This is a genomic window from Azospirillum terrae (assembly GCF_053470425.1).
Map to the genome: position 1 here is coordinate 1 of NZ_JBPXMR010000012.1, position 110,685 is coordinate 110,685.

108 protein-coding genes and 1 pseudogene (1 of these 109 only partly in view) are annotated in these 110,685 nt (G+C 68.4%); 55 read left to right on the forward strand and 54 right to left on the reverse strand.

Translation table 11 applies throughout. From position 1 onward, the window contains the following. Together ACSVDD_RS23365 and ACSVDD_RS23370 are read left to right on the forward strand one after the other, a co-directional pair. Positions 1–638, forward strand: a pseudogene (locus tag ACSVDD_RS23365) (beta strand repeat-containing protein); the annotation flags it as partial. Positions 639–795: 157 nt separating this feature from the next. After that, positions 796–2,865 (forward strand): O-linked N-acetylglucosamine transferase, SPINDLY family protein, encoded by a 2,070-nt coding sequence (locus tag ACSVDD_RS23370; RefSeq protein WP_448191809.1) that lies wholly within the window; start codon positions 796–798, stop codon positions 2,863–2,865. A gap of 21 nt (positions 2,866–2,886) precedes the next feature. Here ACSVDD_RS23370 and ACSVDD_RS23375 read toward each other — a convergent pair whose 3' ends face one another. From ACSVDD_RS23375 to ACSVDD_RS23410, 8 genes are all read right to left on the reverse strand, one after another. After that, positions 2,887–5,925 (reverse strand): O-linked N-acetylglucosamine transferase family protein, encoded by a 3,039-nt coding sequence (locus ACSVDD_RS23375; protein ID WP_448191810.1) that lies wholly within the window; start codon positions 5,923–5,925, stop codon positions 2,887–2,889. 87 nt (positions 5,926–6,012) lie between these two features. Continuing rightward, positions 6,013–7,026, reverse strand: coding sequence for a GHMP family kinase ATP-binding protein (locus tag ACSVDD_RS23380; protein WP_448191811.1), 1,014 nt, complete (start codon positions 7,024–7,026; stop codon positions 6,013–6,015). After that, on the reverse strand, positions 7,023–7,724 hold the full coding sequence (locus tag ACSVDD_RS23385; protein ID WP_448191812.1) for a nucleotidyltransferase family protein: 702 nt from the start codon (positions 7,722–7,724) through the stop codon (positions 7,023–7,025). Before ACSVDD_RS23385 ends, ACSVDD_RS23380 begins: the two co-directional genes overlap by 4 nt. A 38-nt stretch (positions 7,725–7,762) precedes the next feature. Beyond that, complete coding sequence (locus ACSVDD_RS23390; RefSeq protein WP_448191813.1) at positions 7,763–9,283, reverse strand: B12-binding domain-containing radical SAM protein; 1,521 nt, start codon at positions 9,281–9,283, stop codon at positions 7,763–7,765. A gap of 8 nt (positions 9,284–9,291) precedes the next feature. Then, a complete protein-coding gene (locus ACSVDD_RS23395; protein ID WP_448191814.1) occupies positions 9,292–10,236 on the reverse strand; it encodes an NAD-dependent epimerase/dehydratase family protein in 945 nt (314 codons plus the stop codon). An 11-nt stretch (positions 10,237–10,247) separates the two neighbouring features. Next, complete coding sequence (locus ACSVDD_RS23400) at positions 10,248–11,417, reverse strand: DegT/DnrJ/EryC1/StrS family aminotransferase (protein WP_448191815.1); 1,170 nt, start codon at positions 11,415–11,417, stop codon at positions 10,248–10,250. 16 nt (positions 11,418–11,433) lie between these two features. After that, the gene (locus tag ACSVDD_RS23405; RefSeq protein ID WP_448191816.1) at positions 11,434–12,522 is read right to left on the reverse strand and encodes an alpha-ketoacid dehydrogenase subunit beta; all 1,089 of its coding nucleotides are present in this window, start codon (positions 12,520–12,522) and stop codon (positions 11,434–11,436) included. Continuing rightward, positions 12,503–13,468 carry a thiamine pyrophosphate-dependent dehydrogenase E1 component subunit alpha gene (locus ACSVDD_RS23410; RefSeq protein ID WP_448191817.1) on the reverse strand — a complete coding sequence of 322 codons (966 nt, stop codon included), beginning with the start codon at positions 13,466–13,468 and terminating at the stop codon, positions 12,503–12,505. The genes ACSVDD_RS23405 and ACSVDD_RS23410 overlap by 20 nt, the downstream gene beginning before the upstream one ends. A 232-nt stretch (positions 13,469–13,700) precedes the next feature. Here ACSVDD_RS23410 and ACSVDD_RS23415 point away from each other — a divergent pair, with 232 nt between their 5' ends. The 4 genes from ACSVDD_RS23415 (at position 13,701) to ACSVDD_RS23430 (ending at position 17,096) form a co-directional block, all read left to right on the forward strand. Beyond that, positions 13,701–14,561, forward strand: coding sequence for an FkbM family methyltransferase (locus tag ACSVDD_RS23415; RefSeq protein WP_448191818.1), 861 nt, complete (start codon positions 13,701–13,703; stop codon positions 14,559–14,561). Between the two features lie 87 nt (positions 14,562–14,648). Further along, positions 14,649–15,782: an LPS export ABC transporter permease LptF gene (gene lptF / locus ACSVDD_RS23420; protein ID WP_448191819.1), complete on the forward strand. Its 1,134-nt coding sequence runs from the start codon at positions 14,649–14,651 to the stop codon at positions 15,780–15,782. A 9-nt stretch (positions 15,783–15,791) separates the two neighbouring features. After that, positions 15,792–16,742, forward strand: a complete 951-nt coding sequence (locus tag ACSVDD_RS23425) for a glycosyltransferase family 9 protein (protein ID WP_448191820.1) — start codon at positions 15,792–15,794, stop codon at positions 16,740–16,742. A 21-nt stretch (positions 16,743–16,763) separates the two neighbouring features. Then, positions 16,764–17,096, forward strand: a complete 333-nt coding sequence (locus ACSVDD_RS23430) for a DUF1491 family protein (RefSeq protein ID WP_448191821.1) — start codon at positions 16,764–16,766, stop codon at positions 17,094–17,096. Here the strand turns inward: ACSVDD_RS23430 and ACSVDD_RS23435 are convergent. From ACSVDD_RS23435 to ACSVDD_RS23475, 9 genes are read right to left on the reverse strand one after another with little or no spacing between them, the layout of a single operon-like run. Next, on the reverse strand, positions 17,093–17,860 hold the full coding sequence (locus ACSVDD_RS23435; RefSeq protein ID WP_448191822.1) for a M15 family metallopeptidase: 768 nt from the start codon (positions 17,858–17,860) through the stop codon (positions 17,093–17,095). The genes ACSVDD_RS23430 and ACSVDD_RS23435 overlap by 4 nt on opposite strands. 1 nt (position 17,861) lies before the next feature. Beyond that, positions 17,862–18,206: an STAS domain-containing protein gene (locus ACSVDD_RS23440; protein ID WP_448191823.1), complete on the reverse strand. Its 345-nt coding sequence runs from the start codon at positions 18,204–18,206 to the stop codon at positions 17,862–17,864. Positions 18,207–18,238: 32 nt separating this feature from the next. Beyond that, on the reverse strand, positions 18,239–20,350 hold the full coding sequence (locus tag ACSVDD_RS23445) for a PP2C family protein-serine/threonine phosphatase (protein ID WP_448191824.1): 2,112 nt from the start codon (positions 20,348–20,350) through the stop codon (positions 18,239–18,241). Between the two features lie 10 nt (positions 20,351–20,360). Beyond that, on the reverse strand, positions 20,361–21,635 hold the full coding sequence (locus ACSVDD_RS23450; RefSeq protein ID WP_448191825.1) for a HAMP domain-containing protein: 1,275 nt from the start codon (positions 21,633–21,635) through the stop codon (positions 20,361–20,363). Beyond that, the gene (locus tag ACSVDD_RS23455; RefSeq protein ID WP_448191826.1) at positions 21,632–22,405 is read right to left on the reverse strand and encodes a hypothetical protein; all 774 of its coding nucleotides are present in this window, start codon (positions 22,403–22,405) and stop codon (positions 21,632–21,634) included. Before ACSVDD_RS23455 ends, ACSVDD_RS23450 begins: the two co-directional genes overlap by 4 nt. A 12-nt stretch (positions 22,406–22,417) precedes the next feature. Next, entirely contained in the window at positions 22,418–23,179 is a 762-nt protein-coding gene (locus tag ACSVDD_RS23460) for a GNAT family N-acetyltransferase (RefSeq protein ID WP_448191827.1), read from the reverse strand. Further along, on the reverse strand, positions 23,176–24,207 hold the full coding sequence (locus ACSVDD_RS23465; RefSeq protein WP_448191828.1) for an ABC transporter substrate-binding protein: 1,032 nt from the start codon (positions 24,205–24,207) through the stop codon (positions 23,176–23,178). The genes ACSVDD_RS23460 and ACSVDD_RS23465 overlap by 4 nt, the downstream gene beginning before the upstream one ends. Before the next feature lies 1 nt (position 24,208). Next, positions 24,209–26,287 (reverse strand): MFS transporter, encoded by a 2,079-nt coding sequence (locus tag ACSVDD_RS23470; protein WP_448191829.1) that lies wholly within the window; start codon positions 26,285–26,287, stop codon positions 24,209–24,211. Next, a complete protein-coding gene (locus tag ACSVDD_RS23475) occupies positions 26,287–27,006 on the reverse strand; it encodes a hypothetical protein (RefSeq protein ID WP_448191830.1) in 720 nt (239 codons plus the stop codon). The genes ACSVDD_RS23470 and ACSVDD_RS23475 overlap by 1 nt, the downstream gene beginning before the upstream one ends. Positions 27,007–27,200: 194 nt before the next feature. Here ACSVDD_RS23475 and ACSVDD_RS23480 point away from each other — a divergent pair, with 194 nt between their 5' ends. Both ACSVDD_RS23480 and ACSVDD_RS23485 read left to right on the forward strand, forming a co-directional pair. Next, positions 27,201–27,623: an ATP-binding protein gene (locus ACSVDD_RS23480; RefSeq protein ID WP_448191831.1), complete on the forward strand. Its 423-nt coding sequence runs from the start codon at positions 27,201–27,203 to the stop codon at positions 27,621–27,623. Continuing rightward, on the forward strand, positions 27,620–28,618 hold the full coding sequence (locus ACSVDD_RS23485; RefSeq protein ID WP_448191832.1) for a hypothetical protein: 999 nt from the start codon (positions 27,620–27,622) through the stop codon (positions 28,616–28,618). The genes ACSVDD_RS23480 and ACSVDD_RS23485 overlap by 4 nt, the downstream gene beginning before the upstream one ends. Here the strand turns inward: ACSVDD_RS23485 and ACSVDD_RS23490 are convergent. Genes ACSVDD_RS23490 through ACSVDD_RS23500 form a run of 3 tightly spaced genes read right to left on the reverse strand, consistent with a single transcriptional unit; the run spans position 28,615 to position 33,405 of the window. Continuing rightward, positions 28,615–30,090, reverse strand: a complete 1,476-nt coding sequence (locus ACSVDD_RS23490) for a mechanosensitive ion channel family protein (protein WP_448191833.1) — start codon at positions 30,088–30,090, stop codon at positions 28,615–28,617. The two genes, ACSVDD_RS23485 and ACSVDD_RS23490, sit on opposite strands and share 4 nt — an antisense overlap. After that, entirely contained in the window at positions 30,051–32,045 is a 1,995-nt protein-coding gene (locus ACSVDD_RS23495; protein ID WP_448191834.1) for a HAMP domain-containing methyl-accepting chemotaxis protein, read from the reverse strand. The genes ACSVDD_RS23490 and ACSVDD_RS23495 overlap by 40 nt, the downstream gene beginning before the upstream one ends. Before the next feature lie 37 nt (positions 32,046–32,082). Further along, positions 32,083–33,405 (reverse strand): chemotaxis protein CheW, encoded by a 1,323-nt coding sequence (locus tag ACSVDD_RS23500; RefSeq protein WP_448191835.1) that lies wholly within the window; start codon positions 33,403–33,405, stop codon positions 32,083–32,085. Between the two features lie 288 nt (positions 33,406–33,693). On the opposite strand from ACSVDD_RS23500, the gene ACSVDD_RS23505 reads away from it, so the two are divergent. Both ACSVDD_RS23505 and ACSVDD_RS23510 read left to right on the forward strand, forming a co-directional pair. Continuing rightward, complete coding sequence (locus tag ACSVDD_RS23505; protein ID WP_448191836.1) at positions 33,694–34,122, forward strand: hypothetical protein; 429 nt, start codon at positions 33,694–33,696, stop codon at positions 34,120–34,122. A gap of 44 nt (positions 34,123–34,166) precedes the next feature. Further along, a complete protein-coding gene (locus ACSVDD_RS23510; RefSeq protein WP_448191837.1) occupies positions 34,167–34,850 on the forward strand; it encodes a hypothetical protein in 684 nt (227 codons plus the stop codon). Positions 34,851–34,865: 15 nt separating this feature from the next. On the opposite strand, the gene ACSVDD_RS23515 is transcribed toward ACSVDD_RS23510, so the two are convergent. Next, positions 34,866–35,270 carry a DUF6524 family protein gene (locus ACSVDD_RS23515; protein WP_448191838.1) on the reverse strand — a complete coding sequence of 135 codons (405 nt, stop codon included), beginning with the start codon at positions 35,268–35,270 and terminating at the stop codon, positions 34,866–34,868. A 37-nt stretch (positions 35,271–35,307) separates the two neighbouring features. Beyond that, positions 35,308–35,712 (reverse strand): DUF6524 family protein, encoded by a 405-nt coding sequence (locus ACSVDD_RS23520; protein WP_448191839.1) that lies wholly within the window; start codon positions 35,710–35,712, stop codon positions 35,308–35,310. A gap of 203 nt (positions 35,713–35,915) precedes the next feature. Here ACSVDD_RS23520 and ACSVDD_RS23525 point away from each other — a divergent pair, with 203 nt between their 5' ends. From ACSVDD_RS23525 to ACSVDD_RS23540, 4 genes are all read left to right on the forward strand, one after another. Then, complete coding sequence (locus ACSVDD_RS23525; RefSeq protein WP_448191840.1) at positions 35,916–37,049, forward strand: hypothetical protein; 1,134 nt, start codon at positions 35,916–35,918, stop codon at positions 37,047–37,049. Then, positions 37,046–38,593 carry an ATP-binding cassette domain-containing protein gene (locus tag ACSVDD_RS23530; RefSeq protein ID WP_448191841.1) on the forward strand — a complete coding sequence of 516 codons (1,548 nt, stop codon included), beginning with the start codon at positions 37,046–37,048 and terminating at the stop codon, positions 38,591–38,593. The genes ACSVDD_RS23525 and ACSVDD_RS23530 overlap by 4 nt, the downstream gene beginning before the upstream one ends. Positions 38,594–38,687: 94 nt before the next feature. Continuing rightward, positions 38,688–39,566 carry a COG4223 family protein gene (locus ACSVDD_RS23535; RefSeq protein WP_448191842.1) on the forward strand — a complete coding sequence of 293 codons (879 nt, stop codon included), beginning with the start codon at positions 38,688–38,690 and terminating at the stop codon, positions 39,564–39,566. 7 nt (positions 39,567–39,573) lie between these two features. Continuing rightward, positions 39,574–40,329, forward strand: coding sequence for an MlaA family lipoprotein (locus ACSVDD_RS23540; protein ID WP_448191843.1), 756 nt, complete (start codon positions 39,574–39,576; stop codon positions 40,327–40,329). Here ACSVDD_RS23540 and ACSVDD_RS23545 read toward each other — a convergent pair. After that, positions 40,319–41,116, reverse strand: a complete 798-nt coding sequence (locus tag ACSVDD_RS23545) for an SH3 domain-containing protein (RefSeq protein ID WP_448191844.1) — start codon at positions 41,114–41,116, stop codon at positions 40,319–40,321. The genes ACSVDD_RS23540 and ACSVDD_RS23545 overlap by 11 nt on opposite strands. A gap of 261 nt (positions 41,117–41,377) precedes the next feature. Between ACSVDD_RS23545 and ACSVDD_RS23550 the strand changes: the two genes are divergently transcribed. After that, positions 41,378–41,776 carry a hypothetical protein gene (locus ACSVDD_RS23550; protein ID WP_448191845.1) on the forward strand — a complete coding sequence of 133 codons (399 nt, stop codon included), beginning with the start codon at positions 41,378–41,380 and terminating at the stop codon, positions 41,774–41,776. 68 nt (positions 41,777–41,844) lie between these two features. Next, a complete protein-coding gene (locus ACSVDD_RS23555) occupies positions 41,845–42,177 on the forward strand; it encodes a hypothetical protein (RefSeq protein WP_448191846.1) in 333 nt (110 codons plus the stop codon). 45 nt (positions 42,178–42,222) lie between these two features. On the opposite strand, the gene ACSVDD_RS23560 is transcribed toward ACSVDD_RS23555, so the two are convergent. After that, positions 42,223–43,515 (reverse strand): hypothetical protein, encoded by a 1,293-nt coding sequence (locus tag ACSVDD_RS23560; protein WP_448191847.1) that lies wholly within the window; start codon positions 43,513–43,515, stop codon positions 42,223–42,225. A gap of 214 nt (positions 43,516–43,729) precedes the next feature. Between ACSVDD_RS23560 and ACSVDD_RS23565 the strand changes: the two genes are divergently transcribed. Genes ACSVDD_RS23565 through ACSVDD_RS23575 form a run of 3 tightly spaced genes read left to right on the forward strand, consistent with a single transcriptional unit; the run spans position 43,730 to position 46,581 of the window. Then, positions 43,730–44,467: an AAA family ATPase gene (locus ACSVDD_RS23565; RefSeq protein WP_448191848.1), complete on the forward strand. Its 738-nt coding sequence runs from the start codon at positions 43,730–43,732 to the stop codon at positions 44,465–44,467. After that, the gene (locus ACSVDD_RS23570; protein WP_448191849.1) at positions 44,464–45,468 is read left to right on the forward strand and encodes a COG4223 family protein; all 1,005 of its coding nucleotides are present in this window, start codon (positions 44,464–44,466) and stop codon (positions 45,466–45,468) included. The genes ACSVDD_RS23565 and ACSVDD_RS23570 overlap by 4 nt, the downstream gene beginning before the upstream one ends. A 54-nt stretch (positions 45,469–45,522) precedes the next feature. Then, the gene (locus tag ACSVDD_RS23575; RefSeq protein ID WP_448191850.1) at positions 45,523–46,581 is read left to right on the forward strand and encodes a tetratricopeptide repeat protein; all 1,059 of its coding nucleotides are present in this window, start codon (positions 45,523–45,525) and stop codon (positions 46,579–46,581) included. A 66-nt stretch (positions 46,582–46,647) separates the two neighbouring features. Here the strand turns inward: ACSVDD_RS23575 and ACSVDD_RS23580 are convergent, their stop codons facing one another. Then, positions 46,648–46,902, reverse strand: a complete 255-nt coding sequence (locus ACSVDD_RS23580; RefSeq protein WP_448191851.1) for a hypothetical protein — start codon at positions 46,900–46,902, stop codon at positions 46,648–46,650. A gap of 127 nt (positions 46,903–47,029) precedes the next feature. On the opposite strand from ACSVDD_RS23580, the gene ACSVDD_RS23585 reads away from it, so the two are divergent. The 3 genes from ACSVDD_RS23585 to ACSVDD_RS23595 all read left to right on the forward strand — a co-directional run bounded on the left by ACSVDD_RS23585 (position 47,030) and on the right by ACSVDD_RS23595 (position 52,142). Beyond that, complete coding sequence (locus ACSVDD_RS23585) at positions 47,030–48,352, forward strand: efflux RND transporter periplasmic adaptor subunit (RefSeq protein WP_448191852.1); 1,323 nt, start codon at positions 47,030–47,032, stop codon at positions 48,350–48,352. 37 nt (positions 48,353–48,389) lie between these two features. Next, the gene (locus tag ACSVDD_RS23590) at positions 48,390–48,953 is read left to right on the forward strand and encodes a hypothetical protein (RefSeq protein ID WP_448191853.1); all 564 of its coding nucleotides are present in this window, start codon (positions 48,390–48,392) and stop codon (positions 48,951–48,953) included. A gap of 78 nt (positions 48,954–49,031) precedes the next feature. After that, positions 49,032–52,142 (forward strand): efflux RND transporter permease subunit, encoded by a 3,111-nt coding sequence (locus ACSVDD_RS23595; RefSeq protein WP_448191854.1) that lies wholly within the window; start codon positions 49,032–49,034, stop codon positions 52,140–52,142. A gap of 88 nt (positions 52,143–52,230) precedes the next feature. Here ACSVDD_RS23595 and ACSVDD_RS23600 read toward each other — a convergent pair whose 3' ends face one another. Beyond that, positions 52,231–53,955 (reverse strand): uracil-xanthine permease family protein, encoded by a 1,725-nt coding sequence (locus tag ACSVDD_RS23600; protein ID WP_448191855.1) that lies wholly within the window; start codon positions 53,953–53,955, stop codon positions 52,231–52,233. A gap of 214 nt (positions 53,956–54,169) precedes the next feature. Between ACSVDD_RS23600 and ACSVDD_RS23605 the strand changes: the two genes are divergently transcribed. The 3 genes from ACSVDD_RS23605 (at position 54,170) to ACSVDD_RS23615 (ending at position 55,306) form a co-directional block, all read left to right on the forward strand. Then, positions 54,170–54,403 (forward strand): hypothetical protein, encoded by a 234-nt coding sequence (locus ACSVDD_RS23605; protein WP_448191856.1) that lies wholly within the window; start codon positions 54,170–54,172, stop codon positions 54,401–54,403. A gap of 117 nt (positions 54,404–54,520) precedes the next feature. Next, positions 54,521–54,955, forward strand: a complete 435-nt coding sequence (locus tag ACSVDD_RS23610; RefSeq protein ID WP_448191857.1) for a cyclic nucleotide-binding domain-containing protein — start codon at positions 54,521–54,523, stop codon at positions 54,953–54,955. A 12-nt stretch (positions 54,956–54,967) separates the two neighbouring features. Next, the gene (locus tag ACSVDD_RS23615) at positions 54,968–55,306 is read left to right on the forward strand and encodes a hypothetical protein (RefSeq protein ID WP_448191858.1); all 339 of its coding nucleotides are present in this window, start codon (positions 54,968–54,970) and stop codon (positions 55,304–55,306) included. 33 nt (positions 55,307–55,339) lie between these two features. Here ACSVDD_RS23615 and ACSVDD_RS23620 read toward each other — a convergent pair whose 3' ends face one another. Further along, the gene (locus ACSVDD_RS23620) at positions 55,340–55,522 is read right to left on the reverse strand and encodes a Nif11-like leader peptide family natural product precursor (RefSeq protein WP_448191859.1); all 183 of its coding nucleotides are present in this window, start codon (positions 55,520–55,522) and stop codon (positions 55,340–55,342) included. Between the two features lie 113 nt (positions 55,523–55,635). Beyond that, complete coding sequence (glgX, locus tag ACSVDD_RS23625) at positions 55,636–57,813, reverse strand: glycogen debranching protein GlgX (RefSeq protein WP_448191948.1); 2,178 nt, start codon at positions 57,811–57,813, stop codon at positions 55,636–55,638. A gap of 527 nt (positions 57,814–58,340) precedes the next feature. Between glgX and ACSVDD_RS23630 the strand changes: the two genes are divergently transcribed. From ACSVDD_RS23630 to ACSVDD_RS23640, 3 genes are all read left to right on the forward strand, one after another. Then, positions 58,341–60,521, forward strand: coding sequence for a hybrid sensor histidine kinase/response regulator (locus ACSVDD_RS23630; protein WP_448191860.1), 2,181 nt, complete (start codon positions 58,341–58,343; stop codon positions 60,519–60,521). Positions 60,522–60,617: 96 nt separating this feature from the next. Continuing rightward, complete coding sequence (locus ACSVDD_RS23635; protein ID WP_448191861.1) at positions 60,618–62,021, forward strand: glycosyltransferase family protein; 1,404 nt, start codon at positions 60,618–60,620, stop codon at positions 62,019–62,021. A gap of 112 nt (positions 62,022–62,133) precedes the next feature. After that, complete coding sequence (locus tag ACSVDD_RS23640) at positions 62,134–63,429, forward strand: pentapeptide repeat-containing protein (RefSeq protein ID WP_448191862.1); 1,296 nt, start codon at positions 62,134–62,136, stop codon at positions 63,427–63,429. On the opposite strand, the gene ACSVDD_RS23645 is transcribed toward ACSVDD_RS23640, so the two are convergent. Both ACSVDD_RS23645 and ACSVDD_RS23650 read right to left on the reverse strand, forming a co-directional pair. Further along, positions 63,426–64,388 (reverse strand): Gfo/Idh/MocA family protein, encoded by a 963-nt coding sequence (locus ACSVDD_RS23645; RefSeq protein ID WP_448191863.1) that lies wholly within the window; start codon positions 64,386–64,388, stop codon positions 63,426–63,428. The genes ACSVDD_RS23640 and ACSVDD_RS23645 overlap by 4 nt on opposite strands. Next, a complete protein-coding gene (locus tag ACSVDD_RS23650; RefSeq protein ID WP_448191864.1) occupies positions 64,385–65,932 on the reverse strand; it encodes a tetratricopeptide repeat protein in 1,548 nt (515 codons plus the stop codon). The genes ACSVDD_RS23645 and ACSVDD_RS23650 overlap by 4 nt, the downstream gene beginning before the upstream one ends. A 129-nt stretch (positions 65,933–66,061) precedes the next feature. Here ACSVDD_RS23650 and ACSVDD_RS23655 point away from each other — a divergent pair, with 129 nt between their 5' ends. Both ACSVDD_RS23655 and ACSVDD_RS23660 read left to right on the forward strand, forming a co-directional pair. Continuing rightward, positions 66,062–67,231: a glycosyltransferase family 4 protein gene (locus tag ACSVDD_RS23655; protein ID WP_448191865.1), complete on the forward strand. Its 1,170-nt coding sequence runs from the start codon at positions 66,062–66,064 to the stop codon at positions 67,229–67,231. A 16-nt stretch (positions 67,232–67,247) separates the two neighbouring features. Next, positions 67,248–69,185, forward strand: coding sequence for a tetratricopeptide repeat protein (locus ACSVDD_RS23660; RefSeq protein ID WP_448191866.1), 1,938 nt, complete (start codon positions 67,248–67,250; stop codon positions 69,183–69,185). A gap of 54 nt (positions 69,186–69,239) precedes the next feature. Here ACSVDD_RS23660 and ACSVDD_RS23665 read toward each other — a convergent pair whose 3' ends face one another. The 24 genes from ACSVDD_RS23665 to ACSVDD_RS23780 form a co-directional block, all read right to left on the reverse strand. After that, positions 69,240–70,181 carry a tyrosine-type recombinase/integrase gene (locus ACSVDD_RS23665; RefSeq protein WP_448191867.1) on the reverse strand — a complete coding sequence of 314 codons (942 nt, stop codon included), beginning with the start codon at positions 70,179–70,181 and terminating at the stop codon, positions 69,240–69,242. Between the two features lie 224 nt (positions 70,182–70,405). Next, positions 70,406–70,582 carry a hypothetical protein gene (locus ACSVDD_RS23670; RefSeq protein ID WP_448191868.1) on the reverse strand — a complete coding sequence of 59 codons (177 nt, stop codon included), beginning with the start codon at positions 70,580–70,582 and terminating at the stop codon, positions 70,406–70,408. Continuing rightward, complete coding sequence (locus ACSVDD_RS23675) at positions 70,582–70,767, reverse strand: hypothetical protein (RefSeq protein WP_448191869.1); 186 nt, start codon at positions 70,765–70,767, stop codon at positions 70,582–70,584. The genes ACSVDD_RS23670 and ACSVDD_RS23675 overlap by 1 nt, the downstream gene beginning before the upstream one ends. Continuing rightward, positions 70,764–70,988: a hypothetical protein gene (locus ACSVDD_RS23680; protein WP_448191870.1), complete on the reverse strand. Its 225-nt coding sequence runs from the start codon at positions 70,986–70,988 to the stop codon at positions 70,764–70,766. Before ACSVDD_RS23680 ends, ACSVDD_RS23675 begins: the two co-directional genes overlap by 4 nt. Further along, positions 70,985–71,224: a hypothetical protein gene (locus ACSVDD_RS23685; protein WP_448191871.1), complete on the reverse strand. Its 240-nt coding sequence runs from the start codon at positions 71,222–71,224 to the stop codon at positions 70,985–70,987. Before ACSVDD_RS23685 ends, ACSVDD_RS23680 begins: the two co-directional genes overlap by 4 nt. Continuing rightward, the gene (locus ACSVDD_RS23690) at positions 71,178–71,417 is read right to left on the reverse strand and encodes a hypothetical protein (RefSeq protein WP_448191872.1); all 240 of its coding nucleotides are present in this window, start codon (positions 71,415–71,417) and stop codon (positions 71,178–71,180) included. Before ACSVDD_RS23690 ends, ACSVDD_RS23685 begins: the two co-directional genes overlap by 47 nt. Then, on the reverse strand, positions 71,417–71,710 hold the full coding sequence (locus ACSVDD_RS23695; RefSeq protein WP_448191873.1) for a hypothetical protein: 294 nt from the start codon (positions 71,708–71,710) through the stop codon (positions 71,417–71,419). The genes ACSVDD_RS23690 and ACSVDD_RS23695 overlap by 1 nt, the downstream gene beginning before the upstream one ends. A 198-nt stretch (positions 71,711–71,908) precedes the next feature. After that, entirely contained in the window at positions 71,909–72,334 is a 426-nt protein-coding gene (locus ACSVDD_RS23700; RefSeq protein WP_448191874.1) for a single-stranded DNA-binding protein, read from the reverse strand. Next, a complete protein-coding gene (locus ACSVDD_RS23705) occupies positions 72,331–72,714 on the reverse strand; it encodes a hypothetical protein (RefSeq protein WP_448191875.1) in 384 nt (127 codons plus the stop codon). Before ACSVDD_RS23705 ends, ACSVDD_RS23700 begins: the two co-directional genes overlap by 4 nt. Beyond that, positions 72,711–73,418, reverse strand: coding sequence for a hypothetical protein (locus tag ACSVDD_RS23710; RefSeq protein WP_448191876.1), 708 nt, complete (start codon positions 73,416–73,418; stop codon positions 72,711–72,713). Before ACSVDD_RS23710 ends, ACSVDD_RS23705 begins: the two co-directional genes overlap by 4 nt. Positions 73,419–73,504: 86 nt before the next feature. Further along, on the reverse strand, positions 73,505–74,098 hold the full coding sequence (locus tag ACSVDD_RS23715) for a hypothetical protein (RefSeq protein WP_448191877.1): 594 nt from the start codon (positions 74,096–74,098) through the stop codon (positions 73,505–73,507). Positions 74,099–74,100: 2 nt separating this feature from the next. Further along, the gene (locus ACSVDD_RS23720; protein WP_448191878.1) at positions 74,101–74,997 is read right to left on the reverse strand and encodes a YqaJ viral recombinase family protein; all 897 of its coding nucleotides are present in this window, start codon (positions 74,995–74,997) and stop codon (positions 74,101–74,103) included. After that, positions 74,990–75,214: a hypothetical protein gene (locus ACSVDD_RS23725; protein ID WP_448191879.1), complete on the reverse strand. Its 225-nt coding sequence runs from the start codon at positions 75,212–75,214 to the stop codon at positions 74,990–74,992. Before ACSVDD_RS23725 ends, ACSVDD_RS23720 begins: the two co-directional genes overlap by 8 nt. After that, positions 75,211–75,774 carry a hypothetical protein gene (locus ACSVDD_RS23730; protein ID WP_448191880.1) on the reverse strand — a complete coding sequence of 188 codons (564 nt, stop codon included), beginning with the start codon at positions 75,772–75,774 and terminating at the stop codon, positions 75,211–75,213. The genes ACSVDD_RS23725 and ACSVDD_RS23730 overlap by 4 nt, the downstream gene beginning before the upstream one ends. Next, positions 75,662–76,309, reverse strand: coding sequence for a hypothetical protein (locus ACSVDD_RS23735; RefSeq protein WP_448191881.1), 648 nt, complete (start codon positions 76,307–76,309; stop codon positions 75,662–75,664). Before ACSVDD_RS23735 ends, ACSVDD_RS23730 begins: the two co-directional genes overlap by 113 nt. Position 76,310: 1 nt before the next feature. Further along, positions 76,311–76,508 (reverse strand): hypothetical protein, encoded by a 198-nt coding sequence (locus ACSVDD_RS23740; RefSeq protein ID WP_448191882.1) that lies wholly within the window; start codon positions 76,506–76,508, stop codon positions 76,311–76,313. A gap of 2 nt (positions 76,509–76,510) precedes the next feature. Next, positions 76,511–76,894: a DUF1064 domain-containing protein gene (locus ACSVDD_RS23745; RefSeq protein WP_448191883.1), complete on the reverse strand. Its 384-nt coding sequence runs from the start codon at positions 76,892–76,894 to the stop codon at positions 76,511–76,513. Continuing rightward, on the reverse strand, positions 76,881–77,327 hold the full coding sequence (locus ACSVDD_RS23750; protein WP_448191884.1) for a helix-turn-helix domain-containing protein: 447 nt from the start codon (positions 77,325–77,327) through the stop codon (positions 76,881–76,883). The genes ACSVDD_RS23745 and ACSVDD_RS23750 overlap by 14 nt, the downstream gene beginning before the upstream one ends. Positions 77,328–77,786: 459 nt before the next feature. Further along, positions 77,787–78,275, reverse strand: a complete 489-nt coding sequence (locus tag ACSVDD_RS23755) for a hypothetical protein (RefSeq protein WP_448191885.1) — start codon at positions 78,273–78,275, stop codon at positions 77,787–77,789. Further along, positions 78,272–78,739 carry a hypothetical protein gene (locus ACSVDD_RS23760; protein ID WP_448191886.1) on the reverse strand — a complete coding sequence of 156 codons (468 nt, stop codon included), beginning with the start codon at positions 78,737–78,739 and terminating at the stop codon, positions 78,272–78,274. Before ACSVDD_RS23760 ends, ACSVDD_RS23755 begins: the two co-directional genes overlap by 4 nt. Before the next feature lie 98 nt (positions 78,740–78,837). Continuing rightward, positions 78,838–79,050 carry a hypothetical protein gene (locus ACSVDD_RS23765; protein WP_448191887.1) on the reverse strand — a complete coding sequence of 71 codons (213 nt, stop codon included), beginning with the start codon at positions 79,048–79,050 and terminating at the stop codon, positions 78,838–78,840. A 2-nt stretch (positions 79,051–79,052) separates the two neighbouring features. After that, a complete protein-coding gene (locus ACSVDD_RS23770; RefSeq protein WP_448191888.1) occupies positions 79,053–79,334 on the reverse strand; it encodes a hypothetical protein in 282 nt (93 codons plus the stop codon). Positions 79,335–79,580: 246 nt separating this feature from the next. Further along, the gene (locus ACSVDD_RS23775; protein ID WP_448191889.1) at positions 79,581–80,372 is read right to left on the reverse strand and encodes a hypothetical protein; all 792 of its coding nucleotides are present in this window, start codon (positions 80,370–80,372) and stop codon (positions 79,581–79,583) included. Between the two features lie 622 nt (positions 80,373–80,994). After that, positions 80,995–81,300 carry a hypothetical protein gene (locus tag ACSVDD_RS23780; RefSeq protein WP_448191890.1) on the reverse strand — a complete coding sequence of 102 codons (306 nt, stop codon included), beginning with the start codon at positions 81,298–81,300 and terminating at the stop codon, positions 80,995–80,997. Positions 81,301–81,676: 376 nt separating this feature from the next. Here ACSVDD_RS23780 and ACSVDD_RS23785 point away from each other — a divergent pair, with 376 nt between their 5' ends. From ACSVDD_RS23785 to ACSVDD_RS23905, 25 genes are all read left to right on the forward strand, one after another. Then, complete coding sequence (locus tag ACSVDD_RS23785) at positions 81,677–82,066, forward strand: hypothetical protein (RefSeq protein ID WP_448191891.1); 390 nt, start codon at positions 81,677–81,679, stop codon at positions 82,064–82,066. 130 nt (positions 82,067–82,196) lie between these two features. Continuing rightward, complete coding sequence (locus tag ACSVDD_RS23790; protein ID WP_448191892.1) at positions 82,197–82,379, forward strand: hypothetical protein; 183 nt, start codon at positions 82,197–82,199, stop codon at positions 82,377–82,379. Positions 82,380–82,568: 189 nt separating this feature from the next. Beyond that, positions 82,569–82,808, forward strand: a complete 240-nt coding sequence (locus tag ACSVDD_RS23795; RefSeq protein WP_448191893.1) for a hypothetical protein — start codon at positions 82,569–82,571, stop codon at positions 82,806–82,808. Position 82,809: 1 nt separating this feature from the next. Next, positions 82,810–83,007, forward strand: coding sequence for a hypothetical protein (locus ACSVDD_RS23800; protein WP_448191894.1), 198 nt, complete (start codon positions 82,810–82,812; stop codon positions 83,005–83,007). Beyond that, positions 83,007–84,563, forward strand: coding sequence for a terminase large subunit domain-containing protein (locus ACSVDD_RS23805; RefSeq protein WP_448191895.1), 1,557 nt, complete (start codon positions 83,007–83,009; stop codon positions 84,561–84,563). The genes ACSVDD_RS23800 and ACSVDD_RS23805 overlap by 1 nt, the downstream gene beginning before the upstream one ends. Further along, entirely contained in the window at positions 84,560–84,949 is a 390-nt protein-coding gene (locus ACSVDD_RS23810; RefSeq protein WP_448191896.1) for a hypothetical protein, read from the forward strand. Before ACSVDD_RS23805 ends, ACSVDD_RS23810 begins: the two co-directional genes overlap by 4 nt. Next, positions 84,936–85,628 (forward strand): hypothetical protein, encoded by a 693-nt coding sequence (locus ACSVDD_RS23815; protein ID WP_448191897.1) that lies wholly within the window; start codon positions 84,936–84,938, stop codon positions 85,626–85,628. The genes ACSVDD_RS23810 and ACSVDD_RS23815 overlap by 14 nt, the downstream gene beginning before the upstream one ends. Beyond that, positions 85,618–87,189: a portal protein gene (locus tag ACSVDD_RS23820; protein WP_448191898.1), complete on the forward strand. Its 1,572-nt coding sequence runs from the start codon at positions 85,618–85,620 to the stop codon at positions 87,187–87,189. Before ACSVDD_RS23815 ends, ACSVDD_RS23820 begins: the two co-directional genes overlap by 11 nt. Further along, the gene (locus ACSVDD_RS23825; protein ID WP_448191899.1) at positions 87,189–87,389 is read left to right on the forward strand and encodes a hypothetical protein; all 201 of its coding nucleotides are present in this window, start codon (positions 87,189–87,191) and stop codon (positions 87,387–87,389) included. The genes ACSVDD_RS23820 and ACSVDD_RS23825 overlap by 1 nt, the downstream gene beginning before the upstream one ends. Beyond that, positions 87,389–87,676, forward strand: a complete 288-nt coding sequence (locus tag ACSVDD_RS23830; protein ID WP_448191900.1) for a hypothetical protein — start codon at positions 87,389–87,391, stop codon at positions 87,674–87,676. The genes ACSVDD_RS23825 and ACSVDD_RS23830 overlap by 1 nt, the downstream gene beginning before the upstream one ends. Before the next feature lie 3 nt (positions 87,677–87,679). Continuing rightward, positions 87,680–88,177, forward strand: coding sequence for a hypothetical protein (locus ACSVDD_RS23835; protein ID WP_448191901.1), 498 nt, complete (start codon positions 87,680–87,682; stop codon positions 88,175–88,177). 3 nt (positions 88,178–88,180) lie between these two features. Continuing rightward, complete coding sequence (locus tag ACSVDD_RS23840; protein WP_448191902.1) at positions 88,181–89,089, forward strand: capsid assembly protein; 909 nt, start codon at positions 88,181–88,183, stop codon at positions 89,087–89,089. Between the two features lie 161 nt (positions 89,090–89,250). Next, positions 89,251–90,108 carry a phage capsid protein gene (locus tag ACSVDD_RS23845; RefSeq protein WP_448191903.1) on the forward strand — a complete coding sequence of 286 codons (858 nt, stop codon included), beginning with the start codon at positions 89,251–89,253 and terminating at the stop codon, positions 90,106–90,108. Between the two features lie 15 nt (positions 90,109–90,123). Then, positions 90,124–90,372, forward strand: coding sequence for a hypothetical protein (locus ACSVDD_RS23850; RefSeq protein WP_448191904.1), 249 nt, complete (start codon positions 90,124–90,126; stop codon positions 90,370–90,372). A 42-nt stretch (positions 90,373–90,414) separates the two neighbouring features. Beyond that, positions 90,415–90,702: a hypothetical protein gene (locus tag ACSVDD_RS23855; protein WP_448191905.1), complete on the forward strand. Its 288-nt coding sequence runs from the start codon at positions 90,415–90,417 to the stop codon at positions 90,700–90,702. A 2-nt stretch (positions 90,703–90,704) separates the two neighbouring features. Continuing rightward, positions 90,705–91,184, forward strand: coding sequence for a hypothetical protein (locus ACSVDD_RS23860; protein ID WP_448191906.1), 480 nt, complete (start codon positions 90,705–90,707; stop codon positions 91,182–91,184). Positions 91,185–91,243: 59 nt separating this feature from the next. Then, positions 91,244–91,813, forward strand: a complete 570-nt coding sequence (locus ACSVDD_RS23865; protein ID WP_448191907.1) for a phage connector family protein — start codon at positions 91,244–91,246, stop codon at positions 91,811–91,813. Further along, a complete protein-coding gene (locus ACSVDD_RS23870; RefSeq protein WP_448191908.1) occupies positions 91,813–93,966 on the forward strand; it encodes a phage tail protein in 2,154 nt (717 codons plus the stop codon). Before ACSVDD_RS23865 ends, ACSVDD_RS23870 begins: the two co-directional genes overlap by 1 nt. Beyond that, positions 93,966–95,282 (forward strand): hypothetical protein, encoded by a 1,317-nt coding sequence (locus ACSVDD_RS23875; RefSeq protein WP_448191909.1) that lies wholly within the window; start codon positions 93,966–93,968, stop codon positions 95,280–95,282. Before ACSVDD_RS23870 ends, ACSVDD_RS23875 begins: the two co-directional genes overlap by 1 nt. Position 95,283: 1 nt before the next feature. Continuing rightward, entirely contained in the window at positions 95,284–98,313 is a 3,030-nt protein-coding gene (locus ACSVDD_RS23880) for a lytic transglycosylase domain-containing protein (protein WP_448191910.1), read from the forward strand. Then, positions 98,313–101,486 (forward strand): hypothetical protein, encoded by a 3,174-nt coding sequence (locus tag ACSVDD_RS23885; protein WP_448191911.1) that lies wholly within the window; start codon positions 98,313–98,315, stop codon positions 101,484–101,486. The genes ACSVDD_RS23880 and ACSVDD_RS23885 overlap by 1 nt, the downstream gene beginning before the upstream one ends. A gap of 1,685 nt (positions 101,487–103,171) precedes the next feature. Further along, positions 103,172–103,996: a hypothetical protein gene (locus tag ACSVDD_RS23890; RefSeq protein WP_448191912.1), complete on the forward strand. Its 825-nt coding sequence runs from the start codon at positions 103,172–103,174 to the stop codon at positions 103,994–103,996. A 1-nt stretch (position 103,997) separates the two neighbouring features. Then, positions 103,998–104,432, forward strand: a complete 435-nt coding sequence (locus ACSVDD_RS23895) for a hypothetical protein (RefSeq protein WP_448191913.1) — start codon at positions 103,998–104,000, stop codon at positions 104,430–104,432. Beyond that, positions 104,432–105,118 (forward strand): LamG domain-containing protein, encoded by a 687-nt coding sequence (locus tag ACSVDD_RS23900; RefSeq protein WP_448191914.1) that lies wholly within the window; start codon positions 104,432–104,434, stop codon positions 105,116–105,118. Before ACSVDD_RS23895 ends, ACSVDD_RS23900 begins: the two co-directional genes overlap by 1 nt. Next, positions 105,115–110,685, forward strand: partial view of a cellulase family glycosylhydrolase gene (locus tag ACSVDD_RS23905; protein ID WP_448191915.1) — the 5' portion only. The gene runs 120 nt beyond the window's last position; the window shows 5,571 of its 5,691 coding nt (coding positions 1–5,571); the start codon lies at positions 105,115–105,117; the stop codon falls past the right edge of the window. Before ACSVDD_RS23900 ends, ACSVDD_RS23905 begins: the two co-directional genes overlap by 4 nt.

Genomic DNA, 110,685 nt, shown 5'->3' on the forward strand with positions numbered 1-110,685 from the left:
CGAGCCAGTTGGGCGGGCTGTCGACCACCAACCTGTCGCAGCTGTCCTCCAGCCAGGTGGCGGCGCTGAGCGCCACCCAGGTCAAGGGGCTGAGCACCTCGCAGATCAACACGCTGTCGACTTCGGACTTCGCCGAGCTGACCTCGACCCAGCTAGGGGCGCTGAGCACCACCCAGGTGAACGTGTTGACCACCAGCAGCATCGCTCAGCTGAGCACGGTACAGCTGTCCGGTCTGACTTCGACGCAGATTGGCGTCCTGTCGACCAGCAACTACTCGCAGCTGTCCTCCAGCCAGGTTGCGGCACTGACCACCACCCAGGTGAAGGGCGTCTCGACCACGCAGATCAGCGCGCTCTCCACTTCCGATCTGGCCGAACTCGCCTCGACGCAGATCGGTTCTCTAACCACCTCGGCCATCGCGTCGTTGTCCACGACCAATATCGGTCAGCTGTCCACGACCCAGATTACGGGTCTGACCACAACGCAGGTCTCCAGCTTCACGGTGACGCAGATCCCGTCGCTGTCGACCACCGATATTTCGGCCATGACCAGCACACAGGCGAACGCCTTCACTCAGACGCAGGTGGGCGCCATGACCACCCCTCAGGTCAACACCTGGGTCTCGGTGCTGCCGTAAGGTTCACGAGAATCCCGGATGACCTAACGGTCACCACATTGGAGTGCCCGATTAATGCAAAATTGATCGGGCACTCTTTTATGCGTTAGGGTGTTCGCGCGCTGCGCGAGATCGGTGCGTTTTTCCTCCAGACTATCCTGAGCAGGAGCCTTCCGGAGTGACGGACAACGTTTTCCTGTCGGCGGTGAAGCGACTCAGCGAAGACGCGCTGACTGTCCTTGAGCTGATTGAAGCCTGTGAAGCGCTGCGTCGGATTGATAGAATTGACCTCGCCATCCAGCTCTACCGCCTATGGATCGCGGGCAATGCCGGCCATCCGGCGATTCCCGCTTGCCACTTCAACCTCTCGGCGTCGCTGTCGGCTGTGGGCGAGTTGGAGGCCGCACGCGATGCCCTGGAGCGATCCATCTCCATCAACCCCGACTTCTACCCGGCCTACATCAACCTTGGCGGGGTGTATGAGCAACTGGGGAACACGGAGCAGGCGCTGCTCAAATGGCTGACGCTGTCCGATCGGCTGGCGTCGATCACCGGCAACAACATCCGCTTGAAGGTAGAGGCGCTGAAACAGGTTGGCCGGGTCCTCGAAGCAGCACAAAAGAGGCCTGAGGCCGAGGTGGCCATGCGGGATGCCTTGGAGGTCGACCCCAGCCAGATCGACGTGGTGCAGCAGTATATCGCCTTGCGCATGGAGCAGTGCAAATGGCCAGTCATCGAGCCTTGGGCGGAGGTCAGCCGGAAGGCGCTGATGAATGGTATCGGCCCACTCTCCCTAGCGGCCTACACCGACGACCCGATGCTGCAGTTCGCAACAGCCCTGAACTACAGTCGAACCCAGACTGCCGCTCCGCAACTTGACCTTGAGGCTGAGCGTCGTGCCTCGGATTGGAAGCGGCCATCAGGGCGCCTGCGGATTGGCTACGTCTCCTCCGACATGCGGGAGCACGCGGTCGGCTATCTCACGGCGGAGTTGTTCGAACGGCATGACCGTGAGACCGTGGAGGTCTTCATCTACTACTGCGGGCTGCCGGCCAGCGACGCCATCAATATGCGCATTAAGGCTGCCGCCGAGCATTGGGTGGACATCTCGGCGATGGATGACCTTGCGGCAGCGCGGCGCATCGCTGAGGATGCCATCGACATTTTGGTCGACTTGAACGGCTATACGCGGAGCGCACGCCTGAAGCTCTTTGCCATGCGACCGGCCCCAATCATAGTCAACTGGCTTGGCTATCCGGGTACGCTGGCCAGCCCATTCCACCACTACATCATTGCGGACGACTGGATCATCCCGGAAGACCACGAAATCTACTATTCCGAGAAGGTGCTGCGACTGCCCTGCTACCAGCCGAACGACCGAAAGCGGGCCATCGTTCCACACCGGCCGACCCGCGCGGAAGCTGGGTTGCCGGAGGACGCCGTCGTTTACTGCTGCTTCAACGGCACTTACAAGATCAACCGCTTCACCTTCGAACGCTGGATGCACATCCTGGCCCAGGTGCCGAACAGCGTTCTCTGGCTTTTGGAAAGTGACGGCGCGACCGTCATGCGTCTGAGGGAAACGGCTGAGCGGCGCGGCATCGCTGGTGACCGGCTGATTTTCACGCAGAAACTGGCGAATCCCTTTCACCTCGCCCGTTACCCACTTGCCGATCTGTTCTTGGATACCGCCCCCTATGGCGCGCACACCACCGCTTCGGACGCGCTGTGGATGGGCGTGCCGATCCTCACGCTGTCAGGCCGCGGCTTCGCCTCGCGGGTGTGCGGCAGCCTTGCACGTGCCGCCGGGCTGCCGGAGCTGGTCTGCTCCACCGTCGATGCGTACGTAGAGCGCGCGGTGGCGCTGGGCAACGACCCGATCCAGTTGCAGACCTATCGCGACCGACTCGCGCACGAACGTGATCGCTGCGTGCTGTTCGACATGGACCTGCTCGCCCGCCGCCTGGAGGAGCTGTACGGCCTCATGCAGAAGGATCTGGAGGAGGGGCGTCTGCCGCGCCCGGACCTCGACAATCTGGAGATGTACCGAGAGGTCGGCCTGGAGGAGGACCACGAGTCCATCGAGGTCGGGCAGATCGCGGATTACCAGGGCTGGTACCGGGCACGGCTGGCGAGCCAACACCATCGTTGGCCGGTCCCGACCGATCGCCGGCTGTGGACCGCTGCGGACCGGGCCCGCGCCGAAAGCTCCGCCCCGGCCGCCCCGGCCGAGGTGGGCGCCGACTGACGGCCGGCGCCGTCCGCCGGCCTATCCGTTGCGAACCGCCAGCACGTCCATGCTGAAGCGGAAGCGTTCGTTGACCGCATAGCCCGACGGCGTGAAGCCGTGCTTATCGAGCAGCGCGTAGAGGCGGGCGCGGGAAAAGTTGTGGTGATTGGCGATCTCGCCCCAATAGGGGTTTTCCTTCCGCTGGTCGGCCAGCCGCCAGACCGCCGAGCCCATGTTGGGCAGCGACAGCACCAGCACGCCGCCCGGCCGCAGCAGCCGGTGATAGTGGCGCAACCCGGCTATTGGATCGGGCAGGCGCTCCAGCCCGTTCAGCACGCTCAGCACGCTGAAGCGGCCGGGCTGGTCCAGGCTGCCCGTGTCGCCGCAGTGCACCTCGCAACCCACCTGCCTGAGCGCGGTCACCACCGCCTCGTCCGGGTCCAGGCCGACAGGGTTGTAGCCCCATTCGGCCGCGGTGAGCAGCAGTGAGGCGTTTCCAATGCCCACGTCCAGCCAGTCGCCGCCGTCCATCAGGCCGGCGACCCGCTCCACGGTCTTCGCAAAGATACGGCGCAGCGGCTCCAGATCCTGGGTGAGGATCTGCGCGGCGTTGGGTGCGCGCAGCCGCGCTGCGATCTCTGGGGCGAGGTGGCCGTCGGTGAAGACATGCCCGCAGTTGGCGCACTCACACCACGTCATGATCTGCGGGATTGCCGGAGTGTAGAGCGGGTGCCAGGAGCAGTCGGCCTCCAGCACTGGCGGGAAGGTGCCGTGGCCGCATAGGGGGCAGCCTTGGTAGGGAATGCGCGCGGGCCGATCCGGTGCCGGTGCCTCCGCCTTCGCGGCCACCGGTGGCGTGGAGGGCAGGGAGGGTGCGGCGGATGCCGTTCCCTCGGCGGTCACCGCGAAGGGCTGGGGCGCTCCGCCGGAGCGCCAGATCTCCCACATGCGCGTGTAGGCCGCTTCCAGGCCGCGAGTGTAGCGCGCGATGTCGAACAGAGGTGCGGTCAGTCGGTTTTCGGCCAGCCGCTGGCGCAACGCCCGAAGCTCGTCCGGAGTCGAGGCCAGCCGCAGGGCAAGCGCCTCGTACTCCTCCAGCGAGTGGGTGACCAATTCCGGCAGTCCTGCGGCGCGCACGAGGCTGCCCGCGACGCGCCCCACGAAGGCCTCGCCGGCCAGGGTTAACACCGGCAGCCCGGCCCACAGCGCGTCGGACGCTGTGGTGTGGGCATTGACCGGCAGCGTGTCGAGGAACAGGTCGGCCAGCCGATGCCGCGACAGGTGCAGCGGCAGCGGCATCATCGGCGAGAAGACCAGCCGCTCCGGGTCGACATCGTGCTCCGCGGCAGCGCGGCGCAGGTTGGTCTTGACCGGCGTGTTGGTCTCGAGAAGCCAGATCACGCTGTTGGGAATCGCCTTCAGCAGGCGCATCCACATGGCAAAGAATGTCCGGGTGATCTTGTAGGGCCCGTTGAAGCTGCAGAAGACGAAGCCATCCTCCGGCAACCCGCACTGGGCGCGCGTCGGCGTCTGCTCGGCGATCACCCGCTTGGTGTCGTTCGGCTGGTAGCAGTCAGGCAGGTGGACGATCTTTTCCGAATAATAGGGCTGCCGGTCCATCGGCACGATGAACGGGTCGACGACGATGTAGTCCATGAAGTCGGCGCCGGTTGTGCCGGGGAAGCCCAGATAGTTCACCTGGATGGGCGCCGCGCGGTAGGCCATGATCTCGGTGCGGGCGTGCTGCGTGTAGCCCTTGAGGTCGACCAGGATGTCGATGCCGTCCGCGTGGATCCGCTGGGCCACGTCAGCGTGCGGCGTGGTGCGCACGTCCACGAAGCGGTCGAAGCCGCGCACCAGGCGCGCGCGGGTCTCGCTGCCATCGTCGGGACCGTAGGAATAGCCGGTGATGTGGAAGCGCGAGCGGTCGTGCCGCTCGAACAGCTCCGCCATCAGGAAGGCGGTGGCGTGCTGGTGGAAGTCGGCGGAGAGGTAGCCGATGCGGATCGGGCCGTCGTGGCCGCCGGGCCGGCGCGGCGGTATGCGGTCGGCCGGCGGCGGCTCCAGCCCCTTGGCCCATTTGCGGGCGCAGATGAACTGCTCTTCCGACGTCGTGTCGGAAACCAGGAAGGCGAAGGGGGAGACGCGGCCCAGCCCTTTGCGCACCACCTCGCGCAGCCGGTCCTCGTTCGGCTTCTCATCGGTCCAGTCGCACAGGGCGCGGCGCTGGTAGACGAGGCTGCTCAGCGCTTCGTAATAATCGGGACGGTATCTCAGCGCCTCCTGGAAAGACGCCACCGCCTCCTCGCGCCGAACCTCGTCCTGGAAGGCGCAGCCGAGATTGTAATGCGCCTCGGGATAGGTGGGGTTGAGGCGCAGCGCCATCTGGAAGGCTTCGATGGCTTGCGGGTACTTGCCCTGCTTGACGTAGGTGATGCCGAGGTTGTTGTAGGCCTCCTGGAAGTTCGGCCGGTCGCGCAACGCCTGAGCGTAGCAGGCCTCCGCATCGTCCAGCTTTCCCTGCTCCTTCAACACGTTGCCCATGTTGTTGTAGACCTCGGGGAACGGGGAGCGATGCTTGGCGGCATACCGATAGGCTTCGACGGCTTCGCTGAAGCGGCCCTGGTCCGACAGCACGTTTCCGAGGTTGTATGCTGCCTCGGCGTAGTCAGGCTTCTGGCGGAGCGCCTCGCGGTAGCAGGCCTCGGCTTCGGCAAATCGCCGCTGCATGATCAGCACGATGCCGAGATTGCTGTGCGCCTCGGGATTTTGGGAACGCTGCTCGATCGCCTTACGGTAGCAGGCTTCCGCCTCGTCGAGTCGGCCCTGATCCTTGCGGACATTGCCCAGGTTGTTGAAGGCTTCCGGGAACATCGGCTGTATAGCCACAGCCTTGTTGATCAGCTCGGCGGCCTGATCCAGTTTTCCCGTCTGATACGCGATCAGGCCCAAGTGATGGACGGAGACGGGGTCGTCCTTGCGCTGGGCGAGTACCTCTCTGTAAAGACCCTCTGCCTCTTTGATCTGGCCAGCTTGGTGTGCCCTTATTGCTTCAGCAAGGATCTTATCGGCCAGCATGTCAGGAACCTTAACCAACCTGGGATGACTGATGCTGTAGCACACTACCGGGCGTTCGGGAAGTTGTACGCCCTGGCCGCGATCAGGTTACCGATTGGCCTGCCGGACATCGAATTCATTCGGCTCGTAGACGACGATCTTGGAACCGCCGTCGAAGCGGAAATTCACGGCGATCAAGTCCTTCAGACGCTCGCGCACGGCGGCTTGACGCTCGGCCGGCACGTAGAGCAGCAGGAACCCGCCGCCGCCGGCACCCAGCAGCTTGCCCCCCAGCGCGCCCGCCTCCCGCGCCGCCTCGTACAGCCCGTCGATCGCCCGGTTGGAGACCGCCTGTGACAGCTCCCGCTTCAGCATCCAGCCTTCGTGCAGCAACTGGCCCAACTGGTCCAGCGGGCTGTCCGGCGAGCAGAGGATCGCCGCCGCTTCGTCCACCATGGCGCGCAGCGTGTGAAGCTGGGTCTTGCGCTGGTCGAGCGTGGCGATCTTGTCCTTCTCGATGTCCGAGGCGATGCGCGAGAAGCCGGTGAAGTACAGCATCAGGCTGTTCTCCAACTCGGCGCGGCGCCCCGGCGTGATGATCAGGGGGCTGACGTCGATGCCGCCATCGGTGCGGAAATCGATGCGGTTCAGCCCGCCATAGGCCGCCCACATCTGATCTTGCGAGCCGACGCTTTCGCCGATCACCTGCTGCTCGATGTGGATCGCCTGATGCGCCAGTTCGTGCTTAGTGGCCATACGGCCGCGGTAGGCGTGCAGCGCGTTCAGCAGCCCCACCGTGAACGACGAGCTGGAGCCCAACCCGGAGCGCGCCGGCAGGTCGCCGTCGTGGTGGATCTCCAGCCCCTCGGTGATCTCCATCTCGCGCAGCACGGCGCGCACCGAGGGGTGTTTGATCTCCTCGATCGCCTTCACCAACTCGATGTTGGAATAGACGATGCGGTGCTTGTGCTCGAAGAACGGCGGCAGCGCCCGCACGTTGATGTAGCAGTACTTGTCGATAGCGCCGCCGATCACCGCACCGCCGTGCTTGCGGTACCATTGCGGAAAGTCGGTGCCGCCGCCGAACAGCGACACGCGGAACGGGGTGCGGCTGATGATCATGAGGTCTCTCCGGCGATGACCGCCGGCGCCCGCGCAAGGCTGTCGGGCGTGCCGATGTCGATGAAGCGGCCGTGCACCACCACGGCGTGCAGTGTGCCGGGCGGCAGCCGCTCCAGCACGTCGCGTTCCAGCGACACCGCGTCGGAGGCCGCGAGCCGGTCGAGGAACGCGGCCGAGAACAGGTAGACACCGGCGTTGACGGTGCCGCGGCCGGGCGATTTTTCGGCGAAGCGGACGACCCGGCCGGCGGCGTCGATGTCGACCCGGCCATAGCGCGCGGCATCCTCCACCTCGACGCACAGCACCGAGGCCTCGGCCCCCGACAGCCGGTGCGCCGCCACGAAGGCGCGCAGGTCGGCGTCGAGGAAGGTGTCGCCGTTCATCACCAGGACTGCGCCGGTCTTCAGTTCGTCGCGCACGAAGCGCAGCGCCCCGGCGGTGCCGAGGGGCTGCGGTTCGATCTCGCAGACCACGTCCAGGGCGTGCCCGCCCTGCGCCAGCCACGCGGTCACCCGGTCGGCCAGATGCCCCAGGCACAGCACGACGCGCTTGGTGCCGTATTGTGCCAGATGGTCCAGCAGATGGCCGAGGAAGGCCCGCCCGGCGATGGGCGCCAGAACCTTGGGCGTGTCGCCGAGCACGCCGCGGATGCGCGTCCCCAGGCCACCGGCCAGCACGGCCACGTCGATGTCGCTCAAGGCGTCTTCAGGCCGCACCGCTGGTCCTTTCCGCTGGATCACTCCGAAACGTCCACCGGTTCCAGCAGCTTTCGGCGCAGCGTGTGCCGCGTCATCTGCTTGATGTGGACGCTGGTCGAGGCGCCGAAGCGCTGATCGACCATCTTCAAGTACCGCGGATTGGTAAAATATTCCTGAAAAGCTCGGTCGCGGAACGCCAGCACCTCGGCCGCCGACGCCTTCTCGGTCGCCAATGGCTTGCAGTCGTAGCTGTGCTGCGAGAAGCCGCTCCAGCTGTCCGGCAGATCCCAGCCCTTCTCCACGGCGGTGGTGTAGAGCGGCGAGCCGGGGTAGGCCATGGCCGAGTAGAAGTTGGCGAACTCGCAGTTCAGCTCCAGCGCCAGGTCGAGCGTCTCGCGCATGGACTGGGCATCGTCATCCGGCAGGCCGAAGATGTAGTTGCCGATGACGTTGATGCCGGCCTGCTGGATGGCGCGGACGATGCCGACGATGTCCTCGCTCTTCAGCGCCTTCTTCGCCCCGTCGCGCACGTGCTTGGAGCCGGACTCGATGCCCAGCGCCAGCCAGCGGAACCCGGCGCGGCGCAGCATGTCCAGCATCGCCGGCTTCACCGTGTCGACCCGCGCGTAGGCCCAGAAGTTCAGGGCGCCGCCCAGCGCCTCGTTGCGCGGGATCAGCCCTTCGCAGATCGCGGTGACGTGCTTCTCGTTCAGCACGAACATCTCGTCGACGATCTTGAAGGTGCGCACCCCGTAGGTCTCGATGAGGATGTCGATTTCGCGCAGCACCGCCTCGGGGCTGCGGAAGCGGTAGCCGTTCTTGCCGAACGGCGCGTTGATGCAGCAGAAGCTGCATTTGTACGGGCAGCCCAGCGTCGTATAGATCGACGCGTACGGCTTGCGCGCGCCCAGATCGCCGAAGCACTGCCAGTTGTGCGCCCGGTAACGGTCCATCGGCAGCAGGTCATAGCTGGAGCCGGGCAGGTCGTGGTCCAGATCCTCGATCAGTGGGGCGGACGGGGTGCGGCGCACCGCGCCGTCCTGCCAATAGACGATGCCCGGCACCTCGGCGAAATCGGGAGCCTCGGCCTTCAGCGCGCGGACCAGCGTCTCCACCGTAACCGGCCCCTCGCCGGTGCAGGCGAAGTCCACCGCCTCCTCGCGCAGCGTGCGCTCGGGCAGCGCCGCCACGTGGCCGCCGACGATGATGATCGGCACCTCGGGTGCGGCGTCCTTGATGGCGCGGCAGGCCGGGGCGGCGGCGGCCATCATCTGCGTCGAGGCGGACGGCTGGTGGCCGTAGACGATCATGGCGACCAGCCGCGGCGCCATCTCCGCCACGTGCAAGGCCACCGTTTCCGCCCCCCAGCGCTCGGCCTCGCTGTCGATGATGGCGACGCGGTGCTCCTTCAGGCGGCAGTAGGTGGCGATGAGGCCGGCCCACAGCGGCGGTTCCACCGCCGTCAGCTCCTCGCCCAGCTCCTGGTAGATGGCGTCGCGGCCACCGGGGGTGATGAGCAGCAGGTCGATCTGCGTCGAAGCGGGCGGCTGGCCGGTCATGATCGGACTCACACGTTGCCGTGCACGGCGTTGCGGATCATCCGATAGCCCTTGGTCAGTTCGCGGATGCCGTCGTCCAGCGAGAAGGCGGGCTTGTAGCCGGTCCCCTCGATGCGCTCGTTGGAGACGATGTAGTCGCGCTTGTCCGGGTCCTCGCCGATGGGGGATTCGATGAAGACGAACTTCGGCAGGTGCTCGCGGATCTTCTCGCACAGCTCCCACTTGGAGATGTTCGCGTCCGACAGGCCGACGTTGTAGGGCCGGTCCTTCATCGTCTCGAAATTATCCAAACCGTGCAGGAAGGCGCGCGCCACGTCGCGGATGTGGATGTAGTTGCGCTTGAAGTGCGGCTCGAACAGGATCACCGCGCGGTCGAAGATGGCGCGGTAGACGAAGTCGTTGACCAGCAGGTCGATGCGCATGCGCGGCGCCATGCCGAACACGGTGGCGAGGCGGAAGCTGATGGCGTTGCCGCGCTCCAGCACCGCGGCCTCGGCCTCCACCTTGGTGCGGCCGTAGAGCGAGATCGGACGCAGCGGCGTCTCCTCGGTGCAGAACTTGCCCTGCTCGCCGACGCCGTAGCCGGAGTTGGTGACCGGCATCATGATGCGCTGCTCGCGCGACAGGAGCCTGGTCAGGCTGACCACGGCGTCGCGGTTGGTGGTGGTGGCCGCGGTCTTGTCGATGTCGCACAGGGGCGCACCGACCAGGGCGGCCAGCGGCAGCACCACGTCGGCCGTCTTGAGCAGCGGCTTGAGCGTCTCTTCGTCGCGGGCGTCGCCGCGCACCACGTCGAAGCCCGGATGCGCGCAGACGTGCGCCAGCGGGTTCTGCTTGAACATGAAATTGTCCAGCACGGTGACGCGGTGCCCGGCGTCGAGCAGCGCCGGCACCATGATGGAACCGAGATAGCCGGCGCCGCCGGTGACCAGGATGTTCAGGTTCTCAGCCATGACAAGCGCCCTCAGCGGCAGGTGGTGTCGAGCACGTCGCGCAGGCGCGTGATCTGCGCCGACAGGTCGTGCGGATGGTTGCCGACGAAGAAGCCGAGATCGTGCGCCAGATAGGCGTTCTCGATCGGCCCCACCGTGTCGTAGTCGTAGTGCTTCAGCACGTCGTGGCGCAGGAAGCAGCCGCCGGTGATGATGCGGAAGCCGATGTCGGCGTCCTTCAGCGCGGCGAACACCGTCTCGCGGTCCGGCTTGGCGGCCGGGTTGAGAATGATGGTGAAGCTGAACGCCGACGAGGTGCCGTTCTCGCGCTGGATGATGAAGCGCTCGTCACCGGCGAACAGCTCCTGGAACAGCTTGAGATTCCGGCGCCGCGCCGCGGTCATGGCCGGCAGCTTCTTGATCTGCTCGCGCCCGACGGCGGCCTCCAGCTCCAGCGGGCGGACGTTGTAGCCGGGCAGGATGAAGCGGTACGCCTCGAAATGATCGGACGAGCGGCGCTCGTACAGCGGCGTGTCGGCCGGCAGGTCGCGCGTCCAGCCGTGCGCCCGCAAGCTGCGGCACAAGTGCGCCAGCTCCAGGTCGTCGGTGAGGATCATCCCGCCTTCCATCGTCGAGATGTGGTGCGAGAAGAAGAAGGAAAAGGTGTTGAGGTCGCCGAAGGTGCCGGTCTTCTTGCCGCCCAGCTCGGCGTCCATGGACTCGCAGTTGTCCTCAAGGACGTACAGGCCGTGGGCGTCGGCGAAGGCGCGGATAACGTCCAGCGCCGCCGGGTTGCCGAGGATCGACACCGGCACGATGGCCCGCGTTTTCGGCGTCAGCGCCTGTTCGAGCTTGGAGACGTCCATGTTGAGCGTGTCCAGCTCGACATCGACGAAGCGCAGCTTCAGGCCGTACTGCTGAAGCGGGTGGTAGGTGGTGGCCCAGGAGATCGCCGGGACGATGACCTCGTCGCCGCGTTGCAGCGGCCGGTCCTGCTTGTAGGCGAGCGCCGCCACGCCGACGAGGTTCGCCGACGAGCCGGAGTTCACCATGATGCCGTGCTTCGCTCCGAAATAGGCGGCGAACTCGCGCTCGAAGGCGGCGACCTCCTCGCCCATGGTGAAGCGGCCCGAGGCGATGACGCGCTGCATCGCCGCGATCTCTTCCGGCCCCCACGAGGACGCGGCCAACTCATAGAACATCGACGGGAAACTCCGATCAGAAGGGGCCGCGGAATTGGGTCTGGTAGGCGAGCCGGGTGCGCTCGGGGTCGGGCGTCCAGGCCGGAGCCTGCGGGCGGACCATGGCGTGGATCGTCGCGGCCACGGTGCCCGGATTGGGGTAGAAGCGATTCTCCAGCACCGGCGAGGGCGGGCAGGTCGTCGGCTCGAAGCCGATGCGCTTGACCGCGATCCCCGTGTCGCCCGCGCGCTCCAGCACCTGGGCGACGATCTCGGCGCCGGCGCCGCAGTTGACCCAGCCGTTGTCGGCGACCACCAGCCGTTTGGTGCGGCGCGCCGAGGCCACGATGGTGTCGATGTCCAGCGGGCTCAGCCAGATGGGATCGATCACCTCGGCCGAGACGCCGGCCTCGGCCAGCAGTTCGCGGGCGCGCAGGCACTCCACCACCATGTTGGAGATGCCGACCACGGTGACGTCGCCGCCGGGCGCCACGACGCGCGCCTTCCCCGGCCGCACCTCGTAGGCCTCCTCGGGCACGTACGCCTCGGTCGGGTAGAGCAGCCGGTGCTCCATGAAGATGACGGGGTTGTCGTCGCGGATCGCCGCGATCATGCAGCCCTTGACGTCGTGCGCGTTGCTCGGCGCCGCCACCTTCAGCCCCGGCACGTGCATGAACATGGAATGCAGCGCCTGGGAGTGCTGCGCCCCCTGGCCCCAGCTCTTGCCGATCATCGAACGCACCACCAGCGGCACGCTGACCGAGCCGCCGTACATGTAGCGCGCCTTGGCGGCGATGTTGACCAGCTGGTTCATGCACAGCAGCAGGAAGTCCATGCGGATGTGCGTGTGGATCGGGCGCATGCCGGCCATGGCGGCGCCGATGGCCACCCCGGTCATGGCATCCTCGGACAGCGGCGTGGTGAACACCCGCTCCGCCCCGAATTCGCTCAGCAGGCCCTTGGTCGAGCCCTGGATGCACTTGTGGTCGTCGACGTCCAGGCCGAAGACGAAGACGCTCTCGTCGCGGCGCATCTCCTGGGCGAACGCCTCGTTCAGGGCATCGACGTAGCGCAGCAGGCGTCCCACGCTCCGGTCAAGCCCCTGCTCAAGCATAGACGTGCTCATAAAGATCCTCGGGGTCCGGGAAGGGGCTGGACTCGGCGAAGGCGAACGCGGCGGCGACCGCGGCCCGCACCTCGGCGTCGATGCGCGCGACCAGATCCGGGTCGAGCCCGCGGGCCACGCCCCGCACCTGATCGTTCTCGATCCACGGGATCAGCTCGGCCTGCGAGCGGTAGCCCTGGTCGTAGTCCTGGTTGGGGCCGACATGCTCCTGCCAGCGGTAGCAGTCCACTTCGAGGAACGCCGGGCCGCCGCCGTCGCGCATGGCGCGCACGGCCTCGTCGGCACGGGCGCGCACGTCGAACACGTCGCCGCTGGAAATGCGTTGCGTCGGGATGCCGTAGGTGGCGACGCGCTCGCACAGCCGGTCGGTGGCCCAGCGCTTGGCGAGCGGCTCGTGGATGGCGTAGCCGTTGTTCTCGCACACGAACAGGATCGGCAGCTTGTGCAGCGCCGCGAAGTTCAGAGTTTCGGCGAGGCAGCCCTCCTCCGACGCGCCGTCGCCGAAGAAGCAGGCGACCACGCCACCGGTCTTGCGGCGCTTGGCGGCCAGCGCGTAGCCCGCGGCCACCGGGATCGAGGTGCCGACCACTGCCGAGCCGCCGATGACCCCGGCGGCGGTGTCCACCAGATGCATCGATCCGCCGCGCCCCTGGCAGCAGCCGGCCTTCTTGCCGTACATCTCGGCGACCATGGCGTTCATGTCGCCGCCCTTGGCGATGTAGGCGGCGTGCCCGCGGTAGGTGATCGAGACGTGGTCGCGCGGCTCCAGCACGTCGCACACGCCGACCGAGACGAACTCCTGGCCGATGGAGAGATGGACCGGGCTCTTGATCGTGTCGGTGGGGTAGACGCGCGCCACCTCCTCCTCCAACACGCGGATGAGACGCAGCTGGCGATAGAGGCGCACTCTCGTCGAAGCGTCGGCAGCGGAAGGCGGCATCACCATGGAGGCGGTCCAAGAGCTTGAGTGTGATTCACTTGGACTGGTTCATAACATCAGTTCTCCCAATTCGGGGAGACGTTTTTGGTCCAAGAAGGGCTCCGGGCCTGGGCGGACGGCGTGGTTTGGCTCCCGGCCGCGAGCCAAACCACTCCTTGCCACGACCCTGGCAATTGTCTATCCCAGTAAAATACGAAAATCCGCGGCGGGGCAGCCGCCCAGGGCGACGAGGGGCTCCATGGTCCAGACTGATCTTCCGCCATTCAAAGCGTTGACCGGTGTGGACGAGCGGATCAAGGTGGTCGACATCGGGGCGAATCCCATCGATTCCGCCCCTCCCTATGCGCCGCTGCTGCAGAACGGCATTGCGGATGTCGTGGGCTTCGAGCCGAACGGCGAGGCGTTGGCGACGCTCAACGCGCAAAAGGGGCCGTCCGAGACCTATCTCCCCCACGCCGTCGGCGACGGCAAGCGGCACACCCTGCGCTCCTGCACCGCGCCGGGCATGACCTCGATTCTGGAGCCCAACTCCAAGGTGCTGAACCTCTTTCACGGCTTTCCGGACTGGGGAACGGTGGTCTCCTCCGTGGAGATCGACACCGTAAGACTGGACGACATTCCGGAGACGGAAGGCGTCGACCTGCTGAAGATGGATATTCAGGGCGCCGAGTTGATGGTGCTGCGCAATGCGGAGGCCCGCCTTGCCGATACCCTGGTCATCCAGGCGGAAGTCGAGTTCCTGCAGATGTACGTCGACCAGCCGCTGTTCGGCGACATCGACGTGTTCCTGCGCCAGCACGGCTTCGTCTTCCATCGCTTCTACCCGACCGTCAGCCGCACCATTCAGCCGTTGCTGGTGGACAACAGCATCTATGCCGGGCTGAGCCAGCTGTTGTGGGCGGATGCGATCTTCGTCAAGGACTTTTCCAGGCTGGATCTCTTCACGGACCAGCAGCTTCTGCGCATGGCGACCATCATGCACGAGTGCTACCGGTCGATCGACTTGTCGCTTCACTTGCTGAACGAGTATGATCGCCGGTCCGGCACGGTGATGGCGTCGAACTATCTTGCGGGTCTCCAGAAGTCCGTACAACCGTAAGATGCCCGCCGCCTCTTCGCCTTGTCGCTTGACCGGGAGTGCGCGCCCCGTCAGCCTCCGGCCGCGTTTTGCTTGGACCTCGCGGTGATGATGAATCGACTGGAACGGTACCTGTTCCGCAACCTTCTGGTGGCGACGCTCTATTCGACCGCCGGCCTGACCGTGACCATCTGGCTCACGCAGTCGCTGCGGTTGATCGAGATCGTCGTCGAGGCCGGGGCGCCGCTGCGGCTGTTCCTATGGCTGCTGGTGCTGACGGTGCCGACGTTCCTCGGCGTCGTGCTGCCCATCGCGCTGGTGGGCGCGGTGCTGTTCACCTACAACCGGCTGACCATGGACAGCGAACTGGTGGTCATGCGCGCCGCCGGTGTCGGGCCGTTCCGGCTGGCGCGGCCGGCGCTGGTGCTGGCCGGCGGGGTGATGGCCACCGTCTTCGCGCTGAACCTCTGGCTGACGCCGGCCGCGCACCGCGAACTGGTGCACATGGAACACGCGGTGAAGAACGACTACTCGCAGCTGTTCCTGCGCGAGGGCGTGTTCAATGAAATGGGCGAACGGCTCAGCGTCTACGTGCGCGAGCGCGACCGCGAGGGCAACCTGCACGGCGTGCTGATCCATGACGCCCGCGTCCCCGGCAAGGCCGTGACCATCATGGGCGAGCGCGCCGTCATGGTCCCCGGCGAAACGGGGGCGCGCTTCATCGTCTTCAACGGTGACCGGCAGGAGATGGATCAGGCCAAGGGGCGCCTGTCGGAACTGTTCTTCGACCGCTACGCGGTGGACATCAAGGCGGTGTCGAGCGCTGCCGGCGAGCGCTGGCCGGACGCGCGCGAGCGCACCACCGCCGAACTGCTCGATCCGCCGCCGGAGATCGCCCAGTACGACCGCATGCTGCGGCAGATGCGGGCGGAGTTGCACCATCGCTTGTCCTCGCCGTTGTTCTGTCTGGCGTTCACGCTGGTGGCGTTGGCGAGCCTGCTGTCGGGTGAGTTCAACCGGCGCGGTCAAGCATCGCGGGTGACGATCGCGATCCTCGCCGTGGTGGTCCTGCAAGCGGCGTCGCTCGGCCTGACCAGTCTAGCGACCCGCCTGGGCGGGTTCATTCCGCTGATGTACGTGCTGCCGCTTCTGGTGGCGGTGCCGACCGTGTGGGTGCTGGCGCAAGGGCTGCGGCGCGGGCGGCGACCGCTGGCCTCGGCACCGACCCCGGCCGCCGGCTGAAGGCCGCCCGTGCGCGTCCTGTTCATCACCTCCAACCGGATCGGCGACGCGGTGCTGTCCACCGGCCTGCTCGGCCATCTGGTGGATTCTCACCCCGACGCCCGCTTCACCATCGCCTGCGGCCCCATCGCCGCACCGCTGCTGCGCGCCGTGCCGCGGCTCGACCGGTTGATCCCGCTCGCCAAGCGGCGGTTCGCGGGGCACTGGCTGTCGCTGTGGGCGGCTTGCGTCGGCACGCGCTGGGATCTGCTGGTCGATCTGCGCAATTCGGCCGTTGGCCGGCTGGTGCCGAGCCGCCGCCTCGTCACCCACCGCCGCATCCCCGGAATCCATAAGGTGGAGGAGATCGCCGCCGTGCTCGGCGTGACGCCGCCGCCCGCCCCGCGGATCTGGCTCGACGATGCGGCGCGGGCCGAGGCCGACCGCCTTCTGCCCGCCGGCACCCCGTTCCTGGCCATCGGGCCGACCGCCAACTGGCCGGGCAAGGAATGGCCGACCGCCCGCTTCGCCGAGTTGGCCCGCCGCCTCACCGGGCCGGCGGGCGTCCTGCCGGGTGCGCCGGTCGCGGTGTTTGCCGCCGGTTCGGAGGTGGAGCGGGCCCGCCCGCTGATCGCCGCGCTGGGGCCGGCGGCCATCGACCTCACCGGCCGCACCGACCCGCTGGCGGCCGCCGCTTGCATCGGCCGTGCGGCGCTGTATATCGGCAACGATTCCGGGCTGATGCACATTGCCGCGGCGGTTGGCACGCCGACCATCGGCCTGTTCGGCCCCGGTTACCCGGAAACCTATGGTCCGTGGGGGGAAAAGGCGCGTGCCGTGGTCAGTGCCGAGCCGCGCGACGCGCTGTTCACCCGCTGGCGGGCCAACGAGGGCGGCTTGATGGACGGCATCGCCATCGAGGCAGTGGAGGCGGCGGCGCACGCCCTGTGCCCTGCGGCCGACAGCGTCGTGATCCGATAAGCCGTCGCGAGGGAGAGGGGCATGGACGACCGTCTGCCGACCGAACTCTGGGTCATGGGGCACATCCGCGCCGCGGACTCGCAGGGTGTTTCCATGATGGTGCTGCGCAAGGGCGACCGGTCGCGCGGCACCGTGCTGCTGAAGATCAACCTGCTCGACCGGCGGTTCGTGGTGCTGGCCCAGGTCCGGCGCGACGAGCGGCTGGTCTGGTCGCGGGGAACCGGTCCCGGGCCGGTGGACGAGGCGACCGCCGACGCCTACATCGCCCGCCAGATCAAGTACGATTCCGACCTCTGGGTCGTCGAGGTGGAAGACCGCCAGGGGCGGCACTGGTTCGAAGGGCCGGTTGTTTAGGATCGCGGCGCGGCGACCGGGAAATTGAAAAAGGTTTGCGGGAACGGCTCGTCGCGCAGCGTGAAGTGCCACCATTCCTCGGGCAGCGGCTTGAAGCCGTGCTTGTCCATCAACTCGGCCAGCATGGCGCGGTTGTGTCTGGCGATCACACCCACCGCGGTGCTGTCGGGATGCGACGCCGGGTCGAAGCAATCGTAGTCGGTGCCGAAGTCCAGGGCGTTGTCGCGGAAGCGCTCCGTGTAGCCGGCCCGGCAATCCACCAGCGTGGTCTTTCCCTCCACGTAGGTCTCCGGTGCGCGCGCGTCGGCAGGGATCAGCGTCAGGTCCACCGTGCTGCCGCGCGAATGCCCGGATTTCTCGGCCACGTAACCCAGCTTGAAGAAATCTGCCTTGTTCACCATCGGGTAGAAGGCGGTCTTCATGGTCTGGTCGGCGACGTCCTTGCTCCAGCGGATGAAGTGGTCCACCGCCACTTGCGGACGGTAGCAGTCGAACACCTTGACCAGCAGGCCCGACGCCTTCACCTCCCGGTTCAGCCGGGCGAGCCCCTCGGCGGCCGGACGCGTGAGGATGCATTCCGGCGCGACGTAGCCGTCGATCGGACGACCGATGAAGTTGTGCGGCCCGTAGTAGCGCATCTCCTGCACGATGGTCGGGTCTACGGCCCGCAGATACACGAAGCCGTCCGGCAGCGGCTCGGCGCTCGCTGAAAAGCCGAACGACAAGGCGCACAACAGCGCCGTCGCGACGGTGCGGATGGACATGCTACCGGTCGCCGGCCAGTGCCGCGACGGCAGCCTCGGCGTTGGCGTGAATCTCGAACAGTGAGGAGAAGCCGCTGAGGTCGAACACCTCGCGGATGTGCGGGGACATCGCCGCCAGGATGATCCGGCACCCCACCGGCCTCGCGCGCTTGGCGGCCACCAGCAGCGAGCGCAGCCCGGCCGAGCTGATGTAGGCGAGTTGCGCCATGTCCACCACCACGCCGCTTCCCCCGGTGCCGACGGCCTCCACCAGCCGGGCCTCGAAGGCGGTGGCGTTGCTGCTGTCGATGCGGCCCGCCGGCTGCAAAAGGGTGCCGCCGGTGACCGGCGTTTCGCTGATGCCCATTCTCTGCCCCTACACGACGTGGTGTTCGGTCCTTATAGCACGGTCAGGCGCTTTGCCACCTCTGCCGCCTGCGCCACGGCACCGCGCCAGCGCACCACCAGACACGTGATGTCGTCCGACTGCGGCGCCCCGGCGGTGAAGCGGGCCAAGTCCGACAGGACCCCGTCCAGCCCCTCGCGTACGGGGGAGGCGGCCTGGGCGGCGAGCGCTTCGACCAGACGGTCGTCGCCGAACATCGCTTCCTCGCCGTTGAACGCTTCGGTCACCCCGTCCGTGAACAGGAAGACCACGTCGCCCGCATCGAGTTGGATTGACCGCTCGCCATAGGGCATGTCGGGCATGGCGGCCAGCGCCAGACCCGGCAAACGGCCCAGTTCCGCCACCGTGCCGTCGCGCTTCATGCGCAGCGGCGGGTTGTGCCCGGCGTTGGAGAAGGACAGGGCACCCGTCGTCAGGTCGAGCTCGCCGTAGAAGGCGGTGACGAACATCGACTGCTCGTTCTCGGCCGCCAGCAGATTGTTGACACGCCGCATGGTTTCGGCCGGACCGACGCCGGATTCGGCGACGGCGCGCAGCATGGTGCGGGCGACCAGCATGAAGAAGGCGGCGGGGATGCCCTTGCCCGACACGTCGGCGATGACGATGCCGACCTTGTCGTCCGTCACCGGGAAGAAGTCGTAGAAATCACCGCCGACCTCCTTGGCCGGGACCATCCGCGCGGCGACGTCCAGTTCGGCCAATTCGGGGAAAACGTTGGGCAGGATGCTCAGCTGCATGGTGCGGGCGATCTCCAGCTCCTGCTGGAGGCTGATGAGCTGCCGCTTGTCGGCCAGCGCCTCGCGCAGGTCGCGGACCAGTTGCACCAGTTGCACCTGCTGGGTACCGACCCGCGTCGCCAGCCGGCTGAAGCCAAGCGCCAGCAGGCCCAGTTCGTCGCCGACGCCTTTGGATTGGGCGGACTGCGGGTCGTAGGTTTCCTGCTCGATCTCGCGGAGTTCGTCGAGCAGGCTTTGCCGCGCCTCATCCTCCAGGGTGACGGCGAGCGTCTCCATCTGGCGGCGGATGAAGCGCTGCTGGCGGCGCATGCGGCGGTCGCGCTGCCCGGCGGCGCGCTCGATGTCGCGCATCACGCCGCGGAACACGTCCACCGCACCGGTAATCCGCCCGATCTCGTCGTTGCCCGAGGGCAGCTCGACATAGCCGGTGGACCGCCCGCCCGACAGGTCCTGCAACGCCTGCACCGCGGCATCCAGCGTCGCGAAGTTCTTGCGCAGGTACGAGAACAGCAGCGCCAGCGCGGTCAGCAGGACCAATGCGATGGCCGCCACGTAGGCCGCCGCCGACAAGCGCCGCTCCGCCACCGCCTGCGTCACGTCGGTGGCCACCAGCACCGTTGCGACACGCCCGCCGGACAGACCGGCGATCGGCAGGCGGACCAGCTGGTAGTGCCGGCCGTCGTACTCGACCGCGCCGACCTTCGCAGTGGCCGGAAGCAGATGCGGCCGCAGCGTCGGCCAGAGCGGGTCCGCCGCCTCGTCGACCGGCTCGCCGTCGCGGGACACGGCGAAGATCCGGCCCCCCGTCGCCCGGCGCAACGCGTCCAGCGCCACCGGCAGGCCGATGCCGGCCACCGCGGCGCCGGCCGCGTCGGTCCCGCCGGCATGCACTGCCAAGCCGGTCACCAAGACCAGCCGCTCCCCATCGGCAAGCCGGACACCGCGCGGCGGCGGCTGGCCCGACAGGATCGCGGCGACGTGCGCCGACCCCAGCAGCGGGGTGGGGGTCAGCGCCGCGTCGGAGCTGTAGAGCAGGTCGCCCGACGAGGAGAACAGGTTGAGGTCGCTCACCCCGTCGCGGCCCGGCAGGCCCAGCGCCTCGACCCGGCGGGCAAGCTCGCCACGGTCGCCGGCGCGCAACGCGCGGCCGACATCCGGGTCGGCGGCGAGCCTTCCAAGGCCAAGGTCGACCCGCCCGGCGGCGGTCGCCATGGCGAGCCGCCACGCGGTCTCCAGGCGGGCCAGTTCCAGCTCCTGGGCATGCCGGTCGGCGGTATCCTCACGCACACCGGCGATGCCGAGCAGCAGCGCGGCGACCACCGTGATGGTGGCGAGCACGAACAGCATGATGCGGGTCTGGAGCAGCATGGCCGGCCTCTCAGCGCCGCAGCGGAACGAAGGAACGGGCCAGCGGCGTCCCTGCCAGCGCCAGCACCAGCGCGGTCACGGCCAACGCGCCGGAGTCCCAGCCGAGCGCCGCGCCCCACAGCGCGGCGGCCCCGCCGCCGGCCGCCGCGGCGCGCAGAACCACGGCACTCCCGCCGCCGGCCCGCACCCGCGCATGGCGCAACGCCAGTCCGACAACACCTCCACCGGCCGCAGCCGCCGTCAGCAGCCCCGGCCATGGCGCCGGCACGGCGACCCAGGCGCCGAGGGGATCGGCCGCCAGCACCGCCGCCACGACGGCGGCCATCGAGATCGCCATGAAGGCACCGCCATCCTCAATGCTGGCGTCGGCCACCCGGCGCGGCGGCGTGGCCAGTCCCGGCCCGAGCGCCTCCAGCGTCCGCTGGCGGGTGCGCTCGACCTCCTGCGCCACCTCGGGATCGAAGACGGCGTGGCTCACCTCGTCCGCCTGCGCGGCGAAGCGCTGCCGGCGGTCATGCACCCGAAACACCACGGCGTTGAAGGCGAGTTGCACCCGCCCCATCTGGTCGCGCGGCCGGCGGTCGATCAGGGTGCCGAAATCGCCCTGCGCCGCCGCCGTCATGCGCCGGGCAAGGCGGTCCAGCGGGCCGCCCAGCGTACCCCGCACTGTTGCCGCCGCGACCGGCGCCAGCAGAAGCAGCATCGCGGCGATGCCGAGGAGCACCGGTATCCCGTCCCTGACGTTCTGCTCGAACGTCTGTTCGGACCGCACCCCGACCAGCACGTGCCCGACGATCTCGTGTCCCTTGGCCGGCCCCTTGGCTGAAGGGGCGCTGAGCGGCAGCCGGACGATCAGGAAGCCGTCGCGTTCGACCGGAAGCGCTCCGGTGCTCCCCACCGGCGGCTCGGCGGTGCCGAGCAGCGTCGCGGCCAACCGCTCCAGCGCGTCCCGCCCGATGCCGGATTCGTGGAGGACCACGCCCTCGCGCCCGGTCACCGCCAGGAAGCCCAGGTCGGCGTTCCGCTCATCGACGCCCTGGAGGTAGGGGCCGACACCCTCGATCCGCTCCAGCGGAATGCCGTGGCCAAGCGCGCGGGCCAGATCGCGCCGGACGGCCTCCGCCACCGCCGCGCCCTTGGTGGCCCGCACCTCGCCGAGCTGCTTGCGGGCCAGCACCACGCCGAACAGCCCGACGCCGATCATGGTCAGCAGGGCGGCCAGCAACACCGCGATGGAGAGGGTGGCCGCGAAAGTCCGCTGCGGAGGACGGGCGACGGTCGTCATGCCAGTTCGTCCAGCCGGGTCAGTTCGCGCTCAGCCTCGGCCAGCACGGCCATGCGCTGGCGCACGGCGTCGGCGAAGGCCCGAACGGGGAGGCCGAACGCGTCCGCGGCGGCTGGAGTGTTCGCGGCGTCCTGCGCCAGGGACTCCAGCTCCGTGGCGAGCGCCGACAGAGCCTCGCGGGGGCCTCGGGCCAGCCGCAGCCCGGCCGCCCAGGCCAGCAGTCCCACCAGCATCGCCACCGCAAGCGCGCCGATCGCCAGAGTCAGCCCGTAATGCCGGACCTGCTCCGCCACCACGCCGCCGGGCAGGCGCAGCAGGACGGCGCCGGCCGCCGTGCCGAACCCGGAGGCCAGCCAGACGCCATGGATGCGCTCCCCATCACGGTCGAGCGACCACGCCGTGCCTCCAGTGGCTTTGTCGTCTGTCGGCAGGCCGGCGACGGTTTCTCCGACCTCGACCGCGTTGGTCGAGAACAGGACGGTGGCGTCTTCGTCCAGGATGGCGACCGACAAGACCTTGGGCATGCTCGCCCGCGCCCCGTCAAGCAGCCCGTCGACCTGCGGCAGGTCGGCCAGCGCCAAGCCGATGGTCAGCCGCGCCTCCAGCGACGTCTTGACCTCGCTCAGCACGAAGCCGGCGTGCGAGGCGACGGACTCCTCCAGGCGCCGCTCCTGCCCGCGCGTCCACAGCGTCACCGCCGCCAGCGCCGCGGCGAGGACCGCCACCGCCACCAGCGTCGCCAACCGCCCCGTGAACCCGCCCGTGCCCATTCCGGCCGCCCCTCAGGCCAACGCCGCTTCGACGGGGCGCCGTTCCGCCTGCCGGGCACGCCCGCACAGCGCGAACCAGCACCCCTCCACGCAGACCCGCGCCCACACCTGCTGTCCGCCGTCGAACACGTCCAGGCGCGCGCCCAGTTCCTCCACCGGCACCAGCGTCGCCGTCGCCGTATCGAGGACAGGCGAGGCCAGCGCGTCGCGGTGGACGAGCAGCCGGATCAGATCCCCGCCGACCCGGACGAGGCGCACCGGGTACAGTCCGTGGCTTGCCAGATGGCCCCAGCTGCAATGGTTGCGCGGGCTGACCGTGGTCAGCACGTGCCGCCGTCCCAACGCCATGGCGGCGGCGAGGCGCCAGACGATCAGCCGGTGGTGCAACCCCCGCCCGCGCGCCGCCGGGTCGACCATGGCGGACGCCATGTGCGCGACCAGCGGCAGGGAATCCTCCGGCAGCGGCAGGTCGCGTCCGCGGTTGGGATCGTCCGGTCCCGGCAGGCCGAGCGCGCCGTAGGCCACCATCGCATCGCCCTGGAAGATGCCGGCGGTGATGCCGCGGCGGCCGAGATGGTCGGCGACGAAGTCGCCCACCTCACCCGCCATTCGGTAGTGGTCGGGATCGAGCAGGGTCTCGACGACGCGGCGCCGGAAACCGGTCAGCAGATCCGCGTCGCCGACGGTGAGCAGGCGCGCGGTCAGGCCGTCGGGCAAGTCCGCGGGAAGGCCGGCAATCAGGTCGGCAGGCAAGCCAGGGGCGAGGGCGTTCATGACTCGACCACTTCCGCGAAATTCAGCAGGCCGATGGGCGGGTAGACTTCCAGCGCCCGGGCCGTCGCCATGTTGATGATGACCGAGAAGCGCTTCAGCGTTTCCACCGGGATGACCGCGGGGCTGGTCCCGTCGAGCAGGATCTGCGCCGCCTTGAACGCGGTGAAGCGGCCGATGCCGTAGGCGCTGCTGGCCAGCGCCAGCATCGCCTTGTCGGTGCGCACGATCAGCTCGGTCACCGAGAAGGTTGGCAGGCGGTGGCGCAAAGCCTCCGCGGCGACGACGGTACGGTTCTGGAAGGCGATGAAGGTGTCGGGCCCGATGTACAGGATCTCCGCCCCGCGCCGGGCCACGCGGGCGACCAGATCCGGCACCGCGTCCGACGACGGTCGGCCGCCGCCGTCGGTCGGCACCGGCTCCTCGATCAGCTCCAGGCCGCGCGACGCGGCTTCTGCCCGCAGACCCTCGATGGTCAGCACCGAGTTGCGCTCTTGCGGGTTGAAGACCACGCCGATCCGGCGGATCGGCCGGTAGGCGAGGATGGTGTTGAGCTGCACGGCGATCGGCGCGATGTGCACGGTGCCGGTCACGTTGCGGCCCGGCCGCGCCGGGTCGGCGACGATTCCGGCGTCCACGGGGGCGGCGACGAAGGTGAACACCACCGGGATGTCGGTGATGTGCCGCTTCGGGTCGGCCGCGTCGTAGGGGCCGACGAGGGCGCGTGTCTGCGGCGTGCCCCAGCTGTAGATAAGGTCCGGCCGGGTGTCGCGGATCTCCTGCATGATGTCCGGCATCTTTGCGGTGTCGCCGCCGGTGTCGCGGATCGTGTACTCCGCCCGGATACCGCGCCGGGCCAGATAGTCCTGGAAGCCCAGCTCATTCTCGCTGACCCCGCGGCCGAGCACCATGGTGATGCGGAAAATCCGGTCCGGCACCGCGGCCAATACGGAGCTGGGAAGCGATGCCCCGGCTGCGGCGGCCAGTTTCAAAAGGGTGCGCCGGTCCAGGTGGCGGGCGTCGAAGGTCATGTCAGGCTTCCTGCGGACGAAGGGCCGGCACCGTCCGGGCGGTGCGGAAGAAGAACCAGAACACCAGCGCGCTGACCCCGCAGAGCATGCCGATGCCGAACATCGCGTCGCGATAGGAGGAGGCGACCGCCATCGCCATTGCCAGCACCGGACCGGCAGCACCACCCAGCCGCTCGATCAGCCGGTACCAGCCGATGGCCGCCGTCTCCGGCAATCCGCCGTCGCGGGCGATCTGCGAGACCAGCGTCAGCTGCGGGGCGCCGATCAGCGCCTGCGCCATGCCGAACAGCGCGATGGCCAGCGGCGGCGCCCACAGCGTGTGCGGCGCCAGCATGGGCAGGCAGCTCACCGCCGTGCCGAGGCCGCCGAGCGTGATGAACCCGCGCCGTGCCTGCCAGCGGTCCGACAGCGTCGCGGCCACCGGCGAGACCAGGATGAAGGCGAGAAAGTACATCATCTGCACCCGCCCGATCTCGGCCTTGCTGGCGCCGTCGGCGGTCAGCAGCAGCGGTATCAGGCAGAACAGGAAGGCCGTCGAGGCGATCTTGGTCGGCACCGCGCTCAGCACCATCAGCGCGGCAAAGCGCGCGTCGCGGAACAGCAGCCGCGCGGAGCCCGGCGCCAGCGGCTGGTCGGTGACCGGGGTCGGCGCCCGGAACAGCAGGAGCGCCACCATCAGCCCCGCGGCCAGCGCCAGCACGGCCCCGGTCAGGAAGGTGGCGCGGAACCCCACCTGATCGGCGATGATGCCGCCGCTGACGGGCCCGCACACCCCGGCCGCCAGCAGCGCGCCGATGAACATGGCCATGCCGCTGGCCCGGTTGCGCGGGGTGGTGTGATCGACGACGATCCCCTGCGCGGTGATCAGCACCAGCCCGTAGCCGAGTGCCGTCAGGCACCGCCACGCCAGCAGGTCGTACAGCGTCGCCGCGAAGGCGGTCATGGCGAGGCTGATCGAGCCGATCAGGGCGCCGGCCAGGAACACCCGCGCCCGCCCCCAGCGCTCCGAGAAGCGCGCACCGCTCGGTTGCGACAGCGCCCAGATCAGCATGAACAGGGTGATCGGCAGGCTGACCACCAGCTCGGGGGTCAGCCAAGGCGCCGATGGGCCGAAGGATTGCGCGTACGCCGGCAGGAAGGGCCGCGACAGCTCTTCCGACAGGCAGAAGAGGAAGACCGGCAGGCGCAGGAAGACCAGATTGAACGGCGGCGGCGTGGCCGGGCCCCCCGGCGTGCGAAACCGGAAGCGCGACGCCAGGGCGGCCAGCCCCTCCCGTGCCCGCACCACTCGCGGATGGCCGGTGCCGAGCGTTCGTGTCAGCTCCGCCACGCGCGCCGTCAGCGTCGCATGGCGCTCATTGACGCCGTCGAGGACGCGCGCGACGGCCATGCTGCCGGCGTCCTTCGGCGGCACCGTGCGGAAGTCGCCCTCTTCGGCCCGTTCGGCCAGCAGGCGCAGGGCGATCGGCCGGCGCAGGGCGACGTTCACCACCAGCAGCAGCACCTCGAAGACCAGCAGGACCGCCACCAGCACCACCGCCAGCATGTCGAGCATCAGGTCGGTGGACGCCTTGGCGAGGAACGCCGAATCGATGCCGACGTGCAGCCGGCCGGCCACCGTTCCGGCCTCGCTCCCGCCCACACCCAGCGGGCGGGCGTTGTCGATGAAGCCCTTGACCAGCCGGCTGTCGTCCGGCCCGGCCAGCCGCCACGGCTCCACCTGCGCCACGCCCCGCAACGGCTTGCCGTCCGCCGCCAGGACGCGGCCACCGGTTCCGGTGATGGCGATGTAGGCGATCTCGCGGTGGCGCCCCGCCTCGTCGTGGAACAGCGCGTCCAGGCCGGGCATGCGGTCGAGCGGGATGCCGGCGGCGAGGCCGCGGTTGACCTGGGTCGCCAGCAGATCGCCCACCGTGTCGGCCTTGCGCGCCAGCTCCCCCTGGAAGAGTGGGTTGAAGCGGTCCAGCGCCAGCCACGCCGCCATCCCCGCGGCGGCCAGCAGAACCGCCACGGTGGCCGCCGTCAGCCGGAAGACCAGGGCGCGGATCGGGTCGCGCGCCATCATAAGGACGCCGGCCATCACGACGCCCCCAGGTCGCGCCGCAGCGCGGTCAATTCCCGTTCGGCATCGCGCACGCTGTGTTCGAGGCGCCATTGGACGGCTCGGCTCAGCGCGTCCTGACCAGCTGCGTCCCCCAGGCGTCCGCTGCGCCAGACGATGGCGAACACCATCGCCAGCGTGACCGCCGCGGTGCCGGCGACAAGCAATTGCGTGACGCTCGCCAGACCGGTGGCGGCCTCGGCGGCGCGGGCGCGCAAGCCGGTCAGGGAGGAGCGCAGCAGCACCTGGCCGACGGTCTGACCGAAGCTGTTGCGGATCGTGGCGCCGAGGATCATCCGGTCGCCGTCCACGCGCTGCCGGATGGCGCCGGGGGCCGCGGCCATGCCGGGCGTCCACGTGATGGCCGATGGATGGCCCACCGCCGCCCGTTCGGCGGCGAACAGGACGACCGCGTCCTCGTCCACCACCTGCACATCCAGGACCTCCTCCAGGCCGGCGGTGCGTTCGACGAGCCCCTGGACATCGGCCAGCTCGGCGAGGTCGAGCCCCAGCGTCAGCCCGTATTCGACCTTACGCCGCACCTCGTCCACCATGACCGACAGGCGAGACCCGGTGACGTCGCGCAGCGTGCGGTCGAATTTCGCCTCCGCCAGGGCGACCGACAGCAGGACGGCCACGGCGACCGTCGCGGCGATCACCGCCCCGGTCCTCAGCGCCAGTGCGCTCCCCGTGATCATTCCCGCCTCTCTCCGCCCGGTCGTCCAAATATGCATTAGAGGATACATGAAACCATGTCATGTCGAGCAGCCGATAGAGAGACGGAGTGCATTCGGATGCGCAAAGCCGCGGAAACGAGGGCTTGAGCTTCGCCCCGAACCCGCCGATCATCGAGCGCGCGCCGGCAGGGAACGCCGACAGGGAACAATGGTGAATGGGCAAGCGGCTCGAAGTGGTCCTGACCAACGACGTCGCCGAGTTGCATCGGCTGGCGAGCGAGGTGGACGCCTTCGTCGAAAGCCACGGCTTGCCCATGGCGGTCGCCTTCCGGCTGAACCTCTGCTTCGACGAGCTGATCACCAACACGGTGTCCTACGGCTATCCCGGCGGCGGCGCGCACGCGATTCGGGTCCGGCTGGAGGCCGATGGCCGGGAGATCCACGCCGAAGTGGAGGATGACGCCACCGCCTACGATCCCTTCTCCGAGGCGCCGCCGCCCGATCTGAGCGCCGATGTGGAGACGCGGCGGGTCGGCGGCCTGGGCGTTTTCCTGGTCAGGCAATCGGTCGACCGGGCAACCTATCGCCGCGCCGATGGCCGCAACCTCGTACGGTTGACCATCTCGGTGCCGCCATGATGAACCGGGCCGAATCAGCGCAGGCGCTCACCCCGGCCGAGGCGGTGGCCGTGATCCGCGACATCGACCGCACCGGCGGCCAGTACGTCGAACGGGTGACCGCGACGTCGCGGGTGCTCTGCCGCCACCTCCTGGATGTCATGGCCGACCCGGCCGTCGCCCCGCCCGACGCCATCGCCACGGCGGACGCGCTGGGCCGGCTTGCCCGCGCGTGCGGCCGGCCGGGCACCGCGCTGCACGCTGCCGTGGACGAGGTCGCGCAGACTCTCGCGGCGCGGGCCTGCGAATCGACCGATCACCTGCGCCGCCTGCTCGACACACGGGACTTTCCCGACTTGCAGACCATCTCCCTGGACGTGCTGCGCATCGAAGGGGTGCGCTGGGTGCTGGAGATCCTCGACCGCCGGGCCGCGCTGAAGATGGTGTCGGAGCACTCCCGCCGCCTGAGCCGGGTGACGCTGAAGCGCTCCGGCGAGACGATCGGCACCTTCATCGGCAAGCCGGACCTGCTGGCGCTCTACGACAACATGGCCGTGGTGTCGCAGGTCGACGACCTGCTGACGGTGTCCACCCGCCTGCTGGACGCCCTGAGGGACGGCGACGAGGAGCGCACGGCGTTCGTCGCCCCCTATGATGAAGAGGCGTTGCGCGCGTTCGGCGCGGTGCTGATCGACCTGTCCACGCTGCTGTGGAAGATCGCCATGAAGTCGGTGGGGCGCCGGGACGTGTCGGCGTCCGTGTTCGGGGCGACACTCCACCAGCTCGGCGCCCTCCACGCGTTCTCCAGCCGCCTTGGCGCCGGCAAGCCGCCGGAGTTCTCACGGCTGGAGCAGAGCCTTCGCCGGGAGGCCATCCCCCTCGCCGAAAAAGTCTTCACGCTGGCATCCGCCGCTCCGCCCCCGGCTGACGAGGCGGTGGACCCGATCTGGACTCAGGCGCGCGCCATGGGCGCCCTGCTGACCATCATGGGCCTGGACCGGCCCGCGAAGGCTTAACCCGACGGCGCGGTGATGCGGAGCCCTGCGGTGCGGCGGATGTGCGCCAGAACGTCGGCGGCAAGGTCGGCCTCGTCGGCGAAGCTCTTGCGTCCGCGCAGCTCGCTCATGAACTGGGCGGCGACCTGTCGGCTCAGTTGCTCGGCGCCTTGCGGGCGTTGCGAGACCATGGCGCGGACGGCGTCCATGCTCACCTCGATGAGCAGGACTCCGGTCCGACACCGAACGGTGTCCGCATAGGGCGTGCCCTGGAACAGCGAGGCGGCGCCGATCACGCTGCCGGGGCCGGCGTCGCGGGCCGCCTCGGCTTGGGCTCCGCGGCTGCGGCCCGCCGCCACGCTGACCAGCCCTTCGACGACGACGTACAGCGCCGCTGCCGCCTCGCCGGCCTGGACCAGCGTGATGCCCGCCGGCATCCGGCGCAGCCGGGCGTTCTCGGCCAGCACCTGAACGTCCTCCACCGGCATCCCCTTCAGCAGGTCGGTCGCCGCCAGGGACCGCGCCATCAGCGGCGCGTCGATGTCGCGCCACGCCGTCGTGGCGGGATCGCCGGCGGCGCGCTCGCCCTTCGGCCACGCGGGCCGCAGGCCGGCGGCCTGCAAATGATCCAGCGCCTTGTGCAGGATCGCGCTGCGGGCACGGAAGCGCAGCTCCACCCGCGGGTTGAAGAAGATGGCGTATTCGACGCCGTCCAGCGTGATGGCGCGCACCCGCACGTAGGGCGGTGGGGCGCTTGGCGGCGCGAAGGCGGGCGAAGCTTCCATGGCCGCCGCCTCCAGGATGCGCAGGACGCGCTCGGGCGGGACCATGGCGTCCATGACCACCGTGGTCATGAACTCCAGGAACGGCTCCGGCCTGGAGTGGTTGGTGATGGTCGAGGCGGCGACGCGGCTGTTGGGAATGACGACGATGTTGCAGAAATCGTCGCGCAGCCGCGTGCTACGCCAGCTGATTTCCTCGACGCGGCCCTCGATGGTCTGGTCGCCGGTGCGGTGCAGCCGCACGTGGTCGCCGATGCGGACCGGCCGGTCGAGGTTGAGCGCCAAGCCGCTGCAAATGTCCAGCAACGGCTCGCGCAACGCCATGCCGAGCACCACGCTGAGCACGCCGGACGCCGCCCACATCACCGTCAGGTCCTGCTTGAACACGTAGCCGGCAATGCCGGCGAAGGCGATGCCGAAGATCACCAGACCCGAAAGCTGGACGAGCAGGCGCGGCACCGGCGCGCCCAGCGCCGAGGCGACCAGCCCGTCGAACACCACCAGCTGCACCAGCCGGTAGGCGAACTGCGCGAGGAACAGGATCAGCCCGATGCTGAGCGCGTAGCCCAGCACCCGCATAGCCGTCTCCAGCGCCTCGACCCCGGCCGTCTGGTAGGCGCTGCCGGCGAAGTACAGCGCCCCGCCGAGCAGGACGCTGCCGGCAAGCGGCGTCAGGAGTTTGCTGAGTTTGCGTAGGAAAGCGGAGGACATGCGGCGCGCGGCTCCGATGAGACGAGAACGAAACGGCTGACGTGATCGCGGGCGCGGTGGACCATGCGCGCCAGCTCTTCCATGGTGGCGCTGATCTCCTCCGCGGCACTGGCGTTGGCCTGACTGCCGAGCCGCAGCGCCGAGAGCCGTTCGTGCAGGTCCTTGACGGCCCCCGCCTGCTGGCTCATGGCGGCGGAGATCGCCTGCACTGTGCCGCCGCTGTCGCGGGCGGCCTCGGCGATGCGTTCGATGGCGACGCGGGCCTCGGCCGTGGTGCCGACGCCCTGGTGCACGGTCTGCGTGGACTCGGCTATGATCTGCTCGATGTCGTGCGCGGCGATGGCCGCCTCTTCGGCGAGGCGGCCGATCTGCTGCGCGACGATGCCGAAGCCCAAGCCCTCGTCGCCCGCCCGCGCCGCCTCGATGCCGGCGTTCAGCGACAGGATGTGCGTCTTGTCGGCGATGCGGGTGATCTTCCCGGTGATCTGCTCGATGCGGCTGTGGGTGAGCGCGATGCGCTCCACCGCCTCGGCAAGGCGGACGAGCTGCACCCGCCCGTCCTCGGCGAAGGAACTGGTCTTGCCGGCCAGATCGCTGCCGCGCGCGGCGTTGCTGGCGATGGTGTCCACCGACGCCGCGGTCTCGCCGACGCTCACAGCGACGGCGTTCAGCGTCGTCAGCTGCCGTGACGATTCGTCCGCGACCTGCCGGGCGGCGGCGGAGGTCTGGGTCACCGCGACGGCGATCTGGTCGGTGTTCTCGGCGATGGCGCCGATCAGCGCGCGCAGCTGCTCGATGGCCTGATTGGTGTGGCCCTTGAGCACCGCGAAATCGCCCTGGTAGCTGCCGGCGACCGAGCGGCTGAGGTCGCCCCGCGCCATGGCGGCGGTCACCGCGCCCAGTTCGTTCAGCAGGCTGACCATCGACTCCAGGCTGCGGTTCAAGTTGGCCTTGAGCGCGCGCAGATCGCCTTCGTACGCCCCCTCCATGCGCCCGCGCAGATCGCCGGCGGCCAGCAGCTGCATGACCTCCACCACTTCGAACAGCGGCTTGGTCATGCCCTCGATCAGCTCGTTCATGCCGTTGACCAGGATGGCGTACTCGCCGGTATGGCCGAGCGCCTCGACGCGCGTGGACAGCGCGCCCGCGTTGGCCGCCTCGACCAGTTCGGCGAGGTCGCTGGCCAGCGCGCGCACCGCCATGCATGTCGCCTCGACGGAGCGGGCCATCTGGCCGATGTCGTCGCGCCGGTCAGTGGCGAGGGCCACCGGCGTGAAATCGCCCGCGGCCAGCCGGTTCAGACTTCCGGTCATGATGGCGATGGGGCGCCCGATGGCGCCGTCCACTATCCACAGGCACACGCCGCCGAAGATCAGCACGACCACAAGGCTGGCGCCGAGGATGGCCCGGCTGCGGCTGGTGATGTCGGCGGAGTCCGCGTTCACCGCCTTGGCCTGCGCCGCCGCCAACTGGACGAGTTCTCCAAGGTCTTTGGAGAAGGCATCGAACAGCGCGCCCGAGTTCCTGATCAGTACAACGGCTTCGTCGTTGCTGTTGCGCTGCGACAGCATGAGCATCTCATCGCTGTTCTTCAGGTAAGCGGCGTAACCACGGGCGAACGCGTCGTAATATTTGCGCTCCTCCGGGGTGTCGATCAGCGGCTCGTAGCGTGCGCGCCACGTGGCGATATCCTCCTTGAGGCGCGCCATGGTGGCCTCGTGCTGCCGCATGTCGGCTGCACTGGTGGTCAACACATGCTGCATCTCGGCACCGCGGTAGTCGCTGGTATCGAGGTTGATGGCGTAGGTCGCCTGCACGCTGGCCAGGACATCGTTGGTGATCTTGTCGCTGTGCGCCGACACCACCGAAAGCACGAAAAAGACGGCGGCGCCGAAAGCGACGAAGATGCCGATGAGAAAGCCGAAGGCCAGCCGCAGTTTTGTCTTGATGGTCATGGTCGGCTACTGCCCTATTGTGATCCGGGTGGCGCTGTCATGTATCGAGAGTGGCCCAGCCCTGGCGCGCGGCGGCCAGATGCCGCAGCAAATCCTTGGGCAGGGGGAGAACGGGGGCGCCGTGGCGCAGGCGGAACAGCCAATGCGCATCGGTCTGGTCGCGGCAGACCGCGTCGAACAGCGCGGCGCCCATGGGAGGAAGCGGCTCCACCATCTGCCACGGCGACGGCGGTGCGGTGAGCGCCAGCACGCGGTCGAAGGAGAGCAGCGCGGCCCCGCCGCCCAGCCGGACACGGACGAAGGTGCCCGCCATTGGCCGCGCCCGGCAGCCGAGCGCCACCGCGGCATCGAACACCGGGATGGCTCCAGGCGTACGGTGCGCCGATGGGCGCAGGCCGGGATCGAGGACGCGCTCGACACAGTCGAGCGGCAGCGCCACGCGGAGGTCGCCGGCCAGCGCGGTGACGACCGTCTCGTGGCCGAAGACCGGTGCCGCCCGGCACCGGGCAGGGGAGGGCGGTGCCGCCGGCACAGGCCAGCCGAACAGCCCGCCCGCGTCCAGCACCCGAATCGGTTCAGCGCCAGCGCGGTTGAGCCAGCGCTGCGTCTCGCCGGCCGGCAGCGTCACCGTCGCGATGCGCTCCGCGTCGCACGGCTCCAGGCCGAGGACGCGGTCCACCATCAGCGCCGCGCCGGCATCGTCGTCGCCCCGCAACACGACCGCCCAGCGATTCTCGCCACCCGCCACGCCCGGCAGGCTGTCGGCAAGCCGGCGGGCGGGCAGCAGCGCGTCATCGATGCGCACCAGTGCCAGCGTCCCGTCATCCCGCAACGCCTGAGTCGCATCGACCTTGCCGACGCGCTCGATTCGGTCGACGGGCAGGGCGACGCTGGTTCCGCCGCTGGCGACCATCAGCAGAGTCACCGGCGCTGCGGGCGACGCCTCGCGGAGAACGGGCCGGCCAGTCCGTGCGCCGCCGCGCGCCCAAGGGAGCAGGGTGTCGATGGCGAGCCGCGGCGCCGCCGTGTCGCGCGTCACCGCGTCGACGCGCAACGCGATTCCGCCCTCGCCGACCGCGACCACCACCAGGGCGCCGCCCGGCCGCCGGTCGTGGACCGGGGCGCCAAGGGCCGCCGCCAGATCCACTTGGACGAACGCGCGGCCTTCGATGGTGACGAGTCCCTCGACGGGTGCCGGCGTGTGCGGCAGAGGTTCCGGTTTGGCGGCCGATTCAGCGATGCACAGGATGTCCGCCGCCGGCACGGCCCACAGCACGCCGCCCGCCCGTACCGTCAGCCGGTCGGGATTCGTGGCACTCCGCGGCGTTGCCGGTGATTCGTCGCTCCCTGCGGCGTCCATGACCGGGGGCATGCTCCCGAAGGGGTAACCTCTTCGACTGTACGCTGCTTTGGGTGGAAGTTGAAGCTGGCCGTAGGCCGGTAACGGCCGCGCGCAAGCTGTTCCTCGGTATTGCCCGTCCACTCTGGGGCAGCGCCTGTGGCAACGCGCCGTGTCGCGAGGTGTGTTCTTGACTTTATCCTATTGGATTACCCTTAATGGAGCGGAATTCCCGCCGCCGTTGTGTCGGGGTGTGGTTGCGGCCGGGTTTGCCGCAGGCTGTCTCTGGTTTCTAAGTCAGGATCCGCAATGGCTGATATCGAAGATCCGCGCCGCAAGTTTGCCGACCTGGTCAAGCTGAATGGACTGGCGAGCAAGTTCATCGACCGCGAGAGCGAGCGCCGCATCCTGGAGGAGGGCGTCATCCGGTGCGGCCTGTCCCTTGACGAGGCGCGCGGTGTGATGCGGTCGGTGGCGGACGACAACGACTACACCTTCGAGACCGAGACCGGCCGGCGGATTCGCCAAGTGCTGGACAAGCACGCCGGCAAGAAGGGAAAGGTCAGCAAGAAGCAGTTCGACCAGACGGCCGCGATCCTGCGCGATTTCTCGAACGGCGCGATTGGCGAGGCGGAGGCGCGCCGCCACGTCAAGCGCATCATGATCGAGAACGGCTGGAAGCCGCGCCGGGCCGGTCTGCTGCCGACCCAGCGCTGGTACAAGAGCGTCGAGGTCTGATCGGGGCCACGCCGGCGGATCTCGACCGATCGGGGCGGTGACCGATGGATGTCCTGGAACACCTGAGCGCCGCCCTATCCGCCGCCATCGGGCCGCTGCTCATCGTCATTCCGCTGCTGCTGTACCGCTGGGTGACGGACACCGCCGCCCACAGCGAACCCTATGGCCCGAGGCGGGTGGACAACGCGACCCTGGCGGGCCTGATCGTCGGCGTCTGCCTGATCGCCGTCACCCCTTTGCCGGGCGAGCCGCTGAGCGTCGATTCCATCTTCATGGCCGGCGGTCCCTGGGACATTCGCCTGGGGCAGTTCGGTGCCCTCGTCATCGATCGGCTGGACGCGGCACCCTGGTTCCTGATCGAGCGGCTATCGCTGGACGACGAACGGCTGAACCTGACGCTTGGCGTCGGGGTTGCCATGGCGCTGCTGCTGGTGCGCGCCGCCACCGGCTTCGCCCATCACGGCTGGCGGCTGTCGCTGCAGGAGATCGCGCTGGATCTGGTCATCACCACGCTGACCGCTGCGCTGGCGCTCTACGCCGCGGTGCTGACGCTGTGGCTGTGCAACCGGCTGAATTTCTGGCTGTTCCTGGTGGCGATCCTGATGATCCAGGAATACCGGTACAACGTCGTCGGCGTGTTCCCCAAGCACCGCCACTTCCGCCTGCCGCGCGCCCGGCTGCCGCTGGAAGCCCCGGTCCGCGCCAAGGCCACCCGGCACCACCGCTGACTCTCCCGCAACCCGTCAGGGCGGTGGGTAGAGGGTCTGCGACAGACCGGTGACGCGGCGCTTGAAGTGCGCCCAGCACAGCCCGGTGGCAAGCACGATCGACGCCAGGGACAGCATCAGATAGCTGGTCCAGAACGGCGCCTGCGCGTCGAACACGCCGATGTGGCGCAGCATCAGGTATCCGGTCAGCAGGATGGTCAACGCCATCGCGAAGCCCGGCAACCCCAGCGCCAGCCACGTGATGCGCAGGTAGATCGCGTAGATGACCAGCAGCACGGCGCCGACCGCCACCTTGAGCGACAGGCGCGTCCCGTCGTCCTCGCCGAGCCACGCCATGTAGGAATAGCCCAGCGGGTTCCAGGTGGCGAACAGCAGCAGGAAGCAGCTCAACACGCGAATGACGTAGCCGATGAACCTCACGGCTGCGGTCCCTCAGGGTAGATTTCGGACCGGATCATCAGATGACGTTCTGCGAATCGACCTGACCGGCGAGCCGGTAGCGGATCAGCGACCAGGACAGGCCGACGCCCAGCACCATCGCGACGCTGGTCAGCATCACCATGGTGAACGTCGTGGGGTCGTCGAGGTCGATCAGACCGTAGTCGGACAGCGCCCAGATGCTGGTGCCGACGATCAGGAGGACCAGCGCGACGCCGATCAGCTTCATGGACCGCCATGTCGCCTGGAGATGCGTGAACACCAGGAAGACGATGACGGCACCGACGAACAGCTTCACCGTCCAGTCCCCGCCGCCGTCCATCCGCACCCAGTGATAATAGGAGTAGGCGGACGGGTTGTAGATCCCGAACACGAGCAGGAGGGCGAACAGCAGCCGAACGACGAAACCCGCGGTCGTCATCATGATGAAGGCCTGCGCGGTGGCAAGTGAAGCGAAATCACGCGCCACCTTACCCGCTCGGGCCGGCCGAAGCCACAGCCGTGGTGCGCGATTGTTCCATCCGGCCGGGGCGGCGGGGTGACGAAGTTTCTTTACAAGGCGCGGCTGCTCACGGTGTTATCGCGCGGGGTGTCGGCGCCCCGTCACGCAAGGGATGGTTGGGTTCGGTGCGCTTCTTCAATGCCATGTTCGGGGTCATGTTCGGGCGGACGGCGGCGGTGATCGCCAGCGCCGGTCTGGCGATTCTGTTCCTGGCGGCGGGGTGGGCGACGCTGCCGACGCGGAACGCGCCGCCGACCTGGACGTACCGCCTCCAGGACCCGGTGGCCGACCCCAAGGGCGAGGCGGTGCCCGTCTTCATCATGCGCGCCGACCGCTCGACGCTGCGTGCGGGCGTTGCTCACCCGCAGGCCGATGGCCGGATCGACGTGACGCTGTTCGATCCCGGCGACCCCAGCCTGATCCAGGGCAGCGAGGCGCTGATGTTCAACGCCGACCTCCGCGTGCTGTGGCTGCTCGCTTCGAACGAGGAGCGGGCGCAGCTGTGGCGCGGCCTCGACGCCGTCGGGCGCGGGCTGCGCGACGCGGTGGACGCGGTGATGCGCTCGCCGGAGTTCGAGGATTACCGCATCGCGCTGAAGGACATCGGGCGCGAGACCATCGAAGCGGCGTGGCGCGCCCCCGGCACCAAGACTGCGTACGACGAACTGGTGCGCAGCGCCGACCCGGTGCTGCGCGAGGCGGTCGGGCGCGACCTCAAGGGCATCGTGCTGAAGCGGGCGGAGCCGATGCTCTGGGAAATGTTCTCGGCCAACATGGGCACGCTGCTCAACGTGTTCCACACGCACCAGTGGGACTTCGCGCCGGTGGAAGGTGCGATGGAGGCGATCCAGCGCGACGTGCGTGAGCGTGGCCTCGTCGAGAAGACGGCGCAGCGCATCCTGGAAAGCTGGCAGGCCAAGGCGTTCCTGCAAACCTTCGCCGGCAACGTGGTGGACGCCATGGCCCGCGACGTGCGCCTGAAGGAGGTGCTGGGTCGCCTGTTCACCGACGCGCGGCTCGGCCCCTACATGGCGCCGCTGTCGCAGCCGGCCGGCGAACTGGCGCGGCTGACGCCGTCCGTGCTGTTCGGCGTCCACCCGCACAGCGACCTCAACGCCATCGCCGCGTACATCTTCCGCAGCTTCCTCACCGGGCGGCCCGGCCAGCTCATCATCCTGATGAGCGCGCAGCACCGCGAGCAGATGCTGCGCCTCGACCGCTATTCGCCCCGCCCTCTCCTGCACAGCGTGTCGCAATGACCGGCTCCACCAACGAACTCGACATCGCCGGGCTGACCATTCACCGGCCGGGCGGTGGGCTGCTGGTCCGCGACGTCACCTTCTCCATCAAACCGGCGGAAGTCGTCCTGCTGGTCGGTCCGAGCGGCTGCGGCAAGTCGACCATCGTCAAGCTGCTGGGCGGCCTTTTGGAGACCGGGGAGGGGGGCTGGCGCGTCACCGGCCGGCTGACCTGCGGCGACCGCTCGCTGGACCTGGCCGACGAGAGCAGCCACGTCGGCGGCATCGTCTTCCAGGACCACGCGCTGTTCAACGACCTGAGCGCCCTGGAAAACCTGCGCATCGCCGCCGACCATGCCGGCAGCCCGCCGGACGCGGCGCTGGTGTCCGACGCCACGGCGCTGCTCGGCGACATCGAGCCGCGCAAGTCCATCGCGTCGTGTAGCGGCGGCCAGCGCCAGCGTCTCGCCATTGCCCGCACACTGCTGGCCAACCGCCCGGTTCTGCTGTTCGACGAGCCCAACTCCGGCCTCGACGTCAACATGGCGCGTCGCCTGGGCGAGCTGATCCGCGACCTGTGCCGCAGCATGGGCAAGCCGGCGCTGGTGGTGGCTCACCACGTCAAGGACCTGCTGCCGGTCGCCGACCGGGTGCTGCTGTTCGACACCCGCAGCCGCCGTCTGGTCGAGGTGCCGCGCGACGCCGAAATCATCGAGGCCGAACTGCTCAAGCTTGATGCCGGCGGGGGCAGCGTCGCTCCGCCACCGGCCGGGGCGACGGCGGGGTCGCAGCCGGCCCCCGCCGCCACCCGGCAGCGGCGCAACCCGTGGCCGGCGGCCATCGGCCACCGCTCGCGGGCGTATTGGTTCAGCCGCTATCTGGCCGAGTATTTCTGGGAACTGTGCGTCTCGCCGCTCATGCTCGTCTACATGGGCGCCGGGGCGCTCATCATGGGCTTCGTGTCCATGTGGTTCGGCTTCCACTACAACTCGTTCGGCGGCTATCTGAAGTCGCTGCTGCACGACGAGACGCTGGTGGGCCTCGGCCTCGTTCAGGGCACCGTGGCGGTGCCGCTGATCAGCAGCATCCTGTTCGTCGCCCGCAACAACGCCATCATCGCCGCCGACATCGGCAACCGCGTGCTGTCCTCGCAGTTCAAGGCGATGGAGAATTTGCGGATCACCGCGCGCAGCTACATCTTCTCGGCGATCCTCATCAACATGGTCGCCGGCGCGCTGATGCTGCTGGTGCTGTCGCTGGGGGTGGCGAGCTGGGCCTCGATGCAGACGTGGCACATCCAGTTCCCGCAGCAGAACTTCGAGCTGTGGCGGGGCCAGTTCTTCCAGAAGCTGATCCTCGACGGTTATCGGCCGGCGCCCTCCATGGCCTGGGTGCTGCTGAAGGTGGCGCTCAGCGCGCTCCTCGCCGGGATCGCCGCCATCGTCATCGGAGGCGGGCACAAGGAGTCCGTGCTGGAAATCAACACCGCCATCGCCCGCTCGATCATCGTCGGGGTGACGGTGACGCTGCTGGTGCATGCGGTCATTTCGGTGCTGACCCTGTAGACAACCATAAGCATTGCCTCTTTCGGCAATGCGCGTTTGCGATGTCTGGGGTATATTGCATTCGCGAGACACGAACCGCCTGCCGAGGAAACCGATGACGACCGACGTGGAAAACACTGCCAAGACGAGCCCGGCGGCCGCGACGGACATGTACGAGGATACCCCGCCGGCCCATCCGGCGCCTGCGAGCCACCGTGGGGCGCTCGTCATCGCATCGGCGGCGCTGGCTCTGGCGCTGACCTCGCCCTACTGGTCGGTGCCGGTGTACAAGGCCCTCCACCTGCGCCCCCCCGGCGTCGAGTGGCAGGCCCGGCAGGAGGTCGAGACCGGGCGGCATGGGCAATCCCTCGCCGAGTTGGACCGCCGTCTGGCGGACCTGGGCGGTGCCATCGCCAAGGCGAACGAGCAGGTGGCCGGCATCAAGGCCGCCCAAACCGCAATCGAGACCCAGGTCGGCGTCATGGCGCTGCTGCAGATCCGCGCGGCCATGCGGCGCCCGGTGCCCTTCGAGGCGGAACTGAAGCTCGTGCGGGCGCTCGGCGGCAAGTACGCTGACCTCGACCCGCTGTTCGCCGCCATCGAGCCCTACGCCGTCGAGGGCATTCCCCTCGAATCGCAGTTGCAGCTGGAATTCCCGTATGTGGCCGAGGCGGTGGCGCGCACCGGGCCACGTCCGTCCATGCTGAACTGGCTGGTCAGCTTCACCGGCTGGGCGCCGGAGCCCGCGCACCCCACCGGCGCCGATGGCAAGCCGGACCCCACCTGGAGCGTCATCGAGCACGCGCAGGCCCGCCTGGCGGACCATGATTTGCGCGGCGCCGTCGAGGACTTGGGCACGCTGGACGGCGACGCCGCCGCGGCGACGCGCTCGTGGCTCGGGCAGGCGCAGGCGCGGCTCGCCGCGAACCAAGCCATCGACCGCATCGCGGAGCATGCCGCAACCGCCATGAGCCGCGTTCCCCCGCGCTCGTAACCCTGTGATGGCTCCAGCCCGGTCAGCGCTGCCGGCCGCCCTCGCGGCGGTGTGGCTCGCCCTTACGCCGGCCGCCGCGCGGGCGCAGGCCGAAGAGCCCATGCCGCAGGCGGCATCGGAGTCGGGTGGCATCCTGGATGTCTACAGCCGCTGGGTGTTCGGCTTCAACCAGGGCTTCTACGACGGGCTCGACACCGCCAACACCTGGATCTGGGGAACGGCGCCCGCCGCCCCGCCCGATCCGGCCGCCGGGGGCGTGCGCAACGTGGTGGCGAACCTCGTCAACGAGCCGCTCACCGCCGTCAGCAGCGTGGCCATGGGCGAGTTCGGCAACGCCCTGCGGTCCGTACAGCGCTTCGGGATCAACAGCACGGCCGGCATCCTCGGCTACTACGACACCGCGTCGCAGTGGGGATACGCGCCGACGCACACCGACGTCGGCCTCAGCCTGTGCCGGGCCGGCGTCGGCGAATACGGCTATGTGGTGCTGCCCCTGGTCGGCCCGCGCACCGTCCGCGATGCCGTGGCCGACGTGATGCTGATGAACATGATGTTGTGGACGTTCACCGGTGCCGTCGTCGGCACGGGCGCCAGCGTTCAGACCATCCTTATCGCCGAGGCCATCGAGGTGGTCGCCGACGTGGCCGCGACCCGGCAGTTCGATCCCGAGGCGAAGGACATCACGTTGCGCGACTACGATGGAACGCGCGAGGCCTATCTGGCACAGCGGCGTGTCCGCTGCGCCAAAGCCACTACACCTTGACGGGCGATTTCGGTTGGGGCGGCGCCGGCGGCTTTCCCCAGGGCGTCCACCCCAGCAGCCAGTCGCGCACCGCCGTGTAGGTGGCCCACAGCCAGCCCTGTGCCTCTTCGGCGGCCGGGGCGGCCATGCTGGTCCAGCGCTTCGCCCAATCGACGAGCGGCTGCACGGAGGTCTCGACGGAATCGAGCCGCTCGCCGAGCCGGCCGAACTGGGCGCGCTGTTCGCGCATCTGTTCGGCGATCTGATCCTGCAACGCGGTCAGACGGTCGGAGAGGGGAAGCGAGTCGGCCGGTGCCGGCTTCGGCTGGACCGTGGCTTCCGAAGGCGCCTCGGCCTGCCGCTTCTGCTCGCGCTCCACCAACCCCTTCACGGTGCCGGACAGGGCTTCCAGCTCCTTGAGGTTCGGCATCTGCCGGTTGAGGTCGGCCAGAGCCGTTTCGATCTTGGTCAACTGCTCGCGCAACGCGGCGTCGGCCGGCGCGGCCACGGGTGCCGCCGTGGCTGGGGACGGCGGGGCGACGCTCCGCAGTTGCTCGGCGGCGACGAAGCCGGCCTTTCCGTCCTCCTGGACCACGGCGTACCACGGCTCCCCGGCCACCTTGCCGGTGACCCGCACCTTGGCACCCGACTCGAGCCGCCCGACGCGCGGCGCCTGGGCCGAGGGCTGCTGACGGACGTTGGTGCGGCTGGCGGTCACGAAGTCGCCGTCCAGCGGTTCCATCCGCACGGCCCCCGGCGACGAGGTCTGGGCGGCGGCGGCGGCGGCCAGGATGAGAACGGCTGTCACGGCCAGCGGCGCCGCCACGGAATCCCGGACTGGACGGAGGAAAGCGGGGAGGATCATTGCGAGGCCATTGTGTCCGTTGCGCGGCGGGGCAGCCGGAGCGACTGTGCCTCAACTGCCGAGCGCACGCCAAGCATCCTTTCATTCGGATTAGTCCAAAGTGCCGGCGCACGGGAAGGACGGAGTGATGCCGGATGCACCCTCGTCGCAGTCTCCGCGAGTCACAATGAATCCGGGGTGATTTCTGCGGCCGGGAGTTTGGCGATGGGCACCCTGGAGTTCGGGCGCGGACAGCGCCTTGCGGCGGCGGTTCTGCTCGCCGCCATGCTGGCGGGCGCGGCATCGGGATCCGCCGTTGCGGCCTCGGCGTCCGACGGCAACCGCTTTTCGCGCCTGATGGAGACCGAGATTGCCGCGCCCTCCTCCAACCCGGAAATGGCACAGCGTCAGGCGCTTGGCTGCACCCTCGTGGGCCTGGGCGTGACGGGCATCGCGGTCGCGTCGGGGGCGCTGACGGTGGGACCGGCGGCTTCCGGTTTGATCCCGGTCGGCGCGGCGATTGGCGGGATCATCACCTACTTCGGTGCCGGCTGCACCATCGGCGCCTTCCTCGCCGGCCTGTTCCCGGTGTATCCGTCGCCGGCAACCGGCATTGGCGGGTAGGCCGGGTGGCGGTTTCGCGGCAGTGGTGTTATGATGCCCGCGCTTTCACCCCGCCCGGAGGATTGTTGATGCGCACGCTGCTCCTGATGGTGCTGGCCGCTTTCCTGGCCGTCGCTCCCCTGACCGCCCGAGCCCAGACGGTGCCTGCGCCCGCGCCCGCTCCTCCGGCGGCCTCCGCCACGATCTTCGGCATGCCGCCGGCCCAGGCGCTTGTGGTCGGCATCGGCATGATCGCGGGCGGCGTCGGGGTGAGCGCGCTCGCCGACGGAGCGTTCTCGACCATCGTCGGCGCGGTGGGCGGCGCGATGATCGGCAACTGGTGGTATGCGACGCAGCCGGTGCCCGGCGTGCGCACCCCCACCCAGTTGCGCCACCAGCTATCGGCCGACGCCACCTATTGAGCGAGGCTCCGAGCCGCCCGCTTTCGGACGGCTCGGATCACGGCGCTAGCCCTTGGCGCGGCGGAACGCCACGCCGGTCAGCGTGCGCAGGGCCTGATCGGCTGCCAGCCGGCTGTTGGCCTCGGCGATCCACGCCTGCACGCCCTCGCCGAGCGGGGCTTCGAGCGCCCGCAGCTTCCAAAGCGCGCTGGACAGTTGGCCGCCGCGCATGTCGCGGGCGATGGCGTCGACGCGCTCGCTGAGCATGTCGGCACGGCTGGGCGTCGCTGCCGACCAGAAGAACAGCGATGTCGCGCGCGTGTACCAGGACGATCCGGCCGCCCTCTCCGACTCGACGATGCGGGCGAGCAGAGGGGCCAGCTGGCGCTGGAGACGGGGAAGGTTCGCCACACCCTGGGCGGCCACGCCGTTCAGCGAATCGAGCGCGGCACGGGCCTCGGGATCGTCGCCGGCAAGGGCGGACAGTGCGCTCACCTCCTCGGCGAAGGGTTCCGACATCTCCAGGGCGAACCGGATGCGGGTGACGAGCGCCAGCAGCGGTGCGCTTGCGCTCCTGGCCGCAAGGCTCACTGAACGCTCGTCGACGCCCGCGACGAGCCGGTCCACCGCGGTGAGGCGTTCCGCCAACGCCGCGAGGTCGCCGGCACCTTGGGCCTGCGCCGCGGCAAGCGCCTGCTCAGCGGCCGACAAACGCGCTCCCAATTCCCCGCCGACGCTCTTGGCCGCTGCGGCGGCCTCGCCGATACTCTGTTCGAGGGCCGCGAGCCGTTCATCGAGTCGGCTGGTCAGCGCGGCGACCCGCGCTTCCAGATCCGCCAGTTTCCGGGCTTCCGGCGACGGGCCCTGGTCCGGCAGCGGTTGGCCGAGCGCCTTGGTCAGCGTGGCCAATGTGGCTGCGTCCACGGCGGTTCCGCCCGGCGCGCCGCCAAGCGCCTGAGCGAGCGCCTCCACTCGACGGTCGAAGGCGGCGAGATCGAGCTGAACGGCGTTTTTCGGCTTCGGCGCGGCGGTTCCCGTCAGGATGCCGATCAACTCGTGCTCGCCGTAGCGCGCCGTGAGTTGCTCCGCGAGGTAGGGGCGCAGGCTCGGCCCGGCGATCGACACCCCGGCCGCCGCCAGGGCGATCAGAGCGGCGAAGGTCGCCATCCCGCCGCCACGGGCACGGCTCACGGGCGGGCGCTCCACCGGAACCGGTGCCGTTGCCGGTGATGGTGCGTGCAGGGGCGGAGCGTCGATCCGCGGCGCCGCCCGGACGGGCGCCGAGCGTTCATCCGCGTCCGCGACAGGTGTCTCGGCCTCGGCCGCTTTCGGCGCGGGATCGATCTTGGGATCGGTCATCAGAAATTCTCCGGAGCGGCAATTATCCCCCGCCTTATTTTTCCGGGCAGTCGTGGTGTGAAATCAAGGAGAAAGGGAAAAGCGAGAGCCTACGCCCGCATTTGGTGCGCCAGTGCCGTTTCGGGGAAGGTGCCTGCCTTCCAATCATTCGCTTGCATACATGAAGGCGTATGACCTTCGTTGTGCGGCAATGACTGGGAGAGTGGGAGTCTGGATGACAACCTACGGCAACATATGCCATTCATCTTTCTTATTCGACCACTCTGCTGTACCGTTCCCGACCATGGCAGGAAGAATTATTGCGATCGGGAATCTGAAGGGCGGAACCGGCAAGAGCACGCTTGCCGTGAACCTTGCCAGTGCGCTTGGCGGCGGCGCGAAGCGGCAGGCCGTCCTCGTGGATGCCGATTCCCAGGGAACGGCGATGGAATGGGGCGCCAGAGGGCGGCTGCCGGTGTCGGTCGAGGCGATGCCGCTCGATCCCGAAGCCGGTCAGGCGAATGGCGACGGGGCGTGGCTGGAGGCCGTCAACGGGTTGGCGGCACGGCACGAGTTCGTCGTGATCGACCTGCCTCCGCACCTCGGAACCTCCATCGTCCTGGCGCTGGTCGCGGCCGACCTTCTGGTCGTTCCGGTGACCCCCAGTGGCGCCGACATCCGGGCGACGTCCAAGGCCATCGACCTGTTGCGGCAGGCCCGCACGGTCCGCGGTAATGGAAAGCCCGGCTGTCTGCTGGTCCCCTCGCGGGTGGACCGGCGCACGGCCGCCGGCAAGGAGATCGAGGCGGTGCTGCACGATTTTGGTGAGCCCGTTGCGCCCGCCATCGGGCAGCGCTCGGCTCACATCGATGCGTTCACCGCCGGCGAATGGATTGGCGCGTATGCGCCGCGCACGAGCGCGCATGATGAGATTCAGGCGCTGACTGCCATCATCAGGAGGGTCAAGGCATGACGATCAGGAAGCGCCCGTCGTTGCGCGAAAACATTCCCGGCGGTGACGACACCGCGCGCCAGCTGGAGCAGGCGGAGTCGCTCGAGCAACTGCGCCGGGGCGATGCCGCGTCCACGGCATCCGCCGCCGCGCCGGAGCCGGCCGCCCCGCCCCCCGAGGCGCCTCCAGTGGCGCCCCCCGTGGCCGCGCTGGCGCACGCTTACATGCATGGGCCGTCCGACGCACCGCCGGTTCGGTCGTCGGGCCGCGGGCTGACCGCCGTCGCGACCGTGCTGACGGTTCTCGCCGTGGGCACCCTGGCGGGTGCCGGCGCGCTGTGGTGGGGTGAGCAGCGCGGGGGCGCGCCGGGCGATTTGCTGAACCGCATCGGTGCCCTGGAGATCACGCTCGGCACCACCACCGGCGGCAAGCTCAGCGACCGCGTTGCCGCGCTGGAGGCGTCCGTCGCCCAGGTGACGGGCAGTTCGCAGGTGGTCGGCATCCTGGCGGCGCGGCAGCTCCGCGGGGCGTTGGCGGACTCCGCTCCCTTCGTCAACGAACTGGCGCTGGTCCGGTTGGCGGGGGTGGCCGACGCGGACACCGCGAAGGCGCTCGACCGCATCGCCGGCCGCGCCGCGGTGGGCATCCCGACGCGCAACGAGCTGAACGGCCGGTTCGCCGTTCTCGTGCCGACCGTTCTCAACGCGGAGTTGGGCACGGGCAGCAACGGCATCGGCGAAACCATGTGGGGGTGGGTGACCGGCGTGGCGAATGTCCTGCGCCTGCCGGCGTCCGAAACGGTCGTGGAGAGCAAGGCCGCGGAGCTGCTGACGCGCGCCGGGATGATGCTCGAAGCTGGCGACCTGTCCGGCGCCCTGGAGCGCGTGTCGCTGCTGGAGGGCCCGTCCGCCGAGGCCGCCAAGCCGTGGATGGAGGATGTGGGCGCGCGGATCGCTGCGGACCAAGCCGCCACGCTGCTGAGCAATCGTGTCACCGCCATGCTTGCGGCCGGCAAGCGCTAACCTAACGAACGCTGTCCCGGGACCGGCATCGGTACCCCGGGACGGGAGGGGCACATGGATTTCGGTTTGCTCTCGTTTCCGGTGATGATCGCGTCGATGCTGTTCGGCTACGCGGTCTTCTTCGACACCAGTGCCGTGGTCTTCCACGACGTCTCGGTTCCGAACGCGGTCGTATCCGACGGGTATTCCGCGAGGGTCGTCGCTTCCCGCCTCGCCAACGAGGTGCGCGTCATCGACCAGAAGGCGCGGACGGTCAAGGAGCTTCGGGAGTTCGTCCTTCCCGACGACGAATCGGCGGTCAATGCGCTCGGCGATTACTTCAAGTTCGGCGAGCCGATCCGCGCCGTTCAGGAACTCATCGGGCTGGTCGATTACAACTTCACCGGCGACATGGTGCGGCAGGGCGGCGATCTGAAGCTGTCCGTGCGTGGCTCCGCCCACAAGAAGAAGAAGGTGTTCAACGAGGTCGTCACCGGCAAGGATCCCGAGCAGATCGTGCACGAGATGGCGATCAACATCGTGCGGTTCATCGATCCGTACATCGTTGCCTCCTACGTCTATGAAACGACGAAGGATCAGAATTCCAAGGACTTCAGCGCCGCGATGCACGAGGTGCGCTATTGCCTGATCCACCTTCCCAAGGAGGATCTGCATTGGGCATACAATCTCTATGGGCTGATCCTGGTCCAGCAGGGGAAGCCGGATGCGGCGATCGAGCGCTTCAATGAAGCGTTGCAGCTGAAGCCCGATTTCGTCCTGGCCGTCTACAACACCGGCAACGCGCTGCTGGAAAAGAAGCAGTACGATCAGGCCATCGGCAAGTTCAACGAGGTGCTCAAGCTCGACGCCAAGAACAAGATTCGCACGCCGCATGCCTACACGCAGTGGGGCGTGGCGCTGACCCGGCAAGGGCAGGCGGACGCGGCGGTGTCGAAGTTCCAGAAGGCGATCCAGGTGGACCCGATGTACGCCGATGCCTACTACCGGCTCGGCATGGTCCTCAAGCAGCAGGGCAAGGTGAAGGAAGCGCAGGAGATGATCCAGAAGGCGGTCGACCGCGCGCCGTTGCGCAAGGATTACGCGGCCGATCTCGATCCGCAGCTGATCAACTGACGGGGAGCCGCACCGTGCGGGCCGAGCCCGCCGGTGCGGCGTGTGACATCGGCTTGTGCCTGCGGCTTAGGCTTGAACATAGGGTTGTTGCTTGGTCATGATTTCTTCTGGGGGAAATCCGAGGGGTTCCGATTCGATGCCAGCGCGCACCTTGACCCGCGATCGTGCCAGGGGTTCGGTTCGGGCCGCCGTCGTGTTGTCACTGATGGCGGCCGTCGCACCGACCGCCGCTTCACGCGCGGGCGAGCCGGCGGCGAAGGCGGCCCCCAGCCCGGTTTCCCCTGAGGCATCGATACCACCGGATGAGGGAGCCGCCAGCATCCTCGGCTCCGCTGGAGCGGCCGCCAGTTACGTCTACAATGGAACCGTGGGGTGGCTGTGGTCCGCGACCGATAGCGTCGCGTCCGTGTATTCCGGGGTGGGGCAGGCGCTCTACGAGACGGCCTACATGATGGGGATCAACCGCACGCCGCTCGCGCGGACGGAGTTCGCCGACCTGGGTGCCGAGCTTTGGCCGCTCGCGCCCCCGATCACCGGGGGAATGTCCGGGCCGGTCTCCGGCCCGCTTCCCAGCCCCGTTGCCAGTTCGGCCGCCGTCACGGAAGCCGTCTCGCCACCGGAAGCCCCGGTCGCGGAGTCGCCGAAGCAATCGGACGATCCCCCGTCCACCGATCTTCAGGCCACCGCGCCCCAGTCCGCCGTTCCGCCGTCCGCCACGCTTCAGCCGATGGACCCCGGCCTGCTGGCCAACCTCCTTTACGACCGTTCCTCGCGCAACGCCGATGGCTCGTACTTCGTGCCGAAGCCCTTGCAGCGCATGTTCGAGGTGCGCACGGAGCGAGTCGCGACCACCGAGGTGCGGTCCGTGAACAAACTGAACGGCCGGATCGTACCGGACCCGAAGGCGCATGGACGGGTCGAGGCAGGGTTGCTGGGCCGATTCGAACCGCCGGAAACCGGCATGCCGGTGCTGGGGGACGTGGTCCGCAAAGGGCAGGTCCTGGGCGCCGTGGTGCCGGTCGTCGGTGTGGTGGACCGCAGCAACGTCCGGCGCGAGATCGCCCGCTTGACACACGAGATTAGAGTCACGGCGGAAGGTCTTGAAATCACGAAACAATTCAGTTTCGTGCCGTTCCGCGACGGGAAGATCATCCAGATGGAGGCAAGGCTCGCCGGCCTGCGTCAGGAGCGCGAGGCGCTTCTGCCCATGCTGAAGACGCAGGAATACCTCCGCGCCCCCATCGACGGCGTGATCGCCGCGTCTTCGGCGGTCGCCGGGCGCGTGACCCAGCCGGGCGAGATGGTGTTCGACATCGTGAATCCGAAACTGCTCTGGGTCGAAGCCACGGTGCCGGATCCGATGATCGCCGTCGAGGCAACCCCCGGCACGCTGGCCAGCGCCCGGACCCCGGAAGGGCAGAACCTGACCGTGACGTATGTCGGCAGCGGTCCCGCGGTGCGCCAGCAATCGACGCCGATGCTGTTCCGCATCGAGAATCCGCCCAAGGGCTTGCGGGTGGGCCGCCCGGCGGCGGTCCTTTTGCAGAGCGAACACACCTCGCAGCGCGGTCTGCCGGTGCGCCGCGCCGCGATTTCCGTCGGGTCCGACGGCGTCCAGCAGGTGTGGGAGCAGACCGACGCGGAGACGTTCGTGTCGCACGCGGTCCAGACCCAGGACATCGACGCCCAGACCGTATTGGTCCTGAGCGGGTTGAACGAAGGCGCGCGCATTGTCGTTCGCGGCGTCAGTCTCATGGCGCAGTTGCAGTAGGGTGATCATGCGAACGATGCACCAGTTCGGACGTACCATGGACCGGTTCCGTCCGGTGATCGCGGCGCTTGCGCTGATCGGCGTCCTGGCCACCCAGACGCCCGCGGCCCGCGCCGAGGACAAGGATGACGGGGCGTCCAGCCGTGCGCCGCGCGTGACGGTGCAGATCGGCGAGCTGAACGTCGTGCTGGTGTCGAGCGACGACCAGCTCTACGCCTTCGTCGACCGCATCGAGGACAACGCGCCGGCCGAGGATGCCGCGATCACCGTCACCCGGACCGGCAGCCGTTCGCCCCTGGAGTTCACCAAGGCGTCGTCCGGCCTGTTCGTGGCGCCGTACAAACGCACCACCGGCCTCCTTCAGGATGTCTTCACGGTGTCGGTCGAGTCCGCCGATGGCACCGGAGAGCAGAAGGCGACGCTGGTCTACGAGGCAGCACCCGTCGCCGCGGTCCGCAGCACCAATGGAAGCTTTGGCCGTCTTCTGTCCATCGCCCTCGTTTCGGGCATGATCGGGTCGGTGGCCACGGTGCTGCTGATGCGCCGTGCGCGCCGCGGGCACCGGGCCGACCCGCCGCCGCCGCTGGTGAGGGTCGCCTGAATGATCACCGTTCAACGGACACGTTTGCCGGCGCCCCGGCTGCTGCCGCTTCGCACAATCACACGCTGAGGCCTTGCGATGTTCCAGGCGATCGTCGCCTTCAGCCTCCGTCAGCGCGTCTTCGTTCTCGTCGCCTCGCTCATCCTGATCGGCTGGGGGATGTTCGTCGCTCGGGGCGTGCCGATCGATTTGCTGCCGGAGCTGCGGCAACCCGCGGTCAACGTCGTCACCGAATCGGGCAGTCTGGCGGCCGAGGAGGTGGAACAGCTGGTCACCCAGCCCATCGAGGCGGCGCTCAGCGGCATTGCCGGGGTGACGCGCGTCCGCAGCACATCCAGCGCCGCCTTCTCGCGGGTCATGGCGGTGTTCGCTTGGGGGACCGACCCCTACCGGAACCGGCAATTGGTGATGGAGCGGCTGACGCAGGTGCGCGACCGGCTGCCGGCCGGGCTGTTGCCGCAGTTGGCGCCGATGTCGGCGGCGACCGGGCTGATCATGCACATGGGCGTGACCGGCGGGGCGGACGCGATGGCGCTGCGCGAATACGTCGAGTGGGTGCTGCGCCCGCGCCTGCTGGCGCTGGAGGGGGTCGCCCAGGCCTTCCTCATCGGCGGCGAAGTGAAGACGTTCCGCTTCACGCCCGATCCGGTGGCGATGAACGATCTGGGCATCTCCCTTCAGCAGGTCGAGCAGACGCTGACCGCGTTCGGCACGAACAGCAGCGGCGGCTTCGCCGAGGCGCGGGGCAAGGAATACCCGATCCGCAACATCGGAAAATCCAGCAAGCTGGAGGATATGCGCAAGCTGGTCGTCGCCTACCGCGACGGCACGCCGGTGCTGCTGGGGCAGATCGGCGACGTGCAGTTCACCCCGCGGGTCAAGCGCGGCGACGGCGCGTTCAACGGCGTTCCTTCGGTGAACATCTCCATCGTCAAGCACACGACGGCGAACACGGTGCAGGTCGATGCGGGCATCCGGCAGTTGCTGAACGACATGCAGGCCACGGCGCCGCCGGGGGTCAAGCTCGGCCAGATTTCGTACAGCCAAGCCGACATGATCAACGAGGCGATCTCCAACGTCGGCGAGATCCTGCGCGACGGCGTGATCATCGTCGCCGTCGTCCTCATGCTGTTCCTGGCGAACGTGCGGTCGACCGCGATTTCGCTGCTGGCCATCCCGATCTCGCTGGTGGTCAGCGTCGTGGCGTTCCATCTGATGGGCGCGACCCTGAACACGATGACGCTGGGCGGTATCGCGATCGCGCTTGGCGAACTGGTCGATGATTCCGTCGTCGACGTCGAGAACATCCTGCGCCGCCTGGGCGAGAACCGGAAGCGCCCGAAGCCGGAACCGGTCATCACCGTGATCGCGCGGGCCTCGCAGGAGGTCCGGTCGGGCATCGTCTACGCCACTGCGATCATCCTCTTGGTGTTCATTCCCCTGTTCGCCATGCCGGGCCAGCCCGGCCGCATGTTCGGGCCGCTGGCGATGGCCTACATCGTCTCGATCTTCGCCAGTCTGGTGGTGTCGGTCACGGTGACTCCGGTGCTGGCGTCCTACCTGTTTCCGCGGATGCGCGGGCTGGAGCACTCCCATGAGGGGTGGTTCGTGCTCTGGCTGAAGCGCGTGAACCAACGCGCGCTGCTGTGGGTGCTGGGCCATGCGCGCCCGGTGCTGATCGGCGTCGGCACCGCCGTCGTGATCGCGGCCGCGTCGGTGCCGCTGCTGCCGCGCTCGTTCCTGCCGGATTTCAACGAGGGCAACGTCTATGTGACCCTTCTGCTGAGTCCGGGAACCTCGCTGGCCGAATCCTACCGGATCGGCCACATGGCCGAGCAGATCATCATGCAGGTGCCCGAGGTGAAGGCTATGTCACGCCGTGCCGGGCGTTACGAGCAGGATGCCGACGGCGACCCGGTCAACGACAACGAAATGCCGATCAAGGTCGTGCTGGACCAGGGGCGCACCCGGCAGGAGGTGATGGCGGACATCCGCCGCCGGCTGGCGATCTTCTCCGCCGACCTGTCGGTGACCCAGTTCCTGACCGAGCGCATGCAGTCCGAGGACAACGGGGTGAAGGGCGCCATCATCCTGAAGATCTACGGTCAGGATCTGGGAACCCTGCGCACCCTGGCGGAGCGGTTCCGCGAGCGGTTCGGGCGCGTTTCCGGTCTGGTGGACCTCCTCATCGAGCAGCAGCAATACACGCCGCAGCTGCGCGTCACCGTCGATTACGACCGCGCCGAGCTGTTCGGCATCACCCCGGCGGCGATCACGCAGGCGCTGGAGAGTTTTTCCGGCGGCCGGACGGTTTCGCAGATCATCGACAACGGGCGGCGCTACGACGTGGTGATGCGGCTCAACGACGAGGACCGCGCGCCGGAGCAGTTGGGGCTGTTGCGGATCGGCACGCCATCGGGATCGGTGCCGATCTCGTCGTTCGCGACGGTCGCCGTCACGAATGGCCCAAGCCTCATCCTGCGCGAGGACGCCGTGCGGCGGATCGCGGTCATGGCGAACACCGACGGGTCGGACACGGCCAAGATCGTCGCCGAGATGCGCGAGATCATCGCGTCGACCCCGCTTCCCGTCGGCTATCGGACCAGCCTGGAGGGCAGCTTCCGCGAGGGCGAATCGGGGCGGGCGATGATGTCAATCCTGACGCCGCTCTCCATCGCGCTGATCTTCCTTGTGCTGCACCAGCGCTTCCGCTCCTGGAAGCTGTGCATGATCGTCATGGGCAACATTCCTCTGGCCGTCGCGGGCAGCATCGCCGCGCTGTGGATCACCGGGCAGGATCTCAGTCTGGCGGCGCTGATCGGGTTCATCGCGGTGACCGGCGTCGCCGTGCGCAACAGCCTTCTGAAGGTCAGCCACTTCATCAACCTTCATCTGCACGAAGGCATGCCGATGGGACGGGAGCTGATCCTGCGGGGGTGTGCCGAGCGGTTGACGCCGGTGCTGATGACCGCGCTGGCCGCGGGGCTGGCCCTGATCCCGCTGCTGTTCGTCTCCGATCGGGCGGGGACGGAAATCCTGCACCCGGTGGCCGTCGCCATTTTCGGCGGGCTGATCAGTTCGACGCTGCTGGACACCTTCACCACGCCGCTGCTGTTTGAACTGTTCGGGCAGCGGGAAGTCGGGCTGGTCATCGCGACGAACGCGGAACTGGCCTACGAGACGTTCTGACGGGAACTGTCGGGTTCGATCCGAAGGCGCTTGATGGACGGCATCAAGCGCCTTCAGCTTGACGGGAACCGGAGATCAGGCCCGGAAATCATGCGTTGAACCGCATGCTGATGATGCTGCGCTGGCCGCGCAGGTCCGCTTTGATGTGGTCGGCGACACGGCTGATCATGAAGCTGGCCAGCCGGCGTGCGCCGTCTTCCGATTCCATGACTTCCTCAGCGCTGGGCTTGACGTCGCTGGGGACCAGCAGGTCGCCGGCGTAGCTGACGGTCACCTCGAAGCTGAACTCGTCGAACTTCGTCTGGATGCTGATCGGCTGCGTCCCATCGTCCTGCGCCCGCACCATGTCGTGCGACACCAGCGCCTCGACGATCTCGTGCGTCCCGAAACTCGCCCGGTAGACGACCTCCGGACCGGCCCCCCAGAGCTGGCCCTGCTCCGTCATGAACGCGCTGAGCTGCTCGGCATCCAGCGCCGTTCCGTCGATGGTGAAGCGGCTGCGCCGGTGAATACCGATGCGGAACAGCGCGTTCAACAGCACCGCGAGCGTGACCGCCACCGCCATCGGCGAGCTGACCCAGGGCGCAAGCCACGTCGGAACGCCTTCGAAATATTCCGGGTCGTACAGGCGCGCCAGACCGAAGGTGAGCGAGATGCCCAGCACGAACACCTTGCGCTGGTCGAGCAGGCGCGAGGCCATCACCTGGATGCCGTTCACCACCAGGAAGCAGCCGCTGAACAGCAGCGCCGCCCCGATCACCGGTTGCGGCATGATGAGGAGCAGGGTGGCCAGCTTGGGCGACAGCGCCAGCACGAACAGCAGGGCGCCGATGCCGAACCCGATCACCCGGCAGGTGGCGCCGGTCGCCACCGACAGGCCGACCGCGCCCGAGGTGGAAGACTGCCCGACTCCGCCGATGAGGCCGGCAACGATGTTGGTCAACCCGTCGGCCAGGATGCCGCGCCCGATGTTCGGCAAGTCGGGCCGCTTCCACTCCGCATCGTTGGCGCGTTGCGCCGCGGTCACCGCGCCCACGGTGTTGAGCGACATGGCCAGCGCGGCGATGGCGAAGGGCAGCAGCAGGTCGGCATCGAACGCGACGCCGAAGGCCCCGAGCGACGGCAGCGCGAACAGCGGTGCCGCACGGACGCTGTCCATCGCGGTTGGCGCGAACTGGTCGAAGGGCGCCGCCGCCAGATAGCCGACCGCCATGCCGATCAGCGTGCAGAACAGCCGAAGCCGTTGCCCGCCCCAGACGCTGATGCCGACGATGGCGGCGAGCGCCACGGCGGCGACGGCAAGGTGGCCGCCGCGGTGGGCGATATCCACCCCGACGCCGAGGAAACTGCGCTCCGCCAGCACCATGACCGACAGGCCGACGAAGAAGACCACGAACCCCGCGATCTCCGCGGGGAACAGCGGGCGCAGGCGGTGAATGGTCCGCGACAGCACGACGACGATCAGGCCGGTGACGATGGTCATGCCGAACAGCAGCTCGATGCCGCCCCTCGCGACGGCCGCGGTGGCCGGCGGCAGCAGGATCGTCGTGGTGGTGGTGGGCACCAGGAAGCCCGAGCCGATGCCGCGCCGGTCGACCGCCTGAAGGATGGCGCCGATGGCGCCGGCGATCATGGTCAGGCTGAGCAGCCGGCTGCCCGCTTCGCTGTTCAGGCCGGCCATGCGCGCCACGGTCACGGCGATGACCAGATAGATGGCGATCAACGCCAGATGCTGTAGCGACAGCAGCAGAATCACGGGCAGCGACGGTACGTCCGCAACGTCGTAGATCAGTTCCGTCGGGCGCTTAGCCATTGCGGCAATCGTCAGGTCCATGAGCGTCGGGAGCCCCCGGCGGGCAGCCCGAGGACCACTGTCGCAGATCATCCGGACGCATGCAAAGGCCGTTAAGGCAGAGCTTGCGCACCCTGGAAATGATTGCTTTGCTCATTGGTGGTGTCTCAGGCAAAATCCGGACATGCCAAAGCCGCGGGGCCTCGCATCGTCACACGCGCGTCGGGAGACCGTCATGGAGCCATCGTTTGCCGTGCTGATCGTTACGGCCTCCATCCTCGGGGGCGTGGTGATGGATGTCGGCGTGAACACGTTGCAGAACTGGTACGACACGTTCTACCAGGACTCGTTCTGGTCTGGCCGCCGCAACAGCCCCGAGCTGGAGGCGCAGCTCGCCCGCGAGGAGGCGGAGGTGAGCCGCCTGATCAACGAACGCGACTTCGCGGCGGATATCAACGGCCAGCCATAACACCGCTCGGGTTGTTTCAAGGACGAAACCCACACGACATATCCGGATAACAATCCGTTCCTACAGTTGCCTCCACCGGAAATCCAGGGGGGTTCCGGAAGCTGTAGGGAGAAGGTCATGGGTGCGAGCCAGGGGCAGACGGAGATTTCAAGGGGCATTGCGGCGCGCGCCGGTTTGGCACTGTCCGCCACTGGCGCGGAGGCCATCCAACGCGGCTCCGTTCCCGCGCGCCAAGGCAACGCGTCGCCAATTCCCTTGCGCACCGAGGCGGCCATGCAGCATCATGAATTCATCTCCAAGGCTGTTTCCACCGACCGTGAGATCACCTTGGAAGCGCTTCGTGTCTTCACTTACCTCAGCCGCCGGCTCCATTTCGATCAATCCATCCCGGTTTTGCAGTCCGAACTCGCCGATGCGCTGGGCATGCAACGCCCGAATGTGAACCGCGCGATCAAGCTGCTGGAGACCAAGCAGATCCTTTTGCGCGAGTCCAAACTGGGGCGTGCGATCACGTTCCGTCTCAACCCGGAACTGGGCAGCCGAGCGGCATAGCCTGGCGATGGAATGATCTTAGAGACCCGTGAGCTTGTTTTTACCAACACCGCGCTGAAAAAGGCTTTCGAGTGGTACGCCAAGGTCCCCAATCAGGGGGACCTGCCGCCGGGAGCCATCACGTCGGTAAGCCCGAAGCCTGGGGGTGCGGTGACGCTGTTGGTGCAGCAGAGCGGGACGTCGAAGAATCGCGAGGTGGCCTTCACCGCCAGCAAGACCATGGCGGTCCTGCTGTATTTTTGCCGCAAGCAGCGCATTCCGATCCCGCGCGATGCTGAAAAGGACATCGCCACGAAAGGCGACACCATCAGCCTGACGATTTCCGGCCAGACTCGCACCGTCTCCCCGTAGGCTCCACGGTTGCGGTGTGGCGGTGGCCGCGCGTCAGCGTGGAGGGGAGCGGCGCAGCGGGATGTCGGCGGCGTCGAACCGGAAGCCGTGCCGCCCGGCGAAATCCACAAGGTCTTCGAGCGTGTGCAACGCCCCCGAGGTGCGGTTCAGGTCCGCCTTCAGATTGGGGTCACTTTGCGTCGCTACCAAGAAGCGCAGGTAATCTGTCTTGCCCATGACGGGGTCATACTGCATTCGCGTGATATGCTGATTTCATTTATGTAAAATTCTATTAAACGAGATGCGGCACGATGCCGCAGAGGCGCCGCGCCAACCGACACCTGCGCCCACTATTTCACCGGCTCACCGGTCCTCGCCGACACCGGCCGGTCGGCGTTGCGCAGGGCTTTCGCCGCGGCCCGCAGCGACGTGTCGGACCGGCGGTCGGGCATCAGTTCGAACAGCAGAAGCGAGCGGCCGGTGACTGGAACCTCGTCGCCGTTGCGCGCGGTGGAGACATCGACGCTGTCCGGTTCGCCTGTGTCGAGCAGCTTCAGCCACTGGCTGCCGCCGACCACCTCGGGCAGGGTGAAAGGCACCACGTCGTGGTAGGCGTTGACGATCAGCAGCAGAGTGGCGTCGGCGGCCTGCCGCTTGATCCCCGTCGCCTGCGCCCGCCCATCGAGCAGCAGGCCCAGGCAGCGCGCCAGCGGGTCCTGCCACTGCTCGGTGGTCTTCTCGATGCCGGCCGGCGTCACCCAGGTGGCGTCCTTGACCTCCAACTCCGGGTTGAAGGCGCCGGTCAGGAAGCGCTGGCGGCGCAGCAGCGGATGGCTCTGCCGCAAGGCGGTCAGGCGGCGCACGAAGTCCATTAGCTCGTGCCCCTCGTCGTCGATGCCCTCCCAGTCGATCCAGGAGATGTCGTTGTCCTGGCAATAGGCGTTGTTGTTACCGTGCTGGGTGCGGCCGAACTCGTCGCCGGCCAGGATCATCGGCGTGCCCTGCGAGAACAGCAGGGTTGCCAGCAGGTTGCGCATCTGGCGCAGGCGCAGCTGCTTGATCTCCGGGTCGTCGGTCGGCCCCTCGACGCCGTGGTTCCAGGACAAATTGTTGGAGTGGCCGTCGTTGTTGCCCTCGCCGTTCGCCTCGTTGTGCTTGTCGTTGTAGGAGACGAGGTCGCGCAGCGTGAAGCCGTCGTGCGCGGTGATGAAGTTGACCGAGGCCCACGGCTTGCGCCCGCGCCGGTTGAACAGGTCGCCTGACGCGGTGACGCGGGCCGCCAGTTCCGGCAGTTTGCCCTCGTCGCCTTTCCAGTAGGCGCGCACGGTGTCGCGGTACTTGTCGTTCCATTCCGCCCAGCCCGGCGGGAAGCCGCCCACCTGATAGCCGCCGGGGCCGCAATCCCAAGGCTCGGCGATCAGCTTGACGCGGCTCAGCACCGGGTCCTGCCGGCAGCTGTCAAGGAAGCCGCCGCCCTCGTCGAAGCCGTGCGGCTCGCGCCCGAGGATGGTCGCCAGATCGAAGCGGAACCCGTCCACGTGCATTTCGGTGACCCAGTAACGCAAGCTGTCGTTGACCATCTGCAAGACGCGCGGGTGGCTGAGGTTCAGCGTGTTCCCGGTCCCGGTGTCGTTGATGTAGTAACGCGGGTCCGGCGCCAGCCGGTAATAGGACGCGTTGTCTATCCCCTTGAACGAGAGGGTCGGACCCATCTCGTTGCCTTCTGCGGTGTGGTTGTAAACCACGTCGAGAATGACCTCGATCCCCGCCTCGTGAAAGCGGGCGACCATCTCCTTGAACTCGTAGATGGCACCGCTCGCCAAGTAACGCGGATCCGGCGCGAAGAACCCGATGGAGTTGTATCCCCAGTAGTTGCGCAGCCCCTTTTCCAGCAACGTGCGGTCATCGACGAAGGCGTGCACTGGCAGCAGTTCCACCGCGGTGACGCCCAGCGCGCAGATGGTGTCCACCACGTCCTGGTGGGCCATGCCGGCGAAGGTGCCGCGGTGCTGCGGCGGCACGGCGGGGTGCCGCATGGTGTAGCCGCGCACGTGCGCCTCGTAGAGGATGGTGTTGTCCCATGGAACGGTCGGCGCGCGGTCCTTGCCCCAGGTGAAGGCGGGATCGACGACCACGCACTTCGGCATGCCCGGCGCCGAATCGCGGCGGTCGAAGGACAAATCGTTGCGGGCCGAGCCGATGCGGTAGCCGAAATGCGCGTCCGACCAGCGCAGCGGCCCCACCAGATGCTTGGCGTAGGGGTCGATCAGCAGCTTGTTGGGGTTGAAGCGGTGCCCGGCGCGCGGCTCGTAGGGGCCGTGTACGCGGTAGCCGTAGACGGTGCCGGGGCGGGCGTCCGGCACATAGCCGTGCCAAACTTCGTCGGTGTATTCCGGCAACTCGATGCGCTCCAGCTCGCGCCGGCCCTCGCGGTCGAACAGGCACAGCTCCACCCTGGTGGCGTTGGCTGAGAACAGCGCGAAGTTGACGCCCAGCCCGTCCCACGTGGCACCCAACGGGTAGGGCATGCCTTCACGGACGCGGGAACGGCGCAGGATTTGCGGAGCGGTGGACTTCTTCACTGAATCGACCTCGGCGGGGGACGGGATACGGGCGAGCCAACAGGGAACACGCCAAGCGCTGCGATGATCCGCCGCCCGCCGCCGTTTACCAATCCACGGCCAAGCCTCTGCCTTTATGAGAATCGTCATAGTCGTCAAGGCAGGTCGCCGCCGCCTGGCTCGCGTGCTATGATTTTGGTAAGAAAATAAAAACCAAATACAAGATGATTGCGCGTCCCGATGGATTGGTTAAGGGCTTTTCTCGACGAACGCCCAGGCCTTCGGGACGGCCTCCCCTGGCGATCAAGGTGGCGTGAATGTCATGAGCTGGTGAGATTTTTCCAACGGGGTGCCGCCCACGTCGCCGCCCGGTGACTTGTGACGACCCTGTCAACCCGTACGGAATCCGCCCCGGCCCGGCCGAGGCCGGTTCCCGAACCCCGCCCGGCAGCCCCGCCCGAACACGGCCGGGCAGCCTTTCACCCCATGACGCCATGTCCCGGAAACCCTTCCGCAGCTATTTGTCGCTCGACCCACGGGCGGTCCTCCTCGGCATCGTGCTCTCGGTGAGCGTGCTGGGTGGCCTGTCGTGGTGCGCCGTCACGGCGCTCGACTACGTGGACACGCTCGGGCGCGCGGTGTGGGACACCCGCGCGACGGCCACGCTGCTGGAGGGCCATGCCCGCTCGATGCTGGAGCCGCGCGTCGAACTGTTGGAGCGCGTCGCCGACCGGCTGCAAGGCCGCGGCATGGGGGCGCTGGCCGGCCGGGCGCTCAATGAGGCACTGGCGGCCCCGCCCGGCACGCTGGCCATCGTGGATTCGGACGGACACGGCGTGTTCGGCCCGTCCATCGCGCTGGACGGGACGCCGGAGGGCTCTCTCGACCGGGCGGACGACGGCAGTGGCCTGCTGGCCGGCGCCGGCAGCGTGGACGGTGTCGACGCGCTGGTGCTCGGCCGCCGCATCCGCGGGCCGGATGGCGCCCGTGAGGGTGCCGTGCTAGTGGCCTTGCCGGCGGCGGCGCTGTCGGCCGTGCTGAACGCGCTCGACGGGCCGCAACGGCGCGCTGGGCTGTACCGTCCTGATGGGGCCATCCTCGCCGGGCGCGGCGCGCCGGCCCTGGGCGCCCTGCGGACGGCGGACGGCAACCCGGCGCAGGTGACGGAGTCCTGGCCGGTCGCCGAAGGCGAGCGCATCCGCGAACACATCCTGGCCTGGAACCGCGTGGGCGCGCTGCCGGTGCTGGCCGCCGTTGCCGTACCGCGCGACGCCGTGCTGGCGTCCTGGCACGCGCGCCTGGAGCGCGGCGCCTTGGTTGCCGGGGCCAGCCTGCTGGCGCTGCTCGGCCTCGCCGGGCTGGGCTGGGGCAGCCTGCGCCGCGAGGAATCGGCGATGCGCGCCCTGGCCGAGGCCAACACCCGTCTGGAGCAGCGCGTCGAGGAACGCACCACCGACCTGCGGTCGCTCAACCAGAAGCTCGTCGCCGCGCTGGCCGAGAAGGAGCGGGCGCATCAGGCCAAGGCGCGCTTCCTGTCTGCCGCCAACCACGATCTGCGGCAACCCTTCCAGGCGTTGCGCCTGTTTCACCACCTGCTGAGCGAGCGCCTGAAGGACCCGCGCGAGAAGGCCATCGCCGACAAGATGGGCGAGGCGCTGGAGAGCGGCGAGACGTTGCTGCACGCGCTGCTGGAGGTGGCGACTCTGGACGCCGGCGTGGTCCGGCCGAACATCGGCGCCGTCTCCATCGCCAACGTGCTGGAGGACGTGGCGTCCGAGTTCCGGCCGGCCGCCGCCGCCAAGGGGCTGGATCTGCGGGTGCACAGCTGCGGCTGCGCGGTGCGCAGCGACCCGGTTCTGCTGACCCGCATGCTGCGCGATCTGGTCGGAAACGCCGTTGCCTACACCCGCGAGGGCGGCATCCTCATCGGCTGTCGGCCACGCGGTCAATGGCTGCGCATCGAGGTGTGGGACACCGGGCCGGGCATCGCGGCCGAGCATTTGGATAGCATCTTCGAGGACTTCGTCCAGCTCGGCAACCCGGAGCGCGACCGTTCCCGGGGCCTCGGCCTCGGGCTTGCCAAGGTGCGCCGCAAGGCGGCGCTGCTCGGGCACGCGGTGGACGTGCGCTCCCGGCCAGGGCACGGACCGAGGCAAGGGCATGGGTCGGTGTTCGCCATCATGGTGCCGGTGGCGGCGTCCGAGCCCACGGCCGAGTCCACTCCCGCCGCCGGGCCGGAGCACGCAACGCCGGCCGAGCGCCTGATCCTGGTGGTCGAGGACGATCCGGTGCAGCGCTCGGGCGTGCAACTGCTGCTGGAGGGCTGGGGACACCGGGTGATGACCGCGGCGGATGGCTTCGTGGCGCTGGAGCGCGTGCGGACCTCCCCACGGGTGCCGGACGTGATCGTCACCGACTTTCGCCTGCCGGGGCCGATGACCGGCGTACAGGTGGTGACTCGCGTCGGCGAAGCGGCCGGGCATCCGGTGCCGGGCATCATCCTGACCGGCGACACCGCGCCCGAGCGCATCCGCGAGGCGGTGGCGACCGGCTGCCGGCTGCTGCACAAGCCGTTCTCGCCGGACCTGCTGCGTGATGCGCTGGCCGCCGTGGCGGCGCAGGAGCTGGCGCAGCCCGGCCGCGGCGCACAGCGAACGGCGACGGCTGCGGCCTGACGGCCGGCTCCGGCGTGTCGCAGCCATCCCTGATTGCAACCTGCGCTGCGGCCCTGTATCCAATGACCCTTGGTTGGGATCTGCTGGGGAACGCCGGTGCAGTCTTCCATCGAACGAGACCTGCTGAATCCCCAGGTGCGGCGCAACGTGGTGGACAACGTCAGGGAGCTCGACGGCGGGGAGCTGACGTTCGAAGTGCTGATCGTCGCCTCCGTCTGCGCGGTCATGGACCGGCGCTTCGCCGATGCCGACGCCTTCTTCGAACTGACCTGCGCGTTGGCGCACACGACGGCCCGGCCGGGTCCCGAGCACGCGCAACTGCTGATGTGTTGCCTCAACGCCATCAAAGTGACGCTGTACGGCGGCGACGCCGTCTCCGCGCGCCAATGCAGCAAGATCCTGAAGCTGCTCGAACTGGTCGATCCGGAACACAGCGGCGCCCATGCCGGTGCGCTGCCGGGCCGCCTCCCGGCCATCGGCCGGCCCCACGTGTTCCCCTACGCGGAGCGGCCGTTGAGCGGCGTCGAGGCCGACATCCTCATCCGCAAGCACTTCTACGGACCCGGCTCGCGGCTGCACGACATCGGCTGGCGCACCGCCACCGGACTGGAGCGGAGCGGCTGGAAGACGCGTCAGATCGACCTGCGGCACGACCTCGGCTTCAACCCCGACGCGGTCGATGCGTTCACCGCGCGCCGGGCGGGCGCACGCCGGCGGTTCGCCTTCGTCGATCTGCCCGTCTTCTTCGGGCCGAACGAGATCCCGGCAGCGGTCGCCTTCCTTCAGCGCCTGCGGCCGCACTACGACGCCATTGTCTGCATGATCTTCGACGCCTGGACGCCCGGTCTGGACGTGCAGCTCCGCGAATGCCTGCCGCATCTGGACCTCATCTGGGCGGTCCATCCGTACGCATCGGCCTTCTCGAACCCGGCCATCGCCGCCAAGGCCACCTTCATCCCGGTCATGACGGGCATCGACCCGGAGATGGCCACACCCGCGCCCGCCGAAGGGGCCGAGGGAGATCATCGGCTGTCGTTCGCCGGATCGATCGAGGCATTCAACGTCCACCGGATGTACTGGTACCTGCTGAGCCGGCAATATCCGGAATTCCTGCACTTCTCGGTGAGCGACTCGCGCGATGACGGCCTGAGCGTCGAGGCCAGTCAGGCGCTGTACCTCGACCGGCTGCGGCGGACGAAGCACTGCCTGAACCTGAGCCGCCGGGCGACCGGTTACCGCGCGTTGACCGGCCGGGCGTTCGAGGTGCCGGCCATGAACCGCCTGCTGGTTCAGGAATACTGCGAGGACGTCCGCTACTACTTCCGCCCCGGCGAGCATTTCGTCGAGTTCGAGACCATAGACGAACTCTTGGCGTCGGCCGACGACATCCGCAGCCGGCCGGAGCATTTCCGGCGCATGGCCGGCGATGCGCATCGCTTCTTCCGCGAGCGCTACGCCGACGATGCCGTCACGCGCCACCTGTCCCACCTGCTGGGCTGACACGCCTGCCTTTCCACGTCGCCTTTCCAGGTCGGACGGCGGCGTGCGATCATCATTATCAAAATCTTAAGATGCCCTGGGTACCGTCCGGGACGGAACGGAGTCTCCGCGTATGAACCAGGCTCGCACTCTCACAAGGCTCGATCAGGCGCAGCTCGACGCCGTCATCCGGCGGCATGAAATGTTCCGCAACGCCCGCATGGGCGGGGCGCGCGCCACCCTGTCCTTCTGCGATCTGTCGGGGCTCAATCTGGCCGGGCGCGATCTGGCGCACGCCGATCTGGTCGGCGCCTCGCTGAAGGGCGCCAACCTGGCCGGGGCGCGGCTCGACTGTGCGGCGATGTTCGCCTGCGACCTGCGGCAAACCAATCTGGAGAACGCCAGTCTCATCAAGACCGATCTGCGCGGCGCCTGCCTGCGCGGTGCGGTGCTGATCGGCGCCAACCTGTTCGAGGCCGACCTGCGCGACGGTTCGCTGGCCGAGAAGGACCGCGCCGGCAATTTGCGCACCGTGCAAGTCGACAGCCAGCCGACCGAGGCATCCGGTGCCGACCTCTCCGGCGCCAACCTGACAAACGCCCGGCTGTCCGGCGCCATGGCCATCCACACCGACTTTACCGACGCGGTGATGAAGGGGTGCAAGCTGGTGCGCGCCACCATGCGCGGCGCCAATTTCAGCGGTTCCAACCTTGAGGGCGCCGACCTGTCGGGCGCCGACATGCGCGGGGCCTGCCTGCGCGGCGCCATTCTCACCGGCGCGTCCATGACGATGACCGACCTGACCGATGCGGACATCGAGGACACGCTGACCGACGCGCCGGTCGGCCGCACGCTGGCCGAGTTCGACCGGCCGCTGGAAGACCTGCTGCGCGATCACATCATCTGGGTCGGCACCGGCGGCGCCCAGGGCGCGTCGCTCGACCTTGCCGAGTTCGATCTGCGTCACGACGCGCCGAGCTTCGCGCACGGCTGCCTCACCATGCTGCGCGCGCCCAGGGCGACGTTCTACGGTCTGGACATGGCCAGCGTGCAGCTCCAGGCCGCGGTGCTGGAGGGGGCGGACATGCGTGTCTGCAAGCTGGTCAACGCCGACATGCGCGGCATCAACCTGAAGAATGCCAAGCTCAACAACGCGGACCTGCGCAACGCCAACCTGCGCCCGCTTGTGTTCGACGAGAAGCGCTCCATGCGCTCCGACTTGACCGGAGCCAAGCTGCGTTATGCGGATTTCCGCGGCGCCAGCCTGCGCAACGTCAATTTCGCCGGCGCCGACCTGTCCTTCGCCAACCTGATCGGCTGCGACATGATGAAGGCCGACTTCAGCCACGCCAAGCTGTTCGGCGCCAAGCTGGAGCGCAAGGCGCTGGAAGGCGTCATCCTCGACGGCGTGGCCGGGCTGAAGCTTTAAGCCCCCGCCGCCACGTCCAGCACCATCCGGTTCGTCTCCAGGCTGAGGTCGAACAGCCGGCCGGGCAGCGGCCGGCGGTCCCGGCAATGCTCCAGGAAGAACCCGACCGAGCGCGCCAGCCCTTCCGCATACACCTCGGCCCAATCGACCGTTTCGGCGAACAGCACCGGAGGCGGTGCGAAGTTCCCGCGGGCGTCGAAGGTGTCGCGCGGGCCATGCAGCGCAATGCCGTTCTGATCGCAGACCAGGACGCCGTTGGTCCCCAGCAGCGACAGCCGCAGCGCGGACGGTGCCGCGTAGGACGCCAGAACGCTGGCGGTGCCGCCGCCCTGGTGGCGGGTCGCGAGGTGGCAGGTGTCGTAGGCGGTGCCGCGCCCGGCGGCGGTGGAGGGTGCGTAGTCGGTGCGCTCCACCGGCCCCATCACGTGGGCCAGCAGGTCGACGAAGTGCACGGCCACGGTCTCCAGCACGCTGTGCCGGTGCCGTTCCCCGTCGGCGCGCCAAGTGCCGGGGAAGCTGTCCTTGAAGGCCAGCCCGTGCGTCGCCTGCACCTCGGCGTGCAGGATTCGGCCGAGCCGTCCGTCCGCCAGAGCCTCCTCGATGCGCCGCGCCCAGCGGCTGAAGCGCAGGTTGAAATTGAAGAAGGTGCGGCCCTTGTCCATGCCGCGCACCGCTTCCCAGTCCGCCCGCGTGGTGACCGGCGGCTTCTCGCAGAGGACGTACCCGCCATAGCCGGCGGCGAGGCGCCGCAGATAGCCGCCGTGCGTGTCGTTCGGCGACAGGATCATCACCGCGTCGCAGTCCAGCAGGTCCTCGAAACGCGTGGTGCCGCCGGGTCGGTCGGTCGGGGTGGCGGGATGGTACACCACCGCGACGCGGCCGAGGCCAGAAGCGTCCACCACCTCGATCATGCGCGCCGCGTGGTTGCGCCAGCCGATGGCGCCGATGCGAAGGGTCATGGAACGATCTCCGTCAGCGCTTCTGCGACGCGCTCGACGACCGGCGCCCAGTCGCCGCGCCGGCTTTGCCGGAACAGCCGCATGGTCGGATACCATGGGCTGTCGGACCGGTCCATCATCCAGCGCCAGTCCGGCAGGAAGGGCAGCAGCAGCCACACCGGCCGCCCGAGCGCGCCGGCCAGGTGCGCGACCGACGTATCCACCGTGACCAGCAGATCAAGCGCCGTCAGCGCCGCCGCGGTGTCGGCGAAGTCGTCGAGATCCGGGCCGAGATCGATGACGCCCAGATCCGCCAGGATGTCCCGATCGCCCGGCCGCGGGTCCTTTTGCAGGCTGAAGAAGCGCACGCCCGACGTGCGCAGCAGCGGCGCCAAGCCGCCGAGCGGCAGCGAGCGGTTGCGGTCGTTGGCGTGTCCGGGGTTGCCGGCCCAGACGAGGCCGACCTTCAACCCATCGCCCAGGCGCGCGCGCCACTCGGCCACCGCGCCCGCCTCGGCGCCGAGGTAGGGGGTGTCGGTCGGGATGGTGCCCACCAGCCGCGGCAGGCTGAGCAGCGGGCAATGCACGTCGAACTCCGGCAGCGGGCCGCCCAGCGTCGCCAGAACCGTCACGCCGTCCAGGCCGCCGAGCAGGCGGCGAAGCGGCGCGTGCGCCTCCAGCACCACGCGCGCGCCCAGCCGCGCCACCTCGGGCACGTAGCGGGCGAACTGGATGGCGTCGCCCAGCCCCTGCTCGGCGTGCAGCAGGATGGTCTTGCCGGCCAGCGGCTCGCCCGCCCAGGCAGGCTGCGCGAAGCTGCGGCGCGGCGAGGGGAAGCCGTCGTACCGCCAGCGCCACTCGTACTCCGCGAAGCCCTCGGCCAGATGGCCGTTCAGCAGCAGCGCCAGCGCCAGATTCCAGTGGTCCTTCGGGTTGTCCGGGCGCGCCCGGACCGCCGCTGCGTAGGCGGCCAGCGCCTCGGCGGTGCGCCCTTGCCCGTTCAGCACGCGGCCCAGGTTGGTCCACGCCTCGCCGAGGCCGGGGTTGAGGTCCGCCGCGCGGCGGCTGGCGGCCTCCGCCTCGGGCAGGCGGTCCATTTGCTCCAGCGCGTATCCCAAGCCGCAGTGCGCCGTGGCATCCTCGGGGCGGAGAGCTGCCGCGCGCTTCAGCGATGCGACGGCCTCGCCATGGCGTTCCAGGCCGCTCAGCGCGTTGCCCAGGTTGAGCCGCGCCTCCGGCAGGTCGGGGGCGAGTTCGATGGCGGCGCGGGCCGCCGCGGCGGCCTCGGGCAGGCGCCCGGCGCCCTCCAGGGCAAGCCCGTGATTGCACAGGAACTCCGGCGATCGGCGCAGGCGGACGGCCCGGCCGATCAGCGCGGCACCGCCCGCCGCGTCGCCGGACTGGTAAGCGATCAGACCGGAGAGGTGCAAAGCATCGGCCTCGTCGGGCGTCAGCGTCAGAGCGGTTCGGTACAGCTCCGCGGCCTGGGTCAGCCGGCCGCCCTGGTGGAAGCGGACCGCAAGGGACAGGCACCGCAAGACCTGGGCATCGCACTCGCTGAACATCGCACATCCGGTCGGCAGAAAAGGGGGAGAAAAGCGGCGGCAGACGGCCAGCTTAGAGACGCTTTCGTAAATGTTGGTTAACAATTCTGACCGAGACTGGCGGGCGTCGTCGGATACGGGACCACCGCCTTGGCCAACAAACTCGCGTTCACCTGGCAGCTTTCCGAGGCGCATGGCTGGGGGTTGGTGGGCGTCCACACCGCGGTGCACCTGATGGAGCAACGCCGGCCGCCAATCCTCCTCATGAGGCCGATGATGGACACGCTGCGGCTGGAAAACCAGCTGCGGCTGCGCTCGCTGGAGCGGGACTACGAGGCGCTGGCCGCGCTCAGCGCCCAGCATTCCGGCCAGGTCATCCGCACCGGCGACGTGGACGTCGTGCACGTCCTCGGCAACGGCTTCGTGCGCACCCCGAGCACCATCCCATTCCAAAGCTTGCGGAACATCGGCGCCGCCGCGTTCGAGGACACGCGCATCGATGGGCCGGTGCTCGACCGGGCGCGCGGCTACGACCGGATGATCGTCCTGTCCACCTACAACAAGCAGCTGCTCGACGAGCGCGGCGTGGAGAACGTCGTTGCCGTCATCCAGGGCGTCGATCCCGACGAAATGGCGCCCCAGCCGCCCACCGGCGCCTTCGGCGACTGCTTCGTCGTCTTCTCCGGCGGGAAATTGGAGTTCCGCAAGGGGCAGGACATCGTGCTCGCCGCCTTCCGCGTCTTCCACCAGCGCCACCCGGACGCGCTGCTGGTCACTGCGTGGCACAACCACTGGCCCCAGACGGCGCTGGGCATCGCGGAATCGCCGCTGTGCCGTGCGGCACCGGAGATCGGCGCCGACGGCCGGCTGCGCATCCACGACTGGGCGGTCGCCAACGGCGTGCCGGCCGACGCCTTCGTCGATCTGGGCTTCCTCGGGCGGCGTGCCTTCGCATCGGTGCTGGCGGACTGCCATGCGGCGGTGTTCCCCAACCGGTGCGAGGGCGGCACCAATCTGGTGGCCATGGAAACCATGGCCTGCGGCGTCCCCGTCGTGCTGTCCGCCAACACCGGGCACGTCGATGTGATCCGCCCCGACACCTGCCTGTCCCTGGAGCGGCAGACGCCGCTGCCCAACCCGGACGGCAGCCGGACCGGCTGGATGGAGTCCTCCGTCGAGGAACTGGTCGAGCACCTGGAAGACCTCTACGCCGATTACACGGCGGCGCAGGAGCGCGCCGACCGGGCCCGCGCCTGGATGACCGGAACCTACACATGGCGCGTCTTCGCCGCGGGCTTCGTCGAAGCCTGTTCCGCCTGAGCCGAAGGGGGACACCGTGGACCAACGATCCGCCGATCCAGCCGCGGCGCTCCGCGCGAAGGTGGCGCGCATGCAGGCGACGGCGTTCTACAACGCCGGCCTCGCGCTGAAGCAGCAGGGACGGCTCGACGAGGCCGCCGAGTCCTACCGCGCCGCCATCGAAGCCGATCCCGGCTTCACCGAAGCCCATTTCAACCGCGGCACCGTGTTGGTGGAATGTGGGCGCTGGGATGCGGCGGCTGCCGCCTACCGGGCCACCGTCGCCCTCGTGCCCGGCTCCGCCGAATCGTGGTTCGCCCTCGGATACGCGCTCGCGGCATCGGGCCGGATGGCCGAGGCGGTGGCCGCCTACCGCGCCGCACGGGTCCTTTCGCCGTCCCTCCACTCCGCCTGCGAACCGTTGGGGCACGCGCTGGCGGCGCTTGGCCGGCGCGACGAGGCGGCGGCGGCCTACCGGGCGGCCATCCTGTTCCGGCCCGGCCTTCCGGCGTCGCATTTCGGGTTGGGAAAGGCGCTGTTCGAAAACGGCCGTCCCGCGGAGGCCCTGTCCACTTTCGGCAGGGCGATCCGCCTCAACCCGGCGTGGGCGGAGCCGTACGGCGGCCTGGGCACCGTCCTGCGGCATCAAGGCCGGCATGCCGAGGCAGCCGCCGCCTGCACGACGGCCATCAGGCTCAATCCGTCCGTCGCGACGGCGCACACGACGCTCGCCGACGCCCTGAAAGGCATGGAACGCCTGGACGAAGCGGTCGCCGCCTATCGCCGGACCCTCGCCCTGGCGCCGGCCCATGTCCAATCCTGGGTGCACCTCGGCGACACGCTGCTCCTGCTTGGGCGCGCGGAGGACTCGGCCGCCGTGTGCCGCACCGCCATCACGCTCAACCCCGCGCTCGCGGCGCCGCACAACAATCTGGGCAACGCGCTGAAGGCCCAGGGCCGCGTGGAGGAGGCCGCCACCGCCTACGCCGCCGCGACCGTGCTGCTGCCGGAGGACGCGCTGGTCCACCTCAACCACGCCCTGGCGCTGCTGACCCTGGCGCGCTTCGACGAGGGCTGGGCCGAATACGAATGGCGCTGGCGCACGGGGATGGTGCGGCGGCGCGACTTCGCCCAGCCGCAATGGACCGGCGACGCGCTGGAGGGCCGCACCATCCTGCTGCACGCCGAGCAGGGAATGGGCGACACGCTGCACTTCGCCCGCTACGCCCCCCTGGTGGTGGAGCGCGGCGGGCGCGTGCTGCTGGAGGTGCAGAGGCCGCTGTTGTGGCTGATGCAGAGCCTTCCCGGCGTCGAGCGGGTCTTAGCCTACGGCGAACCGCTGCCGCCCTTCGACGTGCATTGCCCTTTGCTCAGCCTGCCGCGGGCGTTCGCAACGCGGCTCGACACCATTCCCGGTGCCGTTCCCTACCTGCGCGCCGACCCGGCCTTGGCCGAGGCGTGGCGCCCCCGCGTACCGCGCGACCGGGCGCTGACCGTCGGTCTGGTGTGGGCCGGGGAGGCCCGCAAGGGCGTGCCGCACGCCAACCACATCGACCGCCAGCGCTCGCTGACGCTGGACCAGCTGGCGCCGCTCGCCGGCATTCCCGGCGTGCGCTTCCTCAACCTGCAAAAGGGGCCGCCGGCCGAGCAGCTGCGCGACCCGCCGCCGGGCCTGGAAATCCTCGACCTGATGGACGGCGTCGGTGATTTCGCCGACACCGCGGCGCTGGTGGCGAACCTCGACCTCGTCGTCGGGGTCGACACCTCGGTCATCCATCTGGCGGGCGGGCTGGGCAAGCCGGTGTGGGTGCTGTCGCGCTTCGACGGCTGCTGGCGCTGGCTGCTGGGGCGCGACGACAGCCCGTGGTACCCGACCATGCGGCTGTACCGGCAGGACCGCCCGCACGACTGGGCGCCGGCCATCGGCCGTCTGGCAGCCGATCTGCGGGTCCATGCGACGGCGCATAAGGGGTAGGGGCGGGCGGTTTGGCCGTATTAACCTACCGGCGAGCCCGGAATATACATTCCATTAAGGAACGTTGGACGCCTTAGCTTTCAAAGACTTACAAGGTGTTTTCCCGAACATCCCGTGCCGCAGCTTTTTCACCGCCGCCTGGGCCAGGGCGCGCTGGTCCACCTCGCGCGTGTAGCGTTCGACCTCGCCCAGCGAAGCGTGCCCGGTGACCGCCATAATCATCCGCGTCGTGCAGCCGGCCTCGGCCAGGAGCGCCGCCGCGGTCTTGCGCAGCCCGTGGAGGGTGCAGCCCTTCAGGTGCAGCTCTTCGATGGTCTGCGAGAAGCGCCCGGTCAGCGCGTGGCCGTTCTTCCAGGGCCGCCCGTGCTGGTTGGTCAACACCGTGGTGGCGGCGGCGGGCCGCCACGCCTTCAGGTGCTCGCGCAGCACCGGGTGGATGGGCACCACCAGCGGCGTGCCGGTCTTGGCCTGGGTGACGCGGATGCCGGTGTCGCTCACGTCCGACCAGCGCATGGCGACCAGATCGGCGCAGCGCTGGCCGGTGTAGAGCGCCAGGATCAGCGCGCGCTTCAGCGGCTCGGGCGCCCCCGCATGAAAGGCGGCCAGCTCGGCGTCGCTCCAGCGCCGCCAGCCCTTGAGCTTGAAGCGCTCGATCTCGGTGGCCGGGTTGATCTCGATGTAGCCGCGCCTGCGGGCGAACGCGCAGACCGCCTGGAGGGCGGCGATCATGCGGTTCGCCATGCCCGGCGTGGCGGCCAGATCGTCTCGGACCTTCATAATATGGCGGTGCTTCAGCCCGGCGATGGGCTGCTTGCGGTACTTGTGCAGGCGGTCGAAGCACGCCTCGTAATTGGTGCGTGTGGCGGGCCGCAGGGCCTTGTAGCCCGGCGACTGGCGGTATTCGCCCAGCACCCATCCCAGCGTGCCGGTCGCGTAGCTGGCTTTCTTAACGCCCACGGCTTCGTCCCATGCGAGTTCGGCGTCCCTCCGTGACATGCGACCTCTCCTCCACCAGTTGATCCCAACCGGCGGAAGCGCAGGCGTCGGCGAACGCGCTGTCAAGATCGGCGACGCGCCACCGTCGAACGGACACGCCCGGATAGGCAATGGGGCGTGGCCGTTTGGCGGATGGGAGCGCCGCCACCATGCGCCGGAAGGTCTTCTCGCAGACCCCGAGATAGGTGGCGGCGCCCTTGGTCGTGAGGTAGCCCTGGATCATCTCACTCCCAGATCCAGATGAGGTTGACCAGCAGGCCGGTGATGTGCACCGACTGCGTGAACGCCTCGGGCAGGTAGCCGATGGTGATGGCGAGCGACAGCATGGTCACCAGACTGACGCCGGCCGTCACCACCGTCTTGACCTTGATGTGGTGGGGGATGTCGCGTGGGTGGCGCATCAGTCCCCCCCCAGGCCAAGGGCCATGTGCAGGAACACGCACCCGAGGAGGGCGGCGGCGGCGACCCCGTACAGGCCGTGGCTCTCCACCGCAACCAGCCCCAGGTAGCAGATGTGGGCCACGACGTGGCCGTAGTGCGCGATCCTCACGAGCCACGGGTGCTTTTGCGGATCGAGGTGTTTCATCCGGCCATCTCCTTCGTCCGGTTGCGGGTGATGAGGCTGTCGCAGCGGTCCACGATGTCGCCGAGGTTGCTGGCCTCGATCATAGCCAGATCCCGCTCCTCGGCGCTGAGCCGCGGGCTCTTGGCTTCCGACACGTACTGCTGGATCAGCACCAGGAGGTTGCGCTTGAGGATCTGCGCTTCGACCGTCCGCAGCGGGATGGCCTGGGTGAAGTTGGTCATCGGCGTGCCCTCTTCGGCAGCCGGCGCGGCTCCAGCCGGCCGTTGCCGGTGATGCCGAGCAGGGCCGCCGCGCGCTTCAGCAGCTCGCGGCGGCGTTCGCCGCTGATCCGGCCGCGGGCCTCCATGCGGTCGAGGTGATCGACGAGCCGCCGGTAGCGCACGAACGCCGGATGCTCGGGAACGAGGTCGTCAAGCAGCGCGGGCCTCGGCGCGTCGAGCAAGGGGAACATCACCATCGTCTTGGCACTCCCGCAGGGTGGTCAGGGTGCGCAGCACGGCCTGCATGACATCCAGCTCGTACTGCGCGGTGGTGTCGCGGAGCAGCCCCGCCTTGATCTGGTGGGGGTACTCGCGGCGCCGCCGCATGATCTCGCGCCGGACGGCGCGGATCTGGGCGTTCCGGTCATCGGGGGACGGCAGGCCGGGCATCACGCCATCCCGGCGATGGGCGCCGCCGCCAGGGCCTCGCGCTGCTGGCGCAGCCGGTGCGACGCCATCACGAAGTCAAGCGCCTCGGTGAGCACCCGCGTGGCCTTGTCGATGTCGTCGTTGACCGACCTGCTGGTCAGCGCGAGGGAGGAGGCCGCCATCATCAGCGCCATGGTGGCGACGCCAGGGGTTTCCGTGATGCTCGGCAGCAAGGCACCGATCAGCATGGCGGCGCTCTTGGCCTTCTCGAACTCTTCGGTATCGTTCAAAACAGTCTTGGGGGGCTTGGTCATACGACCGCTCCATGATTTCGATTAGGTCTTGGTACGCTCGCACCAAGTCCATCAAGTTGAAGACGCCACGGGCTGGCTGGCCGCAGCGTAAGGCGCCCTCGTAATAGTCGGCGACCAGTTCTGGAATGCTGCGTCCTTCCAGGGATCGGTCCCAGATGTACTGGAGCGCCTTGCGCGTTGCGGCGGTTATCCTCATGGCTAGAAGGGGATCTCGTCGTCGAGATCATCGTGACGCGGGCCGCTGTAGCCGCCGCGCTGGTAGGCGCCGCCGGCCTCGCCCCGCGGGGGTTCCCGCCGCCCGCCGCCGGCCTCGTCCTTCTGGCCGCCGAAGAAGTCGATCTCGGCGACGCGCACCGCGAGGGTCGCGCCCTTGGTGCCGTCGCGCTTCTCGAACTCCTTCAGGCTCAGCTCGCCGGAGACGACGACCTGCTTGCCCTTGGTCAGGTACTCGGCCAGGGCGTCGGCGCGGCGGCCCCAGACGGTGCAGTCCACCCACTGCGTGGTGCGGCGGTCGCCGTAGCCCACGTCGTTGGCGACGCGCATCGAGAGCAGCTTCTCGCCGCCCTGCGTGGTGCGCAGCTCGGCGTCGGCGCCGAGCCTCCCGGTGAAGGTCCAGACGTTCATTGCAGGGCCTCCCGCCGATGGCCGACGTGGATCTCGTCGCCGTCCGCCAGCAGCACTTGGGCGAGCGTCGTCTTCGCCTCCTCGGCCATCTCCGGCGGGCACCACTCGCGCAGCAGATAAGCGGCGGCGTGCACCAGCGCGTTGGCGACGCTCTGCTTGGTGAGCGGCGTGTTGGCCTCCAGCGCCAGCGCGTAGCCCAGCAAGCAGTTGGCGGCGAGGGTGTCGCGGACGCTGGCCTTGTAGTCGGGCGTGGCCTCGTCGTAGAGGGTGCACTCGACCTGGATCGCCAGATGCTCCTTGAACTTGTCGTAGGCCGTCTTGTCGGACAGCATGGCCTGGATCATCTCGGCGGTGATCGGGGTGGCGTTGATGGCGGTCATGCGGCGGTTCCTTCCCTGGTGAACTGAGCGCGCAGCCGCTCGACCTCGCCCTTGAGGCGGGTGACGACGCCGGGGTTGCGCTCGTTGATGGCCTTGATTTTGTGCGAGGCGTTGCGCATCACGGCGTCGATGCCGCCGTTGGAGTGCTGGGACGACGCCTCTTCGAGGATCTTGTCGGCGAGCGCCTTGTCCTCGTCGTAGGCGCGCTTGCGGTCCTCGGCGTCGGCGTCGGCGCCGACCTCCTGGACGTACTTGCTGTCCTCGAACTGGCCCATGTGCACGTCGGCCGACATGCCGATGTGCTTCATGGCGTTGGAGAGCGCGTCGGTGTAGGCGGACTTGAACGCCTCGTCGTGCGGGGCCGGGGTCTTGCCCTTCACCAGCACGTCGCCGCCGACGCCGTAGACCATCTGGCTGCGGTCGCCGTTGGGCGCCACGTACCAGAGCCCGATGGTGCAGAAGACCAGATCGCCCTGGATCAGGAACTCGGGCTTGTTCATGCCCCAGCCGACGCCGCAGGGGCCGAACAGCCGGGTCATCTTCTCGTCGGTGTAGATCGGCTTAATCGCCGTGCCGCGGAAACCACCCGACCGGGTGAACGCCTTTGTGTGCTTGGGGTCCGTGGTCTTGAGCTGATCCCAGATCGTCATATGGTCGTATTTCTGGGTACCAGCTTCCTCCACGGCTTCCTTTTTGGTAGCCATGTGGTGCTCCGTTGTTGGACGGGAGGGCAGGGCCTCGACAACTCGACCCTCCCGTCAGGCTGTGCGGTGTGGGGTGTCCGCAGGCGCTACGAGCGCTTGCGGCGCTTCGCCCTCGCCACCTCCGGTTCGTCCTTCGGTCCCTCCTGTTTCGGTTCCTCGGCCGGCGGCTCGGTGGCCGGTGGGTCTTCAGACGGCGGCTCCTCGATGGGCGGCGGCGGTTCCTCCGTGGGGGCGGGGAACTCCTGGCCGGTGTCCTCGTCGAGGAAGGTCGCCTGATCGGGCTTGGCGAAGCGCGGCTTGCGTTGGCCCTGGACGTGCTCGGTGGAGACAAACACCAGCGAGACGGTGGACCCCTGCGCGGCCGAGAGCTGGGCCAGCAAGTCCAGGGTCTTCGGCGCGGTCAGGGTGGCGCGCACGCCGTCCTTCACGACGAAGTATTCCAAGGCCATCTCGACCACGATGCGGCCTTCGCCGCGCACGACCTGGGCGACCTTCTCGATCAGCCGCTCGGCGGCGCGCTCGGCCGCCTGGATCGTCTCGCGCTGCACGTGCTCCGGCTGGGCGTCCCACGGCAGCGGGCTCTTGTCGTGCTTGAGGCGGTCCAGCAGGAAGTCGCGGATGTCGCCCTTGAGCGTCTCGCGGGCGATCTCCACGACGATCTCGTCAACGTTCTCGTCCATGCTCACTCCTTGTCGCTGTCGGCCGTGAAGGTGACCCGCCCGGCCGCGTCGCGGGTGGCGGTGATGCCGGCGCCGAAGCATTTTTTGGCGTCCTCGGGCATCAGTGACTTGAGATCGGTGGCGGCCTGGGTGAACGCCGCCGCCGCCCAGCGGTTGGTGACCCAGCGCCCGGCGGCATCCGCCCAGGCGTTGCCCTCCTTGCCCGTGGCCATGTCGTAAAGCTTGGTGCGCACGACGCGGGGCTGTGGCGCCTTCGGCTGGGGGCGGCCGATGCGCGGCTCAATGTCGTTGATGACGTGGTGCCAGAACTCCTCAGCCTCGGCGAGGAGGATCGAGGCAAACTGCTCGTCGTAGCTCAGCGTCACCACCTGGAGGCGCTGGTTGTCCACCAGGAAGGCGAAGTCTAGTTTGCCGAAGCCGCCGACCTCCATGTACCACTGCTGCTGCGGCGCGTAGCTCTCGATGAAGCGCGACACCTCCTTGGTGGCGTTCCAGTAGTTGGTGGTCTTCGCCTCCACTAGCCGGGCGGTGGTGCCGTCGCTGTCCTGAGCCACGCTGATACCGTCGAACGAGCCGATGGCCCAATCCACCGACTTGTGGATGAAGGTGTAGCGCCCGTCCGGCATGCTGAAGCCGCGCCGGCCCGGCATGTGCTCGCGCATCAGGGTGCCGGTGGCGACGGCGCGCTTCTCCTGGTGGCCGTAGAAGTCGAGAATGACCGGCTCCAGGGCGCGGCCGATCTGCACCGGTAGTTTCCAGGTCAGATCCTCCGGCGCGCATCGGCCGGTCTTCTCCAGCCAGAGCTGATGCCAGTCGCCCTTGTAGATCCTTTGAATATCAGACCCTCCAATCGCCCTGATCGTCTCGTGGGCGGGAAGGGGCGTGTAGAGGTCAGGCATGGAGCTTGCCCTCCCGGTGCAGCCGCTCGATCTCAGTGACCTGCGCCATCAGGCGGCTGACCGGAGCGGCGATGTAGGCGTCGTCGATGGCGTAGACGGCCTGGAGGCTCAAGATCACCTGGGCGGTGCCCCGGCAGATGTGGCACAGGCGCAGAATGGGGTCGGGTTCGAGGGCGACGGTGACGACGATGGGCGCTGCAACATCCTGGGCAGTCATCCTTCTTCTCCATCGGTGGGTTCGGTGGTCATGCGCCGCATCCCGGCCGCCGCCAGGATCTCGCGCACCTCGGCCCGTCGCTCATCGCTGACGGGCTCCTCGGGCTCCGGCGCTTGGCCGTAGTCCAGGATCATGCGGGCCATCATCAGCAGCGTGGCGTGGGGGGCGGCGGCGGCGTCGGCCCGCTTCACCACGTCGGCGATGGTTGGCTTGTGGGGGCTCTCCAGGATCGTGTCGCCGGCCGCCTTCTCCAGCACCCACAGCGGGTAGCGACCCAGCGCCTCGAACCAGTGCGGCAGGGCGAACTTCGAGGGCGGCGGCAGGTCGTACGCCTCGAACAGCCCGTTGATGACCAGCCCGATGTCGTCGGCCCCGGCCGGCGCCATGTAGGCGCTGGTGGCCTGCACCCAGCGGGTGACGGCGCGGCGGTCGGCGGCGGTCACCGCCTTAATGCGGTCGGCGTAGGGCATATCCAGCAGCCGCTTCAGCGAGGCGGGAAGCGCCGGCCCGGCGGCGGGCATCAAGGGAGCCCGGTACGGCACCAGATCCTTGTCGCTCATGGGGGTAGTCCTTCTCGGCCTTGCGCACCCAGACCTGCCACGCCTTCGGCCAGCTCTTGCGCAGCGAGGCGTGCTCGGTGTGGTAGGCGCGAAAATCATCGACGACGCGGCGGATCGGCAGATGCGGGGCGCTCCCCGCCGCCGCCGCCACCATCGCCTGGGTGGGGAAGCCGTCCGGCAACGGATCGCCCTCGGCCTCGACCGGGTAATCCTCGTTTACCCCCGGAGTAATCGTCGATGCCTCGGTGTCCCCGTCCAAACCGGGAACGGGGTTCGACCAGTTGACCCGCCGCTCGGTCGGCAGGTCGGCGTTGGTGGTGGGATCGGTCTTGCGCCGGGCCTCGATCCAGCCGGCGCCCTCCAGCCGGCGCATCGCCTTGATGACCCACGGTTTGGAGACGCGCAGCGTGTCGGCCAGGGTTTGCACGCCGACGCGCGTCCAGCCCTGCGTGTCCTGCGGCGCGGCCGACAGCGCGGTGAGCAGGATGCAGTCCCACGGTTCGACGCGGCGGTCCAGTTGGGCGGCGAACGGCATGCTACCGCTCCTGGACCACATGGCGCGGTCCTTCCTTGGGCGGGAGTTGGCTGGTGACCTGCATCCCCTGCATCGTGCCGCCGACGCTGGCAACGTAATCGTGCCACGCCTTGCTGGCGTCTGCGCTGTAGGTTGCATAGTCGATGCGAAGGTTTCCATCCCGGTCGTGCCAGACGACCTTCCAATAGGTCTTGCGCATGGTCAGACCTCGGTGATTTTGATTTTGTAGACGGCCTCGGCGAGCGCCCGCTTGATGAGGAATTCCTTGGTCCGCACGCCCTTCACGTCTTCGATGACACGCTTGTCGGTCAGCCGGTCGAAGTACGAGAAGTCGGCGACATAGGTCAGCGGGCGCCGGCCGCGGGTGCCGGGCGGGGAGAGGTAGACGTGCTCGTTGTCGATAACGACGGGGAACCGGGGCTGGAGGGTCAGGCGCTCGATGCGGCCGGCGCGCTCCAGGATCTTGAGGTGCAGGTAGCGGTCGCGCTCCCTCACCGAGGGGAACTTGTGCCCGTCGCACTCGACCCATGTCGCGTGGCGGCCGGCGGCTTGGCCGGAGACGTACGGGGGCTTACGCTTGGGCATAGAAGCGCTCCAGGATGGCGTCCACCTCGGGGAGCGTTTCGTTGGGGATGAGGCGCAGCTTGGCGTCCAGGGCCTCGGCCCAGCAGGTCAGAAGAAAGGCTCCCGGTGTTCGCATGTTCGCCTCCCATTTTCCGACCAAGCACCCGGTGACGCCGATCAGCTCTTCCACGTCGCTCTGCGTGAAGCCGCGGTGGTGACGCAAGCGAACCAGTTCGACCTTCAGGCCGGCGTTCCAATGCCCGCGGTTCGGGGCGCTCTCGCCGGACAGCAGTGTCAGCGCATCGTTGACTGCACGGTATGTCCGCGCGTTCGGTTCCTTCAAACGAAGTCGATGACGGTAAAAAGTCTTCCGGTCCACCCCGGCAGTACGGTATGCGTCGCGCAAAGGAACGCCAAGCTCCCGCGCGCGTCGCCTCAAGGCATCGAATTGCATGGACAAAACGTAGCATGGGTGGGGCACTTGTGCCCCGTCGCTGATGGGGTATAATTCCTATACTTTAGTGACGCAATCGTGACTTATTAACGTTGGTAAGCAATGATTTAATCACGCTAAGAAAAAGCAGCGTATCATCACGCTCATGGCATGACAGAGATGCCAAGACGTATTTTGCGCTGCGGTAAGTTGTCCTGTTGCTAATGATTGGATGGGATAACAAGGAGGCGATTTGTAGGTTCTTCCTCGCGCCGGGCAGCGGTGAGCCGGGCTTCGTCTTGTTCGAGTTCCCGCACCAGATCCATGCGGTCCTCAAATTCCATCAGATCGCTCGCCGCCGACGCCCACATTCGGGCCAGGGCCAGCAAACGCATACCATCGTAAGGTATTTGACCTCACCTCCCTTCAGTGTGAAGTTTTTCACAACCAAAGGAGGCGTAGCGCCTACTCCTTTGGCGTTTAGAAGGTCCGTCCCAAGGCCACTTCCGGTCCTTGTTGGATGTAGGTCAGGTCGAAAGCCCTCTGGTCCACCGGGAAGCGGTGGTGGCGCTCGAAGTAGCGGCGCTGGCCGATCACCTCGGCGTCCACGAGCTGGCACCAGTGCTGCGTGCGCAAGCTGACGCCATAGAAGCGCTTGATGTGGCTGCACTGGAGGGCGGCGGCGGCGTGCTCCCCCGCGGTGGTGAAGGGGAGGTGGGCCTTGATGTGGCACCAGTCGTGCCACGCGCGGAAAGCGTAGTTGACCTCCGGGTCGCCGAAGATCGTCCGACCGCTGGCGCCTGACCACACGCAGATGCGCCCGGTGGTGTTGTAGAGGTGGAGCATCGCCTCGTAGTCCTGCGGCGCGTCGTCGCTCACGTCGAAGCCGCAGGGGTTGAGGCGGTGGGCGATGGCCTGCACCGCGAAGTCGAAGTGCGGGTCGGGCAGCGGGATGTTGAGGGCGGTCACGACAGCCTCCTGACGATGAAGGGGGTCAGCACGGCGGCTCCCGCACCCACAAAGGGGGCCAGCACCAACGCAGCCGCTCCGGTGAGGGCCGCGGTCGCCATGAACAGCACGACGAGCAGGCAGACGAAGACCATTGCGTACAGGCCGATCTTCGTCGTGATGCTGCCGGGTGTGGGCAGGGCGATGGGGTCGGGTGACACGGCCACCCATTTGCGGGTGCGGAACTCGTAGCGCTCGTAGCCGAGCTGGCGGCGCAGCGCGTAGATGAAGCCGGAGAAGAACAAACCGGCGATGATGGCGACCACCATGCCGGCGTAGGTGCCGTGGAACAGCGCGGTCAGCAGCGCCATCCCGGCGAGGTCGGCGAGCGCGCCGTAGCCGAACACGCGCTTCACGCCGATGCGGAAGATCAGGGCCACCAGCGAGCAGGCCACCAGAAAGCCCAGCACAACCAAGGAGCCCATGGCGTCACCCGGTGAGGATGACGATCAGCACGATGAGCGTGGCGAACACCGCGATCAACACCATGAGGCAGATGACGCACTCGTCGTTGTTGGGCATCTCAGCGCCTCCGGTTGTCCCATTGGTCGGCGTAGACCGGCAGACCGACGCGGGTGGTGTGCACGGCGTCCAGGCTGTCGTGTAGGCGCTCCAGGGCGCGGAAGCGCACCGGGTCGGCTTCCTGGTACAGGCGCACCGCCGCGGTGCACTGGCGCGGGCTGGCGTAGAGCATCACGTCCTTGACCAGCGCCTCGAAGTCGAACGTCGTGTTCATCGTCACCTCCCGCGAAAGACCGCCAGCCAGAAGCGCGTCACCAACGGCAGCACGCCCATGCGGTACAGCATCACCAGCGTCCCGATCTGGAAGGCCGTGAGCACCACGGTGACGGCCTGGATGGCGGCGCCGAACGTGCCGTAGAGGGCGGCTAGACTGACCACCCAGCTCAGCACGAAGCCGATCATCAGCCCGACCCGGTAGCGCATCACCGGCATGTATTCGATCACGTTGGGCCGGACTGTTGGGTGCACATTCGAGTAAATGGTCAGGGCGTTGGACATGGATGCCTCCCTCATTTGCGGGTGAAAGTTACAAACTAATAACAAAACGCCCCCGACACTTGCGTGCCGAGGGCGTGGAGTGATGAAATCCCGACGAAGATGTTCACGAAGCTTAACAATTCATATCAAGGGGCACCGCCTTTCTCTCTGAGGGCACACACGGTGGACCCCGCCGGGCGGCGCAGGGAGGAGCTGCGGCCAGCCCGGCAGGGCCGGGGGAGGCATGCACCTCCCCCTTCCCGTGGTCTACTTGGCGCCCATGTGCGAGGCCCACGCCTCTTGCCGGCGCTTCACTTCGGCGTCCGCCGCGTCGCGGCCTTCGATGCGCACCATCAACTCATACTCGACGGGTGACATCGGCGAGGCGGCGTTCTGCTGCGCCCACAGCTTCCGCCGCTCGGCCGGCTTCTGGTACTCCATGGGCAACCAGTCGGCCAACAGCCCGCGGCTGTCCGCCTTGGCGGCGGCGGCGTCGTAGACCGCGGCGGCGGCGTTGCCCATCTCCTCCAGGTAATTGATTTGCTCGTCCAGCCGGTGGATGCTCTCCAGCGCGAACTGCAAGCGCTCGGGGTTGCGGCAGCCATACAGCCGCTTGGCGCGGTCAAACGCCCGGTCGCGCTGTGGGATCAATCCCGAGGTCTGCACCCGGCCGTGGCTGTCGGTGAACTCGCGGTAGAGCTGGCGATAGATGCTGTCGCAGATGCCCAGAAGCACCGACATGCGCAAAGTTGTCCAGGGGGCATAGGCTGGCTCGTCGTCACGACGGAACACAACCAGATCACCTGGAAAGGACATGTTGAGCCCGGTCATCAGCCGGTGCAGCACCGTCGCCGCGTCGCCTTTCTCAATGACGGCTTCCAACTCGGCCGAATAGTCCAGGCGGTCGGTGAAGTCGTCGCCATCGTAGTCGGTGCGCCCGTTCTCCACAGCGTCCACGGCGTCGATGCCGTCGAAGCGCGGGCGGTACGGCTCCTGACGGATCGCCGAAAGGGGGAGTTCCTGTGGGGCTATGTGGGTGGTATTGTCGCGGTATGCCATGACCGATCTCCATTCATCGGGATGTGGACAGAGCGGGTCAGGGGTTGCAGCCCTTGGCCCGTTCGCTTTTCAGCATGAATACTATACCGTACCTTGCGGCTGATTGACAGGAAACGTAAGTGTAGTTGCTGTGTGCCTAAAGAAATTATCCATTGCTAAGCCAATACTACTTAGCAATGCTTGGAGCAGGCGCCCGTACAAGACACGGGACACGCCGGCCTCTTGGCCGCGAGCCCGAGCCTCGATGCTCGGGCGGCGTGTTCCGCTGTCGCTGTCGGGCGGCGTGGCGGCCGAGCACGATCATCTGCCCGGTCGGGGGGCACCCGCCCTGCGCTTATCCATTGTGATGAATGGTCAGGCGGGGGGATCTCGGGCAATGATCGTGCGAGATCGACACTGCATCAGCGGGGTGTGTCATGCGGTGGGGGATGCTCGCAACGCTTCTGGCGCTGAGCGCCTGCGCCGCCGATCACAATCAGGCATGCCTTGGATACGGCTTCAAGCCAGGAACGGACGGCTTCGCCAATTGCCTGATGCAGCAGGACTTGGCTGACCGGGCCATGTGGTGGGGCACATCAGTGCCCGCGCCGACGCCTGTGCTGGTGCCGATGCCTGTCGTCCGTTAGCGTTTGCGGAACATCTTGGCACCGTGCGCTCGCATCCGTTTGCTTGACCAGTTCGCTGTGTCGAAGTTGCCTTTGGCTGCTCGGGTTGGCAGCTTGGTATAGCGTGGCCCCTCGTTGTCGAGCACCGTGATGCCAACCCATGCCGCGTCATTCGACACTGTGTTGCACCATGTGCGCAACCGGTCTTCCAGTGCCCTGTCCTCGGTGCGGATGACCCAGCACTTGCCGTCCCATCGCGCGCCAAACGCCTTGAGCCGGTCCTTGTGCGGGTAAGTCCTGCCGATGAAAGAAATCACCAACATCACAGTCTCCATGGTTGGGGGCATTGCCGCTGCCGCCGCTCACCGCCCCATCCCACTGCACCCGTTCGTTCGCCACGCGATGCTCATCAGCCGTGGCCGATGCGTGGTCCGCCGGCCAGCGAGCCGGCGGTGTTTGGCCGGGGTGCGGACCCAGCATGGGTCTGCCAGCAGATGCGGCAGCAGATGCGAGAACAAATGAACGCATTGGGGGTAGTTTTATCAAGACAAGCAAAGAGTGTTCTTTGACAAGGACTTGGTGTGGGGAGTAAACGCCGTTCACTCTCTGCAACAGTGTGCGTTTTTAGTATACAACGTGAAACAGGTTGTTAGGGAAAGGACTGCGGCGGCGGCGGTCCCCTTGATGGAGTTTCCCAACATGAATGAACTCATTCCAGCGAGCGCACCCGCGCCCGAGGTGCCCCGACACTACAAGATCGGGCGCAAATTGGAGCGCGCGCTGCACGCTTACGTCACGAAGGGTGGCCACATCACCAACGCAGCGCAAGACGCTGGTATCCGACGCGAAACGCTGGGCCGCGCGCTCAAGCGACCTCACGTGCAGCAGCGGCTCGATGAGATCGTGCGGGACTTCAAGACGCGCCTCGGGCTGAAAGCGCTGATGACCATCGACGGGCTGATGGACGCCAAGTCCGAGTACGTGCGCATCCAGGCGGCGCTGGGTGCGGCCGACCGCACCGGCCATGGCGTGCAGCGCGAGGACGTGAGCCGCGACACCACGCTGGTCGTCAACATCAAGATCGACTGAACGCGCCGCGCGCGGTCACCCCCCGTACCCCTTCTCGCGAAGGGGGTGGGGGTCAAAACCGGGCGCGCGGCGCGGGGAGAGGGGACAGCTCATGGATAAAGCCTGCTCAATCCGGCCGGACGATGTTCCTATGGTCACGATCTTTCAGGAGATGATGGACGAGGTTCTGCGGTGCGTGGCCCGCCGGGCGGTGCAGTTGATGGCCGAGGGGTACACGGCGCACGACGCGGCGGTGGCGGCGTTCGCCACCTACCGGGAACCCTTGGCTTCGGTGATGGACGAGTTGGAGCGGACGCCAGATCCTACCCCCTAATTGCTAAGCACAGTCGCCGCAGTCGGCTACACTGATGAAGCTTCTTCGTGGTGCGTTTCTCCCTGTGCAACCGCCTTGCCCCGCCTGGGATGCTGGTCCCCAGCGGGGTTTTTCTTGGCCCCAGCCGCCGTGCATAGCGGGGTCACCGCCGCCGCCGCATCGTCGCTTCAGCAACGCTGGAGGTGACCGATGGACGCGCCGGACGACCTTCCCCCGCTGGTCATCGTGCCGCACGACCACGTGTCGTCGGAGCTGTCGCCGCGCGACCGCAACCGGCTGCGCGTCGCCGCCCGCACGGCGCTGATCGAGGCCGGCTGCCCGCCCGAGCAGGCCACGGTCGCCGAGTGCGACAAGTACATCGACGCCCTGCTGCGCGAGACGGCCGAGACGATGATTAAGCGCGTCGTTGACGCCAAGCTGGCCGGCTGATGTGTCGCGCGAGGAGGTGCAGCTCGCCGGCTGCGTCGGCAAGCATCCCTATCCCAACCCGACGCTCGCGTGGCGCGTGGCGCGCAAGTACGGCTGCGCCGCCTACCGCTGCGCCTTCTGCGGGCGCTGGCACGTCGGCGGGCGCGCGGACGGCGACGGCCCGCACTGGATCAAGGCCGATGGCAAGCGGAGGCGCTGATGCCGGCCTTTGACTACGCGCCGGACGGCGCCACGCTGAAGGCGTTTTTGCGCTCGCAAGCCTTCGTGCGCGGCATCCGCGGCCCCATCGGCTCCGGCAAGTCGGTGGAGTGCGCCGTCGAGATCCTGCGCCGCACCCTGGAGGAGTGGCCGAAGGACCGCTCCAAGCCGCCCGCGGCCGGCAACCCGCGGCGCGCCCGCTGGGCGGTGATCCGCAACACCGCGCCCGAGCTAAAGACCACCACCATCAAGACGTGGCTCGACTGGTTCCCCGAGGAGGACTTCGGCAAGTTCAACTGGTCGCCGCCCTACACCCACCACATCCAGCGCTACGGCATCGACCTGGAGGTGATCTTCCTGGCGCTCGACCGCCCCGACGACGTGAAGAAGCTGCTCTCGCTGGAGCTGACCGGCTGCTGGATCAACGAGGCGCGCGAGGTGCCCAAGGAGATCATCGACGGCGCTACGAGCCGGGTCGGCCGCTTCCCGTCGATGCGCGACGGCGGCTCGAAGTGGGCCGGCGTCATCATGGACACCAACAGCCCCGACGACGACCACTGGTGGCCGCTCTTGTCGGGCGAGGCGCCGCCGCCGGAGTGGATGGACGAGGACGAGCTGCTGATGCTCGTCAAGCCCGACAACTGGCAGTTCTTCACCCAGCCGCCGGCCATGGCCGAGGTCTACGAGGGCGTCGGCAAGCACCGCAAGCTGATCGGCTACCGGCTCAACGAGCAGGGCGAGAACCACAAGTACCTGCGGCCCGATTACTACGACAACCTGATCCGCGGCAAGTCGAAGACCTGGATCAACATCTACGTGATGAACCGCCTCGGCGCCATCGAGGACGGCAAGCCGATCTACGACCAGTACAGCCCCGAGATCCACGCCCCCGACGAGGACTTCGATCCGGTCGAGGGGCTGCCGGTCTACCTCGGCCAGGACTACGGCCTGACGCCGGCCACGGTGTTCGCCCAGAGGGTCAACGGGCGCTGGGTCATCCAGTTTGAAATCTGCTCGAAGGACATGGGCGCCAAGCGGCACGGCGCGCTGGTCAAGCAGCTCCTCGCCGAGCACTACCCGTGGACCCTGACCACCCCGGAGACGGCCAAGCGCCTGCTGCACGGCACCGGCGACCCGGCCGGCGACATCCGCGTCCAGACCGACGAGGAGACGCCGTTCATGGTGATGCGCGCGCTCGGCCTGCCGGTCTACCCGGCCACCAGCAACGACCTGTCCTTGCGCATCGACGCGGTGAACGAGGTGTTCGCCAAGCTGGTCGAGGGCCGCCCGGCCATCCTGATCGCCAAGCGCTGCAAGGTGCTGCGCAAGGCGTGCGGCGGCGGCTACCAGTACCGCCGCATCCAGGTCTTGGGCTCGGCGCCGCGCTTCGAGGAGAAGCCCAACAAAAACCGCTACAGCCACGTCGCCGAAGCCTTGCAGTACATGCTGCTCGGCGGCGGTGAGGGCCGTGCATTGGTCCATGCCGGGCAGGCGAGTAAGCCGGTGGTGGCGAAGCGGGCGGGGAGCCCCTTCGAGCGACTGAGGAGCCGCCGATGAACGTCCAGGAATGGCACGTCTACTTCGTCACCGCGACGACGCCGGGCTGGTGGTCTTGGGTGTTCCCCAAGGGCCGCCAGCATTGCTTCGCGGCGGCGCGGCTCGGCCCCGACCAGTGGATGGTCACCGAGAGCGCCCAGCGCGGCATCGAGGTGGACATCCTCGACGACGCCGGGATGGCCGGCGTCCACGCCCACGCCATGCAGGCGCTCGACGGCACGGTGTTCGTCGTCGCCAACGACGAGAAGCGGCGCGGCCAGTACGGCTGGCCCCTGCACTGCGCCAGCTACCTCGCGCACCTCCTGGGCGTCAAGCCGTGGCGGGCGCTCACGCCGCCGCAGTTCTTCCGCACTCTGGAGAAGGAGGCCCGCCGTGGCGGCCACTAAGCCCGTCGTCCGCGCCACCCAGGCCAACGGGCGCGACCTCGCCGGCTGGATGAACCAGGACAAGGGTTCGGACGGCCTGACCAACAACCAGCGCATCGCCCGCAACCTCGGCTACACCGGGATGCACGGCAACGGCGACCACGAGCGCTGGCTGAACGCCGTGCCCGGCCGCATGGAGGTCTACCAAGCCGCCATCCACCAAGGCTACGCCGCCGCGCAGACCGACGACCCGACCGACGACGATCAGGTGGTCGGCTCCGACCAGTGGCTCAACCAGAACTTCAACCCCGGCTTCCCCGGCATCACCCGCGGGATGAACCAGCAGATCGCGCGGGCCACCGGCTACACCGGCAGCTTCGCCACGCCCGAGCACGGCGCGTGGCTGAACGCCGACCCGGCGCGCATGTCGTCCTACCAGGGCGCCATCGCCACCGCGACCAAGCTGGTCAACGGCGGCAGTCTGTTCGGCACCACCGTCGCCGACCCGATCACCGCCAAGCCCACCGTGGACAAGCCCGAGCAGGCGAGCAACCCGCTGGTCGGCACGCTCCTGGAGATGCAGCAGGCCGACATGCGGGCCAGCGAGCGCCGCCGCCGCATGGGCCGCTCCAGCCTGTTCGGCGCCTCCTCCGGCTTCGGCTCGGTCGGCATGATGAGGGGGACGCTGGGTGGCAACTGATCTCGTGCCGGCGCCGTCCGGCGGGGCGCTGGCCGGGCAGGTCCACCCGATGGTGGACTACGCCTTCAAGCGCTTCGAGCGCGAGAAGACCCGCTGGGACCGCTGGGTGCCGCTGTGGACCGAAGCCTACGACTTCGGCCTGCCGCAGCGCGACGCCTTCTACCAGGGCGTCGCCGGCATCGGCATGGAGGGCGACAAGCGCGGCGTCGAGCTGTTCGACATGACCGCGGTGGTCAGCCTGTCGGAGTTCGCCTCGCGCCTGCACGCCGGCATCATGCCGCCGTTCGTGCGCTGGGCCGATCTGGTGCCCGGCACGCAGATCCCGGCCGGCATGCGGCCGATGCTGCGCGCCAAGCTCGACGAGGTGGCCGACTACGTGTTCGAGGTGCTGCGCGACAGCAACCTGGACAGCCAGATCCACGAGTGCTTCCTCGATCTCGGGGTGGGGCACGCCTCGCTCTTGGTCGAGGAGGGCATCGACAAGCCCATCGAGTTTCTGGCCGTGCCGATGACCCACAACATCTGGGGCATGGGGCCGAAGGGCCAGCCGGACGCCAACTTCCGCATCGAGAAGCTCTCGGCCGAGGCGCTGGGCGTGCGCTACCCCCGCGCGCTCGCCGACCCGCAGGCCCGCGAGCTGATCCAGGGCAACCCGACCCAGGACCACGAGGTCATCCACGCCACGTGGCGCATGTGGCAGGTCCGCGAGGACACGGTGCACGCCTACGTCTGCTTTCTGTCGCAGACCAACACGGTGCTCCAGATGCACCAGTACGCGGGCGACGGCAGCTACCCCTACGTCAACTTCCGCTGGGCGAAGGCGGCCGGCGAGCTGTACGGGCGCGGCCCGATGATGAACGCGCTCTCGGCGGTGAAGACCGCCAACCTGATCGTGCGCGACATGCTCGACGCCGCCGAACTGGCGACCGCCGGCATGTGGCAGGCCGATGACGACGGCGTGCTCAACCCGTCCACGGTGCAGATCGGCCCCGGCGTCATCGTCCCCGTGGCGCCCGGCTCGCGCGGCCTCCAGCCGTTGCAGCCGTCCTCCAACCTCAAGTGGGGCGACTTCCTGTTGGAGCAGCTCCGCGCCGACATCAAGCGCGCGCTCTACGACGAGATGCTCGGCCCGCCCGAGGGTACGCCGATGTCGGCCACCGAGGTGCGCGAGCGCCAAGCCGACATGGCCCGCCGGATCGGCTCGCCGTTCCAGCGCATCCAGGTTGAGTGCGTGCAGCCCTTGCTGAAGCGCGTCATCCACATCCTCCAGCGCCAGGGCCGCATCGAGATCCCGCAGGTCAACGGCCGGGCGGTCAAGATCGTCGCAGTGTCGCCGCTGGCCCGCGCCCAGGAGCAGGAGAGCGTGCGCAACATCTTCGCGTGGCTGGAGATGCTGGCCCAGCACTACGGGCCGGAGATGATGGCGATCATCTCGAACCCCGACGAGGTGGGGCGCTACTCGGCCGAGAAGATGGGCATCCCCGAGAAGGTCGTGCGCGACAGCGGGCAGGCCCAGCAGATCATGGCGCAGATGCGCGCCGCCCAGGCCGGAGGTCCGTGATGCTGGTGACGTTGCTGCTGGTGGTGTGCTCGCTGTCCAGCCCCGAGTGCAAGACGGTGCGCCCCGAGGTCGAAGACCTGACCATGGTGTCGTGCCCCCTCGCCGGCCAAGTGGAAGGCGCCCGGTGGACCGAGGCGCACCCCGGCTGGCGCGTGGACCGCACCATCTGCATCCACGGCCAGCCGCGGAAGGCCGCCTGATGCCGCGCAAGCTCGGTGACCCCCTGCCCAAGCCGCCGGACAGCGGCAAGGTGCGCGGCCTGGACGGCTACCTGCGCGCCCCGCAGGAGGAGGCCGAACTCAACAGCGCCGTCTTCCACACCTTCACCACCGCACCCGGCGAGGCGTGCCTCACGTGGCTGCGCACGGTGACCGTGGAGGCGGTGCTCGACCCCTCGCGCAGCGACGCCGAGCTGCGCCACCAGGAGGGCATGCGGCACTTGGTCAAGCTGATCGAGGCCCGCCTGTCCGCCACCACCCGGAGGTAAAGCATGAGCGATTTCTCGAAGGAAGCCCGCCGCGAGCGGGCGCGCACGGCCGGTCTGGCGTCCGCCGCCAAGCGCAAGGCGGCCCAGGCCGCCGCGGTCCCCGAGGCCCCAAGCGCCCCGCCGGAGCCGTCCACCGACGACATCACCGCCCCGGTGGTCACCCGCCGGCCGGTGATGCACGACGCGCCCGTGCCCGAGCGCCCGGTCAGCTTCGGCTCGTCCGGCCGCGTGGCGCAGGCCAGCCTCGCCGACGCCATGGCGCCGCCGGAGATGCCGGACCTCGCCGCCGCGCTGGCCGAACCCGAGCGCCCGGCGGCCGAGATCGAGGAGGTCTTCGAGGTGCTCGGCACCGATGTCGGCGGCGGCTGCGTCTACTGCGCGGGCGACATCACCTGGACCCTCCAGGACGTGCGCCGCCTGCCCGGCCAGATCCCCGGCCCCGGCGACCAGCTCGTCCGCTACACGGGCGCCGCCCAAATCGAACTGAAGGTCAAGGAGTAGACCATGCGCGCGTTGAATTTCATGCTGCTGGCGACCGCCGTGCTGCACCAAGGCGAGGAGGGCGGCGGCGGTGCCCCCGCGGGCGGTGGGACGGCGGTGGCCGAGCGCCCGGTCGCCGACGCCCACGCCGGCGTGTCGGTGGCCGCCCCGGTGGAGAAGCCCGCCGCCGCCCCCGAGGTGGTGCGCCCCGACTACATCCCGGAGAAGTTCTGGGACGCCGAGAGACGAGCGCCGCGCGTCGAGGATCTCGGCAAGAGCTACGTGGAGCTGGAGCGCCGGCACCACATGCGCTCCGACGACCTGCGCAAGACGGTCGAGGAGGAGGTCAAGGGCGGGCTGTTCAAGGACCGTCCGGCCAGCGCCGACCAGTACGTGCTGGCGCCGCCCAAGGGCTTCCTGCCCGAGGGGTTGGAGTTCCAGGGCAACGCCGACGACCCGCTGTTCAAGACCTTCACCCAGATCGCCCACGCCCGCGGCTTGAGCCAGGACGAGTTCAGCCAGTGCGTCGGCGCCTACCTGGAAAGCCTCGCCATGCAGGTCCCCGACCCGGCGGCCGAGATCAAGGTGCTCGGCGCCAAGGCCAGGGAGCGCATCGACGGCACCAAGCTGTGGGCCGAGGCCAACATCCCCAAGGAGCACCTGACCTTCGTCGGTGCACAGATCGCCCAGACCGCCGCCGGCATCCAGTTCTTGGAGTGGATGAAGGAGCAGATGGGCGAGCCGCGCCTGGGCGACCTGTCGATCTCCGGCACCAGCCAGGGCGACGGCACGCTGTCGGCCGAGCAGCTCACCGCCATGCAGAGCGACCCGCGCTACTACGACCCGATGAAGCGCGACCCGGCCTTCGTCAACAGGATCGAGCAGGGTTGGAAGGTGCTGTCGCTGCGCCAGCAGAAGGGCGGCCGGCGCTGATCTGCCTGTGCATACGCCCCTGACGGGCTTGCGGGTATAGGTCGGGTTCATCAGGCAGATGGCCCGACCTTTCCGTTTCCGGCCCATGAGGACAACCGGAGCCAACGCAAGGAGCGGACGAACCGGACTGCGGATACCCCCTCTGTTCCTTGAGGACCGCAATGACGACGCCCTCCATCGACGACGCCTTCATCATGCAGTTCGGTGCGGATGTGAAGGTCGCCTACCAGCGCACCGGCTCGAAGGTCCGCGGCACCGTGCGCGCCCGCAACTTCGGCCCGGCCGAGAAGACCCGCTTCCAGCGCTACGGCAAGCGCGGCATGCCGACCACCAAGGCGCGCCACGCCGAGATCACCCCGCAGAACGCCCTGCACGACCACATCGACCTCACCATGGTCGATTACTACGACGGCGAGTACATCGACGCGCTCGACCTGCTGAAGACCAACATCGACGAGCGCCAGCTCTGCGCCCAGGCGCAGTCCTACGCGCATGGCCGCAAGACCGACGACATTCTGTTCACCGCCATGGGCGCCGCCGCGCTCACCAAGGGCACCCCCGGCGGCGGCTTGCTGAAGTACGCCTCGTCGGTGGCGCAGACCCTCAACACCGCCCTGGCGCTGGCGCTGATGGAGCAGTTCAACAGCGACGACGTGCCCGACGACGGCCGGCGCTTCTGGCAGACCTCGCCGGACATGTGGACCAAGCTGATGGGGCTCCAGGAGTTCACGCGGATGGAATACATCCCGCAGTCCGAGCTGCCCTTCCAGGGCGGCATGGTCGCCAAGCGCTGGCTGAACTTCGCCTGGATGCCGCACTCCGGCCTGCCGAAGAACGGCTCCTCGAAGACCCGCTCGTTCGTCTACCACTCCTCGGCGGTCGGCCACGGCATCCTCCAGGAGTTGAAGCCGGACATCACGTGGCAGGGCACCCGGCAGGCGTGGTTCATCGCCACCTCGATGTCCCAGGCCGCCGTCACCATCGACAACATCGGCGGCTACGAAGTCGTCATCGCTTGACCGGAGGGTACCGCCATGGCGTTCACCGCCGCGACGTTCCAGCGCATTGCCCACGGCAACGGCAACAGCGTGTTCTTCTACAAGACGGCCGACGCCATCGCGACGGTGATCGCGGCCGACTACTTCAACGCGTTCTCCGAGGTGCTGAACAACGGCGACACCATCATCGCCGTCACCTCCACGGGCGGCACCATCGCCGTGGACGTGCTGGTGGTCAGCTCGGCCACCGCCGCCGCCTCGGTGACCACGACCAACGGGACGTGACGAGGGGGCTTCGGCCCCTTCACCCCTTTCCTGGAGGACCCCGTGCAGCCTTTCCGCCCGACCGGCGCCACCATCGAGATCGCCGTCACCGCCGCCTCGCTCGCCACCCAGCTCGTCGGCGGTGCCGACAGCGTGCGCCTGGAGGCCCCGGCGTCAGGCTCGGTGCACGTCGGCTTCGGCAAGAGCGGCGACACCATCGCCTTCGCCACCAGCCTCGGCCTGCTGGCCGGCTCGGTCGAGGTGCTGGGTGTGCCGGCCGGCGCCACGCACATCCTCACCTTCGGCTCCGGCGCGGTGACCCTGCGCGTCACCCCCGGCGTGGGGGCGTAGCCATGATCCACGCAGTCTCGGGCGGCGGCGTGCTCCGTCTCGGCCAGTTCACCACCGCGGTCAGCAAGACCGACGCCGATGGCGTGGAAACCACGCTGCGCTCCATCGTCATCCCGGCCGGCACGGTCGGCGTCAACGACGCGCTGGAGCTGGTGTCGTTCTGGAGCTACCCGAACTCGGCGACCATCAAGTCGCTGCGGACCAAGGTCGGCGCGACCGTGCTGGCGCAGGCCGACCCGACCACCTCGGCCAGCTTCGTCAGCCACTCCTTCCTCTTCAACCGCAACGTCGTGAACAGCCAGGGCGGCGAGCGCGCCACCTCGACGGTGATCGGCGCGGGCGGCACCGCCTTCACCGCTTCGGCCATCGACTTCTCGGCGGCGCAGACCATCAACTTCGCGGCGCTGTGGGGCACGGCGGGCGCCGGCTCGAACAGCATCACCTTGGAGGGGTGCTGGGTGAACCTGCTGCGCGCGGGGTGAGCGTGCATTGAGGGGTCGCGCCCGCCGCCGCCATCCTCCGGTCAGACGCCGGAGGGGCCATGACCACCACGCCGATCTCAATCTGCCAAGCCGCGCTCACCCGCATCGGCGCCACGCCGCTGGCGTCGTTTACGGACGGCACCGCCGAGGCCGTCGTCGCCCAGGCCAACTACGACACCGTGAAGCGCGCCGTGCTGGCGCTCTACCCCTGGCGCTGCGCCATGGACACCCAGCTCCTCGGCCAGTTGCTCGACACCCCCTACCTGCCTTGGCTGAAGGCGTGGCAGCGCCCGTCCTCAGCGCTGAAGGTGTGGGCGGTGCGCGACTACGTGAGCGGCTTGCCGGTCACCTTCGACGTGCAGGGCTTGAAGATCCTCTCGTATGACGAGGCGGCGCTGCTGTGCGACTTCGGCTTCGACTGCGACGAAGCCTTCCTGGAGCCGCACGTCGTCGAAATGGTGACGCTGCGCATGGCTGCGGTGTTCGCCGCCGGGCTGGCCGACCGGGCGTCCATGGCGCAGACCTTCGAGATCATGGCGAAGGACTACTTCGCGCTCGCCAAGACCGCCGACGCGCAGGGCCGCACCGCCAACCGCGTGCAGGTCGGGCGCTGGAAGGGGGCGCGCTGATGCCGCGCGTCGAGGACACCAAGACCAACCTGACCAAGGGCGAGCTGGCGCCGCGGGCGCTGATGCGCTCCGACACCCGCGCCTACGGCGACGCCGTGGCGACCGCCACCAACGTGGCGCTGCTGGCGCACGGGGGAGGGCGGCGGCGGCCCGGCACCCGCTTTTTGGACGACCTGACGGCGCTGGGCACCCTGCGCCTGGAGACGTTCGCCTACGGCCCGAGCCAAGCCTACCTGTTCGTTTTCTACCACACGGGCCTGCGCGTCTACCTGACGGACGGCACGCTGGCGACGGCGCTGACCGGCCAGCCGTGGACCGCGGCGATGATCCCGCAGCTCTCGGTGACCCAGGCCGGCAACGTCATGCTGGTGTTCCACCCCGACTTGGCCCCGCGCGAGGTCCGTCGCACGGGAGCCACCAGCTTCACCTCGGCCGACGTGGTGTGGGGCTTCGGCGGCGCCACCGCCAACGCCGCCCCCAGCTACCGTCCGTTCCACCGCTTCTACGAAACCGAGAACATCACCCTCCAGCCTTCGGCCTACACCGGCTCGATCACCCTCACCGCCTCGTCCGGCATCTTCACCGCCGCCTGGGTCGGCAAGATCATCCGCTACGCCGGCACCGAAATCCTGCTGACCGGCTTCACCAGCGCCACGGTGATGAGCGGCACCTGCCGCGAGACGTTGGCGAAAGCCTACGACTACCCGGTGAGCGACAGCACCGCCTTCATCGTCGGCCAGCGGGTCCGCTCGACGGCCGGCGACGCCTTGGGCGTCATCACCGCCAAGCCGGACGCCACCCACCTCACGGTGCTGATGCTCGACCGCGCCCAGCAGTTTGAGTACGAGGCCGCCATCTTGCGCTATCTGGTGTCGGGCACCACCAGCTCGAAGCTGACCGCGGCGGGGGCGGCGGTGGGCACGCCGCCGGCCACCACCGAGTGGGACGAGCCGGCGTTCTCCACCGACCGCGGCTGGCCGGTGTGCGGCACCTTCCACGAGGACCGGCTGTTCCTGGGCGGCTCCAAGAGCCTGCCGAACCGCTACTGGTCGTCGGCAACCAGCGACTATTACAACTTCGACCCCGGCCTCGGCGAGGACGACGCCGGCTTCTCCTACGAGCTGACGCAGGCCAGCCAGATCCGCCATCTGGTCAGCCACCGGCATCTGGTGGTGCTGACCAACGGCGCCGAGTTCTACGCGCCGCAACTGGAAAGCCAGCCGTTGAGCGGCTCGACCATCTCGGTGCGCAAGCAGACCGAATACGGCGCCGCCTGGGTGCGCCCGGTGGTGTTCGACGGCGCCGTGCTGTTCATCCAGTTCTCCGGCACGGCGGTGCGCGAGTTCATCTTCACCGACACCGAGACGGCCTATTCCAGCCACCCCTTGAGCGTGATGTCGAGCCACCTGATCCGGTCGCCCGTGGACATGGACGTGCAGGTCGGTGCCGACACCAACGAGGAGCAGTACGCCTACGTCGTCAACGCGGACGGCACGCTGGCGGTGTTCCACGGGCTGAAGAAGGAGGAGATCGCCGGCTGGACGCCGTGGACCACGGACGGCGCCTTCAAGGCGGTGCGGGTGGTGGACGGCTTCGTCTTCCTGGCCGTCGAGCGCACCGTCAACGGCGCCGCGGTCACCTATCTGGAGCGCCTGGACCCCACCCTCACCCTGGACAGCGCGGCGGCGCTGGACGAGCCGACCACGGTGCCGGCGCTGGCGCATCTGCCGGGCAAGACGGTGCACGCGGTCCAGGGCCGCGCCTACTACGCCGCCTGGGCCACCGCCATCGACGGCGCCGTGCAGGACGGCCCGCTCGCCACCGCGCTGCCGGCCTGCGAGGTCGGCCTCGATTACCCGTTCAAGATCGTCACGCTGCCGCTGGTCAGCGTCCAGGGCGTCAACGTCGCCAACATCCCCAAGCGCATCCTCAAGTGCGCGGTGTGGATCGACGAGAGCGTCACCATCGACGTGCAGGGCCACCACCTCGCCGTCTACTCGGTCACCTCGGACCTGGGGGCGGTGCCCGACGCCAAGACCGGCGCCCACGAGTTCCGCCTGCTCGGCTGGACCAAGACCGCGCAGATCACCCTGACCCAGGCGTACCCGCTTCCGCTCACCGTGCTGGGCCTGCAACTGGAGGTTTCTTACTGATGCCACCCGTAGCCGCCGTGGTCGGCGTCGTCGCCAGCGTCGCCAGCGTCGCCGCCACCGTCAAGGGCATGCAGGCCCAGAAGCAGGCCGCACGCGCCGGGCAGGAGCAGGCGGAACAGGCCGCCGAGGACACCAAGGCGTACAACGCCGACCTCTTGGCGTCCATCGACAGCCAGCAGAAGCAGTCGGCGGACTTCCGGGAAAGCCAGTACCGGGACACCTACGACTACACGCTCAGCAAGGGCCTGCGCACGCTGGTCGCCGGGGCGCAGAACGGCTGGGACAAGCTGCAACTGACCCACGACCAGTTGCAGGGCGCGCTCGACCTGACCGCGGCGCAGCAGGGCGACGACCGGGCGCTGGCGCGGCTCAGCATAAGCGAGAAGGAGCAGCAGGCCGGCGCCGAGGTGGCGGCGCGCATCGGCTTCGCCGTCGAGGACGCCGGCAACCAGATGGGCGCGGCGGTCGAGAAGCACGCGCTGGCCGCCAAGGAGCTGGCGCTGCGCGATGACGCCGCGGTGGCGGACCACATCGGCAAACAGGCGTCGCGCGCCATGGAGCTGCGCTTCGGGGTCGGGCGCCTCGTCGCCACCGCGGCGGCGCGCGGCGTGGCGGGCGGGGCGGCCACCGCCGCCAAGGTGATGGCGAAGCAAGGCGCCATCCAGCAGGCCACCGACGACGCCCGGCTCAAGCTCGACCGCGGGCTGATGCAGGTCGCCGGGCTGACCGCCGACCTGGAGCGCTTCCGCACGCAAAAGGGCATCGAGATCGGGCTGGACCGCGAGATCCGCATGGGTCAGCTCCAGCTCGACGGGCTGCGCCGGCAGAACGACCTGGAGTACCTGTCGCTCACCCAGCGCCAGGACCAGGACTTCGCGCGGATGACCTACGACGCCAACCGGCAACTGGAGAGCGGCTACCTGGACTTCTCCAGCGGCATCAAGGCCGGCGTGCTCGACATGCAGACGCGCCTGGGCGACCTCGACTTCGAGCACGGCGTCCAGTCGGCGCAGCACGCCATGGAGGACGCCTTCCGCATGGAGAACGCGCAGATCGACGCCAAGAACAACGTCGCCGCCGCGGTGCACCGCAACGCCTACGCGCAGACCATGGGAAACATTCAGTCGTCGTCCGCGACATGGCAGGGCATGGCGGGCATCTCCAGCTCGCTGTGGACGGCCAGCGAGAATATCCCGAGGCTTTGGGCACAACTTCAGCCATCAACTCCGATCAGTTATGGGCCGTCCTACAGCGGCGGCGGCGTGATCGGCTCCAACGCCATCGGTGGCACCGGCAGGCTCGGGGGAGGGGTGTAAGATGGGCAGCGGGTTCTTCGCCGCCGCCGACCTGTTTCGCGGCATCTCGGCCGACGCGTTTCGCACCTACGGCCAGCAGCAGGTCACCCAGGCGCGCTTCGACGCCGCCAACGCCATCGCACGCGACGAGGACGGCTACATCAAGCCGGTGCGCCTCTACCAGCCGGGCAGCTACTACGGCGACGCCTTCAATCAGGCCGCCATCACGTCGTACGTGGCCGCCGCGCGCACCAGCGCGCACGAGCAGTTCCGTCTGGCGGCGGTGCGCAACAGCCGCGACCCGGAGACGTTCGACGCCTTCGTCAAGACCTGGATCGAGCGCCAGACCAGCGAGGCGCCGGCCGAGCTGCGCGGCGCGCTGAAGCTCGACCTCGCCGAGGTGGGCGGCCAGTTCAAGGCGTCGATCCTCTCCAACGTGCTCAAGGACCAGGACGCGCAGCGCCACGCCGCCTTGACCGGCGACGCCGAGAACCAGCTCCGCGACATGTACGGCTACTCGGTGGCCGGCGACGCCGCCGGGCTCGCCAAGGCGAGCCAGGAGGTGGAAAGCCTCGCCACGGCGCTGGAGGCGGCGCACGACTACAAGGGCGCGGTGGAGCTGCGCCAGCACGCCCAGCGCATCCAGCGCGTCGGCCCGATCATGGGCCGGGCGGACGCGCTGTGGCGCCAGCGCGAGGCGGGCGCGGCCGGGGAGGGGCCGCTCGACGGCTATCTGGCGCTGGTCGGGCAGGCCGAGAGCGGCGGCGACGGGACGGCCAAGAACCCGCACAGCTCGGCCACCGGGCTCTACCAGTTCATCGACAGCACGTGGCTCGATCAGGTCAAGCGCAACCATCCCGATCTGGCCGCCGGCAACTCGGACGGCGAGATCCTGGCGCTGCGCCAGGACAAGGCGATCCAGGGCCGCGTCATGCGCTCCTTCACGAGCGAGAACTACGACCTGCTGCGCCGCTCCGGCGTCGTCGGGGTCGGGCGCGGCGAGCTGTACCTCGCCCACTTCCTCGGCGCCGGGGGCGCGGCGGCGGCGCTGACCGCCGACCCTTCGACGCCGCTCGACCAGATCAAGCTGGGCAACGGCGAGCGCGCCGTCCCCGACAAGGCGATCAAGGCCAACAAGTTCCTCGCCGGCATGACGGCCGGCGACGTGCGCGCCTGGGCGGCCCGCAAGATGGGGGACACCGCCGCCGCCGCCACCCTGGAGGGCAAGTACGGCACGGGCGTGGACGTGCTGAGCGCGCTCTCGGCCGACATCCAGTCGAACCCGGCCAAGTACGGCTACAGCGAGCTGGAGGCCCGGCAGGCGGCCGGCATGGTGCAGAGCCACGCCGCCGTGCTCCAGGCCGCCAAGTCGGCCGAGGTGAACACCAAGACCGCCGATCTTGCCTTCAACTTCGGCAAGACGATGCAGGACTTCAAAAACCAGATCGACGCCATGGACAGCTTCGATCCGGTGAGCGATCCGGGGAAGTTCCGCGCCGCCGCGCTCGGCATCGCCGGCCGGTTCGGCAAGGACCCCGACAGCATCTCCACCGAACTCATCAACTACGCCCGCGCCAGCTTCGACAAGCGCAACACGCTGGCCGAGACGATCAAGGATCTGGCGGTGACCCGCTCGATGGGCGGACGCCCGCCGGCCAACGCCAAGACGCTGGAGGCGGTGGACTGGCTGACCAAGCGCGCCTACGGCCACGAGCTGTCGGTGTTCGACGGCAACGACCACACGGCGCTGGGCGACACCTTCAGCCAGCTCGGCCTGCTGCCGACCTATGCGGTGCGCCAGCTCCAGAACATCCACGCGCTGGCCGACGCGGGCGACGAGAAGCAGGTCGGTGCCCTGGAGAACGCCGTGGGCTTCGTGGAAAGGCTGGCCGGCGGCAAGGGCATGAGCTACGTCACCGAGCACTTCCCCGACCTGATCGGCAAGCCGGCCACCGACCGCATCGTCGAGCTGATGGGCGAGCGTGGCTCGTCGCTGATCCGCCACAACGAGCGGATGAACCTCGCGCGCTCCAACGTCGAGAACTGGCGGGCCGAGCGCTGGGCGCAGCTCGGCGACACCCCGGAGAAGCAGCAGGCCAAGCTGGGCGAGCTGGTCGCCAAGGAGACGGCGCCGGGCATGCTGGCACAGGCGGCGGCCTCGGCGCTGTCGCTGGGCGGCGACAACGCGCTGTCGCAGTGGCTCGCCCCGCGCACCGACGAACGCTTCCGCGAGCTGGTCACCAAGAACGCGCTCGCCAACGTGCCGGAGTTCACCAAGCCGGAAGCCGCGGTGGAGGCGGCGGCGGGCGAGGCCCGCAAGGTGTCGGCCTACTCGACTTATCTGCGCCGGCCCGGCGACGACCTGACGCCCAAGCTGCGCCCCTACGCCCCGGAGGCGTTCTACCCGGCCGACGTGTTCCGCGACGATCTGGTCGGCGCCGTCACCGCCAAACTGAACACGCTGCGCGTCAAGGAAGACAGTTGGGCCAAGGACATCGGCCAGTTGGCGGGCCTCGCCGCCGCCGCCGTCCAGCAGCCGGTGCTGAACGGCGACATCCTGTCGAAGTTGGCGGCCGGCGGCTTCGCGCCGATCAGCCGCGACCTCACCGAGCTGGACGTGAAGAAGATGCTGGCCGCCGGCCTGATCGAGCTTCAGGTGTCGCAAAAGCCCACGCCGTCGTCGAAGCCGGCGTATCGGGTGTTCCTCAACCACGAGGACCGCTACCTGCCGATCATCGACGCCTTCCGCCCCTCCGACCGCCCCGGCGCCGAGGTCGAGGCGGCCCGCGCCGGCACCGCCTGGGCGCGGCGCTTCGCCGAGGACACCGGGCTGAAGATCCCGGCCGTCGTCCCCGGCATGGCGATTGGCGTCTACAACGACCTGCTGACCCGCCTGGGCAGCGCGCTCGGCGACCCGCTGGAGCGCTCCCAGCGCGACCTGCACGATCTGACCGGGGCGGCCAGCGGCGCCTACCAGAAGCTCCGCAAGGAGAGCCCGCCGGCCGCGCCGTACGTGCCGGGGCCGCTTGAGATCGACAGGAACACCGACTGATGGCCGACGCGATCCCGACCGGCGTCCTCACCCCCGAGCCCATCGGCAACGACGACCCGGCGCCGAGCTTCGTCGAGCTGCTGGGCGCCGGGCTGCTGCGCGAGAGCCTGCCGGCGCGGCTGGCCTGGGAGTGGCAGCACCACAAGGGCTTCGAGAGTGACCCCGCCTACAACCCGCTCCGCGACGAGCGGCTCCAGAAGATCGGCGCCGACATCGAGGCGTTTGCCCACTCCGGCTCGGCGGACGAGACGACGTGGCTGTTGCAGAAGCGCCAGGAGGACAAGGACCGCCAGGAGATGCTGAACGACGCCGGCACCCGCGGCACGGTGGCGGCGATGATCGGCGCGCTGGTCAACCCCTCCAACGCCGTGCCGGTGCTGGCGTGGCAGAACCGGCTGAAGACCTCGGCGGCGGCGACCGGACTCTTGATGGGCGGCACCGCGGCGGCCGAGCAGGCGACGCTGGCCGGCATCGACAGCTCGCGTGGCGCGCAGGAGGCGGCGCTCAACACGCTGTTGTCCGGCGCGGTGGGGTACGCCATCGGCGGGCTCGCCAGCCGCTTCCACGGCCCGGCCCAGCGCATGACCAGGGCGATGGACGACTTCGAGGCGGCCCGCCCGCCGCCGCCCGAGGCCCCGCGGCCGATGGAGTTCGACGTGGAGACGGGCGCCGCCAAGCCCGCCGACCTCGGCAGCGTGGACTTCAACCGGCCGGGCGAGGCCGAGATGAACGCCGCCCGCAAGGCCCAGGTGGACGAGCTTCAGGGCATGGGGGCGGCCCAGGCGCCCGGCGCCCAGGTGCGCACCGACGCCGAGATCATGGCCGATCTGTCGCCCAAGCCGGCCTTCGGCCTGGAGCACCTGACGGTCAACCCGATGATGGGCCTGCTCAACTCCGGCCTGCGCGAGAGCAAGGAGCTGGTCGAGCAGATGGTCGAGATCCCGTTCTTTCTGCGTCAGGACGCCAAGGGCATCGCCCGGCAGACCTCCATCGAGGCGGCGATGCGGCCCTACCGCGCGGAGCTGGCCGACAGCCTGCGCGAGGCCACCAACCAGTGGCTCACGCTGCGCACCGGCAAGGGCGGCGCCGTGCTCGACCAGTTGAAGCTTCAGGCCACCGACCTCATCCGCCGCTCGTCGGGGATGGGCTACGACGACTTCATGGAGGCGGTCGGCAAGGCGATGCGCCGGGGCGACGTGAGCCCGGTCCCCGAGGTGGCGGCGACCGCCAAGCGCTTCCGACAGGTCATCGAGCGGATCGCCCAGGAGGCGGCCGACGTGGGCTCGTTCGAGGCGGTGCAGACGCAGCGCCGCGCCGTCGTGCGACTGCGCGACCGGCTTGGCGACAAGGCCGACCTGCCGCTGCCCAAGGACCCGGCGGTGGCCGGCTGGAGCGCCGACGAGGTGGCGCTGCGCGACCAGCTCGACACGGTGATGAAGGAGCTGCGCACGGTCGAGGGCAAGGTGCCGCTGGTCACCACCGCGGACAGCTACCTGCCGCGCGTGTGGCGCCACGACCGCATCAGCGAGCACCGCGCCGATCTGGAGGCGATCCTCGCCGACTGGTACAAGCGCACCAACGCCGGCCCCGGCGACCCGGCGGCGCGGGCCAGGGAGACGGTGGAAAAGCTGCTGCACGACCAGCCGTTCCAGCACCTCGACGACGCGGAAGTGACCGGCACCGCCATGAGCCTGCACGGGCGCGTCCTCGACATCCCCGACGAGCAGGTCGAGTTCTTCCTGGAGAGCAACGCCGAGGCGGTGCTGCGCCACCACGTGCGTACCATGTCGGCCGACATCGAGATCGTCCGCCACCAGAACCAGCGCTGGGACTTCGGCCTCTTGAACATGCACCACGACCGCCAAGCGGTCGAGGACGCCTGGAGGAGCCGCATCGACGCCTTCCGTGCTAACGGCGACGTGGAGGGCGCGGCTGAGGCGCGGCTCCAGATGAAGGCCGACCTGGAGCGCATTGTCGGCCTGCGCGACCGGCTGCGCGGCGCGGTGGGGCTGACGCAGGACCCGTGGGCGCTGTCGAGCCGCGCCGTCCGCCTCGCCAAGCAGACCGCCTCGATCCTCTACATGGGCGGCGCGGCGCTGACCGCGACTATCGACCTCATGCGCCCGGTGATGACCGAGGGCTTCGAGCGCACGCTAAAGACCGGCTTTGCGCCACTGTTCCGCGACGCCCGGCCGCTCATCATGCAGATGGCCCGGCGCGAAGCCGAGCTGGCCGGCACCGCGATGGACCTCACCATGGGCATCCGCGGCGCCATGCTGGTGGACACCGGGGATGTGTTCGGCCGCTACTCCGGCACCGAGGGGCTGGTGTCGAAGGTCGCCGACCTGACGTTCGTCGCCAACGGGCTGAGCTGGGTGGACCAGAGCGTGCGCACGGTGGCCTCGATGGTGATCGGCACCCGGCTCATCAAGGACGCCGAGAAGCTGGCGAAGGGCGGCCTGGACGGGGAGGGGGTCGAGAAGCTGGCCCGCGCCGGCATCGACTTACCCATGGCCGAGCGCATCGCCGCGATGACCGGGATGCACGCCGAGAGCGTGGACGGCGTGTGGATCGCCAACACCGCCAAGTGGCAGGACGCGGATGCGGCGGCGGCGTTCCGCCGGGCGCTGGGCGAGGACATCGACCGCACGGTGCCGCTGCGCGGGGTGGGCGACGTGCCGCTGTTCATGTCGCAGCCGTTGGGCAGCCTGTTGATGCTGTTCCGCGCCTTCGGCTTCTCGGGGCTGATGCGCACCACGCTGCCGGCCTTGCAGCAGCACGACCGCTCGGCCTTCGTCGGCATGGCGCTGATGGCCGGCATGGGCGGCGTCGTCAACGAGATCCGCGACGTGCTCAACGGTCACAAGGGCGAGCGGACGTTGAGCGAGCGGATCGGCCGGGCGGTGGACCGCTCCGGTGTGGCCGGCATCGTCGGCGACGTGGTGAACGCCGCCGACCGGGCGGCGACGCGCGGCCTGCCGGGCATGGTGGAGAGCGCCGGAGGCCCGGCGGCCAGCATGGGGCTCGATCTCGGCAAGGTGATGATCGACATGGCGAACCGCAACATGACGCCGCAGGGCGCCCACGCTGCGCGCCGGCTCTTGCCGTGGAACACCATGGTGTGGGCCGACAGCCTGTTCGACGCCGTGGAGAGCGGGATGCGTAGCAGATAGTGCATACGACACGATCTGTCTGGTCTGGCCAGTTGGGCAGATGGAGCTGTCTGAGCATGGCTGCATACGAGAATATGTTTGCAGCATGACAAACGGCTTCGATAAAATATGCACGCACAGCAACCTATTCGAGCGATATGGGTATTGATTAAGTCTCATGAGACATTGAGTAATCTGCTGAGCCGTGAAAAGATCTTGATTGCCGTGCGCCGACATTCGCAAAGGGTGGGCTCGCCGGCAAAAGCCGAGAGAAGCGTTGCGCCGAAGCTTGCAACAGCAAAGGGGTGTGCGCATCGTTACTCACATCTCAGGGAGAAACGCGATGAGAACTCTTCTAGCTCTGATGATATTGGGTTTATGTGTTGTTACAACCTCTGGGTCAAATGCTGCCAATGCTGAGCGTTTTGCAAAATACTGCTTCTTAAGTGAAGCTGGGCACGTCAGCGCAACTCTTGTTCCGGCATCCGCTAAGGTTTCAGATTGCAAGATAATAGCTCAAGCAGCGGCGCAATGGTTGGGTGCCCCTAATCCGCAGTATGCCCCCGCCTGCCAACAAGGGGGGCTCCTTATGGTTTTGCACCTCCAACCTTGGAACGGCCCGGATGCTAATACCGTTTCTTCGACATGGGAGGCTCGCGTTCCAGGACGACCCCAGGCTGATTACGACGACTGCGCCGCCGCATGGTATAACAGCTATTAGGCGATCAACGCGAAAAGCCGCTACCTTGCCCCTGCATTAACACTCGGAGACAGAAGTGCTGGACTGATGTCAGCGCTTCACATTTGCCACCGCCTCTGTCGTACTGAGGAGCGCCTCATCCGCGGCGCCGATCCCTGGCGGCCCGCACCGGACGGATGTTTGCGTAAGTAGATCGGCTGACACGATCGGACACCGCAGATTTGCGAAGCTGCAAACGATATAATTTGTCTGGCGCTGCCAAATAATACATTCCGCATTATCGTTGATCTTACTTGAGTTTCAAGCAAATTAGTTCAGGCATTCTTTGCTTGGCCGACACGGCAACGGCGACGAAAGGTTCTTCCGGTGTTGTCGAGAATTTTCGATGTCTAAACGAGTGCAGTTGCATCTCTGAAAAATGTGGAGGCACCATGCGCTGGATAGCAATGACGGTCACATGGATGGCGTTATTTAGCACCGAAGTGTTAGCGGCAGATACTATTAAAATCAAGGAGGCTATGTGGGCGCAAAACTGCAGTCCACCCGGCGTCGATATTTCCGAAGCGTTTAAGCAATGCAATGGGCGCGCACAATGCAGCGTGAAGTTGAATGGCTTCACGCTGAGAAAGTACCATAATAACAATGATCCCTGCGATCACACACTCAAAACGGTATACGTTACATGGACGTGTGGAAGTATGGATAGGTTCAAGGACCGTATTGGCGATTCTGATCTGGTCCTCCTGGCTTGCAAGAAGAAATAACAAAATATATTGGACCTGCTCCGCTATCCTGTGCGGATATCATCATTCAGAGGCCTAGCAGACTGAGCCAGACGGATCGTGTCGCTTATAGCTTGGCGAAGGGGCGTCGCCTCGCCGCTCTAACCCAGCTACATACGTAAAGGTCCGTCTGGCGCACAGCACTAGGTATTCCTGTTTTATCGTTCATCCTTGTGCATAGAGGAGTGCCCGCCGCCGCCGCATAGTCCGTGGCGGAGGTGCCCATGGCGACCATCATCATCAACGACGTGACGCCGCGCGTCGCCTACACGGTGTCGTCGGTGCCGCAGGCGGCGTTCTCCGTTCCCTTCCCGTTCTTCGACGACAGCGACCTGCGGGTCATCCAGACGGCCGGCGGGGTGGGGATCACGCTGACGCTGGGCACCCATTACACGGTGGTCGGCGCCGGTCTGAGCCAGGGCGGCACGGTCAACATGATCCTGCCGGTCACCAACTGCGCGCTCACCATCAAGCGCGCGCTGCCGCTGAAGCGCACCACCGACTTCCCGCTGACCGGGCCGTTCCCCATCGGCGCCTTGAACGACGATCTCGACAAGATCGTCTGCATGGTCCAGCAGATCGCCGACCAGTTCACCCGCACCGTGCGGCTGCGCGAGGACGACCCCTTCACCGGCATCGAGCTGCCCGACCCGGCGACCCGCGCCGACAAGGCGTTCGTCTTCGGGCCGGACGGCGCCCCGACCGTCTCCACCGACAGCTTCAACTCGGTGGTGACCCGCGCCGAAAGCGCCGTCCAGTCGGCCCAGCAGATCGCCCAGCAGGTCAATCAGGTGATCGCCGACGCCCAGGCGCTCCTGGAGCAGGCGCAGGTCAACGCGCTGCCCACCGCCCTGGTCGCCGACGCCGGCAAGCCGGTGGTGGTCACCGGCAACAACACCTTCGGCGTCGGCCCGCTCAAGGCGGACGCCACGCTCGCCAACGTCTCCAACGCCGACTTCCAGACCAAAGCCACGGCGGCCGGTGTGGGCGGTGGCGGCGGCGGCTTCTCCAACCCCTTTGCGGCCGAGCTGTACGGAGGCTCCTACTGACATGGCGAACCCGAACCTCAAGGCGCCCACCACCATCAAGAAGTTCCTCTACGGGCTGATCCTGCCCAACGCGGACACCTTCGAGAACGTGCTCGGCAACGGCAACAACAGCACCTACCAGATCCTCTGGGACCTGTGGCTGTGGAGCCGCGACGGCTCGAACGATTACCAAGTCGCCATCGAGCTGTACGCGGGCGCCGGCACGCCGATCTGCAACCACACCGGCATCACCGCCACCACCACCGCCAACGACGCGCTGGGCACCACGGCTTTGGGCGGGCCGACCAACCTGCCGGTGCCGGCGACGCTCGGCCAGCAGGTCATCCGCCAAGCGCCGCTCCTGGAGAACTACTCCATCGCCATCAAGCCGGTGGGCGCCACCAACGCCAACAAGGTGGCGCTGTGGCTGGCGTGGTCCATCGTGACGGACATCTGATGCTGGACCGCACCCGCGAGAACTTCGGCTGGATCGGCGCCCGCGCCGAGGAGCTGACCGACCCCGACTACGACGCGCTGTACTTCGCGGTCGCCGGCAACGGCACCAACGGCGGCGCCTTCGCGGCCGAGCTGGTGGCCGGGCGGACCATCGCCGCCACCGCGACCTGCTCATCAGCCCAGAGCTTCGCCTATGGCACGTCTATTGCCTGCACGGGCACGCAATACCTGGGTGTTTCCGTGCCTGCTGTGGGCCTTGAGGATTTCGGCTTTCGTTTTCGTGTGCGCCCGTCTGCCCACACGGGTGTGCGCGACGTGGCGCGCTTCGACAACGACGCCCTCGTCGTCCAGCTCAACGCCTCCAACCAGTGGAACGTCAACGACGGCACGCTGCGCACGCAGACGGCGGTCGCCGCGGTGAACGGCACCTGGGTCGAGGCGGCGGTCGAGCGCGAGGGGCTGACCATGGTGCTGAAGGTGAACGGCGCCGTGGTGCTGTCGTGGGCCTCCACGCTCGACCTTGCGGCCACCGATTGGCGGGTGGGCACCGACAACGCCAACGGCTGCGACTGCCACTTCAACGACGTGCGGGCCTATCTCGCCGGGCACGTCTCCCCTCACACGCCGAGCCGGCGCGGATACCGCAGCCAGTTCCGGCGCTCGATCATCGGAGTGGGACGGCTATGACCAACCCCGTCAATCTGACCGACAACGGCCTGTTCCCCTCGGGCGGCGCCATGTTCGCCGAGGGCTTCGGCGCCGACACCGAGCCGATGCGCTCGATCCTGCTGCTCCAGCCCAACGCCAACGACGGCGCGGTGCCGCTCGACCGCTCGCGCTCCGGCCAGGACGCCAAGGCCATCACCGCGGTGAACGGCGCCTCGCTGTCGGCCGCGCAGGCGCGCTACGGGCAGACCTCGCTGAAGCTGCTGCGCGCCTCCAAGCAGCACGCCCGCATCACGCCGTTCGCCGAGTTCGCCTTCGGCACCAAGGTGTTCGGGCTGGGGATGGACGTGTTTCCGACCACCGACGCGGCGCGTCAGGTGTTGTTCTCCTCCGGCACCTCGCCGGGCTGCTACCAGATCGCCCGCACCGCGGCGAACACCCTGGAGGTCCGCATCAAGGGCGGCGTGCTGAGCGGGCCGACGCCGGCCGCGTGGCCGATCCTGCCCAGCGGCATCACCACCACGCGCTACGTGGACGCGGTGAACGGCAACGACGCCAACAACGGCACCACCCCGGCGCTGGCCTGGAAGACGCTCTCCAAGGCGGCGAGCACGGCGACCGCCGGCACCGCGGTGGAGTTCGCCAACGGCAGCTACGACGGCTCGGTCCTCCAGACCACCAACGGCACCGTCTCCAACCCCATCGTCTTCTACGCCAAGACCCGGCACGGGGCGAAGATCGTCCACCCGGCCGGCTCGACGCGCGACCAGGGCTTCGAGACGCGCGGCGACTACGTGCACACGCTGGGCTTCGAGTGCGACGGCTCGACCTACACCACCGGCACGCGCTGGCGCTTCGGGCTGAGCTGCGCCGGCACCAACAGCCACGTGGACTACAACAAGGTCCACGACATCTCGATGAACACCAGCGCGCCGGCCGGCGGCGGCGCCGGCATCCTCTTGGAGTATTTCTACAACAAGCTGGGCCAAGTGGCGAACGCCAACGAGATTTACCGCATCGGCCCGCTGGGGGGCACGTCGTCCACGCTGCACGCCATCTACTGGACCGGCGAAGCGACGATGACCAACAACCTCATCTACCAGTGCGTCGGCGTCGGCCTGCACGGCTACCACTCCCCGCGCAACTCCATCGTCGCGAACAACATCGTCGATGGCGCCAAGTACGGCGTCTACTTCGGCTACGCCGGGCTGGGCTCCAGCTACAACTCCTGGCCCGGCCCGACCACCAACGTGCGCTGCCGCAACAACATCATCCTCAACACCACCAACCAAGCCTTCTTCGAGGAGGGCGCTTCGGTCACCTCCAGCACCTACGCCAACAACACGATCTTCAACTGCGCCAGCCAGTACAGCCTGACCAGCGGCGCCACGCCGGCCAACACGCTGACCACCGACCCGCAGTTCGTGGACGTGGCCGCGCGCAACTACCGGCTCGCCGCCACCTCGCCGGCCCGCAACGCCGGCTCGGCCACCGAGGCGCCGGCCGCCGACCTGCTCGGCTACAGCCGGCCGCTGGAGAGCGTGGTGGACCGCGGCGCCTACGAGTACGTCACCGGCACCTCGGCCAGCGCCGATACCGTCTACACGACGACGCAGGCGGTGCCGGGGAACGCCCACACCCACGTCTGGGTGGCGCGCGACGCCGGCAACACGCTGACCATCCGCCTGGAGGGCAAGACCGTGCTCACCCAGGCCGGGGTGACCACCGACCTGAAGGCCGACTTCGCCCTCATCGGCACGGCGGACGGCACCAACGACTGCCTGGACGGCTATGTGGACGGCTTCCACGCCGCGGTGGGCACCACCGTCTACACCGCCGACTTCGGCCCCGGCGTGGGGGCGCCGCCGCCGCAGACCACGCAGCCGACGCTCTTGTTCGAGGAGACGTTCGCCACCTTCGACCCGCGGAGCACCACCGACAAGTGGAACACCCGGCTGGCCTGGGGCAACGGCTCCGACCCGGCCAACTCCAGCGAGTACGCGCAGTACGTCAACGTCGAGGCTGGCGACACCCGCGGGCCGAACCCGTTCTCCGTGGTCGGCGGCAACCTGCGCATCACCGGCACGCCGACCGCCGGGCTGACCAACGGCAAGACCTACACCTCCGGCGTCATCCAGACCCGCGGCAAGTTCTCCTGCACCTACGGCTACTTCGAGATCCGCTGCAAGATGCCCGGCGGCCTGGGCTTCTGGCCGGCGTTCTGGCTGATGGCCGAGGATCTGGCGACGCTGCCCGAGTTGGACGTGATGGAGTTCGCCTCCAAGTTCCCCAACGAGTACCCGATCAACGCGCACTGGAACGACGGCTCGGGGCAGACTTCCATCGGCGACGAGCAGGGCTACGTCGGCAACTTCATCAAGAACCTGCCCGACCTGCGCGCCGGCTTCCACACCTACGGGCTGGAGTGGACGCCCAGCTTCCTCACCTACTACTTCGACGGCCAGCAGATTTTCCAGCGGGCGACGCCGGCCAACGCCGGCTTCGACGAGCCGCATTACATCATCGTCAACATGGCGGTCGGCGGCACCGCGGGCTGGGTGGGGCCGCCGGACGGCTCGACGCAGACCTTCGAGGTGGACTACGTGCGGGTGTGGGACCGCAAGGGCACCGGCAGCGCGTATTACGTGGCGACCAACGGCAACGACAGTTGGACGGGCCTGCTGGCCGAGCCCAACGTCGGCAACACGGACGGGCCGTTTTTGACGCTCGGCAAGGCGCGCGACGCCATGCGCGCCAGCGGGCTGAAGCGCACCATCGTGCGCGGCGGCACCTACCGCTTCACCACGCAGATGACGCTGAACACTGCCGACAACGGGACGACCTGGGAAGCCTACCCCGGCGAGACGCCGATCCTGTCGGGGGGCGAGAAGCTGACCGGCTTCGCTTCAGAAGGGGCGGGGCTCTACGCGCTGGCAACCACGCAGACCAGCCTCGACCTGTTCGTCGGCGACGTGCGCCAGAAGCCGGCGCAGAGCGGCGTCTACAACCCGGCCGACCCGTACAAGAGCGGCTGGCTGGTGGCGCCCGCGGACGGCACCACCACCACGGTGCGCTTCATCGGCGGTCAGGTGGCGACCACCGAGCTGGACACGGGCGTGCTCATCCAGACCTTCGACCGCGACCGGCTGGCCGACGCCATCACGGGGGTGACCAGCATCGACACCGCCACCACCACCATCACGCTGGCCTCGGCCGTGCAGTACGCGGTGCGCGCGGGCGGCACCTTCCGCTTCCTCAACCGCGCCGCCAACATCCGCAACACGGGCGAGTTCGGCTGGCGGGCCTCGGACGGCAAGCTGGTGATGAAGCCGGCGGCGCCGGGCTCGTTCGAGGCGACCGGGGTCTACGCACCGCGCATCGGCCGATTGATGACGCTGGCCGGGACGCAGAGCGTCACCTTCAAGGGCTTGACCTTCAAGCACGGCAAGTACACCGACCAGTTCATCCGCCTGGAGGGCGGCGCCACCGGCAACACGTTCGACGGCTGCAACTGGCTGGGCGTCGGCACCGCACTCCAGATCAGCGCGTCGAACAACAACCGGGTCATCAACTGCTCGTTCAAGAGCATCGGCTGGTGGGGCATCTACCTGGACGCCCAGGCGTCGGACAACCTGATCGAGGCCAACACCTTCACCGATATGGGCGAGGTGCGCAAGGACACCGCCGCGGTCGGCGCCAACGGCGTGCACCGCAACGTCATCCGCTACAACGACATCGACGGCTCGGCGCGCTACGGCGTGTCGATCAAGGACTGGAACGCCAACAACGCCCACACCGGCAACGTCGTCGAGTTCAACGTCATCAAGAACTGCTGCCGCGAGACGGCGGACGGGGCCGGCGTCGAGAGCCTGGGGCGCTCGAACGGCGACACCCAGCTCTCGGTCAAGGGCAACTGGATCGAGGGGGTGGTGGGGCTCGCCACCAACAGCTCGGGCGGCTGGCTGACGCCCTACAAGGGCTGGGGCGTCTTCCTCGACGACCAGACCAACGGCGCCACCGTGCGCGAGAACTTCATCAAGGGCACGAGCTGGGCCAGCGTGTTCATCCACGGCGGCGACAACAACCTCGTCGAGAACAACGTGATGGTGATCGCCACCGAGCAGGAGGCGGCCATCCGCATCGAGCACAGCCCGCTGGCCGGCACCATCGGCGTGCCGGACAACAACACGGTGCGCAAGAACGTCGTCTACGCCACCACCGCGGTGACCGACTATTGGGCGCTCATCACGCCGGGCGTCTTCACCCTCGCCACCAACTGCGTCTACCGCAGCGCCGTCTACACCGGGGCCGGCGACGTGGCGGCCGACCCGCAGTTCACCGACAGCGCCAACGGCAACTGGCGGCTCAAGATCGGCTCGCCGGCCTTCCAAGTCGGCTTCACCGACCTCAAGTACGAGCTGATGGGGGTGGACGGCATCGCCATGGGGCCGGCTGGCACGGTGGGCGGCGGCGGCTCGACGCCCCCGTCCTCGTCCTACCCGGCGACCAAGGGCGGCTTTCTGGTCAGCGGCAACCAGATCCTCGACGGCGCGATGAAGCCGGTGCGCTTCACCGGGGCCAACCTCAACGGCGCCGAGTGGAACGACGCTGCCAACACCTTCGGCCTTCTGCCGGGCGGCTACACGGCGCGCAACTACAAGGCCATCCTCGACGACATCAAGGCGCTCGGCTTCAACCTCGTGCGCCTGCCGTTCGCCGACAGCACCGTCGTCTCGACGCGCACCCGGCACGGCTTCGCGGAAGGCCCGAACCCGGAGTTCATCGGCCTCAAGCCCATCGACATCCTCGGGCTGACCTGCCGCTACGCCCGGCAGATCGGCCTCTACATCCTGTTGGACCACCACCGCAACAACGCCTCCTCCGGCGCGGGCACCCAGGTCAACTTCCTGGCCGGCGACGGCTTCACGCTGCAAAACATCATCGACAACTGGAAGACGCTGGTCACCCACCCCGACATCCTCGGCAACCCGGCGGTGATGGGCTGCGACATCCACAACGAGCCGAACGGCCGGGCCTTCAACTGGAGCCTCTGGGCGCCGCAGGCCGAGCAGATCGCCAACGCCATCCACAGCGTCAACCCCAACGTGCTGGCGGTGATCGAGGGCAACGAGATCAGCTTCAGCCAGGGCGGCGAGGCGTGGGGCTGGTGGGGCGGCAACCTGCACGACTTCGACACCCGGCCCATCGCGCTCAGCCGGATGGACAAGCTGGTGCTGTCCACCCACGAGTACGGGCCGTATCTGGTCGGGCCGAAGCCGTGGCACAACGCCGCCAGCTTCCCGGCCAACATGTTCGGCCCGGCCAATTGGGGGGCGCAGACCGGCATCTGGGACTTCTTCTGGGGCGCCTTGTGGCGGGCCAAGCGCTTCCCGATCCTGGTCGGCGAGCTGGGCGCCAAGTTCGAGGACCCGGTGGGGCAGGCCAAGGAGTTCACCTGGATCGCCGCGCTGCACCGCTACCTGAACGGCGAGCTGAACGGCGACGGCCAGATGTTCCTCGGGGCCGGCGAGGTCGGCATGAGCTGGACGATGTGGACGATGAGCCCGACCAGCGGCGACACGGGCGGC

Excerpts from the sequence above, each read along its gene's own strand:
- ACSVDD_RS23845 (WP_448191903.1), top strand. The coding sequence starts at position 89,251 with ATGACGACGCCCTCCATCGACGACGCCTTCATCATGCAGTTCGGTGCG.
- ACSVDD_RS23805 (WP_448191895.1), top strand. The coding sequence starts at position 83,007 with ATGCCGGCCTTTGACTACGCGCCGGACGGCGCCACGCTGAAGGCGTTT.
- ACSVDD_RS23620 (WP_448191859.1), bottom strand. The coding sequence starts at position 55,522 with ATGGGCAAGACAGATTACCTGCGCTTCTTGGTAGCGACGCAAAGTGAC.
- ACSVDD_RS23645 (WP_448191863.1), bottom strand. The coding sequence starts at position 64,388 with ATGACCCTTCGCATCGGCGCCATCGGCTGGCGCAACCACGCGGCGCGC.
- ACSVDD_RS23600 (WP_448191855.1), bottom strand. The coding sequence starts at position 53,955 with ATGGCTAAGCGCCCGACGGAACTGATCTACGACGTTGCGGACGTACCG.
- ACSVDD_RS23760 (WP_448191886.1), bottom strand. The coding sequence starts at position 78,739 with ATGGGCTCCTTGGTTGTGCTGGGCTTTCTGGTGGCCTGCTCGCTGGTG.
- ACSVDD_RS23485 (WP_448191832.1), top strand. The coding sequence starts at position 27,620 with ATGATGAACCGGGCCGAATCAGCGCAGGCGCTCACCCCGGCCGAGGCG.
- ACSVDD_RS23380 (WP_448191811.1), bottom strand. The coding sequence starts at position 7,026 with ATGATCATCAGCCGCACCCCGTTCCGCGTGTCGCTGTTCGGCGGCGGC.
- ACSVDD_RS23605 (WP_448191856.1), top strand. The coding sequence starts at position 54,170 with ATGGAGCCATCGTTTGCCGTGCTGATCGTTACGGCCTCCATCCTCGGG.
- ACSVDD_RS23705 (WP_448191875.1), bottom strand. The coding sequence starts at position 72,714 with ATGACCGCCATCAACGCCACCCCGATCACCGCCGAGATGATCCAGGCC.
- ACSVDD_RS23700 (WP_448191874.1), bottom strand. The coding sequence starts at position 72,334 with ATGAACGTCTGGACCTTCACCGGGAGGCTCGGCGCCGACGCCGAGCTG.
- ACSVDD_RS23875 (WP_448191909.1), top strand. The coding sequence starts at position 93,966 with ATGCCACCCGTAGCCGCCGTGGTCGGCGTCGTCGCCAGCGTCGCCAGC.
- ACSVDD_RS23480 (WP_448191831.1), top strand. The coding sequence starts at position 27,201 with ATGGGCAAGCGGCTCGAAGTGGTCCTGACCAACGACGTCGCCGAGTTG.
- ACSVDD_RS23470 (WP_448191829.1), bottom strand. The coding sequence starts at position 26,287 with ATGGCCGGCGTCCTTATGATGGCGCGCGACCCGATCCGCGCCCTGGTC.
- ACSVDD_RS23745 (WP_448191883.1), bottom strand. The coding sequence starts at position 76,894 with ATGCCCAAGCGTAAGCCCCCGTACGTCTCCGGCCAAGCCGCCGGCCGC.
- ACSVDD_RS23720 (WP_448191878.1), bottom strand. The coding sequence starts at position 74,997 with ATGCCTGACCTCTACACGCCCCTTCCCGCCCACGAGACGATCAGGGCG.
- ACSVDD_RS23870 (WP_448191908.1), top strand. The coding sequence starts at position 91,813 with ATGCCGCGCGTCGAGGACACCAAGACCAACCTGACCAAGGGCGAGCTG.
- ACSVDD_RS23590 (WP_448191853.1), top strand. The coding sequence starts at position 48,390 with ATGGACCGGTTCCGTCCGGTGATCGCGGCGCTTGCGCTGATCGGCGTC.
- ACSVDD_RS23565 (WP_448191848.1), top strand. The coding sequence starts at position 43,730 with ATGACAACCTACGGCAACATATGCCATTCATCTTTCTTATTCGACCAC.
- ACSVDD_RS23830 (WP_448191900.1), top strand. The coding sequence starts at position 87,389 with ATGCCGCGCAAGCTCGGTGACCCCCTGCCCAAGCCGCCGGACAGCGGC.
- ACSVDD_RS23495 (WP_448191834.1), bottom strand. The coding sequence starts at position 32,045 with ATGACCATCAAGACAAAACTGCGGCTGGCCTTCGGCTTTCTCATCGGC.
- ACSVDD_RS23540 (WP_448191843.1), top strand. The coding sequence starts at position 39,574 with ATGGCTCCAGCCCGGTCAGCGCTGCCGGCCGCCCTCGCGGCGGTGTGG.
- ACSVDD_RS23885 (WP_448191911.1), top strand. The coding sequence starts at position 98,313 with ATGGCCGACGCGATCCCGACCGGCGTCCTCACCCCCGAGCCCATCGGC.
- ACSVDD_RS23610 (WP_448191857.1), top strand. The coding sequence starts at position 54,521 with ATGGGTGCGAGCCAGGGGCAGACGGAGATTTCAAGGGGCATTGCGGCG.
- ACSVDD_RS23405 (WP_448191816.1), bottom strand. The coding sequence starts at position 12,522 with ATGAGCACGTCTATGCTTGAGCAGGGGCTTGACCGGAGCGTGGGACGC.
- ACSVDD_RS23675 (WP_448191869.1), bottom strand. The coding sequence starts at position 70,767 with ATGAAACACCTCGATCCGCAAAAGCACCCGTGGCTCGTGAGGATCGCG.
- ACSVDD_RS23630 (WP_448191860.1), top strand. The coding sequence starts at position 58,341 with ATGTCCCGGAAACCCTTCCGCAGCTATTTGTCGCTCGACCCACGGGCG.
- ACSVDD_RS23440 (WP_448191823.1), bottom strand. The coding sequence starts at position 18,206 with ATGGGCATCAGCGAAACGCCGGTCACCGGCGGCACCCTTTTGCAGCCG.
- ACSVDD_RS23390 (WP_448191813.1), bottom strand. The coding sequence starts at position 9,283 with ATGACCGGCCAGCCGCCCGCTTCGACGCAGATCGACCTGCTGCTCATC.
- ACSVDD_RS23725 (WP_448191879.1), bottom strand. The coding sequence starts at position 75,214 with ATGACTGCCCAGGATGTTGCAGCGCCCATCGTCGTCACCGTCGCCCTC.
- ACSVDD_RS23695 (WP_448191873.1), bottom strand. The coding sequence starts at position 71,710 with ATGACCAAGCCCCCCAAGACTGTTTTGAACGATACCGAAGAGTTCGAG.
- glgX (WP_448191948.1), bottom strand. The coding sequence starts at position 57,813 with ATGCCCTACCCGTTGGGTGCCACGTGGGACGGGCTGGGCGTCAACTTC.
- ACSVDD_RS23585 (WP_448191852.1), top strand. The coding sequence starts at position 47,030 with ATGATGGGGATCAACCGCACGCCGCTCGCGCGGACGGAGTTCGCCGAC.
- ACSVDD_RS23445 (WP_448191824.1), bottom strand. The coding sequence starts at position 20,350 with ATGCTGCTCCAGACCCGCATCATGCTGTTCGTGCTCGCCACCATCACG.
- ACSVDD_RS23650 (WP_448191864.1), bottom strand. The coding sequence starts at position 65,932 with ATGTTCAGCGAGTGCGATGCCCAGGTCTTGCGGTGCCTGTCCCTTGCG.
- ACSVDD_RS23505 (WP_448191836.1), top strand. The coding sequence starts at position 33,694 with ATGGCTGATATCGAAGATCCGCGCCGCAAGTTTGCCGACCTGGTCAAG.
- ACSVDD_RS23785 (WP_448191891.1), top strand. The coding sequence starts at position 81,677 with ATGAATGAACTCATTCCAGCGAGCGCACCCGCGCCCGAGGTGCCCCGA.
- ACSVDD_RS23795 (WP_448191893.1), top strand. The coding sequence starts at position 82,569 with ATGGACGCGCCGGACGACCTTCCCCCGCTGGTCATCGTGCCGCACGAC.
- ACSVDD_RS23640 (WP_448191862.1), top strand. The coding sequence starts at position 62,134 with ATGAACCAGGCTCGCACTCTCACAAGGCTCGATCAGGCGCAGCTCGAC.
- ACSVDD_RS23900 (WP_448191914.1), top strand. The coding sequence starts at position 104,432 with ATGCTGGACCGCACCCGCGAGAACTTCGGCTGGATCGGCGCCCGCGCC.
- ACSVDD_RS23530 (WP_448191841.1), top strand. The coding sequence starts at position 37,046 with ATGACCGGCTCCACCAACGAACTCGACATCGCCGGGCTGACCATTCAC.
- ACSVDD_RS23685 (WP_448191871.1), bottom strand. The coding sequence starts at position 71,224 with ATGGTGATGTTCCCCTTGCTCGACGCGCCGAGGCCCGCGCTGCTTGAC.
- ACSVDD_RS23670 (WP_448191868.1), bottom strand. The coding sequence starts at position 70,582 with ATGCGCCACCCACGCGACATCCCCCACCACATCAAGGTCAAGACGGTG.
- ACSVDD_RS23455 (WP_448191826.1), bottom strand. The coding sequence starts at position 22,405 with ATGGGCACGGGCGGGTTCACGGGGCGGTTGGCGACGCTGGTGGCGGTG.
- ACSVDD_RS23710 (WP_448191876.1), bottom strand. The coding sequence starts at position 73,418 with ATGGCTACCAAAAAGGAAGCCGTGGAGGAAGCTGGTACCCAGAAATAC.
- ACSVDD_RS23740 (WP_448191882.1), bottom strand. The coding sequence starts at position 76,508 with ATGCGCAAGACCTATTGGAAGGTCGTCTGGCACGACCGGGATGGAAAC.
- ACSVDD_RS23895 (WP_448191913.1), top strand. The coding sequence starts at position 103,998 with ATGGCGAACCCGAACCTCAAGGCGCCCACCACCATCAAGAAGTTCCTC.
- ACSVDD_RS23450 (WP_448191825.1), bottom strand. The coding sequence starts at position 21,635 with ATGACGACCGTCGCCCGTCCTCCGCAGCGGACTTTCGCGGCCACCCTC.
- ACSVDD_RS23835 (WP_448191901.1), top strand. The coding sequence starts at position 87,680 with ATGAGCGATTTCTCGAAGGAAGCCCGCCGCGAGCGGGCGCGCACGGCC.
- ACSVDD_RS23780 (WP_448191890.1), bottom strand. The coding sequence starts at position 81,300 with ATGTTGGTGATTTCTTTCATCGGCAGGACTTACCCGCACAAGGACCGG.
- ACSVDD_RS23750 (WP_448191884.1), bottom strand. The coding sequence starts at position 77,327 with ATGCAATTCGATGCCTTGAGGCGACGCGCGCGGGAGCTTGGCGTTCCT.
- ACSVDD_RS23615 (WP_448191858.1), top strand. The coding sequence starts at position 54,968 with ATGATCTTAGAGACCCGTGAGCTTGTTTTTACCAACACCGCGCTGAAA.
- ACSVDD_RS23715 (WP_448191877.1), bottom strand. The coding sequence starts at position 74,098 with ATGGACGAGAACGTTGACGAGATCGTCGTGGAGATCGCCCGCGAGACG.
- ACSVDD_RS23435 (WP_448191822.1), bottom strand. The coding sequence starts at position 17,860 with ATGTCCATCCGCACCGTCGCGACGGCGCTGTTGTGCGCCTTGTCGTTC.
- ACSVDD_RS23775 (WP_448191889.1), bottom strand. The coding sequence starts at position 80,372 with ATGGCATACCGCGACAATACCACCCACATAGCCCCACAGGAACTCCCC.
- ACSVDD_RS23510 (WP_448191837.1), top strand. The coding sequence starts at position 34,167 with ATGGATGTCCTGGAACACCTGAGCGCCGCCCTATCCGCCGCCATCGGG.
- ACSVDD_RS23395 (WP_448191814.1), bottom strand. The coding sequence starts at position 10,236 with ATGGCTGAGAACCTGAACATCCTGGTCACCGGCGGCGCCGGCTATCTC.
- ACSVDD_RS23410 (WP_448191817.1), bottom strand. The coding sequence starts at position 13,468 with ATGGTGATGCCGCCTTCCGCTGCCGACGCTTCGACGAGAGTGCGCCTC.
- ACSVDD_RS23375 (WP_448191810.1), bottom strand. The coding sequence starts at position 5,925 with ATGCTGGCCGATAAGATCCTTGCTGAAGCAATAAGGGCACACCAAGCT.
- ACSVDD_RS23825 (WP_448191899.1), top strand. The coding sequence starts at position 87,189 with ATGCTGGTGACGTTGCTGCTGGTGGTGTGCTCGCTGTCCAGCCCCGAG.
- ACSVDD_RS23520 (WP_448191839.1), bottom strand. The coding sequence starts at position 35,712 with ATGATGACGACCGCGGGTTTCGTCGTTCGGCTGCTGTTCGCCCTCCTG.
- ACSVDD_RS23580 (WP_448191851.1), bottom strand. The coding sequence starts at position 46,902 with ATGCTGGCGGCTCCCTCATCCGGTGGTATCGATGCCTCAGGGGAAACC.
- ACSVDD_RS23730 (WP_448191880.1), bottom strand. The coding sequence starts at position 75,774 with ATGAGCGACAAGGATCTGGTGCCGTACCGGGCTCCCTTGATGCCCGCC.
- ACSVDD_RS23840 (WP_448191902.1), top strand. The coding sequence starts at position 88,181 with ATGCGCGCGTTGAATTTCATGCTGCTGGCGACCGCCGTGCTGCACCAA.
- ACSVDD_RS23415 (WP_448191818.1), top strand. The coding sequence starts at position 13,701 with ATGGTCCAGACTGATCTTCCGCCATTCAAAGCGTTGACCGGTGTGGAC.
- ACSVDD_RS23850 (WP_448191904.1), top strand. The coding sequence starts at position 90,124 with ATGGCGTTCACCGCCGCGACGTTCCAGCGCATTGCCCACGGCAACGGC.
- ACSVDD_RS23770 (WP_448191888.1), bottom strand. The coding sequence starts at position 79,334 with ATGTCCAACGCCCTGACCATTTACTCGAATGTGCACCCAACAGTCCGG.
- ACSVDD_RS23690 (WP_448191872.1), bottom strand. The coding sequence starts at position 71,417 with ATGCCCGGCCTGCCGTCCCCCGATGACCGGAACGCCCAGATCCGCGCC.
- ACSVDD_RS23680 (WP_448191870.1), bottom strand. The coding sequence starts at position 70,988 with ATGACCAACTTCACCCAGGCCATCCCGCTGCGGACGGTCGAAGCGCAG.
- ACSVDD_RS23595 (WP_448191854.1), top strand. The coding sequence starts at position 49,032 with ATGTTCCAGGCGATCGTCGCCTTCAGCCTCCGTCAGCGCGTCTTCGTT.
- ACSVDD_RS23555 (WP_448191846.1), top strand. The coding sequence starts at position 41,845 with ATGCGCACGCTGCTCCTGATGGTGCTGGCCGCTTTCCTGGCCGTCGCT.
- ACSVDD_RS23490 (WP_448191833.1), bottom strand. The coding sequence starts at position 30,090 with ATGTCCTCCGCTTTCCTACGCAAACTCAGCAAACTCCTGACGCCGCTT.
- ACSVDD_RS23570 (WP_448191849.1), top strand. The coding sequence starts at position 44,464 with ATGACGATCAGGAAGCGCCCGTCGTTGCGCGAAAACATTCCCGGCGGT.
- ACSVDD_RS23735 (WP_448191881.1), bottom strand. The coding sequence starts at position 76,309 with ATGCCGTTCGCCGCCCAACTGGACCGCCGCGTCGAACCGTGGGACTGC.
- ACSVDD_RS23430 (WP_448191821.1), top strand. The coding sequence starts at position 16,764 with ATGGACGACCGTCTGCCGACCGAACTCTGGGTCATGGGGCACATCCGC.
- ACSVDD_RS23665 (WP_448191867.1), bottom strand. The coding sequence starts at position 70,181 with ATGTCACGGAGGGACGCCGAACTCGCATGGGACGAAGCCGTGGGCGTT.
- ACSVDD_RS23810 (WP_448191896.1), top strand. The coding sequence starts at position 84,560 with ATGAACGTCCAGGAATGGCACGTCTACTTCGTCACCGCGACGACGCCG.
- ACSVDD_RS23765 (WP_448191887.1), bottom strand. The coding sequence starts at position 79,050 with ATGAACACGACGTTCGACTTCGAGGCGCTGGTCAAGGACGTGATGCTC.
- ACSVDD_RS23400 (WP_448191815.1), bottom strand. The coding sequence starts at position 11,417 with ATGTTCTATGAGTTGGCCGCGTCCTCGTGGGGGCCGGAAGAGATCGCG.
- ACSVDD_RS23465 (WP_448191828.1), bottom strand. The coding sequence starts at position 24,207 with ATGACCTTCGACGCCCGCCACCTGGACCGGCGCACCCTTTTGAAACTG.
- ACSVDD_RS23535 (WP_448191842.1), top strand. The coding sequence starts at position 38,688 with ATGACGACCGACGTGGAAAACACTGCCAAGACGAGCCCGGCGGCCGCG.
- ACSVDD_RS23865 (WP_448191907.1), top strand. The coding sequence starts at position 91,244 with ATGACCACCACGCCGATCTCAATCTGCCAAGCCGCGCTCACCCGCATC.
- ACSVDD_RS23575 (WP_448191850.1), top strand. The coding sequence starts at position 45,523 with ATGGATTTCGGTTTGCTCTCGTTTCCGGTGATGATCGCGTCGATGCTG.
- ACSVDD_RS23500 (WP_448191835.1), bottom strand. The coding sequence starts at position 33,405 with ATGGACGCCGCAGGGAGCGACGAATCACCGGCAACGCCGCGGAGTGCC.
- ACSVDD_RS23880 (WP_448191910.1), top strand. The coding sequence starts at position 95,284 with ATGGGCAGCGGGTTCTTCGCCGCCGCCGACCTGTTTCGCGGCATCTCG.
- ACSVDD_RS23790 (WP_448191892.1), top strand. The coding sequence starts at position 82,197 with ATGGTCACGATCTTTCAGGAGATGATGGACGAGGTTCTGCGGTGCGTG.
- ACSVDD_RS23475 (WP_448191830.1), bottom strand. The coding sequence starts at position 27,006 with ATGATCACGGGGAGCGCACTGGCGCTGAGGACCGGGGCGGTGATCGCC.
- lptF (WP_448191819.1), top strand. The coding sequence starts at position 14,649 with ATGATGAATCGACTGGAACGGTACCTGTTCCGCAACCTTCTGGTGGCG.
- ACSVDD_RS23460 (WP_448191827.1), bottom strand. The coding sequence starts at position 23,179 with ATGAACGCCCTCGCCCCTGGCTTGCCTGCCGACCTGATTGCCGGCCTT.
- ACSVDD_RS23560 (WP_448191847.1), bottom strand. The coding sequence starts at position 43,515 with ATGACCGATCCCAAGATCGATCCCGCGCCGAAAGCGGCCGAGGCCGAG.
- ACSVDD_RS23860 (WP_448191906.1), top strand. The coding sequence starts at position 90,705 with ATGATCCACGCAGTCTCGGGCGGCGGCGTGCTCCGTCTCGGCCAGTTC.
- ACSVDD_RS23550 (WP_448191845.1), top strand. The coding sequence starts at position 41,378 with ATGGGCACCCTGGAGTTCGGGCGCGGACAGCGCCTTGCGGCGGCGGTT.
- ACSVDD_RS23890 (WP_448191912.1), top strand. The coding sequence starts at position 103,172 with ATGGCGACCATCATCATCAACGACGTGACGCCGCGCGTCGCCTACACG.